Annotated in this window: 115 protein-coding genes, 2 pseudogenes and 1 riboswitch (1 of these 118 only partly in view); of the genes and pseudogenes, 81 read left to right on the top strand and 36 right to left on the bottom strand. The window is 48.4% G+C overall.

Going from position 1 to position 115,026, the window contains the following annotated elements; all coding sequences use genetic code 11:
* The 4 genes from G9F50_RS16295 to G9F50_RS16310 form a co-directional block, all read left to right on the top strand.
* Positions 1-1,437: condensation domain-containing protein (locus G9F50_RS16295; protein WP_260399195.1), on the top strand; the 1,437-nt coding region annotated here is incomplete at its 5' end.
* A gap of 34 nt (positions 1,438-1,471) precedes the next feature.
* On the top strand, positions 1,472-5,308 hold the full coding sequence (gene srfAC, locus G9F50_RS16300) for a surfactin non-ribosomal peptide synthetase SrfAC (protein ID WP_060563066.1): 3,837 nt from the start codon (positions 1,472-1,474) through the stop codon (positions 5,306-5,308).
* Between the two features lie 18 nt (positions 5,309-5,326).
* Positions 5,327-6,058 (top strand): surfactin biosynthesis thioesterase SrfAD, encoded by a 732-nt coding sequence (gene srfAD / locus G9F50_RS16305; protein WP_012116775.1) that lies wholly within the window; start codon positions 5,327-5,329, stop codon positions 6,056-6,058.
* Between the two features lie 121 nt (positions 6,059-6,179).
* Positions 6,180-7,490: an aminotransferase class I/II-fold pyridoxal phosphate-dependent enzyme gene (locus tag G9F50_RS16310; RefSeq protein WP_012116776.1), complete on the top strand. Its 1,311-nt coding sequence runs from the start codon at positions 6,180-6,182 to the stop codon at positions 7,488-7,490.
* A gap of 35 nt (positions 7,491-7,525) precedes the next feature.
* On the opposite strand, the gene G9F50_RS16315 is transcribed toward G9F50_RS16310, so the two are convergent.
* From G9F50_RS16315 to G9F50_RS16340, 6 genes are all read right to left on the bottom strand, one after another.
* Entirely contained in the window at positions 7,526-8,200 is a 675-nt protein-coding gene (locus tag G9F50_RS16315) for a 4'-phosphopantetheinyl transferase family protein (RefSeq protein WP_024084876.1), read from the bottom strand.
* A 98-nt stretch (positions 8,201-8,298) separates the two neighbouring features.
* On the bottom strand, positions 8,299-8,910 hold the full coding sequence (locus G9F50_RS16320) for a YczE/YyaS/YitT family protein (RefSeq protein WP_023356699.1): 612 nt from the start codon (positions 8,908-8,910) through the stop codon (positions 8,299-8,301).
* Between the two features lie 117 nt (positions 8,911-9,027).
* Positions 9,028-9,771 carry a cystine ABC transporter ATP-binding protein TcyC gene (gene tcyC, locus G9F50_RS16325; protein WP_025284215.1) on the bottom strand — a complete coding sequence of 248 codons (744 nt, stop codon included), beginning with the start codon at positions 9,769-9,771 and terminating at the stop codon, positions 9,028-9,030.
* Between the two features lie 12 nt (positions 9,772-9,783).
* Positions 9,784-10,488 carry an amino acid ABC transporter permease gene (locus tag G9F50_RS16330; RefSeq protein WP_003156375.1) on the bottom strand — a complete coding sequence of 235 codons (705 nt, stop codon included), beginning with the start codon at positions 10,486-10,488 and terminating at the stop codon, positions 9,784-9,786.
* Complete coding sequence (gene tcyA / locus G9F50_RS16335; RefSeq protein WP_003156373.1) at positions 10,475-11,272, bottom strand: cystine ABC transporter substrate-binding lipoprotein TcyA; 798 nt, start codon at positions 11,270-11,272, stop codon at positions 10,475-10,477. Before tcyA ends, G9F50_RS16330 begins: the two co-directional genes overlap by 14 nt.
* Positions 11,273-11,400: 128 nt before the next feature.
* On the bottom strand, positions 11,401-12,273 hold the full coding sequence (locus tag G9F50_RS16340) for a LysR family transcriptional regulator (RefSeq protein WP_060563067.1): 873 nt from the start codon (positions 12,271-12,273) through the stop codon (positions 11,401-11,403).
* A 91-nt stretch (positions 12,274-12,364) separates the two neighbouring features.
* Here G9F50_RS16340 and G9F50_RS16345 point away from each other — a divergent pair, with 91 nt between their 5' ends.
* The 4 genes from G9F50_RS16345 to G9F50_RS16360 are packed head-to-tail and all read left to right on the top strand — an operon-like array spanning position 12,365 to position 15,109.
* A complete protein-coding gene (locus G9F50_RS16345) occupies positions 12,365-12,979 on the top strand; it encodes a non-oxidative hydroxyarylic acid decarboxylases subunit B (RefSeq protein ID WP_098080970.1) in 615 nt (204 codons plus the stop codon).
* 2 nt (positions 12,980-12,981) lie between these two features.
* Positions 12,982-14,403, top strand: a complete 1,422-nt coding sequence (gene bsdC / locus G9F50_RS16350) for a phenolic acid decarboxylase BsdC (protein WP_007410249.1) — start codon at positions 12,982-12,984, stop codon at positions 14,401-14,403.
* A gap of 17 nt (positions 14,404-14,420) precedes the next feature.
* On the top strand, positions 14,421-14,648 hold the full coding sequence (locus tag G9F50_RS16355; RefSeq protein ID WP_007410250.1) for a non-oxidative hydroxyarylic acid decarboxylases subunit D: 228 nt from the start codon (positions 14,421-14,423) through the stop codon (positions 14,646-14,648).
* Entirely contained in the window at positions 14,648-15,109 is a 462-nt protein-coding gene (locus G9F50_RS16360) for a hypothetical protein (RefSeq protein ID WP_060563069.1), read from the top strand. Before G9F50_RS16355 ends, G9F50_RS16360 begins: the two co-directional genes overlap by 1 nt.
* Positions 15,110-15,157: 48 nt before the next feature.
* Here G9F50_RS16360 and G9F50_RS16365 read toward each other — a convergent pair whose 3' ends face one another.
* A complete protein-coding gene (locus tag G9F50_RS16365) occupies positions 15,158-16,636 on the bottom strand; it encodes a peptide MFS transporter (RefSeq protein ID WP_012116786.1) in 1,479 nt (492 codons plus the stop codon).
* Between the two features lie 277 nt (positions 16,637-16,913).
* Here G9F50_RS16365 and G9F50_RS16370 point away from each other — a divergent pair, with 277 nt between their 5' ends.
* The gene (locus G9F50_RS16370) at positions 16,914-18,659 is read left to right on the top strand and encodes a right-handed parallel beta-helix repeat-containing protein (protein WP_079891050.1); all 1,746 of its coding nucleotides are present in this window, start codon (positions 16,914-16,916) and stop codon (positions 18,657-18,659) included.
* Positions 18,660-18,750: 91 nt separating this feature from the next.
* Here G9F50_RS16370 and G9F50_RS16375 read toward each other — a convergent pair whose 3' ends face one another.
* Complete coding sequence (locus G9F50_RS16375) at positions 18,751-18,972, bottom strand: YczF family membrane protein (protein ID WP_014720711.1); 222 nt, start codon at positions 18,970-18,972, stop codon at positions 18,751-18,753.
* A gap of 121 nt (positions 18,973-19,093) precedes the next feature.
* On the opposite strand from G9F50_RS16375, the gene gerKA reads away from it, so the two are divergent.
* The 10 genes from gerKA (at position 19,094) to G9F50_RS16425 (ending at position 29,881) form a co-directional block, all read left to right on the top strand.
* Positions 19,094-20,734, top strand: coding sequence for a spore germination protein GerKA (gene gerKA / locus G9F50_RS16380; protein ID WP_060563070.1), 1,641 nt, complete (start codon positions 19,094-19,096; stop codon positions 20,732-20,734).
* A complete protein-coding gene (locus G9F50_RS16385; protein WP_060563071.1) occupies positions 20,721-21,947 on the top strand; it encodes a Ger(x)C family spore germination protein in 1,227 nt (408 codons plus the stop codon). The genes gerKA and G9F50_RS16385 overlap by 14 nt, the downstream gene beginning before the upstream one ends.
* A gap of 24 nt (positions 21,948-21,971) precedes the next feature.
* Positions 21,972-23,090 (top strand): endospore germination permease GerKB, encoded by a 1,119-nt coding sequence (locus tag G9F50_RS16390; protein ID WP_025284221.1) that lies wholly within the window; start codon positions 21,972-21,974, stop codon positions 23,088-23,090.
* Positions 23,091-23,258: 168 nt separating this feature from the next.
* A complete protein-coding gene (locus tag G9F50_RS16395) occupies positions 23,259-24,584 on the top strand; it encodes an LLM class flavin-dependent oxidoreductase (protein WP_029326230.1) in 1,326 nt (441 codons plus the stop codon).
* 13 nt (positions 24,585-24,597) lie between these two features.
* A complete protein-coding gene (locus G9F50_RS16400) occupies positions 24,598-25,089 on the top strand; it encodes a GNAT family N-acetyltransferase (RefSeq protein WP_015388710.1) in 492 nt (163 codons plus the stop codon).
* Between the two features lie 28 nt (positions 25,090-25,117).
* Positions 25,118-25,909 carry an amino acid ABC transporter substrate-binding protein gene (locus tag G9F50_RS16405; protein WP_060563072.1) on the top strand — a complete coding sequence of 264 codons (792 nt, stop codon included), beginning with the start codon at positions 25,118-25,120 and terminating at the stop codon, positions 25,907-25,909.
* Positions 25,910-25,931: 22 nt separating this feature from the next.
* The gene (locus tag G9F50_RS16410) at positions 25,932-26,606 is read left to right on the top strand and encodes an amino acid ABC transporter permease (RefSeq protein ID WP_007410261.1); all 675 of its coding nucleotides are present in this window, start codon (positions 25,932-25,934) and stop codon (positions 26,604-26,606) included.
* A 13-nt stretch (positions 26,607-26,619) separates the two neighbouring features.
* Positions 26,620-27,369 carry an amino acid ABC transporter ATP-binding protein gene (locus G9F50_RS16415; protein ID WP_060563073.1) on the top strand — a complete coding sequence of 250 codons (750 nt, stop codon included), beginning with the start codon at positions 26,620-26,622 and terminating at the stop codon, positions 27,367-27,369.
* Positions 27,370-27,386: 17 nt separating this feature from the next.
* Positions 27,387-28,538, top strand: coding sequence for a M20 peptidase aminoacylase family protein (locus G9F50_RS16420; protein ID WP_060563074.1), 1,152 nt, complete (start codon positions 27,387-27,389; stop codon positions 28,536-28,538).
* Complete coding sequence (locus G9F50_RS16425) at positions 28,535-29,881, top strand: MmgE/PrpD family protein (protein ID WP_060563075.1); 1,347 nt, start codon at positions 28,535-28,537, stop codon at positions 29,879-29,881. Before G9F50_RS16420 ends, G9F50_RS16425 begins: the two co-directional genes overlap by 4 nt.
* Positions 29,882-29,984: 103 nt before the next feature.
* Here G9F50_RS16425 and G9F50_RS16430 read toward each other — a convergent pair whose 3' ends face one another.
* Together G9F50_RS16430 and G9F50_RS16435 are read right to left on the bottom strand one after the other, a co-directional pair.
* Complete coding sequence (locus G9F50_RS16430; RefSeq protein ID WP_060563076.1) at positions 29,985-30,668, bottom strand: ABC transporter ATP-binding protein; 684 nt, start codon at positions 30,666-30,668, stop codon at positions 29,985-29,987.
* A 14-nt stretch (positions 30,669-30,682) separates the two neighbouring features.
* Positions 30,683-32,119: an ABC transporter permease gene (locus G9F50_RS16435; protein ID WP_060563077.1), complete on the bottom strand. Its 1,437-nt coding sequence runs from the start codon at positions 32,117-32,119 to the stop codon at positions 30,683-30,685.
* Positions 32,120-32,331: 212 nt separating this feature from the next.
* Between G9F50_RS16435 and yclJ the strand changes: the two genes are divergently transcribed.
* The 4 genes from yclJ (at position 32,332) to phrC (ending at position 35,839) form a co-directional block, all read left to right on the top strand.
* A complete protein-coding gene (gene yclJ / locus G9F50_RS16440) occupies positions 32,332-33,015 on the top strand; it encodes a two-component system response regulator YclJ (RefSeq protein WP_060563078.1) in 684 nt (227 codons plus the stop codon).
* On the top strand, positions 33,002-34,435 hold the full coding sequence (gene yclK / locus G9F50_RS16445) for a two-component system sensor histidine kinase YclK (protein WP_162262652.1): 1,434 nt from the start codon (positions 33,002-33,004) through the stop codon (positions 34,433-34,435). The genes yclJ and yclK overlap by 14 nt, the downstream gene beginning before the upstream one ends.
* A gap of 152 nt (positions 34,436-34,587) precedes the next feature.
* A complete protein-coding gene (locus G9F50_RS16450; RefSeq protein WP_003156336.1) occupies positions 34,588-35,736 on the top strand; it encodes a Rap family tetratricopeptide repeat protein in 1,149 nt (382 codons plus the stop codon).
* Entirely contained in the window at positions 35,720-35,839 is a 120-nt protein-coding gene (phrC, locus tag G9F50_RS16455; RefSeq protein ID WP_003156334.1) for a phosphatase RapC inhibitor PhrC, read from the top strand. Before G9F50_RS16450 ends, phrC begins: the two co-directional genes overlap by 17 nt.
* Before the next feature lie 150 nt (positions 35,840-35,989).
* Here the strand turns inward: phrC and G9F50_RS16460 are convergent, their stop codons facing one another.
* Entirely contained in the window at positions 35,990-36,100 is a 111-nt protein-coding gene (locus tag G9F50_RS16460; protein ID WP_369878517.1) for a YjcZ family sporulation protein, read from the bottom strand.
* Positions 36,101-36,179: 79 nt separating this feature from the next.
* Positions 36,180-37,544, bottom strand: a complete 1,365-nt coding sequence (locus tag G9F50_RS16465; RefSeq protein ID WP_060563080.1) for an aspartate kinase — start codon at positions 37,542-37,544, stop codon at positions 36,180-36,182.
* Between the two features lie 415 nt (positions 37,545-37,959).
* On the opposite strand from G9F50_RS16465, the gene G9F50_RS16470 reads away from it, so the two are divergent.
* From G9F50_RS16470 to G9F50_RS16485, 4 genes are read left to right on the top strand one after another with little or no spacing between them, the layout of a single operon-like run.
* Complete coding sequence (locus tag G9F50_RS16470) at positions 37,960-38,913, top strand: ABC transporter permease (protein ID WP_059366593.1); 954 nt, start codon at positions 37,960-37,962, stop codon at positions 38,911-38,913.
* On the top strand, positions 38,903-39,850 hold the full coding sequence (locus tag G9F50_RS16475; protein ID WP_007410274.1) for an iron chelate uptake ABC transporter family permease subunit: 948 nt from the start codon (positions 38,903-38,905) through the stop codon (positions 39,848-39,850). Before G9F50_RS16470 ends, G9F50_RS16475 begins: the two co-directional genes overlap by 11 nt.
* Positions 39,844-40,602, top strand: a complete 759-nt coding sequence (locus G9F50_RS16480) for an iron ABC transporter ATP-binding protein (RefSeq protein ID WP_003156330.1) — start codon at positions 39,844-39,846, stop codon at positions 40,600-40,602. The genes G9F50_RS16475 and G9F50_RS16480 overlap by 7 nt, the downstream gene beginning before the upstream one ends.
* Positions 40,603-40,623: 21 nt before the next feature.
* A complete protein-coding gene (locus G9F50_RS16485) occupies positions 40,624-41,568 on the top strand; it encodes a siderophore ABC transporter substrate-binding protein (RefSeq protein WP_025284230.1) in 945 nt (314 codons plus the stop codon).
* 41 nt (positions 41,569-41,609) lie between these two features.
* On the opposite strand, the gene G9F50_RS16490 is transcribed toward G9F50_RS16485, so the two are convergent.
* The 4 genes from G9F50_RS16490 to G9F50_RS16505 form a co-directional block, all read right to left on the bottom strand.
* Complete coding sequence (locus G9F50_RS16490; protein WP_025284231.1) at positions 41,610-43,034, bottom strand: MDR family MFS transporter; 1,425 nt, start codon at positions 43,032-43,034, stop codon at positions 41,610-41,612.
* A gap of 17 nt (positions 43,035-43,051) precedes the next feature.
* Positions 43,052-43,927, bottom strand: coding sequence for a TetR/AcrR family transcriptional regulator (locus tag G9F50_RS16495; RefSeq protein ID WP_060563081.1), 876 nt, complete (start codon positions 43,925-43,927; stop codon positions 43,052-43,054).
* Positions 43,928-44,087: 160 nt separating this feature from the next.
* Complete coding sequence (gene nfsA, locus G9F50_RS16500; RefSeq protein ID WP_060563082.1) at positions 44,088-44,834, bottom strand: oxygen-insensitive NADPH nitroreductase; 747 nt, start codon at positions 44,832-44,834, stop codon at positions 44,088-44,090.
* 16 nt (positions 44,835-44,850) lie between these two features.
* On the bottom strand, positions 44,851-45,138 hold the full coding sequence (locus G9F50_RS16505) for a putative quinol monooxygenase (protein ID WP_003156323.1): 288 nt from the start codon (positions 45,136-45,138) through the stop codon (positions 44,851-44,853).
* A 141-nt stretch (positions 45,139-45,279) separates the two neighbouring features.
* Here G9F50_RS16505 and G9F50_RS16510 point away from each other — a divergent pair, with 141 nt between their 5' ends.
* The gene (locus G9F50_RS16510) at positions 45,280-45,594 is read left to right on the top strand and encodes an ArsR/SmtB family transcription factor (protein ID WP_012116810.1); all 315 of its coding nucleotides are present in this window, start codon (positions 45,280-45,282) and stop codon (positions 45,592-45,594) included.
* Positions 45,595-45,621: 27 nt separating this feature from the next.
* Here G9F50_RS16510 and gabR read toward each other — a convergent pair whose 3' ends face one another.
* Positions 45,622-47,031 (bottom strand): MocR-like transcriptional regulator GabR, encoded by a 1,410-nt coding sequence (gene gabR / locus G9F50_RS16515; protein WP_060563083.1) that lies wholly within the window; start codon positions 47,029-47,031, stop codon positions 45,622-45,624.
* Between the two features lie 107 nt (positions 47,032-47,138).
* On the opposite strand from gabR, the gene gabT reads away from it, so the two are divergent.
* The 4 genes from gabT (at position 47,139) to gdh (ending at position 51,764) form a co-directional block, all read left to right on the top strand.
* Positions 47,139-48,446, top strand: coding sequence for a 4-aminobutyrate--2-oxoglutarate transaminase (gene gabT, locus G9F50_RS16520; protein WP_060563084.1), 1,308 nt, complete (start codon positions 47,139-47,141; stop codon positions 48,444-48,446).
* A 105-nt stretch (positions 48,447-48,551) separates the two neighbouring features.
* A complete protein-coding gene (gabD, locus tag G9F50_RS16525; RefSeq protein WP_007410282.1) occupies positions 48,552-49,940 on the top strand; it encodes a succinate-semialdehyde dehydrogenase in 1,389 nt (462 codons plus the stop codon).
* Between the two features lie 154 nt (positions 49,941-50,094).
* A complete protein-coding gene (locus tag G9F50_RS16530) occupies positions 50,095-50,958 on the top strand; it encodes a RhaT/GlcU family sugar-proton symporter (RefSeq protein WP_060563085.1) in 864 nt (287 codons plus the stop codon).
* 20 nt (positions 50,959-50,978) lie between these two features.
* Positions 50,979-51,764 (top strand): glucose 1-dehydrogenase, encoded by a 786-nt coding sequence (gdh, locus tag G9F50_RS16535; RefSeq protein ID WP_007410286.1) that lies wholly within the window; start codon positions 50,979-50,981, stop codon positions 51,762-51,764.
* A gap of 45 nt (positions 51,765-51,809) precedes the next feature.
* Here the strand turns inward: gdh and G9F50_RS16540 are convergent, their stop codons facing one another.
* From G9F50_RS16540 to G9F50_RS16550, 3 genes are read right to left on the bottom strand one after another with little or no spacing between them, the layout of a single operon-like run.
* Positions 51,810-52,421: a YcnI family copper-binding membrane protein gene (locus tag G9F50_RS16540; RefSeq protein WP_060563086.1), complete on the bottom strand. Its 612-nt coding sequence runs from the start codon at positions 52,419-52,421 to the stop codon at positions 51,810-51,812.
* Between the two features lie 12 nt (positions 52,422-52,433).
* Positions 52,434-54,062 (bottom strand): copper resistance CopC/CopD family protein, encoded by a 1,629-nt coding sequence (locus G9F50_RS16545; protein WP_060563181.1) that lies wholly within the window; start codon positions 54,060-54,062, stop codon positions 52,434-52,436.
* Positions 54,063-54,094: 32 nt separating this feature from the next.
* Positions 54,095-54,667 carry a DeoR family transcriptional regulator gene (locus G9F50_RS16550; RefSeq protein WP_032870800.1) on the bottom strand — a complete coding sequence of 191 codons (573 nt, stop codon included), beginning with the start codon at positions 54,665-54,667 and terminating at the stop codon, positions 54,095-54,097.
* 179 nt (positions 54,668-54,846) lie between these two features.
* Here G9F50_RS16550 and G9F50_RS16555 point away from each other — a divergent pair, with 179 nt between their 5' ends.
* The 5 genes from G9F50_RS16555 (at position 54,847) to G9F50_RS16575 (ending at position 58,844) form a co-directional block, all read left to right on the top strand.
* On the top strand, positions 54,847-55,188 hold the full coding sequence (locus G9F50_RS16555; protein WP_003156306.1) for a hypothetical protein: 342 nt from the start codon (positions 54,847-54,849) through the stop codon (positions 55,186-55,188).
* Positions 55,189-55,360: 172 nt separating this feature from the next.
* A complete protein-coding gene (locus G9F50_RS16560; protein WP_101536305.1) occupies positions 55,361-56,800 on the top strand; it encodes a PTS mannitol transporter subunit IIBC in 1,440 nt (479 codons plus the stop codon).
* A gap of 25 nt (positions 56,801-56,825) precedes the next feature.
* Entirely contained in the window at positions 56,826-57,257 is a 432-nt protein-coding gene (locus G9F50_RS16565; protein WP_060563088.1) for a PTS mannitol transporter subunit IIA, read from the top strand.
* Position 57,258: 1 nt separating this feature from the next.
* Positions 57,259-58,380: a mannitol-1-phosphate 5-dehydrogenase gene (locus tag G9F50_RS16570; protein WP_060563089.1), complete on the top strand. Its 1,122-nt coding sequence runs from the start codon at positions 57,259-57,261 to the stop codon at positions 58,378-58,380.
* Between the two features lie 68 nt (positions 58,381-58,448).
* Positions 58,449-58,844: a 3-hydroxyacyl-ACP dehydratase FabZ family protein gene (locus tag G9F50_RS16575; RefSeq protein ID WP_032872906.1), complete on the top strand. Its 396-nt coding sequence runs from the start codon at positions 58,449-58,451 to the stop codon at positions 58,842-58,844.
* A gap of 38 nt (positions 58,845-58,882) precedes the next feature.
* On the opposite strand, the gene G9F50_RS16580 is transcribed toward G9F50_RS16575, so the two are convergent.
* Positions 58,883-59,047 (bottom strand): hypothetical protein, encoded by a 165-nt coding sequence (locus G9F50_RS16580; RefSeq protein ID WP_101536306.1) that lies wholly within the window; start codon positions 59,045-59,047, stop codon positions 58,883-58,885.
* Between the two features lie 127 nt (positions 59,048-59,174).
* On the opposite strand from G9F50_RS16580, the gene G9F50_RS16585 reads away from it, so the two are divergent.
* From G9F50_RS16585 to G9F50_RS16625, 9 genes are all read left to right on the top strand, one after another.
* The gene (locus G9F50_RS16585) at positions 59,175-59,924 is read left to right on the top strand and encodes a Cof-type HAD-IIB family hydrolase (RefSeq protein ID WP_007410293.1); all 750 of its coding nucleotides are present in this window, start codon (positions 59,175-59,177) and stop codon (positions 59,922-59,924) included.
* A gap of 205 nt (positions 59,925-60,129) precedes the next feature.
* Entirely contained in the window at positions 60,130-60,894 is a 765-nt protein-coding gene (locus tag G9F50_RS16590; protein ID WP_007410294.1) for a 5-oxoprolinase subunit PxpA, read from the top strand.
* A gap of 22 nt (positions 60,895-60,916) precedes the next feature.
* On the top strand, positions 60,917-62,131 hold the full coding sequence (locus tag G9F50_RS16595) for an NRAMP family divalent metal transporter (RefSeq protein WP_007410295.1): 1,215 nt from the start codon (positions 60,917-60,919) through the stop codon (positions 62,129-62,131).
* A 4-nt stretch (positions 62,132-62,135) separates the two neighbouring features.
* Complete coding sequence (locus G9F50_RS16600; RefSeq protein WP_060563090.1) at positions 62,136-62,930, top strand: putative hydro-lyase; 795 nt, start codon at positions 62,136-62,138, stop codon at positions 62,928-62,930.
* Positions 62,931-62,959: 29 nt separating this feature from the next.
* Positions 62,960-63,691, top strand: a complete 732-nt coding sequence (gene pxpB / locus G9F50_RS16605) for a 5-oxoprolinase subunit PxpB (RefSeq protein ID WP_052827054.1) — start codon at positions 62,960-62,962, stop codon at positions 63,689-63,691.
* Between the two features lie 2 nt (positions 63,692-63,693).
* Positions 63,694-64,701, top strand: coding sequence for a 5-oxoprolinase subunit C family protein (locus G9F50_RS16610; protein ID WP_101536311.1), 1,008 nt, complete (start codon positions 63,694-63,696; stop codon positions 64,699-64,701).
* A 17-nt stretch (positions 64,702-64,718) separates the two neighbouring features.
* Complete coding sequence (locus tag G9F50_RS16615) at positions 64,719-65,468, top strand: IclR family transcriptional regulator (protein WP_060563092.1); 750 nt, start codon at positions 64,719-64,721, stop codon at positions 65,466-65,468.
* Positions 65,469-65,532: 64 nt separating this feature from the next.
* Positions 65,533-66,174, top strand: coding sequence for a spore germination lipase LipC (gene lipC, locus G9F50_RS16620; protein WP_060563093.1), 642 nt, complete (start codon positions 65,533-65,535; stop codon positions 66,172-66,174).
* A gap of 196 nt (positions 66,175-66,370) precedes the next feature.
* Positions 66,371-66,586: a YczI family protein gene (locus tag G9F50_RS16625; protein WP_369719110.1), complete on the top strand. Its 216-nt coding sequence runs from the start codon at positions 66,371-66,373 to the stop codon at positions 66,584-66,586.
* On the opposite strand, the gene G9F50_RS16630 is transcribed toward G9F50_RS16625, so the two are convergent.
* Complete coding sequence (locus G9F50_RS16630) at positions 66,557-66,877, bottom strand: antibiotic biosynthesis monooxygenase family protein (RefSeq protein ID WP_003156282.1); 321 nt, start codon at positions 66,875-66,877, stop codon at positions 66,557-66,559. The genes G9F50_RS16625 and G9F50_RS16630 overlap by 30 nt on opposite strands.
* 156 nt (positions 66,878-67,033) lie before the next feature.
* Here G9F50_RS16630 and G9F50_RS16635 point away from each other — a divergent pair, with 156 nt between their 5' ends.
* From G9F50_RS16635 to G9F50_RS16675, 9 genes are all read left to right on the top strand, one after another.
* Positions 67,034-69,037: a penicillin-binding transpeptidase domain-containing protein gene (locus G9F50_RS16635; RefSeq protein ID WP_060563094.1), complete on the top strand. Its 2,004-nt coding sequence runs from the start codon at positions 67,034-67,036 to the stop codon at positions 69,035-69,037.
* A 113-nt stretch (positions 69,038-69,150) separates the two neighbouring features.
* Positions 69,151-70,053, top strand: a complete 903-nt coding sequence (locus G9F50_RS16640) for an aldo/keto reductase (RefSeq protein WP_017419253.1) — start codon at positions 69,151-69,153, stop codon at positions 70,051-70,053.
* Between the two features lie 299 nt (positions 70,054-70,352).
* Complete coding sequence (locus G9F50_RS16645; protein WP_060563095.1) at positions 70,353-72,437, top strand: BglG family transcription antiterminator; 2,085 nt, start codon at positions 70,353-70,355, stop codon at positions 72,435-72,437.
* 221 nt (positions 72,438-72,658) lie between these two features.
* Entirely contained in the window at positions 72,659-74,173 is a 1,515-nt protein-coding gene (locus G9F50_RS16650; RefSeq protein WP_060563182.1) for a class I adenylate-forming enzyme family protein, read from the top strand.
* A 158-nt stretch (positions 74,174-74,331) separates the two neighbouring features.
* A complete protein-coding gene (locus G9F50_RS16655) occupies positions 74,332-75,192 on the top strand; it encodes an SDR family oxidoreductase (protein WP_060563096.1) in 861 nt (286 codons plus the stop codon).
* Between the two features lie 12 nt (positions 75,193-75,204).
* Positions 75,205-75,708: a D-lyxose/D-mannose family sugar isomerase gene (locus G9F50_RS16660; RefSeq protein ID WP_060563097.1), complete on the top strand. Its 504-nt coding sequence runs from the start codon at positions 75,205-75,207 to the stop codon at positions 75,706-75,708.
* 86 nt (positions 75,709-75,794) lie between these two features.
* Complete coding sequence (locus G9F50_RS16665) at positions 75,795-76,418, top strand: GNAT family N-acetyltransferase (protein ID WP_060563098.1); 624 nt, start codon at positions 75,795-75,797, stop codon at positions 76,416-76,418.
* A 6-nt stretch (positions 76,419-76,424) separates the two neighbouring features.
* Positions 76,425-76,847, top strand: coding sequence for a pyridoxamine 5'-phosphate oxidase family protein (locus tag G9F50_RS16670; RefSeq protein WP_003156270.1), 423 nt, complete (start codon positions 76,425-76,427; stop codon positions 76,845-76,847).
* Between the two features lie 496 nt (positions 76,848-77,343).
* Positions 77,344-78,153: a lipid II flippase Amj gene (locus G9F50_RS16675; RefSeq protein ID WP_060563099.1), complete on the top strand. Its 810-nt coding sequence runs from the start codon at positions 77,344-77,346 to the stop codon at positions 78,151-78,153.
* Between the two features lie 37 nt (positions 78,154-78,190).
* Here G9F50_RS16675 and G9F50_RS16680 read toward each other — a convergent pair whose 3' ends face one another.
* Positions 78,191-78,481 carry a DUF3817 domain-containing protein gene (locus G9F50_RS16680; protein ID WP_007410179.1) on the bottom strand — a complete coding sequence of 97 codons (291 nt, stop codon included), beginning with the start codon at positions 78,479-78,481 and terminating at the stop codon, positions 78,191-78,193.
* Between the two features lie 175 nt (positions 78,482-78,656).
* Between G9F50_RS16680 and lrpC the strand changes: the two genes are divergently transcribed.
* From lrpC to G9F50_RS16730, 10 genes are all read left to right on the top strand, one after another.
* Positions 78,657-79,091 carry a transcriptional regulator LrpC gene (gene lrpC, locus G9F50_RS16685; RefSeq protein WP_007410180.1) on the top strand — a complete coding sequence of 145 codons (435 nt, stop codon included), beginning with the start codon at positions 78,657-78,659 and terminating at the stop codon, positions 79,089-79,091.
* Positions 79,092-79,154: 63 nt separating this feature from the next.
* Positions 79,155-81,341 (top strand): DNA topoisomerase III, encoded by a 2,187-nt coding sequence (locus G9F50_RS16690; protein WP_003156261.1) that lies wholly within the window; start codon positions 79,155-79,157, stop codon positions 81,339-81,341.
* 233 nt (positions 81,342-81,574) lie between these two features.
* On the top strand, positions 81,575-82,660 hold the full coding sequence (locus G9F50_RS16695; RefSeq protein WP_060563100.1) for a hypothetical protein: 1,086 nt from the start codon (positions 81,575-81,577) through the stop codon (positions 82,658-82,660).
* Complete coding sequence (locus tag G9F50_RS16700) at positions 82,641-83,489, top strand: diguanylate cyclase domain-containing protein (protein WP_059368262.1); 849 nt, start codon at positions 82,641-82,643, stop codon at positions 83,487-83,489. Before G9F50_RS16695 ends, G9F50_RS16700 begins: the two co-directional genes overlap by 20 nt.
* Complete coding sequence (locus G9F50_RS16705) at positions 83,479-85,206, top strand: DUF2334 domain-containing protein (RefSeq protein WP_060563101.1); 1,728 nt, start codon at positions 83,479-83,481, stop codon at positions 85,204-85,206. The genes G9F50_RS16700 and G9F50_RS16705 overlap by 11 nt, the downstream gene beginning before the upstream one ends.
* The gene (locus G9F50_RS16710) at positions 85,199-86,461 is read left to right on the top strand and encodes a glycosyltransferase family 2 protein (RefSeq protein WP_017419244.1); all 1,263 of its coding nucleotides are present in this window, start codon (positions 85,199-85,201) and stop codon (positions 86,459-86,461) included. Before G9F50_RS16705 ends, G9F50_RS16710 begins: the two co-directional genes overlap by 8 nt.
* 5 nt (positions 86,462-86,466) lie before the next feature.
* Complete coding sequence (locus G9F50_RS16715) at positions 86,467-88,572, top strand: cellulose biosynthesis cyclic di-GMP-binding regulatory protein BcsB (protein WP_060563102.1); 2,106 nt, start codon at positions 86,467-86,469, stop codon at positions 88,570-88,572.
* Positions 88,573-88,707: 135 nt separating this feature from the next.
* Positions 88,708-88,854, top strand: a riboswitch (cyclic di-AMP (ydaO/yuaA leader).
* 156 nt (positions 88,855-89,010) lie between these two features.
* Positions 89,011-90,831: an APC family permease gene (locus tag G9F50_RS16720; protein ID WP_012116837.1), complete on the top strand. Its 1,821-nt coding sequence runs from the start codon at positions 89,011-89,013 to the stop codon at positions 90,829-90,831.
* 52 nt (positions 90,832-90,883) lie between these two features.
* Complete coding sequence (locus tag G9F50_RS16725) at positions 90,884-91,330, top strand: NUDIX hydrolase (RefSeq protein WP_060563103.1); 447 nt, start codon at positions 90,884-90,886, stop codon at positions 91,328-91,330.
* Between the two features lie 57 nt (positions 91,331-91,387).
* The gene (locus G9F50_RS16730) at positions 91,388-93,109 is read left to right on the top strand and encodes a pyruvate oxidase (RefSeq protein ID WP_014416943.1); all 1,722 of its coding nucleotides are present in this window, start codon (positions 91,388-91,390) and stop codon (positions 93,107-93,109) included.
* A 260-nt stretch (positions 93,110-93,369) separates the two neighbouring features.
* On the opposite strand, the gene G9F50_RS16735 is transcribed toward G9F50_RS16730, so the two are convergent.
* From G9F50_RS16735 to G9F50_RS16755, 5 genes are all read right to left on the bottom strand, one after another.
* Entirely contained in the window at positions 93,370-93,600 is a 231-nt protein-coding gene (locus G9F50_RS16735; RefSeq protein WP_060563104.1) for a hypothetical protein, read from the bottom strand.
* A gap of 382 nt (positions 93,601-93,982) precedes the next feature.
* On the bottom strand, positions 93,983-94,540 hold the full coding sequence (locus tag G9F50_RS16740; protein ID WP_060563106.1) for a hypothetical protein: 558 nt from the start codon (positions 94,538-94,540) through the stop codon (positions 93,983-93,985).
* A gap of 96 nt (positions 94,541-94,636) precedes the next feature.
* Complete coding sequence (locus G9F50_RS20445; RefSeq protein ID WP_231945409.1) at positions 94,637-95,344, bottom strand: hypothetical protein; 708 nt, start codon at positions 95,342-95,344, stop codon at positions 94,637-94,639.
* 88 nt (positions 95,345-95,432) lie between these two features.
* A complete protein-coding gene (locus G9F50_RS16750; RefSeq protein ID WP_014416946.1) occupies positions 95,433-95,699 on the bottom strand; it encodes a hypothetical protein in 267 nt (88 codons plus the stop codon).
* A 105-nt stretch (positions 95,700-95,804) separates the two neighbouring features.
* Positions 95,805-97,082 (bottom strand): Nramp family divalent metal transporter, encoded by a 1,278-nt coding sequence (locus G9F50_RS16755; protein WP_094032124.1) that lies wholly within the window; start codon positions 97,080-97,082, stop codon positions 95,805-95,807.
* A 655-nt stretch (positions 97,083-97,737) separates the two neighbouring features.
* Here G9F50_RS16755 and G9F50_RS16760 point away from each other — a divergent pair.
* Complete coding sequence (locus tag G9F50_RS16760; RefSeq protein WP_007410203.1) at positions 97,738-98,091, top strand: hypothetical protein; 354 nt, start codon at positions 97,738-97,740, stop codon at positions 98,089-98,091.
* Between the two features lie 58 nt (positions 98,092-98,149).
* Here the strand turns inward: G9F50_RS16760 and G9F50_RS16765 are convergent.
* The 3 genes and pseudogenes from G9F50_RS16765 to G9F50_RS16775 all read right to left on the bottom strand — a co-directional run.
* Positions 98,150-98,365: pseudogene (locus G9F50_RS16765) on the bottom strand (DUF2188 domain-containing protein); the annotation flags it as partial.
* Between the two features lie 57 nt (positions 98,366-98,422).
* On the bottom strand, positions 98,423-98,830 hold the full coding sequence (locus tag G9F50_RS16770; protein ID WP_060563107.1) for a DUF5360 family protein: 408 nt from the start codon (positions 98,828-98,830) through the stop codon (positions 98,423-98,425).
* Positions 98,827-99,192, bottom strand: a complete 366-nt coding sequence (locus tag G9F50_RS16775; RefSeq protein ID WP_007410206.1) for a DMT family transporter — start codon at positions 99,190-99,192, stop codon at positions 98,827-98,829. The genes G9F50_RS16770 and G9F50_RS16775 overlap by 4 nt, the downstream gene beginning before the upstream one ends.
* 166 nt (positions 99,193-99,358) lie before the next feature.
* Here G9F50_RS16775 and G9F50_RS16780 point away from each other — a divergent pair, with 166 nt between their 5' ends.
* The 4 genes and pseudogenes from G9F50_RS16780 to G9F50_RS16795 all read left to right on the top strand — a co-directional run bounded on the left by G9F50_RS16780 (position 99,359) and on the right by G9F50_RS16795 (position 101,405).
* Positions 99,359-100,165: an EcsC family protein gene (locus tag G9F50_RS16780; protein WP_060563108.1), complete on the top strand. Its 807-nt coding sequence runs from the start codon at positions 99,359-99,361 to the stop codon at positions 100,163-100,165.
* 100 nt (positions 100,166-100,265) lie between these two features.
* Positions 100,266-100,571, top strand: a pseudogene (gsiB, locus tag G9F50_RS16785) (glucose starvation-inducible protein GsiB); the annotation flags it as partial.
* Between the two features lie 139 nt (positions 100,572-100,710).
* Positions 100,711-101,052 carry a cupin domain-containing protein gene (locus tag G9F50_RS16790; protein ID WP_042634851.1) on the top strand — a complete coding sequence of 114 codons (342 nt, stop codon included), beginning with the start codon at positions 100,711-100,713 and terminating at the stop codon, positions 101,050-101,052.
* The gene (locus G9F50_RS16795; RefSeq protein WP_060563109.1) at positions 101,046-101,405 is read left to right on the top strand and encodes a DUF4937 domain-containing protein; all 360 of its coding nucleotides are present in this window, start codon (positions 101,046-101,048) and stop codon (positions 101,403-101,405) included. Before G9F50_RS16790 ends, G9F50_RS16795 begins: the two co-directional genes overlap by 7 nt.
* 36 nt (positions 101,406-101,441) lie before the next feature.
* Here the strand turns inward: G9F50_RS16795 and G9F50_RS16800 are convergent, their stop codons facing one another.
* Both G9F50_RS16800 and G9F50_RS16805 read right to left on the bottom strand, forming a co-directional pair.
* On the bottom strand, positions 101,442-102,263 hold the full coding sequence (locus G9F50_RS16800) for a manganese catalase (RefSeq protein ID WP_060563110.1): 822 nt from the start codon (positions 102,261-102,263) through the stop codon (positions 101,442-101,444).
* Between the two features lie 84 nt (positions 102,264-102,347).
* Complete coding sequence (locus G9F50_RS16805) at positions 102,348-103,400, bottom strand: TRAP transporter substrate-binding protein (protein WP_060563111.1); 1,053 nt, start codon at positions 103,398-103,400, stop codon at positions 102,348-102,350.
* 80 nt (positions 103,401-103,480) lie between these two features.
* Between G9F50_RS16805 and G9F50_RS16810 the strand changes: the two genes are divergently transcribed.
* From G9F50_RS16810 to G9F50_RS16845, 8 genes are all read left to right on the top strand, one after another.
* Positions 103,481-105,103: a two-component system sensor histidine kinase DctS gene (locus G9F50_RS16810; protein ID WP_007410213.1), complete on the top strand. Its 1,623-nt coding sequence runs from the start codon at positions 103,481-103,483 to the stop codon at positions 105,101-105,103.
* Positions 105,078-105,749, top strand: a complete 672-nt coding sequence (locus G9F50_RS16815; RefSeq protein WP_003156219.1) for a two-component system response regulator DctR — start codon at positions 105,078-105,080, stop codon at positions 105,747-105,749. The genes G9F50_RS16810 and G9F50_RS16815 overlap by 26 nt, the downstream gene beginning before the upstream one ends.
* Positions 105,750-105,857: 108 nt before the next feature.
* Positions 105,858-107,114, top strand: coding sequence for a C4-dicarboxylate transporter DctP (gene dctP / locus G9F50_RS16820; RefSeq protein ID WP_012116859.1), 1,257 nt, complete (start codon positions 105,858-105,860; stop codon positions 107,112-107,114).
* Positions 107,115-107,299: 185 nt separating this feature from the next.
* The gene (locus G9F50_RS16825; RefSeq protein ID WP_007410215.1) at positions 107,300-108,349 is read left to right on the top strand and encodes an AI-2E family transporter; all 1,050 of its coding nucleotides are present in this window, start codon (positions 107,300-107,302) and stop codon (positions 108,347-108,349) included.
* Between the two features lie 101 nt (positions 108,350-108,450).
* The gene (locus tag G9F50_RS16830; protein WP_012116860.1) at positions 108,451-109,377 is read left to right on the top strand and encodes an ABC transporter ATP-binding protein; all 927 of its coding nucleotides are present in this window, start codon (positions 108,451-108,453) and stop codon (positions 109,375-109,377) included.
* The gene (locus tag G9F50_RS16835; RefSeq protein ID WP_007410217.1) at positions 109,370-110,137 is read left to right on the top strand and encodes an ABC transporter permease; all 768 of its coding nucleotides are present in this window, start codon (positions 109,370-109,372) and stop codon (positions 110,135-110,137) included. Before G9F50_RS16830 ends, G9F50_RS16835 begins: the two co-directional genes overlap by 8 nt.
* Before the next feature lie 94 nt (positions 110,138-110,231).
* On the top strand, positions 110,232-110,567 hold the full coding sequence (locus tag G9F50_RS16840; RefSeq protein WP_060563112.1) for a hypothetical protein: 336 nt from the start codon (positions 110,232-110,234) through the stop codon (positions 110,565-110,567).
* 115 nt (positions 110,568-110,682) lie between these two features.
* Positions 110,683-111,828, top strand: a complete 1,146-nt coding sequence (locus tag G9F50_RS16845; protein ID WP_060563113.1) for an acyl-CoA dehydrogenase family protein — start codon at positions 110,683-110,685, stop codon at positions 111,826-111,828.
* Positions 111,829-111,853: 25 nt separating this feature from the next.
* Here the strand turns inward: G9F50_RS16845 and fbpB are convergent, their stop codons facing one another.
* Positions 111,854-112,000: a Fur-regulated basic protein FbpB gene (fbpB, locus tag G9F50_RS16850; RefSeq protein WP_003156206.1), complete on the bottom strand. Its 147-nt coding sequence runs from the start codon at positions 111,998-112,000 to the stop codon at positions 111,854-111,856.
* Positions 111,987-112,166 (bottom strand): Fur-regulated basic protein FbpA, encoded by a 180-nt coding sequence (locus tag G9F50_RS16855; protein ID WP_003156203.1) that lies wholly within the window; start codon positions 112,164-112,166, stop codon positions 111,987-111,989. Before G9F50_RS16855 ends, fbpB begins: the two co-directional genes overlap by 14 nt.
* 213 nt (positions 112,167-112,379) lie before the next feature.
* Between G9F50_RS16855 and G9F50_RS16860 the strand changes: the two genes are divergently transcribed.
* Positions 112,380-113,273: a cation diffusion facilitator family transporter gene (locus tag G9F50_RS16860; RefSeq protein WP_060563114.1), complete on the top strand. Its 894-nt coding sequence runs from the start codon at positions 112,380-112,382 to the stop codon at positions 113,271-113,273.
* Here G9F50_RS16860 and G9F50_RS16865 read toward each other — a convergent pair.
* The gene (locus G9F50_RS16865; protein WP_003156200.1) at positions 113,270-113,587 is read right to left on the bottom strand and encodes a thioredoxin family protein; all 318 of its coding nucleotides are present in this window, start codon (positions 113,585-113,587) and stop codon (positions 113,270-113,272) included. The two genes, G9F50_RS16860 and G9F50_RS16865, sit on opposite strands and share 4 nt — an antisense overlap.
* Before the next feature lie 153 nt (positions 113,588-113,740).
* On the opposite strand from G9F50_RS16865, the gene G9F50_RS16870 reads away from it, so the two are divergent.
* A complete protein-coding gene (locus G9F50_RS16870) occupies positions 113,741-114,826 on the top strand; it encodes a D-alanine--D-alanine ligase (protein WP_003156199.1) in 1,086 nt (361 codons plus the stop codon).
* Between the two features lie 76 nt (positions 114,827-114,902).
* Positions 114,903-115,026 carry the 5' end (the start) of a UDP-N-acetylmuramoyl-tripeptide--D-alanyl-D-alanine ligase gene (locus tag G9F50_RS16875; RefSeq protein WP_060563115.1) on the top strand. The gene runs 1,247 nt beyond the window's last position, so the window shows 124 of its 1,371 coding nt (coding positions 1-124); it begins with the start codon at positions 114,903-114,905; its stop codon lies beyond the right edge, outside the window.

Here is a 115,026-nt window from a genome sequence, read left to right on the forward strand (position 1 = left end):
ACGGAAGGCAAGCAGGCCGACCAGGGACCTGTCGAAGGCGAAGCGGCCTTAACGCCGATCCAGCGCTGGTTCTTTGAACGAAACTTCACGGACAAACACCACTGGAACCAATCCGTCATGCTTCACGCGAAAGACGGCTTTGATCCGGACCTGGTGGAAAAAACCCTGCAAGCATTGATTGAACACCATGATGCGCTCCGCATGGTTTACCGTGAAGAAAGGGAAGGCATCATTCAGACATACCTCCCTGTCACAGAATGCAAGGCAAGCTTTGAAATCGTTGATCTGTACGGAACTGACGAGGATATGCTGAAAAGCCAGATTCAACGGCTTGCCGATCATCTTCAGGGAAGTCTGGATCTGGAGAACGGCCCGCTGTTAAAAGCGGAGCAATACCGGACAGAACAAGGCGATCATCTGTTAATCGCGATTCACCATCTCGTCGTGGACGGGGTTTCATGGAGAATTCTGCTTGAAGATTTCGCTTCAGGTTATAAACAGGCGCAGCAGCAAAACAGCATCGTCCTCCCGCAAAAAACCCACTCCTTTAAAGATTGGGCGGAGGCGCTGAACACGTTTGCGCAATCAGAAGAGCTGAAAAAGCAGGCGGCTTATTGGGCGCAGGCAGATGCGGAAGAACTTCAGCCGCTGCCGAAAGACCATGATCCGAACAAACGGCTCGTCAAACATACGGCGGCCGTGAAATGTGAATTGACTGAGGAAGAAACGGCACAGCTGCTCACAGATGTTCATCATCCGTACGGGACGGAAATCAACGACATTCTGCTCAGCGCGCTCGGCTTAACGATCGGTGAATGGACGGAAAACGGCAAAGTCGGCATCAACTTAGAAGGACACGGCCGGGAAGAAATCATACCGAATGTCAATATTTCACGGACGGTCGGCTGGTTTACGGCCCAATATCCGTTGATTCTGCAGATCAGCAAGGAAGACGGCGTCTCTTCCGTCATTAAAACGGTAAAAGAGACGGTGCGGCGAGTTCCTGATAAAGGCGTCGGTTACGGGATTCTCCGGTATCTGTCATCCGATGAAACAGAAAAAGGCGCCGCGCCTGAAATCAGTTTTAACTACTTGGGGCAGTTTGACAATGAAGTGAAAACGGAATGGTTTGAGCCGTCTCCATATGATATGGGACGTCAAGTCAGCGAAGAGTCAGAGGCGTTATACGCACTGAGCTTCAGCGGGATGGTTACAGGCGGCCGCTTCGTCATTTCCTGCTCATACAATCAGGAAGAATATGAAAGAAGCACCGTCGAAACACAGATGCAGCGGTTTAAAGACAATCTCTTAATGATCATCTGCCATTGCACGGCCAAAGAGGAGAAAGAATTTACGCCGAGCGATTTCAGCGCGCAGGATCTTGAGATGGATGAAATGGGAGACATCTTTGACATGCTTGAGGAGAATTTAACGTGACAAAAACAGATAACAGAAGGGGGGAGCGGAGCAGATGAGCCAATTCAGCAAAGATCAGGTTCAGGACATGTATTATTTGTCGCCGATGCAGGAGGGAATGCTGTTTCATACTCTCCTGAATCCCGGCCAAAGTTTTTACATCGAACAAATGACAATGAAAGTAAAAGGCAGCTTGAATATCAAAAGCCTTGAAGAAAGCATGAATGTGATCATGGACCGGTACGATGTATTTCGTACCGTGTTCATTCACGAAAAAGTAAAAAGGCCGGTCCAAGTCGTATTGAAAAAAAGGCAGTTTCAGATAGAAGAAATCGATCTGACACATGTAACGGACAGCGAGCAAACAGCCAAAATCAATGAATACAAAGAACAGGATAAGATCAAGGGTTTTGATTTGACGCGGGATATTCCGATGCGGGCAGCCATTTTTAAAAAATCGGAAGAAAGCTTTGAATGGGTGTGGAGCTACCACCACATCATTTTGGACGGCTGGTGCTTCGGCATCGTCGTGCAGGATCTGTTTAAGGTATACAATGCCCTGCGCGAACAAAAGCCGTACAGCCTGCCGCCGGTCAAACCGTATAAAGACTATATCAAGTGGCTTGAAAAGCAGGATAAACAAGCATCACTGCATTACTGGCGCGGGTACTTAGAAGATTTTGAAGGACAAACGACATTTGCGGAGCAAAGAAAGAAACAAAAGGACGGCTATGAGCCGAAAGAGCTGCTCTTCTCACTGCCGGAGGCGGAAACAAAAGCATTTACCGAGCTTGCAAAATCGCAGCATACCACTTTGAGTACGGCGCTGCAGGCGGTTTGGAGTGTATTAATCAGCCGCTACCAGCAGTCCGGCGATTTGATCTTCGGTACAGTCGTTTCCGGGCGTCCCGCAGAAATCAAAGGCGTTGAACATATGGTCGGGCTGTTTATCAATGCTGTCCCGAGGCGGGTGAAGCTGTCTGAGGATACCACATTTAACGGCTTGCTCAAGCAGCTGCAGGAACAATCGCTGCAGTCTGAGCCGCATCAATATGTGCCGCTCTATGATATTCAAAGCCAGGCCGATCAGCCAAAGCTGATTGACCACATCATTGTGTTTGAAAATTATCCGCTTCAGGATGCAAAAAATGAAGAGAACAGTGAAAACGGCTTTGATATGGAGGATGTACACGTTTTTGAGAAATCGAATTATGATCTCAACCTGATGGCTTCTCCAGGTGATGAGATGCTGATTAAGCTTGCCTATAACGGGAATGTGTTTGATGAGGCGTTTATCCTGCGCTTAAAATCTCAGCTTCTCACAGCGATTCAGCAGCTCATCCAGAAGCCGGATCAGCCTGTCAATACGATCAGACTTGTTGATGAAAAGGAAAGAGAGCTTCTGCTTACCGGCTTAAACCCGCCGGCTCAGACTCATCAGGCGAAGCCTCTGACAGATTGGTTCAAGGAAGCGGTGAATGTAAATCCAGATGCACCGGCGCTTACGTATTCCGGCCAGACTCTTTCCTATCGTGAATTAGATGAGGAAGCGAACCGTCTTGCGCGCCGTTTGCAAAAGCAAGGTGCGGGTAAGGACACTGTTGTCGCGTTGTACACGAAGCGCTCGCTTGAGCTGGTGATCGGCATTCTCGGCGTATTAAAAGCGGGAGCGGCTTATCTGCCGGTTGATCCGAAGCTGCCGGAGGACCGAATCTCGTACATGCTGGCTGACAGTGCGGCAGCCTGTCTGCTGACACATCAGGAGATGAAAGAAAAAGCGGCTCAGCTGCCGTATACAGGAACAACACTCATCATCGATGATCAAGCACGGTTTGAGGAACAGGCAAGCGATCCTGCAGCCGCAATTGATCCCGATGATCCGGCGTATATTATGTATACGTCCGGCACAACCGGAAAGCCGAAGGGCAATATCACCACTCATGCCAATATTCAAGGATTGGTCAAGCATGTAGACTACATGGCATTTTCAGAAAAAGATACGTTCTTATCTGTTTCCAATTACGCCTTTGACGCATTTACCTTTGATTTCTACGCATCAATACTGAATGCGGCACGGCTCATTATCGCAGATGAACATACACTGCTTGATACAGAACGGCTCACTGATCTGATCCGGCAGGAGAATGTCAATGTCATGTTTGCGACAACCGCACTTTTTAATCTTCTCACCGATGCGGGAGAGGAGTGGCTGAAGGGGCTTCGCTGTGTGTTATTCGGGGGTGAGCGCGCGTCAGTGCCTCACGTCAGAAAGGCGCTTGAGATCATGGGGCCCGGCAAGCTGATTAATTGCTACGGGCCGACTGAGGGCACGGTGTTTGCGACAGCTCACGTCGTGCATGATATACCGGATTCCCTTTCCTCATTGCCGATCGGAAAGCCGATCAGCAATGCCAGTGTTTATATTCTTAACGGGCAAAATCAGCTTCAGCCGTTTGGAGCTGTCGGTGAACTGTGCATCAGCGGAATGGGTGTATCAAAAGGGTATCTGAACCGTCATGACCTGACGAAGCAAACGTTTATCCCAAATCCGTTCAAGCCGGGAGAAATGCTTTACCGCACAGGGGATTTAGCACGCTGGCTGCCGGATGGAACAATTGAATACGCCGGGCGTATTGACGATCAGGTCAAAATACGCGGACACCGGATTGAGCTTGAAGAAATCGAAAAGCAGCTGCAGGAATACCCGGGTGTGAAAGATGCGGTCGTTGTTGCAGACCGCCATGAGTCTGGAGATGCATCAATCAACGCCTACCTCGTGAACCGGACGCCGCTTTCAGCTGAAGACGTAAAGAGGCACCTGAAAAAACAGCTTCCTGCTTACATGGTGCCGCAAACCTTTACTTTCTTAGAGGAGCTTCCTTTAACGACAAACGGGAAGGTCAATAAACGGCAGCTGCCGAAACCGGATCAGGCTCAGGCGGCCAAAGAATGGATCGGGCCTCGAAACGCGACGGAAGAAACGATTGCACACATCTGGTCCGACATCCTCGGCAGACAGCAGATCGGGATTCATGATGATTTCTTCGCGCTCGGAGGCCATTCCTTAAAAGCGATGACGGCAGCGTCGCGCATTAAAAAAGAGCTCGGTACGGACATTCCGGTGCAGCTGTTATTCGAAGCGACGACAATCGCAGACATTGCCGGTTATCTGCTTCACGGTGAAGAAAAAGGAATGAAAGATCTCACCATCATGAATAAAAATCAGTCTGACACACTGTTTGCGTTCCCGCCGGTTCTCGGTTACGGGCTGATGTACCAGCCGCTGGCAAAACAGCTGTCCGGCTATAAAATCTGTGCGTTTGATTTTATCGAGGAAGACAACCGCATCGAACGCTACACAGAGCTGATCAATCAGCTCCAGCCGGAAGGACCGGTCAAGCTGTTCGGATACTCGGCAGGCTGCACGCTCGCCTTTGAAACGGCCAAACGGCTTGAAGCAGGGGGCCGTGAAGTGGAGCGGCTGATCATGGTTGATTCCTATAAAAAACAAGGCGTCAGCGACTTGGAAGGCCGCACCGTAGAAAGTGATGTCCAGGCGCTGATGAAGGTAAACCGGGACAATGAAGCGCTGAATAATGAAGCCGTCAAAGAAGGGCTCGCCAAAAAAACAAACGCGTTTTATTCTTATTTCGTGCATACCGTCAGCACCGGCAGGGTCAATGCGGATATAGATCTTTTAACGTCAGAACCGGACTTTGCGATGCCGCCGTGGCTCGCTTCGTGGGAGGAAGCCACGACAGGTGAATACCGTGTGAAAAAAGGCTGCGGCACTCACGCAGAAATGCTTCAGGGAGAATGTCTTGAAAGGAATGCGGCATATTTGCTCGAATTCCTAAAGAAGGAACATCCGAAGCTGACAACTTCACGATAGAAAAGGAGGAAGCCGCCAATGGTCCAGCTCTTTAAATCGTTCGATACCACAGAAAAAACGCAGCTCATCTGTTTTCCGTTCGCAGGAGGCTATTCCGCATCATTCCGCCCGCTCCACACCTACCTTCAAGGTGAGTGTGAGATGCTTGCCGCGGAACCGCCGGGACACGGAACAAATCAAATGTCCGCCGTTGAGGATTTTGAACAGCTTGTCAGTTTATACAAGCAGGAGTTGAATCTCCATCCCGACCGCCCGTTTGTGCTGTTCGGCCACAGTATGGGAGGCATGGTCGCTTTCAGGCTGGCGCAAAAGCTGGAGCGGGAGGGCATTTACCCGCAGGCCGTAATCATCTCAGCCATTCAGCCGCCGCATGTGGAAAGGAAAAAAGTGTCTCATCTTGATGATGAAAAATTTCTCGCCCATATTATCGAGCTTGGCGGAATGCCGCAGGAGTTAGTGGAGAATAAGGAGGTCATGTCATTTTTCCTGCCTTCTTTCAGATCCGACTACCGCGCGCTTGAAAGCTTCCGTCCGTCTGATTCTCACATCATTCAATCACCCGTCCATATTTTTAACGGGCGGAAGGATAAAAAATGTATCAAAGATGCGGACGGATGGAAAAAATGGGCCGACAATCCCGTATTTCATGAGTTTTCGGACGGCCACATGTTCATATTAAGTGAAACTGAAAAAGTGGCGGAACGAATCTATGAGATTATTAACAGGAGCACTGCAGGCCAATTGTTATAGGATATGACAGACAGCATTCGCTGTCTGTTTTTTGTAACAAAATCTGCCCGCGAGTTTTCTCATTTATCAAAAATTTTATGTTATGATTTGATGGAATATAATTTTGAAGGGATTGTCGTACATGAATGATGCAGCAAAAGAGCTGAACAGAACATTATCTGAAGAAAACCCGCACGTGCTTCATATGCTTTCTGATTTGGGCAGAGAGTTGTTTTATCCGAAAGGGGTGCTGACACAATCGGCGGAAGCGAAAGCCAAGGCCGGAAAGTATAATGCCACGATCGGGATTGCCACCTCACAGGGCGAGTCCATGCACTTTTCCCATATTCAAGAGACACTGTCCGCCTATAACCCCGATGATATCTACGATTATGCTCCGCCGCAGGGAAAAGAGCCGCTCAGACAGGAATGGCTGAAAAAAATGCGTCTCGAAAATCCTTCATTAGCCGGCAAAGACATCAGCACGCCGATCGTGACAAACGCTTTAACACACGGGCTGAGCATCGCCGCCGACTTGTTCGTCAATGAAGGGGATACGCTGCTTCTGCCTGATAAATATTGGGGGAATTACAATTTCATTTTCGGTGTCCGGCGCAAGGCATCCATTGAGACGTACCCGCTTTTTCAGCAGGATGGGCGTTTTAATGCGGCGGGGCTGTCCGAGCTGCTGAAAAAGCAGGAAGAAAAGGCGATTGTCGTGCTGAATTTCCCGAATAATCCGACAGGCTATACGCCGGGAGAAGAGGAAGCGGCAGAAATCGTCAGCGTGATTCTGGAGGCGGCGGAGGCCGGCAAAGAGATTGTCGTGCTCGTAGACGATGCGTATTACAATCTGTTTTACGATGAAACGGCCATTCAGGAATCCATTTTCAGCAAACTCGCCCAAGTGCACGACCGGGTGCTTTGCGTAAAAATAGACGGCGCAACGAAGGAAAATTACGCGTGGGGTTTCCGCGTCGGTTTTATTACGTACAGCACAAAAAGCGAAAAAGCGCTGCGCGTGCTTGAGGAAAAAACAAAAGGGATTATCAGGGGAACGATTTCAAGCGCCCCGCACCCGTCCCAAACGTTTATGCTGCGGGCGATGCAGTCACCGGAATACGAGAAAGAAAAATCGCTGAAATATAACATCATGAAAAAACGGGCTGACAAAGTGAAAGCCGTTCTTGCAGAAAACAAGCACTATGAAGACGTATGGACGCCTTATCCGTTTAACTCGGGTTATTTCATGTGTGTCCGGCTGAAAGACATAAACGCCGGCGAATTGAGAGTATCGTTGCTTGAAAAGAGAGGAATCGGGACGATATCCATTAATGAAACCGATTTGCGAATCGCATTTTCATGTGTTGAAGAAGAACACATCGCGGATCTGTTCGAAGAAATTTATCAAGAAGCAAAGCAGCTGCAGAAACAGGCGGAAATATCAGGCTGACAAAAAAGGAGGGGGGCACCCTCCTTTTTCCATGCTTACAGCAGCTCTTCATACGTTTTCATCTCAATCCCGTCACAAAAATCGGGATGCGCCGCACAAACGGCCAGCTTATACTCCTCGTCCGCATCATATGTGCGGATGAAACAAGGTTCATGCCCGTCCGGAAGCTCAATGGACACATGGCCGTCGTCTTTGAGGCGGACGCTGAATGAATCAAGCGGCAGGGAAAGCCCTTTTCCGGCCTGTTTGATAAAGCTTTCTTTCATCGACCACAGGTGGTAAAAATAATCGGTCTGCTGATCGGGGTGTTTCGCTTGCAGATCACTGTATTCCGTCGGCGAGAAAAACCGTTTGGCGATATCAATCGTGCCGGGCTTCATTTTTTCAATATCAATGCCGATCGGTTTTGAATCAACGGCGCACACGATCCAGCGACCGGAGTGGGAAATGTTAAAGTGCATGTCCGGAAGCGCGGGGATGTACGGCTTTCCGTATTCCTGAACGCTGAATGAAATCCCGGCCGGATCAAGTCCGTAAGCCTTCGCCGCAGCGGTGCGGATCAGCATGTCGCCGATCAAGGTGCGGTGAGCATCCTCCTTATGGTAAAAGCGCCGGCATTTTTCCCGCTTTTCGGCGGACACGGCCGCCATCATCCGATCCTCTTCCCCTGCAGAAAGCGGGCGGTCCATATATACTCCGTAAATTTTCATGTCCAGATCCTCCGTCTGAAAATATTGTCAAAACCATCCTATCATATCAGGCGAAAGCTGTCCGAAAATAAAAAAACAAAACCGTTTCGGCTTTGTTTTTAATGAACGGACGTTGCCCGCCCGGAGATCGCGTATGTTAACAGTTTAGAGGACTGCGGCAAAGAAAAACGCAGAATCAGCCCCGTCAAAACAGCCGTAATAATGGTTCCGGCGCCGATCGGTCCGCCCATCATCCAGGCTGCGGCAAGAATCGTCAGCTCAATGCCGTTCCGCACCCATTGCACGTTCCAGCCCGTTTTTTCAGATATCAGCATCATCAGAGAGTCCCGGGGGCCCGCGCCGAGCCCTGCTGATACGTAAATACCGACGCCGCAGCCGATCAGCAGCAATCCGATAGAAAAACACACGGCCGCTAAGGAAAAAGCGTGCGTCTCAGGAAGCAGAAACGAAAAGAAATCAATAAACATTCCCATCAGCACCATGTTTAAGATAGCGCCGATTTTCGGGAGTGTCCTTGTGAACAGGCAGGTTAAAGCCACGATGACCGCGCCGACCACGATGGACCATTGGCCGACAGAAAGCCCGAAATGCTGAAAAAGCCCATAATGAAAGGCATCCCAAGGGCTGATGCCGAGAGCTTTTCCTTTAATGGTTAACGATACCCCGAAAGACAAAATTAACAGACCGGCAAAATAAAACGTCCAGCGCATCAAGAATTCCCGCTTCAAAGAGGTCCCTTCTTTCATAAAATTTCATTAATTGTCATTGTAGCATAACCGCCAAAAAAAAGAAGAAGCGAAATCAGTGTTTCGCTTCTTCTCCCGCTCCTACAAAGGATTCAGTATACGATTTAAAAACCGCTGCGTGCGTTCTTCTTTCGGCGCGGAGAAAATTTGTTCCGGCGGTCCTTGTTCCACAATGACGCCGCCGTCAATGAAGATGACTTCATCGGCCACTTCCTGCGCGAATTTGATTTCATGGGTGACGACGACCATCGTCCAGCCCTCGTTCGCCAAATCCTTAATCACTTTGAGCACCTCGCCGACCAGCTCCGGATCAAGCGCTGACGTCGGTTCGTCAAACAGCATCAGCTCGGGCTGAATCGCAAGCGCGCGGGCGATGCCGACACGCTGCTGCTGACCGCCGGAAAGCTGGAACGGATATAAATCCATTTTGTCTTTGAGTCCGACTTTTTCCAGAAGCTCCATCGCTTCTTTTCTGACTTGCTCCTTGTCGCGCTTTTGCACTTGAATGGGTCCTTCCATGACGTTTTCAAGCGCCGTGCGGTGAGGAAACAGATGATACGCCTGAAAGACCATGCCTGATTTGCGGCGGAGGCGAAGAATATCAGCCTGCTTCACTTTTTTGGAGAAATCTATTGAAAAATCGGAGAATGCCAGCTCGCCGCGATTGGGGATCTCAAGCGCGTTCAGACAGCGCAGAAGCGTCGTTTTTCCTGAACCGGACGGTCCCAGAACGGCGATGACTTTCCCTTTTTCTATCTCCATATCTATCTTTTTTAAAATTTCATTCTGTCCGAATGATTTATTTAATCCTTTGACGGAAAGCATATCGAAACCTCCTTATTTGGCCACATAACGGTCGAGACGCCGTTCGATCACGTGCTGTACGATTGACAGCAAGAAGCAGATGATCCAATAAATAAAGGCGGCTTCAATATAGATGACCAAGATTTGATCAAGGTTTTGCGCGCCGATTTCCTGCGCTTTTCTGAACAGCTCCGCGACGAGAATCTGTGACGCGAGAGATGTATCCTTGATCAGGCTGATAAATGTATTTGATAATGGCGGAATGGACACGCGAAACGCCTGCGGCAGGATCACGCGGAACAATGTCTTGCGATAGGTCATGCCGATCGTATAACCGGCTTCCCATTGCCCTTTCGGCACGGATGAAATAGATGCCCGGATGATTTCAGAAGCGTAGGCGCCCACGTTTAATGAAAACGCGATGACTGCGCTTGGGAAAGGGTCCAGCGTAATATTAAATGTCGGGAACAGATAAAAAATGATGAACAATTGAACGAGAAGAGGAGTGCCGCGCACCGCTGATACGTATACGCTGAACACCCACCTCAATGGTTTCATATTTGACATTCTGGCGAGCGCCGTAATCAGCGCGATGATCATTCCGAAAATAAAGGAAAGAATGGTAAGGGGAATCGAGTAATAGATTCCCCCGGAAAGAATCGGCCAGAATGACTGCTGCACCAAATCCCAAGGAATGGCTGTTGCAATCACGGGTTCCGGCATGTTACTTAGAAACATCTTCGCCGAACCATTTTTTCGCTATTTTAGAAAGAGTCCCGTCCTCTTTCATTTCTTTTAACGCCTTGTTGACGTGAGTCACAAGTTCGCCGCTTCCTTTTCGGAATGCGAAATACGTCTGCTGCGGCTGGCCTGCTTCAAACGCGATTTTCACGTTTTTATTGCCGGACGTTTTTAAGTAGTTCAGTACGGCAAGCTTATCGTTGTAAGTCAGATCAGCGCGGCCCTGCTGAATGAGCTGAAGGGATTGCGCCATGCCTTCAACGCCTTCAATTTTCGCACCGGCTTCTTTCGCTAATTTATTGTAATTGCTTGTTAATGACTGAGCCGCTGTTTTTCCTTTGACATCAGCCTCTTTCGCAATCGTGCTGTCTTTTTTCGTCACGACGACTGCATTTGACGTTGTGTATTTATCCGAAAAATCATATTGGTTCTCACGGCCTGTTTTGCCGACTTGGTTGGCAACGACGTCAAACCGTTTCGCGTTTAATCCGGCAAACATGCTGTCCCATTGCGTTTCTTTAAAGTCAGCTTTCAGACCGAGGCGTTTCGCGACTTCTTGAATCACTTCAACATCATATCCGGTCAGTTTGTCAGTCTTTTTATCATGGAAGGTAAACGGTTCGTACGTTCCTTCTGTGCCGACGGTCAGTACGCCTTTTTTCTTGACAGAAGCCCAAAGATCGCCGTCTTTTGACTTAGATCCGCTGTCCTGTGAGTTTCCGCAGGCTGCAAGCATTGCGATGCTGACCATCATGAACAAAGCGAATAATGCTTTTTTCATCTTCTTTATTCCCCACTTTTCTGAGTAGTTTTATTGAGAAAAAATAGCTCCCAATTGTAAAGGATAACTTTTTTTTAGTATGAGTCAAGTAATTGGTTTTCATAAGCGGGAATTCTTCGTGTTCCGGATCAAAATAATTCCAAAAACTGTCTGACCGGCTTCGGCAGATAGCTGTCTTTCCTCCAGATGACGGCCGGTGTCATGACAAACGGGTTGTCTTCGATGATAACCGTTTTGACATGCGAACGCATATGGGCGGGAATCATCGTCAAAGGCAGAATTGTGGCGCCGAACCCTGATGATACGAGGCTCAAGAGCGTCGCGGAGTCATGGCATTCACAGACAACCTGAAGGTCGAGACCGTACTGTTCACAAACTTGGAGGACTTGGTCATACACACCTCTTCCATTGACGGTGCGCAAAAGGATCAAAGGCAAAGAGGCGATGTCATTCAGTTTAATCGTTTCTCCGCACAGTCGTTTTGAATGCTCGGACAGCACCAATACACACGGAATGTCTTCAAGCTCCTTCGATTCAATTCCGTCGTTTTTAATCAAGGTGGTGGTGACGGCGGCGTCAATCTGCCGGGTTTCCAGAAGCTCGAGCAGTGAGACGGGCTCATCTTCCCAAATGTTAAAGGTGAGATGCGGAAACCGCTCTTTCATCTGTGACACTTTCTCAAGCATGAGTGCGGCGCAGTAAATGGTTGACCCGACGGCAAGTGTCCCGGCCACCGCCTCCTTCAGCTCTTGTACCTCGATAATGGCATCCTCAAACTTATGAAGAATCTCTTTCGCTCTTTTCAAAAAGACATTTCCTTCATATGTAAGGGTCATTTGTTTCTTTTTATTGCGGTCAAACAGAATGACGCCCAATTCTTCTTCGAGCTGTTTCAGCTGTCTGCTTAAAGGCGGCTGTGCCATATGAAGCTTTTTGGCGGCCGTCGTGATTTTCTGCTCTTGGGCAATGGTGATGAAATAACGCAATTGCCGGATATCCATGAGAACGCGCTCCTTTCTTTTATACCTTTAAGGTATGATACATAGATTTAACGAATATTTTTCATATGGATATATCAGGAGTATGATGGTTTTGACACCACATTTCAAGCGTAAAGGAGGGGTCGATATGAAGCTCGTCATCGGAATGACCGGGGCAACAGGAGCCATATTCGGGATCAGGCTTTTAGAATATTTAAAAGCCGCGAAGATCGAAACCCATCTTGTCGTGTCTCCTTGGGCAAATGTCACCATTACACATGAAACCGATTATACGTTAAAAGATGTCGAGAAACTCGCATCCTATACGTATTCTCACAAAGACCAAGCCGCGGCGATTTCAAGCGGTTCGTTTGAAACGGACGGGATGATCATCGCTCCGTGCAGCATGAAATCACTGGCAAGCATCCGCACCGGAATGGCTGACAATCTGCTGACAAGGGCGGCTGACGTCATCTTGAAGGAGCGGAAAAAACTTGTGCTGCTGACAAGAGAAACGCCGCTCAGCCAAATTCATTTAGAAAATATGCTAGCGCTTACAAAAATGGGTTCCGTCATTCTTCCGCCGATGCCGGCATTTTATAACAAGCCGGCTGACATGGATGAATTGATCGACCATATTGTGTTCCGGACGCTCGATCAGTTCGGCATCCGTCTGCCGGAAGCGAAACGGTGGTACGGAATTGAAAAACAAAAAGGAGGAATCTGATAATGGCCTATCAGGATTTTAGGGAATTTCTCGCCGCTCTTGAAAAAGAAGGGCAGCTCTTAACAGTCAACGAAGAGGTGAAACCGGAGCCGGATCTGGGCGCCGCCGCGCGTGCAGCCAGCAATCTCGGGGATAAAACCCCTGCGCTTTTGTTTAACAATATTTACGGACATCACCATGCGCAGGTGGCTCTGAATGTCATCGGCTCGTGGCCGAATCACGCGATGATGCTCGGCATGCCGAAAGATACGCCGGTAAAGGAACAATTCTTTGAGTTCGCCAAACGGTACGATGCATTTCCGGTGCCGGTCAAGCGGGAAGAAACCGCGCCGTTTCATGAAAATGAAATAACGGAAGATATCAATCTATTTGACATCCTTCCGCTATTCAGAATCAACCAGGGGGACGGCGGCTACTATTTGGATAAAGCGTGTGTCATTTCCCGCGATCTTGAAGATCCGGACAATTTCGGCAAGCAGAATGTCGGCATTTACAGAATGCAGGTAAAGGGAAAAGACCGCCTCGGCATTCAGCCCGTGCCTCAGCATGATATTGCGATTCATCTTCGCCAAGCTGAAGAACGCGGCGTGAATCTTCCCGTTACGATCGCGCTCGGCTGTGAGCCGGTGATTACGACGGCTGCATCAACTCCGCTGTTATACGATCAATCCGAGTATGAAATGGCCGGCGCGATTCAAGGGGAGCCCTACAGAATCGTCAAATCTAAACTGTCTGATTTAGACATCCCTTGGGGCGCTGAAGTCGTTCTGGAAGGAGAGATCCTTGCGGGAGAACGGGAATACGAAGGACCTTTCGGTGAGTTCACGGGCCATTATTCAGGCGGCCGCAGCATGCCGGTGATCAAAATCAAACGGGTATATCATAGAAACAATCCGATTTTTGAACATTTATACTTAGGCATGCCGTGGACGGAGTGCGATTATATGATTGGCATTAATACGTGCGTGCCGCTTTACCAGCAGCTCAAGGAAGCTTATCCGAACGAAATTGTCGCCGTGAACGCGATGTATACGCACGGCCTGATCGCCATTATTTCCACGAAAACGCGCTACGGCGGATTTGCCAAGGCGGTCGGCATGCGCGCCCTGACGACGCCGCACGGACTCGGCTACTGCAAAATGGTCATTGTCGTGGATGAGGATGTCGATCCGTTTAACCTGCCGCAAGTCATGTGGGCGCTCTCAACGAAAATGCATCCGAAACACGATGCAGTCATCATTCCTGACCTGTCCGTCCTTCCGCTTGACCCGGGGTCTGATCCGGCAGGGATGACACACAAAATGATTCTTGACGCGACAACGCCCGCCGCGCCGGAAACAAGAGGCCATTATTCTCAGCCGCTTGATTCTCCGCTGACAACGAAAGAGTGGGAACAAAAACTGATGGACTTAATGAATCAATAAGAAAGGATGAGGTTGCAATGAAAACATGCCCGCGCTGTGAATCGAAAAAAGGAGAAACCGTCAGCCAATCGCCGGTCAAAGGCGCCTGGGAAATTTACCAATGCCAAACCTGCTTTTTCACATGGAGATCCTGTGAACCGGAAAGCATCACGAATCCGGCGGCATTCAACCCGGCATTTAAAATTGATCCGAAAGAAACGGAGACGGCCGCACATGTTCCCGCTGTTCCGGAAAGAAAAGCGTAATGCTGACGGAGCACTTGCCCGAGGCGCTTTACACGCTTTTAGACGGGACGGAGCTTGAAAAAAAGCAGCACGACGCATTTGTGCTCCAATCCGTGACAAAAGAAGGCCGTCCGCACGCGGCCATGATCAGCGCCGGTGAAATCGTGGCCGTGAGCAAAACAAATCTCCGGCTCGCCTTATGGAAAAACACGACGACCGTAAGAAGCCTTCTGCATTCGGGACAAGCTCTTTTCATCGCCTGGCACGGAGGAGCCGCTTATTACGTCACATTGGAATGTGAGGCGCTTCTGCCGCTGAAAGAGGCGAAACACGAGCGGGAACGGTTCAGCTGCCGCGTGATCACCGTCAAGGAAGATCGGGCGAAATACGCGGATCTGACATCCGGACCGGCCATCCAGCTCCACGAACCGGAAGATGTCTTGAAGAGATGGAGAGAAACGCTTGAGGAGTTAAAACGATAGACGCATCAAAAAAGCCTGCGGACGATTCCGCAGGCTTTTCTTTATCTGTTATTGAACGCCTTTCATCGCCCGTTTAATAACGGGAGACAGAAGAATCAAAATAATACCGAGAATGATCGAAACAAGACCGATTGAGCCGAAGTAGGCCGCTTCAGAAATCTTATCAAACAAACCGACTACTTTTGCGTTCAGGGCTTGACCGCAGGCGTTTGTTAAAAACCACATGCTCATCGTCTGCGCTGAGAAAGCGGCAGGCGCAAGTTTCGTTGTGACGGATAAACCGACCGGTGAAAGGCAAAGCTCACCAAGCACAACCAAAAGGAAGCTGAGCACAAGCCAAAGCGGGCTCACAAGCTCGCCGCTTCCGCCCATAACCGGAAGCACCATGACTAAAAATGATAATCCGGCAAGGATAATGCCGATCGCGAATTTAATCGGTGTTGAAGGCTGGCGTTTGCCGAGTTTCATCCAGATCCAGGCGAACACCGGCGCGAAAATAACAATGAATAATGGGTTCAGAGACTGGAACCATGAAGACTCAAGATGCATGCCCGCAAAGGAAAGTCTCGTGCGCTGATCCGCATATAAAGCAAGAATTGTCGCGCCCTGCTCCTGAATCGCCCAGAACATTGCCGCTGCAACAAACAGCGGAACATAAGCCGCAAGCCGTGATTTTTCCGTTTTCGTCGCTTTTTTGCTCGTGAACATCACGATAAAGTAAATAACCGGAATGACAATGCCGAGGATACTGACGGTATCAATCACACGCTGGATCGTCAGCCAGCCGGTTTGAATCAGAACGATGATAACGGCTGCTGCGATGACCACTCCGATTCCCGTGCCGATCACTGATGATTTAGAAATCGGATTCGGTACATTGGAGCCTGCTTTGCCGAGGTATTTCTTTCTCGTAAGAGCGAAAACAATCAGTCCGAGGAACATACCGGCCGCGGCGCATCCGAAGCCTAAGTGGTAGTTGTACTTCTGTCCGAGTGTTCCGACAATTAGCGGCGCAAGCAATCCGCCGAGGTTGATCCCCATGTAAAAGATGCTGAAACCTGAGTCGCGGCGCTCGTCTTCCTTCGTATATAAATCTCCGACAACGCTGGATACGTTTGGTTTAAGCAGGCCGGTTCCGATAATGATCAGAGCCATGCTGGTAAAAAACGCCGCCGTGCTGCCAGGGAAGGCAAGAGCGATGTGCCCGAACATAATTAAAATTCCGCCGTAAAATACGGTGTTTGCCGTGCCGAATACCCGGTCGGCCAGCCATCCGCCGATGACGCTCGACATGTATACGAGAGACCCGTATATGGACATGATGGCAACTGCGGTCGTTTTATCAAAGCCGAGACCGCCATGAGCGACTTCCGTGTATAAATAGTAAAGCAATATGGCTCTCATACCATAGTAGGAGAAACGCTCCCAAAATTCGGTGAAAAACAGTGTGAACAAGCCGCGGGGATGACCGAAAAAGCCTCGTTGCGGCACAGTTTCTGTTATAGAGTCCTTATCAATAGATGCCACCTGAGCCAACCCTTTCTTAAAAAAGTGTATTACAAAAATCATATTCTTATATAATACTTGTGTCAATATAATTTATACTGAATTCAAAAAATTCCAGAATGAAAAGATATTAAAACGTTGAATATAGACGGATTTTCCTAATTCCAATGACTTATTTTGTTATATTATCTAACTAAACTATCTTTATAAACTTTTTTAATAAAATTTAAAGTATGTACAGGCGGAGCGGGATATGGAGAATAAGATGACAATAAGAGAGGAAGGAGGAGATTATCACTTGCCGAATCGTATATTGGATATTACGGATTGCGGTGTGGCGGCAGACGGAAAAACCGACGTGACGGGCGCCATCAACCAATGCTTGGCCAAGGCCGTCAGCGAAGGCTGTCATACGGTGTTTTTTCCGCCGGGAACCTATAAAATCAACGGCACGCTTGGCGGGGACAGCAGCCAGCCGTTTCGGAACGCCGGGATTAACGTGCCAAGCCATCTCACCATCGTTTTAGATCCGGAATGCACGATTAAAGTGGCGCCGAACAGCTCCTGGGGCTACTCGGCTTTCTATATAGGCAGGCGGGAAAATGTCACCATCACCGGCGGCCGGATCATCGGCGAACGGGATGAACACACGTATACCAATGTCCCTTTGCGTTCGACCCATGAATGGGGGTTTGGAATCTGTATTGAAGGCAGCAGCAATGTGCTGATCGAAAATGTGAAGATTTCGGATTTTACGGGAGACGGCATTATTGTCAGCCCGCTCGGGTTAAAAACAAACAGTGATTACGAAACTTCAGAACAGGTGACCATCCGCCGCTGTGAGATCAGGCAGTCAAGGCGAAACAACATTTCAATCACCGGCTGCAATACCGTTACGGTGGAAGAATGCGTGATTGAAGACGCCGGGCAAGGGAACGGAACGGCTCCGAAATTCGGAATCGATATTGAATCGTACGGAGAAGGCGATATTGATTATGAAGAAGCTCTTCATATTACGGTCCGCAACAACTTCTTTTCCGGAAACGCCGCAAGCTCAGTCACCAATTTTAACGGATATCATGTGTTAATTGAAGGAAATCATTCCGATAACACAATCAGCTACGGGTATGGGGCACATACCGTCATTTCGGGGAATGTCTTCTTTCGGTCAGACGGCGGCTCAAGGACCGCAGTCGCCGGACAAGGTGTGTCACAAGGACAGGACAGCAGCAATGCCGTCATTTCCAACAATCTGATTACCGGTTTTTCCACCGGAATAGATGTAAGGGGAAAAAGCGTCCTCGTCACCCATAACAAAATCAGTCAATTTGAAAATACGGGCATTTCCGTCTATCAGGCAGAAGATGTGACCGTTGACGGCAATGTCATTGAAAACGGACGTTCCGAAACGAGACGAAGCACTGGGATGCGGGCGACGCTGTCGGAAAACGCCGTCTTTATGAATAATACTCTGAATCAGGTAACGGACGGAATCAGCATGTCGGCCGGCAATATCACCGTAAAACAAAATGTGCTGAAATCGTTCAGCCGGGGCATATGGGTCACAGGCGGAAATGCCGTTATTGAAGGAAATACGCTGATTCCGAATGCGTATCAGGGCGCCGCGGAGTCCTATGCCGTATCTGTGACAAATGACGCCAGGGCTGTCATCAAGGGAAATCTCTTCAAAAGCTACAAAAACTATCCCATTTTCAGTTCAACATCCTCGGGAACCTCTGTCATCAGCAACCGCTTTGAATCATCACCGCTTATCGTTACCGTGTATCTGAATTCAGGCACGCATGAAGTCATAGACAATACGCTCACGATCAACCGAACGGCGGGCAGCCCGATCGGCATCTATCTGAACGGAACCTCAAATTCCCTCGTGTCGGGCAATACCATCAACAACCTTTCCGCCGCTTCTGCTTCCGCCATCCAAACCAATTCCTCCGCAAGTACTAAAATCATCGGCAACCGCATTATCAGAGGCGTCATTGTGAAACACGCGACAGATACGGACAGCGGAAATATCGTCATCTGAAAACGGTCCCGCCGGAAAAATAAAAAGAACACATGAACTCCGAAAGAAGGAGGGATGTGTTCTTTTTTGACACAATACAGCCGTGCGCCTGTCAGGCATCTTTTTTACCTGATTTATATAAAACGATCATTTCTCTGATTAAAAAGAGGGCGAATAAAAACAGCATCAGCCATTCTGAGAAGGTGGTCAATTTAAAAGCGGACAGGTTGTTTTGGACCGCTCCATAGAAACTGAAACCTTGCAGCATATCCATCGTTACCGAAATGATCAGACAGGCAGCCAGCAAAAAAAATGAAACCCCCAATATTTTCATGCGCATCACTCTCCCTTTTTATCCTTTTCGATTACGCAGAACTTATACAGACTTTCCGCCGTGCATAATCTTTTGCCGTACAGGAAGAATATGAAAAAAACGAGGAAAGGTTTTTTGCGATATGCCGCCATTTTTTAAGCAGAAGAAACAAAAAAAAGCCGATCAAAACGACCGTGACAATGAAGGCAGAAAAGAAGCGGACAGCCAGCCGGACAAAGAGCGGAATGAGCCGATCTCCCTCAGCTTAAAGCAAAATATGAAGAAGCTGTCTGAGAGGTTCGGCAACAGTGCCGATGTCGTCATCCGCCGGCTGAAAATCGGAAAAGAAGAGCTTCCGGCCGCAATTGTGTATATCGCCGGTTTGGTAGACGAACAGCTCGTCAGCCAATCCCTTCTGGAGGATTTAATCGACATCCCGTCCGTTCAGCCGGAACAAGCGGTCTGCCTGATATACGATAAAACGCTTGCGATCGGCGGGGTGAAAGAGGCAGAAAAATGGAAAAGTCTTTATGCCGGGCTGGTGGCGGGCAGCACGCTCATTTTTGTCGACGGGGCTGACAAGGCGCTGATCGCCAGCACGGAAGGGGGAGAGCACCGGTCCATTCAAGAACCGAGCACTCAGGTCTCTTTCCGCGGCCCGCGGCAGGGATTCACTGAATCTCTGCAAACCAATATTTCCATGATCCGCAGGTATGTAAAAACGCCTGATGTATGGGTTGAAAAAATGGAGATCGGACACGAAACGAATACGGATGTCGCGCTGATGTATATTAACGGAATTTGCGATAAAAAGCTGATTAAGGAAGTCCGCAAGCGGCTGAAGCACATTGACATCGACAGCATTCTGGAATCCGGCTACATTGAACAGCTCATTGAAGACGCGCCGTTTTCTGTGTTTCCCACCGTATATCATACGGAGCGGCCGGACGTTGTGGCGGGGAATCTGCTGGAAGGACGATTTGCGATTATCGTGGACGGAACGCCGTTCGTTCTCATCGCGCCGGCCTTATTTATTCAATTTTTTCAATCCGTTGAGGATTATTATTCACGATTTGATATCGCCACTAGCATCAGGGTGCTGCGGGTTTTGATTTTCTTCATTTCACTGGTGGCGCCGGGGATTTATGTGGCGGCGACGACCTTTCACCAGGAAATGATTCCGACGCAGCTGCTGATTGTCATCGCGGCTCAGCGGGAGACGGTGCCGTTCCCGGCCGTGATTGAAGCGCTGACGATGGAAGTGGCCTTTGAGATTCTCAGGGAGGCGGGTGTCCGGCTTCCGAGAGTTGTCGGCTCCGCCGTTTCCATAGTCGGAGCGCTTGTCATCGGCCAGGCCGCCGTACAGGCCGGTATTGTTTCCCCAGCCATGGTTATCGTCGTCGCCCTGACGGCGATTGCCAGCTTTGCGACCCCGGCTTTTGACATGGCGATATCTGCGCGGCTGATCCGGTTTCTCTTTATTCTGTCGGCGGCGGTCATGGGATTTTACGGGCTGATTCTGGGCATTATCATGATGTTTGTCCATCTGTGCGGCCTGCGTTCATTCGGATTTCCGTATATGTCCCCGCTCGCTCCTTTAACCCCGGGCGGGCTGAAGGATTCCCTTCTCCGAGCTCCGTTATGGGCGGATGAAAAAAGGCCGGGACTGCTCGTGCAGGAAAACAACAGGCGCCAAGGGGAACATCAAAGACCGAAACCGGAGACATCCAGAGGAATGGTTAATAAAGATGTAGAAGAGGGCGACGGTAATGAAAAGACGTAAATGGATGCTTATCCTTTGTACGATGGTTTCCCTTATGTTTGTATCCGGATGCTGGGATAAAAGGGAGCTGACCGATCTAGCGGTGATCTCCGCCATCGGTATTGACCGAACCGAAACGGGAAAATACGTCCTTCACTTGCAAATTATCAATCCGGGAAACGTGGCCGGCGGTCTGCAGGGCGGCGGAGCGGGAGACCGGCCTCCGGTTTCCGTCTATTCGGTGTCCGGAGACAATATGACGGAAGCTTTGAGAAAAGGCTCGATGAAAGTGTCCAGAAGGCTCTATTTTGCGCATACGAATCTCGTGGTGTTCAGTGAAAAACTGGCGAAAGAGGAAGGGCTCAGTTTTATTCTGGACAATCTTGACCGCGACACCGAATTCAGGACGACCGCAACCGTTGTGATCGCGCATAATTGCAAGGCTGAAGACATTATTAAAGTGCTGACGCCGATTGATAAAATCCCTTCCAATAAAGTGAACAAGACGCTCAGCTTCACGCAGGAACAATACGGCAGAGTCATTAAAACCAACCTTCAGGACGTTCTGATTGATCTCGCTTCTCCGACCGGGTCGCCGTTTATTCCGGGTTATGAAATGCACGGAGACGATAAAGCCGGTCCTACGATGGAAAATACGCAGACAACTGAACCGAAAGCAGTGCTGTCAGCGGACGGACTGGCGGTGTTCAAAAAGGATGGGAGGCTGGATTACTGGATTGAGGATGACGACAGTGTAGGGGCTGTATGGCTGCTCAATAGGATCAAGCATACGTTCATCAATGCGGATTGGAAGAACGTGAAGCATGCAATCAGTCTGCAGGTCACCCGCCAGAATACAAAGGTGACGGCCACTTTTCCGAACGGAAAACCGCATATTCACGTGCATGCTCAGGTCGAGGGGCTGGTGGACGCTGTCAGATACCCTTTCCATCTGTCTGATCCGCAAGTGCTGATGACGATGCAAAAGGCGCTCAGCGTGCAGCTTGAGAAAGATATCACCAAATCGATTGAAGATATAAAAGCCCATAAGAATGACTTCGTCGGCTTCGGAGACCTGATCTATCGGAAGCATCCGGACAAATGGAAAAAGTTCAAAGGGAAGTGGGATGAAGAATATTTCCCCAATCTCCCCGTAGATGTCAAAACGGAAGTCATTATCAGAAGAACGGGCTTGCGGAATAATCCTCTCTCAGACAAGCTTGAGCATGATTGATTTGAGGAGAAAGGAGCGAAGCGTATGGAAAATGCGAAAATCGGCACGCGTCAGCTGTTTATTATGATCATTTTGTTTGAATTGGGCAGTTCGTTATTGATCCCGCCGGGCACGATGGCCGGGCGGGATGCGTGGCTGTCCGTGCTTCTCGGGTGCGTTACCGGTCTCGGACTTTTCTACGTTTATCAGGCGCTGTATCAATTTTTTCCTGAGTCTTCTCCGAGAGATTACATGAACGAACTGATCGGCAGACATCTGAGCTGGGCGGTCTCCCTTCTTTATATTCTCTATTTTGCTTATATCGCCGCCCGCGTATTGCGGGATTTTGGCGAAATGCTTGTCACCTTCGCCTACCAGGACACGCCGCTTTTAATTGTGAATGCCATGCTGATGATCGCCGCGATATTTGCGGTCAGAAAGGGAATTGAAGTGATAGCGAGAGCCGGCGAGCTGCTGTTTGGCATTATGTATTTCCTGACAGCCGTCGGGCTGATCCTCATTATCAGCTCAGGCACGATAAACCTCAGATTTCTCCAGCCCGTTTTAGCGGAGGGTGCAGGAACGGTCATTTATTCCGTGTTTAAACAGACGATGTTCATCCCGTTCGGTGAATTAATCGTGTTTGTCATGATTTTCCCTTATTTAAAAGATCGGAAAAAGGTGAAGAAAACCGGATTTCTGGCGATTATCATCAGCGGGCTGTTTTTGGCAATGTCAGTGGCGATTAATATTTGTGTGCTGGACGTCAACTTAATGCTCCGCTCTCAATTTCCGCTGCTGAGCACCATACAGACAATTAAAGTGGAAGAGTTTTTAGACCGGCTGGATGTCTTTTTCATGCTCGTGCTCGTCATCGGCGGTTTTTTCAAAGTCAGCCTTTTTACATATGCGGTTGTCGTGGGCGTGTCCACGCTGTTTAAAGAAAAAAATCCGTCCCAGCTGGCCTTCCCGGTCGGATTGGGGGTGCTGATTCTCTCCATCAGCATCGCAAGCAATTTTTCGGAACACATGAATGAAGGCTTAAACATTGTGCCGATCTATATTCATCTTCCGTTTCAAGTGCTGTTCCCCGTTTTGCTGCTTATCATTGCCGTTATTAAGAAAAAGGTCAAAGGGACCGTCTATACAGTTTCGAAGAAATAACCCGGCCGGTGCGCCGGGTTTTTTAAAAAAACATGATTTTTGTCTTAATGCATTGACAAACTTGCGTGACAATTGTACATTTTGATTTATTCTTATAAAATTACTAGGAAATATAGGTTTAGTGGTGTTAATATGTTCCGAACCGTATTTCAGAATAGAAGGAGATCCATCATGACAAAGAAAAAAGAAATCAAACTCGGTGTGTTTCTCGCGGGCACCGGCCATCATGTCGCTTCTTGGAGACATCCTCAGGCACCGGCGGACGCGAGCATGAATTTGGATTATTTCAAAGAATTGGCGAAAACAGCGGAGCGGGGGAAATTGGACATGCTGTTTTTGGCGGACAGTTTATCAATAGACGGCAAATCACATCCGAATGTGCTGACGCGCTTTGAGCCGTTTACGCTTCTGTCGGCGCTCGCTCAGGTCACATCCCGCATCGGTCTGACGGCGACCGCGTCTACCACATACAGCGAACCGTTCCATATCGCGAGACAATTTGCATCGCTTGACCATCTTTCCAACGGCCGCGCGGGCTGGAATGTCGTCACATCTTCGATTGAATCGACCGCGCTTAATTTCAGCGGTGAAAAGCATCTTGAGCACCATCTCAGATATCAGCGCGCGGAAGAATTCGTTGAAGTCGTCAAAGGATTATGGGATTCGTGGGAGGAAGACGCCTTTATCCGTGACAAAGAATCAGGAGCATTTTTCGATAAAGACAAAATGCATGAATTGAACCATAAAGGAACATATTTCTCCGTGAGAGGGCCGTTAAATGTCGCCCGCACACCTCAAGGGCGCCCGGTCATTATTCAGGCCGGATCATCAGGAGACGGAAAAGCGCTGGCCGCCAAAACGGCGGAGGTCATTTTCACCGCGCAAAATCATTTGGAATCCGCGCAGGAATTCTATCAATCTATTAAAGAACAAGCGGCTTCTTTCGGCCGTGATCCTGAAAAAATCGCGATCATGCCGGGAATTTTTCCCGTTATCGCCGATACCGAAGAAGAAGCGCAGGCAAAATATGAAGAGCTCCAAGACCTCATCATTCCGTCTGTCGGCCTGAACATTCTGCAAAACTATCTGGGCGGCGTCGACCTTTCCGCCTGCCCGCTTGACGGCCCGCTGCCTGAATTGGATGCGGATGCGTCGAATGCCGTTAAAAGCCGCTTCAAGCTCGTTCAGGAGATGGCCAAACGCGATAACATGACCATCCGTGAGCTGTACAAATATGTGGCGGGTTCAAGAGGCCATCATATCTTTGTCGGAACGCCAGAACAGCTTGCCGATAAGATGGAAGAATGGGTCGGAAAACAAGCTTGTGACGGCTTCAACATCATGCCGCCGCTTTTGCCTGAAGGTCTCACTCTTTTTGTAGACAAAGTGATTCCGATTTTACAAGAACGGGGCGTGTTCAGAAAAGAGTATGAAGGAACGACGCTCAGAGAACATTTCGGACTGGAAAAACCGGCAAACCGATATGCCGACTAAAGGAGGGCTCATCATGTCAAGACAATACCGGCTCGCAACGGAGGCAGACGCTGATGAGCTGCTTTCACTGACACTGCGGGCGTATGAACCGATCCGCAAGCTCGGCATCAACTTTGCCGCTGCCACGGCGGATAAAGAACTCGTATTAACTAACATACAAAAAAACGCCTGTTACGTATTGGAAGAAGACGGACGGATTCTGGCGACGATTTCTCTGCGGATGCCGTGGGGGCCGAATCCTGGTCCGTACGGTGTCCCTCATATTTGGTGGTTTGCCGTCGATCCTGAAACCGGAAAAAAAGGGACGGGCTCAGACATGCTGGAGTGGCTGGAGAATACAGTGCTCCGCGATACATTAAAAGCGCCTTTCGTGTCACTGGGCACAGCGGACAAGCATCCGTGGCTGATCGGCATGTACGAGCGAAAAGGCTACGTCCGTGCAGGCGAAAAGGATCTAGGAAAAGGGCACATCACTATTTATTTAAAAAAACAATTGCAGGATTAACATTTTAATAGGAAAAGGCGGGATTTCAATGAAGAAGAAAACATGGGCTTTGCTGCTGTCTGCCGCGCTTTTGGCGGTCTTATCAGCATGCGGAAACGGAAAAGAAAGCGAAGGCGGCGATAACGTACTGCATGTCGGCGCCACGGGACAAAGCTATCCGTTCGCATATAAAGAAAACGGCAAGCTGACCGGCTTTGACGTGGATGTCATGGAAGCCGTCGCGAAAAAAATCAACATGAAACTGGACTGGAAGCTGCTTGAATTCAGCGGACTGATGGGAGAGCTCCAGACCGGCAAACTCGACACCATCTCTAACCAGGTCGCTGTCACGGACGAACGCAAGAAAACGTATAACTTCACAGAACCGTATTCGTATGCGGGCACTCAAATCGTCGTCAAAAACGATAACAAAGACATCAAATCAGTCAACGATCTAAAAGGAAAAACAGTGGCGGCCGTTCTGGGCTCAAACCACGCGAAAAACCTTGAGAGCAAGGACCCGGATAAAAAAATCAACATGAAAACGTATGAAACACAAGAAGGCACGCTGAAAGACGTGGCTTACGGACGGGTTGACGCTTATGTAAACAGCCGCAGCGTCCTGATCGCCCAGATCAAAAAGACCGGTCTGCCTCTGAAATTAGCAGGAGACCCGATTGTCTATGAAAAAGTCGCTTTCCCGTTTGCGAAAGATGCGGCTCACGATAAAATCCGCGAAAAAGTAAACAAAGCCATTGAAGACCTGCGAAAAGACGGCACGCTGAAAAAGCTGTCTGAAAAGTACTTTAAAGAAGATATCACAACAGAAGCAAAGCATTAAGAAACGGCGGTGAAAATCGAGAATGAACAGCATTGATTGGGGATTTATGTTTTCAGCTTTTCCCGCGTTAATCGAAGCCTTGCCGATCACATTACTAATGGCCGTCGCGGCCATGGTATTTGCCGTAATCGGCGGCCTTATATTAGCGCTTATCACAAAAAATCGTGTTCCTGTGCTTCACCAGCTGTCAAAGGTGTATATTTCATTTTTCCGGGGCGTGCCGACGCTCGTCCAGCTTTTCTTAATTTATTACGGCCTGCCTCAGCTGTTTCCCGGAATGAGCAAGATGACGGCGTTAACTGCGGCGATTATCGGGTTAAGCCTGAAGAATGCCGCCTACTTGGCTGAAATCTTCCGCGCGGCGCTCAACTCAGTAGATGAGGGGCAGCTTGAAGCCTGTCTGTCTGTCGGAATGACAAAATCCCAGGCGTACAGACGGATCATTTTCCCGCAAGCCGTCAGAAACGCGCTTCCCGCGACGGGAAATACGTTTATCGGCCTGTTAAAAGAAACATCGCTCGCCTTTACATTAGGAGTGATGGAAATGTTCGCCCAAGGAAAAATGTACGCATCAGGCAACCTCAAATATTTTGAGACGTATTTAGCCGTCGCGGTCATGTACTGGATTCTTACGATTATTTACAGTGTGCTGCAGGATCTGCTCGAACGGGCGATCAGCAAGCCTTATCGCACATAGGAGGAGGCTCAGGATGATACAAGTCAGACATATTCGAAAAGCATTTAAAGACCTTACCGTACTTGACGGGATCGATCTTGAGATCAAAAGCGGCGAAGTCACGGCCATCATCGGCCCGTCAGGCTCGGGAAAATCAACGCTCCTCCGTTGTTTGAATCTGCTGGAGCGCCCGGATGACGGCATCATTGAAATCGGTGATGCAAAGCTGAATGCAGCGTCCTATTCGCGCAAAGACGTACACAAGCTTCGCCAGCAGACGGCGATGGTGTTTCAGAATTACAACCTGTTCAAAAACAAAACCGCCCTGCAAAATGTGACAGAGGCGCTGATCACCGCGCAAAAGAAACCGAAAAAAGAAGCGGAACAGATCGGTATGGATCTGTTGCGGCAAGTCGGTTTAGAACACAAAGCGGACAGCTACCCGATTACGATGTCAGGCGGGCAGCAGCAGCGGATCGGGATTGCGCGTGCCTTGGCCGTTGATCCTCACGCGATTTTACTGGATGAACCGACTTCGGCCCTTGACCCTGAGCTTGTAGCCGGGGTGCTCCAAGTCATCAAATCAATTGCCGAAAAACAGACAACCATGATCATCGTCACGCATGAGATGGCTTTTGCTCGTGAAGTGGCCGACAATGTTATTTTTATGGCGGACGGACGCATCATCGAACAGGGAACGCCGGAAGAGCTGTTTGACAATCCGCAGAACGAACGGACGAAAAAATTCATTAAGCAAGTGGGAGAGCCCGCCGAACTTGTCTAAGAAGGGAAGAAGAAGAAATGGCAAATGAAACGTATGAATCATTAAACAAACGTTTAATCAATATCCGCCGCGACCTTCATGAACACCCTGAGCTGTCAGGCGAGGAATACGAAACGACGAATAAAATCCGCCGCTGGCTGGAGGAAGAAGGAATCACGGTTCTCGATATGCCGAAACTTCAAACCGGAGTGATCGCTGAAATCAAAGGAGACAAAAGCGGCCCCGTCATCGCCGTCAGAGCGGACATCGACGCATTGCCGATCGAAGAGAAAACAAACCTTCCGTTTGCTTCGCGCAACAGCGGCGTGATGCACGCCTGCGGCCATGATTTCCATACGGCATCTATCCTCGGCACGGCTTTTTTATTAAATGAGAGAAAGCATGAGCTGAAAGGAACGGTGCGGTTTATTTTTCAGCCCGCGGAAGAAATCGCCGCCGGAGCAAGACAGGTCATTGAAGCCGGCGCGCTTGACGGTGTATCGGCGATATTCGGCATGCATAACAAACCTGACCTCCCCGTCGGCACGGTCGGTCTGAAAGAAGGCCCGCTGATGGCGAGTGTCGACCGCTTTGAAATCACTGTTAAAGGAAAAGGCGGCCACGCCGGAATCCCTGATAACAGCATTGATCCGATTCAGGCGGCAGGACAGATCATCGGCGGCCTGCAATCAGTTGTCAGCAGAAATATCAGCTCGCTTCATAATGCTGTCGTCAGCATCACAAGAGTTCAAGGCGGCAGCTCTTGGAATGTCATCCCGGACCATGTTGAAATGGAAGGCACCGTCCGGACGTTTCAAAAGGAAGCGCGTGACGCTGTTCCGAAACATATGAAGCGGGTTGCCGAAGGAATCGCGGCCGGGTTCGGGGCAGAGGCTGATTTCCGCTGGTATCCTTACCTTCCGTCAGTGATGAACGACGCCCGTTTCATACAGGCGGCGGAACAAACGGCTGAAAGCCTCGGGCTTCAGACCGTTTGGGCAGAACAGTCGCCCGGCGGCGAAGACTTTGCATTATATCAAGAAAAAATCCCTGGCTTTTTCGTCTGGATGGGAACAAACGGAACAGAAGAATGGCACCATCCCGCCTTCACACTCGACGAAAAAGCGCTCCCGGCAGCGGCTGAGTTTTTCGCCCGGCTTGCCGTCAACGTATTGGAGCAGACGGAATGAATACGGAAAATCTGACGGCCGGACTTGCTCAGGCCGTCATGTCGTCTGTGCCGGAAACATCCGCTGAAGCGATGAAAGAAGCGCGCAAAGGACTGCTTGATTTTACAGCGGCAGCTTTTGCGGGGAGACGGGATAAAGGAGTTGAAAAGCTGGTAAAATTGGCCGAAGAAGAAGGCGGGGTGCCGATAGCGCCGCTTATCGGCAGAAATCAAAAAACCACGCCGTCCCAATCCGCGCTCATTAACGGATTCATCGCACATGCGCTTGATTTTGACGATGTTCATTCTGATGTAAGAGGACATCCGAGCGCAGTCATCCTTCCGGCTTTGATTGCAGCCGCATCAGCCGGCCGGATAGACAAAAGCCGTTTTCTCGGTGCTTATGTGACGGGAATTGAAGTGATGGCGCGGCTCGGCGAGTCAGCTGGAAGGCATCATTACGAGAAAGGCTGGCACAATACAGGAACGTTAGGTGCCATTGCGGCCACATGCGCCGTCGGATTCGCGGAGAATCTGAATCAAACCCAAGTGCAGAAAGCAATCGGGTTTGCGGCTGCCCGTTCCGGAGGCATGAGAGTGCAATTCGGGACAGAAATGAAGCCGCTCCACGCCGGACTGGCCGCTCAAGCCGGATTGTTCGCCGTGCAGCTTGCCAAGGCCGGTTTCGGCGGCTCAGTTCATGCGCTCGACGGGGAGAAAGGTTTTTTCGGACTGTACGGCGATCTTGAACGGGCAGAAACCCTGCTTGTAAACGGGTGGGGAACACCTTGGCGGATTGTGAGCCCGGGACTTTGGTTTAAGGTTTATCCGTTTTGCTCGGCGGCTCATCATGCGGCGGACGCCATTCTCAAGCTGAAGGCCGAACATGGTCTCACTTTCGGCCAAACGGAACGGATCGACGTGATTTATCCGCCGGGCGGTGACGCTGCATTGACAGAACAGCGTCCGAAAACAGGCGAAGCGGGAAGATTCAGCGTGGAATATGTGATCACCTTGGCTTTGCACGGTAAGGATTTTTCAGTTGAACATTTCACATCCGAGCCGATTCCGGAATCCCTTCAAAAAGGATTTGAGCGGATTCACCGCAGCTGCGATGATCAAATTCAGCCGGCTGACAACGCCGTTCCGAAGGGCCGTTTTACAATTGTACGGGTCACGGTTTCCGGCGGTCATGTCTATGAAACACGTATCGACTGTCCGAAGGGAGCGCCGGGAAACGGTCTTTCTGAAAAAGACATTGAAGACAAACTCCGGCTCGCTTTGCCGGGAGAAGAGAAAAAGGCGGAAGAATTGATCAAAGCAGCCGGACAATCAAATATGGACCGTTATTTACAGCTGATATAAATAAAAAGAGCGGGGGGATGCAGCCCTCGCTCTTTTTACGTTCACTTCTATTGAATAGGGGGATATAGGGTGCGCCCCTGTCTGCGCTGGCAGGAGCGCGGTATCAGGAAACGGCCGTGCCGTTTTCTTTAACCGTGAAACTTCCTCTTGATAAGCGGATGTTGATATCAGACACTTTGGCAATTTGTTCGTCGTGCGTAACCATGATGATGCATTTGCCGTCTTTATGCGCCAGATCCTGAAAGAGCCGGACGATTTCCTTTGACGTATCCTCGTCGAGGTTTCCCGTCGGCTCGTCCGCGCAAATCAAATCCGTGTCACAGCAGAAAGCCCGCGCAATTGAAACGCGCTGCTGCTGTCCGCCGCTTAATGTCAGCACCCGCTGACGGGCCTGCTGTTCGGTGATGCCGACTTTATCCAGCATGCTGAGCGCGAACGCATCTTTGTTTTTCTCCTTAGATCCGGTAATCTCCATCGCCGTTGTGACGTTCTGGAGCGCCGTCATATACGGGATCAGATGATAAGATTGAAAGACGATAGAGACATATTGATTTCTGAATTTGGTTAATCCGATTTTGGAGATGTCTTCTCCGTTATAAAGGATGCTTCCCTCTTTAGGTGTGTCAAGGCCGCCCGCCACAGACAGAAACGTTGTTTTTCCCGTCCCGGAGGCGCCGGCAATTGTATAAAACTTCCCTTTTTCAAAGCTGATCGTTATATCCTGAAACAGCGGCTGTGATTTATCTTGGTACCAGTAGCCGGTCTGTTGAAAGGTTAATAGGCTCATTATGCTGCCTCCTCTTATTCCTGCTTGGTCAGGATCGTTTTAGGGTGAAGCCGCATGACTGATACAGACGGCAGTAATGTGGCGATGACGGCAATTGCGACGCCGATCCCGCCGAGAGTCAGAAGGTCATTCAGCGAAACGTTTACCTGCATTGTACTGATGACATCTGCACCGGATGAATGCTGACCGAACAGGCCGCCTCCCCGCGGCATTTCTCCGCCGCCCCAGCCGCTTGTTTGCTGCTGTGAATCATCGGCTGAGCTGACCTGCTGGGAAAGAAGCTGATTTCCGAGCTGATTCGCCACAAGGCTGCCCGTGACGGATGCGATCCCGATGGCGATAACCGCGACAATCAGAATTTCCGTTAAGAATTGTCCGATGAGCTTCCAGCGCTTTTCGCCGATCGCCATCAAGACACCCATTTCATACTTGCGTTCCCTGATCGACATCATCACGATCAACCCGAGAATGACCGCGCCCGCGATGGATACAAGGTACACCACGTTTTTAGAAAATGACGCGACATTTTCAATCGGGCCGACCATTTGCTGATACACCTGATCATTTGTCGTCAGCGTGTAGGTTTTATCATCTATAGATGTTTTTTTCGCAGCCGCAACGAATGAGTCAATATATTTTGCATCATCCATATAATAAACGGCTGAGCTGATTTTGTTTTGGTTATCAGACCCTTTTAACGCCGCCGCGGCGGTGTAAGGCGTATAGATTTTATTGTCAGGATTTAAGAATGAAAAATGCTCTGCCTGATCGTCTCCTGATGATGTTGTTTTATAAATTCCCACAATCTTAAGCTTCGTTTTCACAGAATCATCCGCTGCTGAGGAAACCGTAATGGAGCCGCCGACCTTCAGCTTGTTTTGATCTGCCAGCGTTTCATTGATCACGGCGACTTTTGCGTCCGCATCTGTTTTTGTGATGGCGCGGCCGTCAGTGATTTTTGAGCTCCCGCCTGTGAAATCATCAAGCAGCGCCGTAGAGAGCACGCCTTCGACCGAAATGTCCGCTGAAATCATCTGTCTTCCGCCGCCTTGAAAACGGCTTCCGCCGGAACTGTTATCGGCTGATTCGCCTGAGCTTTTTATCGCGTCAAAGCTTTCTGCGTTTGCTGACGCTGTCGTGAGGAAGTTGTAATTTTTAACGTGCTGTAAAGATGTAAGTTTCTTGGCATCCGAGACGGAAATCGGCGCTGATTCAAACGGCCTCTTTTCACCGTCTTTTTGCTGCTGCGCCATTTGCTTTTGGCGGTCAGCCTGGAGTGTGACGCTCCCGCCGAGCTGCTGCCTTGCCAGTTCGCTTGATTTCTTTGCCGCTGACTGGATCGTAAGACCGGACAGGACAAAAATGCAAATCACTGAAAACACAACCAGCTGCAAAAACGTTTTTCCCTTTTTTGCCTTCATGCTCCAAAAGGCTCTTTTTATAAAGTTCATGTCTGTTCCTCCGTGTGGGTGTCAGATCTTGTAAAACCGACCTTCTTTAGGACCGGTTATCTGATATGTTTATAGTAGGAGAAATGTATGAAAAAAATATGAACAAACTATTTCCGGATGATGAAATAAAAACTAACAATTGTGAAACCCGAAAACACCCGGGTAAAATGGTGCTATTATAAGAAAAAGCGTGAAGATAAGCGGAGGAACCAATGAAGATATTAATGATAGAAGACAATATAAGCGTATGCACCATGACGGAAATGTTCTTTTTTAAAGAAGGATTTGAAGCCGAATTTGTCCATGACGGAGTGGAAGGCTATCAGCGTTTCACGGAAGAGGACTGGGATTTGGTCATTCTGGACATTATGCTTCCATCAATGGACGGAGTGACGATCTGCCGGAAAATAAGAGAGACGAGCAGTGTGCCGATTATTATGCTGACCGCAAAGGACACGGAGTCTGATCAGGTGATCGGGTTTGAAATGGGGGCGGACGACTATGTCACCAAGCCGTTCAGCCCGCTGACGCTAGTAGCGCGGATTAAAGCGGTGATCAGAAGATACCGGGCGACGGGGCAGGCCGTAAAAAGCGACGACTTGATCGAAACGGCGTGTTTTTCAATCAATAAGAAGACGCGGGAAGTGTTTCTGCACGGACAACCTGTCGAGAATCTGACGCCGAAGGAATTCGATCTGCTCTTTTATCTCGCACAAAACCCGCGCCAGGTCTTTTCGAGAGAGCAGCTGCTTGAGCAGGTGTGGGGGTATCAATTTTACGGCGATGAACGTACGGTTGATGTTCATATTAAACGGCTGCGCAAAAAACTGTCCAGTGACGAAAAACCGTTTTTATACACGGTGTGGGGGGTAGGATACAAATTTGATGAGGATTAAATACTTATATCAGCTGCTGTTAAGCCATGTCAGCATTTTGATTTTGGCCTTTTTCATCATCATTTCCCTGTTTTCGCATTTTGTGAAAGATTTTGCGTATCAAAATAAAGTGGATGAGCTGTCTTCTTACGCCCAGCAGATCACAAGTGAGCTGAACGGACGCGATCTTGATCTGCGCCGCCTGTATCCGTATCAGGACATGTTAAAAACGCGCGAGACCAGATTTATTATTTTTGATGAACATCAGCGGCCGTACTTTTTTCCTGACGATATGCCGCCGCGCGAGAAGCTGAAAAGTAAAGAGTGGCACATGCTGAAGCAAGGGAAAACCGTTCAGATCAGAGCGGAGATGAACCGTTTTAATACGGAAGGCTTGGAAGTGTCGCTTGTCGCAAAACCGCTTTTGATCAACAATCAATTTAAAGGCGCGGTGCTGCTCGTGTCTCCCGTCAGAGGGGTCGAACAGATGATCAGCCAGGTCAACCGCTATATGATTTACGCGATCATCAGCACCCTTATCATCACGATTCTGCTGAGCTGGCTTTTATCTAAATTTCACGTCAAGCGGATTCAGACATTGCGGGATGCGACCGGAAAAGTGGCGTCCGGTGATTACGATATTTCGCTCAAGAACAGCGGCGGCGATGAAATCGGCATGCTGGCGTCCGATTTCAACATCATGGCCAAAAATCTGAAGCAATCGAGAGAGCAGATTGACCGCCTGGAAAAACGGAGGCGCCAATTTATCGCCGATGTCTCCCATGAGCTGAGAACGCCTTTGACGACCATTAACGGACTTGTGGAGGGGCTTAACAGCAACACCATCCCGGAAAAAGATAAAGAGAAATGCTTCTCTCTGATCAGCGAAGAAACGAAGCGGATGCTCAGGCTCGTGAAAGAAAATCTGGATTATGAAAAAATCAGATCCCATCAAATCAAACTGGACAAGCTCAGTCTGCCGCTCATCGAGGTGTTTGAAATTATTAAAGAGCATCTCAATCAGCAGGCGGAGGAAAAACAAAATCAGCTGCGGATTCAGGTGGAGGACGGCGTCAAAGTGTTCGCCGATTATGACAGGCTGATCCAGATTCTCGTCAATATCACGAAAAACAGCATTCAATTTACGCAAAAGGGAGATATCACGCTGCGCGGATATGAAGGCTATAAAGAAACAGTGATTGAAATCGAAGACACCGGAATCGGCATCTCCAAAGAGGAAATTGAGCATATATGGGAGCGGTTTTATAAGGCGGACGTGTCCCGGACGAATACGGCATACGGCGAATACGGACTCGGCCTGTCCATCGTCAGGCAGCTCGTCGAAATGCACAAGGGCACGATAGATATTGACAGCGAAAAAGGAAAAGGCACGACCTTTACAATCCGCCTTCCGCTGAATACGAAACATGAATCATCTTGAAACCGGCAGTCCTGTCTGGCTGCCGGCTGTTTTATCTTCACTCGGAAAATTGCGCTCTGCCGAAACAAAGTTTGCGTGTTTTTCGGGATGGAAAGACACGGAAACGTGATAAAATAACTGGTAAACAGGTCTTGGATGGGGAGGGTGAAGGAATGAAGAGCGGGTTAATTCCTTCTTCAGCAGTCGGGCAGAAAATTAACGAGTGGTATCGATACATCAGAACATTCAGCGTGCCGGATGCGGAGATCTTGAAGGCCGAGATCAAACAAGAGCTTGACCGTATGGAGCCTGATTCAAACTTAGTGCTTTATTATTCCCTCATGGAATTTCGCCATCAGCTGATGCTGGACTACTTGGAGCCGCTGGAAAAACTGAAGATAGAAGACCAGCCGACCCTGTCGGAAATTCTTGATAACATTGATAACAGCCAGGCCGGCCTCAAAGGGCTTCTCGATTATTACGTCAACTTTTTCAAAGGCATGTTTGAATTTGATAAAAGAGAATTTATATCAGCGATTACGTATTATAAACAAGCTGAGAAAAAACTGGCCTTCGTATCGGACCACGTGGAACGGGCGGAGTTTTATTTTAAAGTGGCCGAAGCTTATTATCATATGAAACAAACGTATTTTTCTTTGATACATATAAAAAACGCTTATGAAATTTACGTAGAGCAGGACACATATAACGTCCGGATCATTCAATGCCATTTTGTATTCGGCGTCAATTTAATGGATGAAAGGCGCTTTGAACAGGCGGCCAAACATTTTCAGCACGCTCTGCAAATGGCCGAAAAAGAACAAAAAGCGCAGCTTGTCGGGAGGGCGCTGTATAACCTCGGACTGTGCTACTACAATCAGGACCGCATCGGCGAAGCGATTCCGTACTTTGAACGGGCGGTTGATACATTTGAATCACAAAGAATCGTCAATTCTCTTCCTCAAGCATATTTTCTAATCACACTCATTTACTTTAAACTCGGAAAAAAAGAAAAAGCGTCGGAATATCACAAGCGGGGATATGAATATGCTAAAGAAACAGACGATCCCGTTTACACGGTAAAATTCGAATGGCTGCAGGCTCTGTATCAGGCGAAACCGGATGAGGAAAAAATCAGCGCATGTTTCCGTTACCTGGAAGATAAAAATTTATACGCCGATATAGAGGATTTAGCACTAGAAGCAGCTAAATATTACTATGAACAAAATTGCTTTAAGATTTCTTCTGACTATTTTCTGAAAGTCGAAGAGGCAAGGAAACAAATACAAAGGAGTGAGGGTTTGTATGAAATTGAAATCTAAATGGTTTGTTATTTGTTTAGCAGCCGCCGCGATTTTTACAGTGACAGGTGCAGGCCAGACAGATCAGGCTGAATTCCATGTAGCTGAAAGAGGAATGACGTGAGAAGAAAATAACCTGAACAAAGGAAAAGACTGCCCGGGAATGTTCCCGGCAGTCTTTTTTTTTGCGCGGCCGGACTTGGACAGCGGCGGAAAACAAAAGAAAACGCCGCAGGTCAAAACCCGCAGCGTCCTCACATAGACGGAGTGATGCTTAGAAACCGCCAACGAAGGCAGTACCAACAATAATCAACAGGATAAATAAAACAACGATCAAAGCGAAAGAGCTGACTCCTGAATATCCTGACATGAGCTTCACCTCCATATTGTCTATACCATACAATATGTAAAAGAAGCTGCTTTGTAAGGGATATTAGTGGACAAGAGAAAAAAGAGGCGGTGTCCTATGAGAGTAAGACTCCGGCAAAAAACTCGTCATACAGCGCCCGCACCGCTTGTTTTTCCTGTTCTTCTTTCACCCCGAACATCATGCTGACTTCCGATGACCCCTGATTGATCATCTCGATGTTGACGCCGGCTTCGGACAGTGCTTTGGATGCCCTGGCGGTTGTGCCGACATTATGGCGCATCGCTTCCCCGACGACCATAATCAGCGCCAGATTGTGCCTGACTGTGACTTCATCTGCTTGAAGTTCCTGCTTCAGACGGGTGACGAGCCTGTGTTCCAGTTCTGAGTCCATCTGATCGTGCCGAAGGATGATCGTGATGTCGTCAATGCCGGATGGAACGTGTTCATACGTCAATCCTTCTTCCTCCAAAATGTGAAGGGCTTTGCGGCCGAAACCGATTTCCCGGTTCATTAAATATTTGCTTATGTAAATGCTGCAAAAGCCCGTGTCGCTTGCGATGCCGATGACTGGCCCGTTCGTATTGTCACGGCTGCTGACGACGCGCGTTCCTTTTGCATCCGGATTATTCGTATTCTTAATCTGAACGGGGATGCCGGCCCGAAATGCGGGAATCAGCGCTTCATCATGAAAAACGGAAAATCCGGCATAGGAGAGCTCACGCATTTCCCGATACGTCAGTTCGTTAATTTCTTTCGGGTGCCGCACGATCGACGGGTTGACGGAATAGACGGCGTCCACATCAGTAAAGTTTTCGTACAGGTCGGCTTTTAAGCCGCTGGCGAGAATGGAGCCGGTAATATCAGAACCGCTCCGGGAAAACGTCACAATCTCATGCTCCTTCGTGTAACCGAAAAATCCCGGAAAAATGATCAAGCCTTCACGGTTTCTCAGACGGTACAAATGATCATAAGATTCAGGGAGCACCTGCGCGCTTCCGGGTTCATTCGTCACAAACAGCCCCGCTTCTTTCGGACTTACGTATTCCGCTTTCACGCCCTGCCGTCGGAAGTAGGCTGCGATCAGCTTCGCGTTGTTGTCCTCGCCGCTCGCTTTCACCGCATCCATATACTGATCGGGATTGGCTTTGCTGCTGTTTAAAAGAGCGAATAGGTCACTGCGGATTCTTTCTATAATAGAGAAATCCAGGTTCAGCTCACGCGCGATGGCGGCGTATCGTTCAATGACCTGTTCGGCAAGCTCGGGCGCTGCACCTTTTTGCAAATAATGCTCCGCACAGCGGATTAACAGATCCGTCACCTTTGTATCGTCCGAGAAGCGTTTTCCCGGCGCCGATACGACGACGGCTTTCCGCGAGGGATCAGCCGTCACGATTTGAAACACTTTCTCAAGCTGGGCTCCTGACGCAAGAGAGCTGCCTCCGAATTTTACAACTTTCATGATTTACATCCCCTAATATTTAAATTTTCTCACAAATTTAATTTTTATTATCTCTCTTTCAAACATGTAAATCAAGGATTTTTTTCTATGTAGGGAGAACATTTGTATTTTCCTGGAGGAATTTTGCCGCTGTTTGTCAGATTTTTTTCCCTCAAGCGTGTCATCATGTGCAAAAAATGATAAGCAGCCAAATGAAGGTTATAGAAAATCCTGCAAATTCTTGATAGACTGATTGTAAGACAATTTAGTGTACGGCCCGCGGATGACCGCTTTTGAAAGCAAAACTGTATTGACTGCGCTTGGAAAGATGATAAGATTATAGTTGTCGTTGATAATGATAATCATTACGAGTGGGGATATATGGGAGTTGTTTGGCAATCAGTCATACCGTTTGTGATGGGTGCAGGGAGGCAGCATGAAGCTACGTTACTTACTTTTGCTACTGGCGGTTTTGGCGTGTACTTCTATATTTATCGGTGTAGAAGATTTGTCGCCGCTGGATATTTTTCATTTAAATAAAGAACAGGCGGGTACATTGTTTGACAGCCGGCTGCCGCGTTTGGTGAGCATTATCATCGCCGGCATGAGCCTGAGCATCTGCGGATTAATCATGCAGCAGATCAGCCGGAATAAATTTGTATCGCCGACGACTGCGGGAACGATGGATTGGGCAAGGCTCGGAATCTTGATTTCATTAATGCTTTTTACGTCAGCGAGTCCGCTTGTGAAAATGTCTATCGCTTTCGTTTTCGCGTTGGCGGGAAATTTCCTTTTCATGAAAATCCTCGAGAGAATCAAGTTCAATGATGCGATTTTTATTCCTCTCGTCGGTTTAATGCTTGGGAACATCGTCAGCTCAATCGCCACGTTTATCGCATATAAATATGACCTGATCCAAAACCTGTCGTCTTGGCTGCAGGGAGATTTCTCACTGGTCGTCAAAGGCCGGTATGAGCTTTTATATCTGAGTATCCCGCTTTTGATCATCGCTTATGTGTATGCGGATAAATTTACGGTGGCGGGAATGGGAGAGAGCTTTTCCGTCAATCTCGGCCTGAAATACAAACGCGTCGTCAATATCGGTCTGATTATCGTGTCGCTCATCGCTTCACTGGTGATCCTGACCGTCGGGATGCTGCCGTTTCTCGGTTTGATCATTCCCAATATGGTGTCGATTTACAAAGGGGACAACCTGAGGAGCAGCCTGCCTCACACCGCTCTGCTGGGCGCTGTTTTTGTGCTGTTTTGCGACATTTTGGGAAGGGTGATCATCTTTCCGTACGAAATTTCCATCGGCCTGATGGTCGGTGTTATCGGCAGCGGCATCTTCCTGTATATGCTGTTAAGGAGAAAAGCATATGAGTCATAATAAAAAAATTACGCTGCTGGCGGCGCTCGCCATGATATGTATCGGATTCTTCCTGTTCTACGGACTGGGCAATTGGGAATACTCCCTGCCGAGACGATGCTTCAAAGTGCTTGCCATGATGCTCACCGGAGGAGCGATCGCGTTTTCAACGGTCATCTTCCAGACGATTACAAATAACCGCATACTGACACCGGGCATTTTAGGCCTCGATTCCCTGTATATGCTCATTCAGACCGTCATCGTGTTCCTGTTCGGTTCAATGAATATCGTCATGATGAACAAAAATCTTAATTTCGTCATCTCCGTCGGGCTGATGGTGCTCTTGTCACTCGTTTTGTATCAGCTCATGTTTAAAGGCGAGGGGCGGAACGTGTTTTTCCTTCTGCTTGTCGGCGTCGTGTTCGGCACGCTGTTCAACAGTCTGTCATCCTTTATGCAGATGCTGATTGATCCGAATGAGTTCCAGGTTGTTCAGGACAAAATGTTTGCCAGTTTTAACAATATCAATACCGATCTTTTAGGGTTTGCCGGTGCTGTCTTTCTTCTGACGGGCATTTATGTCTGGCGGTTCACGCGGTTTTTTGACGTGCTGTCGCTCGGCAGGGAGCACGCCGTCAACCTGGGGATTGATTACGATAAGCTTGTGAAACAGATGCTCATTGTCGTCGCCATTCTTGTGTCTGTCTCTACGGCTCTTGTCGGGCCGATTATGTTTTTAGGACTGCTTGTCGTCAATCTGGCGAGAGAGTTTTTAAAAACCTACAGGCACACGTATTTAATCGCGGGTTCTGTCCTGATCAGCATCGTCGCGCTCGTCGGGGGCCAGTTCGTCGTGGAGAAAGTGTTCACGTTTTCCACGACGCTGAGCGTCATCATTAATTTTGCCGGCGGGATTTATTTTATCTATCTGCTGTTAAAGGAGAATAAATCATGGTAGAGGTCAAAAATGTAAGCAAACAATACGGAGGGAAAACCGTCCTTGAGAAAACGTCTCTATCCATTCAAAAGGGCAGGCTCACCTCATTTATCGGTCCGAACGGCGCGGGAAAAAGCACGCTGCTGTCTATCATGAGCCGGCTGATTAAGACGGATTCCGGGGAAATCACGGTCGACGGGCAAGAGATCGGGGCCTGTAAAAGCAACGATCTGGCAAAAAAAATCAGCATCCTGAAGCAGACGAACCAAATCAATATCAGGCTGACGATTAAAGACCTGGTCAGCTTCGGCAGATTTCCGTATTCCCAGGGGAAACTGACGGATGAAGATTGGGTGCATATCAACCAGGCACTCAGTTATATGAAGCTGGATGACTTAAAGGATAAATATCTCGATCAGCTCAGCGGAGGCCAGTGCCAGAGGGCGTTTATCGCGATGATCATCGCTCAGGATACGGACTATATTTTTCTCGATGAGCCGCTGAACAATTTAGATATGAAGCATTCCGTTGAAATGATGAAGCTGTTGAAGCGGCTTGTGGAAGACTTCGGAAAAACGGTCGTCGTAGTGATTCACGATATCAACTTCGCATCCGTATATTCAGACCATATCGTCGCACTGAAAAACGGCCGGATCGTCAAAGAAGGGCCTGCGGAGGAGATCATTGAAACCTCCGTGCTTGAAGATATTTATGATATGACCATCCCGATTCAAGAGATTGACAGTCAGCGGATCGGTGTGTACTTTTCTTAAAAACCAGATGAGGTGAAAGTCATGAAAAAATTCGCATTGCTATTCATTGCACTCGTTACGATTTTTGTTGTTTCTGCATGCGGAAACGGGGACAAAACATCAGGCAAATCAAAAGAAACAATCACAATCAAAGATGACCTGAACAAAGAAGGCGTCAAAGTGCCGAAGAATCCGAAAAAAGTCGTCGTATTCAACTTCGGAATGCTGGACACGATGGATGAACTCGGTTTACAGGATCATGTGGCGGGACTTCCGAAACAAAACCTTCCAAAATACTTATCTTCATATAAAAGTGATAAATACGCCAATACAGGCGGTTTAAAAGAACCGGATTTTGAAAAAGTCGCGGATATTGATCCGGATTTAATCATTATCGCCCACAGACAATCTGATTCTTTTAAAGAGTTCTCAAAAATCGCGCCGACGATTTATCTTGATGATGACTATACAAACTACGTTGACAGATTCAAGCACAACACCGAAGTGATCGGCAAAATCTTTAACAAAGAAAATGAAGTGAAAGATAAGCTTGCGAAAATTGACAAATCCATTGCGGATCTGAAGAAAAAGACAAGCAGCACGGATAAAAACGGGTTAGTGGTGATGGCGAACGACGGCAAAATCAGCGCGTTCGGATCTAAATCAAGATACGGCTTCATTCATGATGTGTTCGGCGTCAAACCGGCTGACAAAAACATCGAAGCCTCATTGCACGGACAAAGCATTTCCTATGAATATATCGCCAAAACAAACCCTGATTACATGTTTGTCGTTGACCGCGGAACAGCGATCGGCACAAAATCTTCAACAAAACAAGTGGTTGAAAATGATTATGTAAAATCGGTGAAAGCCGTGAAAAACAACCATGTTGTCTACCTTGATTCAGCTACATGGTATTTATCAGGAGGCGGCCTGGAATCCATGGCACAAATGGTGAAAGAAGTTAAAGACGGAATCGAGAAGTAAAAAAAGAACCCGGTCACATACGTGATCGGGTTCTTTTTGGTTTACCGCGTAACGGCCTGCTGCTGCTCGGGCTGACGCGGTTTTTTCTTCAATATAAAAGATAGGAGGAAGCCGGCCAGCGCGATGCAGGCGGCTACGACAAATGCCGCATTCATGCCGTGCAGGGCGGCGTTTGCCGGAGTTGTCGCATTTGCGTGCGCGGCCTGGCTGCTCATCACGGAAACTAGCAGCGCCGTACCGATAGAACCGCCGACTTGGCGGACGGTATTGTTCATGGCTGTGCCGTGCGGAATTAAGTGGCGCGGCAGGGCGTTGATTCCCGCTGTCGTCACCGGCATCATAATCATGGCTGTTCCCAAAAGCCGCGCGGTATAAACGACGACAATCCAAATGAGAGACGTCGAGTCCGTCAGATTCATAAACGGCAGGGACGTGAGCAGGATGATGAAGAATCCGGTCATCGCAAGGCCCTTTCCGCCGATTTTGTCAAACACCCGGCCGATAAACGGAGACATCATCCCCATCACAATCGCGCCCGGCAAAAGCATTAATCCGGTATCAAACGCGGATACGCCCCGGACTTTTTGCGTGTAAAGCGGGAGAATGGTTTCCGTTCCGATCAGCAGCGCGAAAACAAGCGTTCCGAGCAGGGTGGTCAGGCTGAAAATCCCGAAAGAAAACACGCGGAATTCCAGCATCGGTTTTTTGAGCTTCATCTGTCTTGCGATAAAGAAAATCAGCGCGACCGCTCCGACAAGCAGCGAAGTCAGCACTTCAGCACTGGTCCACCCTGATGAACCGGCGCTTGAGAAGCCGTAAAGCAGACCGCCGAATCCGAGGGTCGATAAGACCACGGATAAAATATCAATCTGTGTTTCTCGTAATGTCGTGACGTTTTTCATCAGAATAATCGCTAAAAGCAAATCGATGACTGCGATCGGGAAGATGATATAAAACAAAGACCGCCAAGAGAATGCTTCGACCGCCCATCCGGAAAGCGTCGGGCCGATCGCCGGCGCGAACGAAATAACTAAGCCGACCATACCCATGGCGCGGCCGCGCTTTTCCATCGGGAAAATCGTGAGAAATACCGTCTGCATGAGCGGCAGCATAATTCCGGCGCCGGCTGCCTGGATAATCCGGGCCGTTAACAATACCGGAAAATTCGGGGCGAATGCGCCGACAATGGTGCCCGCCGTGAAAATACTCATGGCGGAAATCAAGAGGGTGCGGCTCGTGAATTTCTCTATTAAAAACGCGGTAATCGGAATCAAAATCCCGTTCGTCAGCATAAACGATGTTGTCAGCCATTGCGCTTTGTTGGCGTCTATATTGAAGTCATTCATAATGTGCGGCAGCGCCGTGATAAGCAGTGTCTGGTTCAAAATGGCGACGAACGCTCCCGCCAAAAGAATCCCGACAATGACAGAGCGGTTGTATGGTGCAGTTTTAATACTCTTATTCAAGCTGATTCCTTCTTTCTTTATAGTTTGAGCAATGTTTTAACGGCTGCAAGCGGCTGGTGCAGCGGTCCGGCCTGCTCCAAATAACCGATGAGCGCTTTGATGAGAAAATCCCGCGGCTGTTTATCCGCTGATTCTTTCTCCAGCATATCCGCCGCGGAAGCGAGTCCTGCGGCGTCATATTTTTCCTCCGGAAGGGCTGAGACGGCTTCTTTCAGTTCCTTCAGGCTTTCAGCCAGCAATACGGTTTTGTCTTTCGGCTCAAATGAGGAAGCGGAGGCGATATAAAGGTCAATCATCTCCTGAGGCAAAGCGGTTTCGGTTGTCCTGTTTTCGACGATGAGATTGAGGTGGCGGATGATAAACTCCGTGAGCGGCTCCAGGGCGAGCGGTTCTTTTTCCAGCTTAATCAGCGTGATGCATTCTCTCAGGAGCCCCTGCAGGACGATCACCAGCTCCCATACATAAGGAATAATGTCATCGCCGTACGTCTGAATCAGTGAATCGCGATGCCAGCAGATAAAGGTGGAGCGGGCCCTGTGAATATGCCGTTTTACCCGCTCATTAATGGAAGAGGAGCTTCCGTACATCAGCATATTAAAAAACTGCTGATTGCGCCTGAAGCCTTCAAGCTCAGCCATCAGTTTTTTGGCAAACCGTTCCTCAGGGGAGAGGCTCGTTTCTTCATTCAATAATGAAGCGGCGGCTACCATCTGTTTCTGGTTAAAGTCCAGCAGCTCCAACAGCAGGTCTTCCTTTGATTCAAACAGCTTATATAAAGATGCTTTGGAGACTTTGCACTCCTCTGCGATCGCCTGCATCGAAACCGACGAAAAGCTTTTCCCGGAAAAAAGCTTTCTTGCCGCCAGCAGAATATCCGTTTTCTTATCATTCATAAGCCCAGATTCCTTCTTTCGTCACAATAGAAAACCCATCGGTTCACAGAAAACCAATGAGTATATGATGAAAATATTAACAAAAATTTTTACACAGTGTCAACGCTTTTGTTTGAGAAATAGAAAAAACCTGCCGGAGTGTTCCGGCAGGCTGATCCGCTTATTTATCCGTCTTAAACCCTTGTTTTTCAAGCATTTCACGAATGTGAGGATAGTAAAGCTGCTTATAGTAGGAGGTGATGCCTTGTGACCAGTTTCTCGTTTCCTGTCCGTCGGTGCGTTTTTTCATGTATTCGGACATCTGCTTGTCATAGGCCTCGATATGTGTTCTTAAATCTTCTTCTTGATACGTTTCATGATGCAGAACGGCTGCTTGCGGCAGACGCGGTTTTTTCGCGGAGCGGTCTGCCGGATGGCCGATGACGAGACCGGAAACCGGGAAAACGTATTTCGGAAGTTTCAGCAATTCAATGAGTTCGTCCGGCTTGCCGCGCACGGCGCCGATCGGCACAGTGCCGAGTCCCATTGACTCAGCCGCAGCCGTTGCCGTACCCAGCGCAATCCCGACATCTACGGCTCCGACCAAGACGGACTCTAAACCGTTCGTGATCTCAAGCGGTGTATCATTATACTCTTCAAGCGCAATTTTGGCGCGGTTAAAATCAGCGCAGAATAAAAGGAAAACCGGCGCTTGGTCAATCCACGGCTGGCCGCCCGCCAATTCGGATATTTTTTTCTTCCGCTCCTTATCTTTCACCGCAATAACGGTAAATTGCTGGCCGTTAATGGAAGTCGGCGCTGCCTGAGTTGCTTGGATGATAAGATCCAGCTGCTCATCCGATACGGGTTCATCTGTGTAGCTGCGGATGGAACGGTGGTCTGTTAATATTTGAAGGACTTCGTTCATGTCATTCATCCTTTCGTTACTCTGACAGTTCTGTGCGGACGACGTCAAGCGGCGCACTCAGCACTTCTTTTGCTTTTGCCACGAATCCTTGGAAATGGTCAGTTGCGTTGTGGAATTTCATCGCTTCTTCATCTTTCCATTGCTCAAGCATAACGAATGTATTTTCCTCACCGACTTTTTCGAAAAGGTCGTATTGCACATTTCCTTCTTCCGCGCGTGAATGCTGAACAAGTGATTGCGCTTCTCCTAAAAATTCCTCGCGTTTATCCGCTTTTACTTTCATGTAAGCCTGTAAGACGATCATTGTTATTCCTCCTGATTGGGTTTATTTGTTATAGTTCGAATATTATCGAACTAACTGTAACATGTTTCGCAGTGAATGGTAAAGGAAAAACCCTCACCGCCTAAATTGTCACCCGCCGCTTTTATGTGTTACATTTGACTCATGAACATTCCAAACCATCCTGAAACCGAACGCTTACAGCTGACAAAGGTTCTTCATGCTCTGAGTGATCCGCTCCGCTTAGAGCTGGTCAAACAATTGGCGGAAACAACAGAAAAAACGTGCGGAACCTGCGCTGATGTCCGGGTCGCTAAATCAACGCTGTCCCATCACTTCAAAGTGCTGCGGGAAGCGGGGATCGCCCAGGTGCGCATAGACGGGAAGCACCGTTATTATTCCCTGCGCAAAGATGATTTACAAGCGGCGTTTCCCGGCCTGCTGGAGGCGATTTTGCAGACAGAACCGGACCGCTGGTAAATAAGTCCCCGAATTCCGGGGGTTTTTTTATGCGCCGAAAACCGCCCGGTAAAGCCTGTAGACGCCTTCTTGAATATCGCTCTCCTTCAGGCGGGCGAACCCCAGAATGAGCTGCGGCTTATTTGAATCGCCTCCCGCTTTCAGACGGAACCGGCTCATCGCAAACAGATCCAGCTGTTCTGCATCCGCCCGTTCCAATATCTCTTTTTCTGAACGGGCGCAGTCAAACTCAGTGACAAAATGAAGCCCCGCATTGGCGCCCTTTACACTGATTCTTTCTCCGAATGTTTCTTCCAAAGCCGAAATGAGGCGTTCCCGCATGTTCTTATAATGCTGCTTCATCTTTTTAATATGTTTCTGATATTCACCTGATTCGATAAATTCTTTCAGCGCGAGCTGGGCAAGCGTGCTGCACGTATGCAGGTCATACGTTCTCTCTTTGAACGTCCGCAAAAGCCCGGGCGGCAGAACCATATAGCTGATGCGCAGACCTGGGAAAAGGGATTTTGAAAAGGTCCCCATGTAGATGACATTTTGAAACCGGTCAAGGCTTTGAAGCGCCGGTATCGTATCGGCGTCATATTTAAATTCACTGTCATAATCATCTTCAATGATGAAGCGGCCGTTCTGTTCGGCGGCCCAGTTTAAAAGCTGAATCCGCCGGGAAGCCGGCATGATCACGCCTGAGGGGAATTGATGGGAAGGCGTGGTGATCAATACAGAGGGCCGGCGTTTTTCGATTTCGTTCATGGACATGCCTTTTTCATCAAGGCTGATCGTCGCAACCTTTTTCCCGAGGTTTTGCAGCAGCCGGTACATCCTCATATATCCCGGGTTCTCCATGGCGTAGAGCGCGTCTTTTGGCAGCAGTTCCGTCAGCAGCTGCATCAGCATTTGCGTGCCCGCTCCGAGCACGATTTGTTCCGGGCGGCATGTAACGCCCCTTGTCAGGGAAATAAGCCGCGAAATTGTTTCACGGACTTCATATAAACCTTGCGGATGGACGAGTTCTCCGAGTGTATGAAATGAACGGGCGGCTGCTTTCTGCTCACAGCGGAACCAGCTTTTCAGGGGGAAATGCGCCGTATCCACGCTCATATGAGAAAACGAAATCCAGCCGCTTTTATCCGTCTCCCGCTCTTTCAAATTATCAGGCAATGAGAGCGAAGGCGTTTCTTCATGATAAACCGTATCAATTTCCTCCACGAAAAAACCTTTTCTTTCGACTGCATATAAATAACCTTCTGAAAGCAGCTGCTGATAAGCTGAATTCACTGAATTCACGCTGACCTTGAGTGTCTCGGCAAGCTCCCGTTTAGACGGCACCTTTGTATGAGGCATCAGGCTGCGCTTTAAAACGGCCGCTTTTATGTGCTGATAGATCTGCTGATAGATATAATCCGCCGTTTCCGAATGATCAATGGAAATCGTCAGCATCCAGACCCTGCCCCTTTCTGATACCATGGATAAATTGATTTTGGTACTTTTCATCATACCAAAAAGAAGTCAGAATGATAAGAAAACAATGCAGGGGGATGGAATCTATGAGTCGAACAGCATCATCGGAAGTGACAACTGCCCAGTGGCAGCAAAAACGGGATCAATTCGTTTCCAAGGGGGTCGGCAATGGAAACCGCAGCATGGCGGTAAAAGGGGAAGGGGCGCTTTTGTACGATTTGGACGGCAGACGATTCATTGATTTTGCCGGAGCGATCGGAACGCTGAATGTCGGCCATTCCCATCCGAAAGTGGTGGAGGCCGTGAAGAAACAGGCGGAGGATCTGATTCACCCGGGATTTAACGTCATGATGTATCCGTCTTATATTGAACTGGCCGAAAAACTTTGCGCCCTTGCGCCGGGAGATCATGCGAAAAAAGCGATTTTTCTCAATTCAGGGGCGGAAGCGGTGGAAAACGCCGTGAAAATCGCCAGAAAATATACGAAGCGCCAGGCTGTCGTGTCATTTACAAGAGGGTTCCACGGCCGCACGAACATGACGATGAGCATGACGAGCAAGGTGAAGCCTTATAAATTCGGTTTCGGCCCGTTTGCCTCAGAGGTGTATCAGGCGCCGTTTCCTTACTATTATCAAAAGCCGGCCGGCATGAGCGACGAGCAGTATGACGACTTTATCATCAGCGCTTTTGAGGATTTCTTTATCGCCGCAGTTGCACCGGAAACCGTCGCCTGTGTCGTCATGGAGCCGGTTCAGGGAGAAGGCGGCTTCATCATTCCGTCAAAACGTTTCGTCCAGCACGTCGCCGCTTTTTGTCAAAAACACGGCATCGTTTTTGTAGCGGATGAGATTCAGACCGGTTTTGCCAGAACGGGAACGTATTTTGCGATTGAACATTTCGGGACCGTTCCTGATTTGATCACCGTTTCCAAATCACTTGCGGCCGGATTGCCGCTCAGCGGCGTCATCGGCCGGGCGGAAATGCTTGATGCCGCCGCGCCGGGGGAACTCGGGGGCACATATGCGGGAAGCCCGCTCGGCTGTGCGGCTGCGCTTGCGGTCTTGGATATTATTGAAGAAGAAGGGCTGAATCAGCGTTCCGAGGAGATCGGCCGGATCATCGAGCATCAAGCGCTTGAGTGGAAAAAAGAGCATGCCTGTATCGGAGAAGTGCGCAGACTCGGCGCGATGGCGGCCATCGAAATTGTCAAAGATCCGGACACGCGGGAACCGGACAAAGCAAAAGCCGCGGCGATCGCCAAAACGGCGAACGAGAACGGACTGCTGCTGCTGACGGCCGGCATTAACGGCAACATTATCAGATTCCTGACGCCGCTTGTCGTGACGGATGAGCAGCTCAAAGAAGGCCTTTCCATTATCGAAGCAGCTCTGTGAGTTCAATTATTGGAATGCTTGCGGATGTGTCTGCTATCATGAAAGTGTGAGATACATCAACTAGCATTCAATGGCTTTACTATAGCAGAGAAAGGAATGTTCAATATGCCAGAACAATTAACAGTGTACAACCCGGCAACGGGAGAGGCGATCGAAAGCATCCCCCAGCAGACGGCCGAAGATGTTGAAAAAGCGATTGAACGTTCACATCAAGCGTTTCAATCATGGTCCAAAACATCAGCGGGAGAACGTGCCTCACTTTTGAGAAAATGGTATGAGCTGATTGTTGAAAATAAAGAAGAACTTGCGGAATTAATTACGAAAGAAAACGGCAAACCGTACGAAGAAGCGGTCGGAGAAGTTTTATACGGCGCCGGCTATATTGAATGGTTCGCCGAAGAAGCAAAACGGATTTACGGCAGAACAGTACCTGCGCCGACAACGGGCAAACGGATTGTCGTCACCCGTCAGGCGGTCGGCCCGGTAGCCGCGATCACGCCGTGGAATTTCCCGAATGCGATGATTACAAGAAAAGCCGCGCCCGCTTTGGCGGCAGGCTGTACGTTCATCATCAAACCGGCGGAGGATACGCCGCTTTCCGCTTACGCCCTTGCGCGTCTCGCATATGAAGCGGGAATTCCGAAGGACGTGCTGCAAGTGGTGATCGGTGACGGAGCCGAAATCGGAAACGTCTTCACCAGCAGCCCGAAAATCCGCAAAATTACCTTTACCGGCTCAACGCCTGTCGGCAAAATCCTGATGAAAAACAGCGCCGACACCGTAAAACATATGTCAATGGAGCTTGGCGGACATGCGCCGCTGATCGTGGATGAAGACGCTGATCTTGATCTGGCGGTAGCCCAAACAATGGCCTCTAAATTCAGAAATGCCGGCCAAACCTGCGTCTGTGCGAACCGGCTGATCGTACACGAATCCGTAAAAGACGAGTTTGCGAAAAAACTGAGTGAAGAAGCTGCGAAACTCAAAGTCGGAAACGGTCTTGAAAAAGGCGTAAACGTCGGCCCTGTCATCAACAAAAAAGGCTTCGATAAAATCGTCGGCCAAATTAATGACGCCGTGGAAAAAGGCGCAAAAGTGCTGACGGGCGGAACGTATGACCAAAACGATGAAAAAGGCTGCTATTTCGTGACACCGACCGTGCTGTCAAATGTAGATACATCCATGAACATCATGCATGAAGAAACATTCGGCCCGGTTGCGCCGATCGTTACGTTCTCAGATATTGATGAAGCGATCAAGCTTGCGAACGATACGCCGTTCGGGCTTGCGGCTTATTTCTTCACAGAAAACTACCGCCGCGGCATCTATATTTCTGAACAGCTTGAATACGGTATCATCGGCTGGAATGACGGCGGTCCGTCCGCGGTTCAAGCGCCGTTCGGAGGAATGAAAGAAAGCGGCATCGGCCGTGAAGGCGGTACGGAAGGCATTGAGCCGTACCTGGAAACCAAGTACATGTCTATCGGACTTTAATGAGCCGAAAAGAAAGCCCCGCTTCTAAGCGGGGCTGTTTTTATTGAGCAGTCTGCCGGTGAATATCGCCGGCAGGCTTTTTTGATCTTGCGGGAATAATCGGTTCGATTCCAGACAAAATAACAGCAAATACGATTGAAAGAAGGTCGCCATCATGGATATATTACTGGCTCTTCTCCCGGCTTTATTTTGGGGGAGCATCGTGTTATTTAACGTCAAATTAGGCGGCGGGCCTTACAGCCAGACGCTGGGAACGACAATCGGGGCGCTCATCGTTTCGTTTGTGTTGTATCTGTTTGTCCACCCGGTGCTGTCTGGGCGCATTTTTATTGTCGGCATCATCTCGGGGCTGTTTTGGTCGCTCGGCCAAAGCAATCAGCTTAAAAGCATACAGCTGATGGGCGTTTCAAAAACGATGCCGATATCAACGGGAATGCAGCTCGTCTCGACTTCTTTGTTCGGTGTGATCGTATTCAAAGAATGGTCAACCCCGATCGCGATTACGCTGGGTATTCTCGCCCTTATTTTTATCATCATCGGGATTGTGCTCACATCTTTAGAAGATAAAAAGGGGCGGGCGGACGGAGAACCGGGAAACTTTAAAAAAGGCATTGTCATCCTGCTGATCTCCACGCTCGGTTATTTGGTCTATGTCGTTGTGGCCCGGCTGTTCGGCGTATCCGGATGGTCAGCGCTCCTGCCGCAGGCGATCGGGATGGTCATCGGCGGACTGCTCCTGACGTACAAGCATAAACCGTTTAATAAGTACGCCCTCAAGAACATTCTGCCGGGAATCATCTGGGCGCTCGGGAATATGTTTCTGTTCATCTCACAGCCGCGCGTCGGAGTTGCGACAAGTTTTTCCCTCTCTCAAATGGGGATCGTCATCAGCACGCTCGGCGGAATCTTCATTCTCCGTGAGAGCAAAACGAAGCGTCAGCTGGTCGCCATTGCCATCGGGATTATCCTGATCATTGTGGCCGCGGTATTCTTAGGCGTTGCGAAATCAAATTCATAACAAATGCAGGAGGTTTGAACATGTACACGGATTTAAAAGGAAAAGTCGTTGCCATTACGGGAGCTTCATCAGGATTAGGAAAAGCGATGGCGATCCGCTTCGGACAGGAGCAGGCGAAAGTCGTGGTTAACTACTATAGTAATGAAAAAGACGCCCAAACCGTTAAAGAAGAGATTCAAAAAGCGGGAGGCGAAGCGGTCATCATTCAAGGCGACGTCACAAAAGAAGAAGATGTCAAAAACATCGTGCAGACCGCGGTGAAGGAATTCGGCACATTGGATGTCATGATCAATAACGCCGGTATGGAAAATCCGGTTCAGTCGCATGAAATGCCGCTAAAAGACTGGAACAAAGTCATCAATACCAATCTGACCGGCGCTTTCTTAGGAAGCCGCGAAGCCATTAAATATTACGTAGAGAATGATATTCAAGGAAACGTCATTAACATGTCAAGCGTACATGAAATGATTCCATGGCCTCTGTTTGTTCACTACGCGGCGAGTAAAGGCGGCATCAAATTGATGACGGAAACGCTGGCGCTTGAGTACGCGCCGAAGCGCATCCGTGTCAACAACATCGGGCCGGGAGCCATCAATACGCCGATCAACGCGGAAAAATTTGCGGATCCCGTTCAGAAAAAAGATGTGGAAAGCATGATTCCGATGGGATATATCGGTGAGCCGGAAGAAATCGCGGCTGTCGCCGTCTGGCTTGCTTCAAAGGAATCAAGCTACGTAACCGGCATTACGCTGTTTGCTGACGGGGGAATGACCAAATATCCGTCATTCCAGGCAGGCCGCGGATAAGAAAAAAAGCGATCGCAGGCTCTTTAGAGCCGGATCGCTTTTTGCTTACGCGCGTTTTTTCTTTACAAGCGCCGCGATGGAAAGGATAATCGCCGCAGCTGACAGAACGATGGCTGCAATATCAAGCGCTGATACGCCGGATTTGCTTTCTTCGTTTGACTGTTCAGCTCCGTGCGCATCCGTCACGCTGGCCGATTTCGTGATTTTCGTAATCGAGTGAGGCGTGTCGGCTTTCTCATCACCCGTCCATTCTACAATGCTGCCGTCTTTGTAATATTGGTAAGCGTCCCAAGCGGCATCTCCGCTCTTTTCAGGATTTTTCGCAACGAACGTGAACTGCTGGAATTGGCCGGGCTGAATGCCGCCGTCCTTTGCTTCCCAAGTGACGGAGACCGCTTTGTCATCATGTTTGGATACGGATGTTTTCCAGCCCGGAATCGGCTGATACTGCTGAAATTCAACGCCGGCGGGCATTTTCAGCACGACTTTCGTTGTCGGGTCATTCTTTTCCACAGGCACTTTCATCGTGTACGTTTCCCAAGAACCGGCCGCGGATTCCGCCGGTTTGACTGAGACGTGGGCGCTTGCTGTCGCCGTAAAACCGACGAGTGACAGGGTCACAGCGGATATGAATAATAAAGCCTTTTTTTTCAACATGAGATACACTCCTTAGTTTGTCGTTGAGAATATTTGGTTGATTTCATTAAAATCGTTTGTCAGCCCGTGGACTTTGATCTTCCAGTTTCCCTTTTCGGTGATGGACAGGTTGGCGGCTTCGAATGTGCCTTCCTTCGTCTTCTTCAAATCAAAGGTGCTTTCATGCTGTTTGCCGCTGAAGCCCGTCTGGTAAACAGTGACCGTAAATTGCTGAATGTCTTTTACCAAGCTGCCGTTGTGATCGGTGACAATGACTTGAAATTCATTTTTACCCGGCTGGTTCGGCGTAATGTGCAAGGACAGGGTTTCCCCGTTTCCGATCGTTTCTGAGCCGTTAAAAGGCAATGGCGCAGGCGGCGGCGGGCTGGGCAGGCTTGTAAAGACGGCGGTTGTAAATAATACCGCGATGCCTAGTGCCCATTCAGCCTTTATCGTTGCGCTGATGCTCCTTTTTCTGCTGAACTTCGTCATCCATACGTGAACGGCGCCGAGCGCAAGCATGATGACAAACAGTCCGATTTTCAAAAGGAGCGTCTTACCGTAAGCGGTGTGAAAGAGTGAATCAAACGTGCGGATAATGAAAAATCCGTTCAGCACACCTGAAAATAACAGCACACCGACAGAGGCGAACGCCCAAGGAGAAAACCGTCTGACCGTTTCCCAAGCGATGGTTTTATCGGGTTTTCTCCACTCTGATGAAAGAAGCAGCACAAGCGCGGCGATACCGCCCATCCATACAGAAGCGGCCGATAAATGGAGAAAGTCCATCGCGATGCCGACCGCTTTTTCGTCGATAACCGCCGCATGCCCGGCGAATGCTTTTGCCAAAAGCGAAGCGAAGAAGAACAATAGCGGCGCCGTCCAGTACGCAAATGACCGGAATGCTTTCTTCTTCAACAGCGGGATCATGGACAGGGCGAGCAGGATAAATAAGCTGATCTGGATCATCCAGACGTACCCGCCTGCCGTTTTCAGAAGCGTTTCTTTTACATAGTCCGGCTGGAACGCGGCGCTCCAAGCGCCGCCCGCGTTTTCTTTCGTCTGGATCGGGAGCTGGCAGATAAGTGCGAGCGCCGTTACACATAAAGAAATCACGAGCAGCTTTACAGTTCGTTTTGCTTTTGATGAATCTTTATTATTTCTGTACCAAAACAGATGGAAAAAAGCCGTGCCGATAAACAGGGAGAGAGCGGTGTACAAAATACCGCGGTCGATGGCCGCTTCGGGATGAAGCGCCGCTTGCGATGATGTCTGCTCCTGAAGTTCTCCGCCGGCTTTTCCGACACTGAAAGGGATGACGCCGGATACCGGATGTCCGTCGGCCGATACCGCGTTCCATTCCGCTCTGTAAATATCATGCGGCAGATTTTTTTTCAATGCCGCAGTCATGACGCGGGCATCATTTTTTTGAATCACCGTTTTGCCCGCATCGACCCGTTCGCCGGATGAATTATAGACCTTAATGGAGTGGAAGCCTTCTTCAATCTGTTCATTAAACTCAATTTCAATCTGCTTCGGCGCTTGTTTTAATTCGCTGTTCTCACCCGGATTTGAGTTTGTGATGTAGGCGTGGGCGAAGCTTGTTTTCGGAATCAAAACAAGGAACAGCAAAAAGATGAGCCAGCGTTTGTTCTGTCTCATGGATGATGACACCGCCTTCCGGTTGGTTGTTGTTATGTCTTGCTGCAGGTGCATCCCTTCTGCCTGTCGTGTAAGATGATGTCCGCCGCCTCGTCAAAGGTGCAAATGATCCCGCCGAATCCTTTTTGAAACCGTTCTGCGTAATCAAGCGTTGAGAAGGGAATCGCCTGAGGCCGGCAGCAGTGAAGGTCAATATCGGCATGGACTAAAAAGTATGCGGAAGCGGCCGTCAGCGTCGTCTGGAGAAGAAAATCTTTACAAATGACGTGGGACACTTCTTCCTTTTTATCCTCATACCGCAAAATCGCGCAATGAATGCAGCACATCTGCTCAACGGCTTGTGAAACGGTAATAAGCTGAACAGAATACGAATGCTGAATCGGCCGCAGGCAATAGCCGCATTGATTGGCGCTTCGTTCTGAAGCGGGAGGGAGCGTAATGCCGCCGGGTGTCCGGATAATCCGGTTTGCATCCGCCAGCTGATTGACGTCTCTGTACACGGTCATCTCGGAGACGCCGAATCTCTCGCTTATGTCAGAGATTTTCAGCGCGCCCTCTTCTTTCAGCCATTCAAGCAAGGTTTGCTGTCTGTGAATCGGAAGCAATTCTGCATCCTCCTTTTTATGATGCGAATGAGTGATGAACCTCCCTCTAAGAGTAGATGTTTTCACAAATGCACACAAGAGCCTGATGATAAAATATGTGAAAAAATGTTGAACAATCACAAATGTAAAAGACGTAGTCAGACTCTGTTATAATAGAAGAGTTGAATGGAGGAATAAACATGAAAGAAACGACCTGCCCGAACTGCGGCAAGCCGATTACAGGCGACATGGTCAGATCATCCATGATCCCGTGCCAGTTTCAGTGCGGGCATTGCCATGTGAAATTGCGTGAATATAAAGTATCAGCTCCGATTATGGCTGCGGCCATTGCGATCACGGTGCTTTTGATTTATCTTGTGCAGATGGCCAGAACCGCCGTCATGCCGATGTTTCCGGCAGCGCGGTATGTGCCGGCCGCCATTTTCGCGCTCGTATGTGCGTATCCGGTGTTTATTGTCAGTGAGCGGCTCATTGCCAAACTCGTCGTCACAAAAGGACACATTATATACAGAAAGCGGTAAGACACCTTTGATGAGGTGTCTTTTTTTGTTAAGGAGTTGTCACAGTCTCTGTGCCAAACTCCTCTTTACTTTTCATTGAATGGGGATTGTAAGCGTTTTATGATGAAGACACAGGGGAGAGAAACCCCGTGTCTTATTTATTTTCATCTGAAGGCAAGCAAACAGGGAGGGAATGAACATGCAGCAAGAACAGCAAGCTGGCATGAAAGTGAAGATACAGCGCTTCGGCAGTTATTTAAGCGGTATGATCATGCCGAATATCGGCGCATTTATCGCATGGGGAATTATCACCGCGCTGTTTATTCCTGCGGGATGGTTTCCGAATCCGCAGCTGAATACATTGGTAACCCCGATGATTACGTATCTACTGCCGCTTTTAATCGCATATACGGGCGGAAAAATGATTTACGATCACCGCGGGGGAGTCGTCGGAGCGACGGCTGCCATCGGAGTCATTGTCGGAGCGGACATTCCGATGTTCTTAGGGGCAATGATTATGGGGCCTTTGGGCGGTTATCTCATTAAACAATTAGACCGTGTGTTTAAAGATAAAGTCAGACAGGGTTTTGAAATGCTGATCAACAACTTCACGGCGGGAATTATCGGAGCTGTGCTGACGATTATCGCGTTTTATGCGATCGGCCCGGTCGTCCTGTCTCTTAACAAATTGCTGGCGGCAGGTGTGGAAGTCATTGTCCACGCGAATTTGCTGCCGATTGCAAGCGTTTTCGTAGAACCGGCGAAAGTCCTGTTCCTGAATAACGCGATCAACCATGGCATTTTAAGTCCGATCGGAATCGAGCAGGCCGCCAAAGCGGGTAAATCCATTCTGTTCTTAGTGGAAGCGAACCCCGGGCCGGGACTCGGTATTTTACTGGCATATATGTTCTTTGGGAAAGGCTCTTCAAGATCGACGGCTCCGGGAGCGGCGATCATTCATTTCTTCGGGGGGATTCATGAAATCTATTTCCCTTACATTTTAATGAAACCGATGCTGATCCTCGCGGCGATCGCCGGGGGAGCGAGCGGACTGCTTACATTCTCGATCTTTAACGCGGGTCTTGTCGCCGCATCATCTCCGGGAAGCATCATCGCCATTTTAGCGCTGACGCCGAAAGGAAGCTACCTCGGCGTGCTGGCGGGCGTCATCGTTGCCGCGGCCGTATCGTTTATCGTTTCGGCGCTTATTCTGAAATCGTCTAAAGCGGGCGAAGAAGATTTGACAGCCGCGGCGGAAAAAATGCAGGAAATGAAAGGCAGGAAAAGTGAAGCGGCGGCCGCATTGGCGGACAAAGAGGAAGAGCCGGAAAACAGCGCCGCTGATATACCCGCCGACCAAGTCAGCCGCATTATCTTCGCGTGTGACGCGGGTATGGGATCGAGCGCAATGGGCGCCTCCATTTTAAGAAACAAAGTGAAAAAAGCAGACCTGGATATTGATGTGACAAATACGTCGATCAATAATCTGCCGAATGACGCGGATATCGTCATTACGCATAAGGACCTGACTGACCGCGCGAAAGCGAAGCTGCCGCAGGCGGTGCACATTTCGGTTGATAATTTCTTGAACAGTCCGAAATACGATGAACTGATTGAAAAGCTTAAAAACTAATCAAACAGAAAGAGGGATTTTCATCATGGAAGTATTGGCTAAAGCGAACATCAAACTGAACCAGACGGTGAACTCAAAAGAGGATGCCATCCGCCTCGCGGGACAGACATTGATTGATAACGGCTACGTGAAGAACGGCTATGTGGAAAAAATGTTCGAACGTGAAGAAACATCATCCACGTTTATGGGGAATTTCATCGCGATCCCGCACGGCACGGAAGATGCAAAGGATGAGGTGCTTCATTCAGGTATTTCCGTCATCCAGATTCCGGACGGTGTGAAATACGGTGAAGGCAATACGGCAAAGGTCGTTTTCGGTATCGCCGGAAAAAACAATGAACACTTAGACATCCTGTCAAACATCGCCATCATCTGCTCAGAGGAAGAAAACATCGAACGGCTGATCAGTGCAAAGACGGAAGAAGAACTGGCCGCTATTTTCAGCGAGGTGAACTGACATGATTGCCCTTCATTTCGGAGCGGGAAACATCGGGCGGGGCTTTATCGGCGCCCTGCTCCATCATTCCGGCTATGAGGTAGTTTTCGCTGATGTGAATGAAACGATGGTCAGCCTTCTCAATGAAAAGAAGGAATATACCGTGGAGCTTGCCGACGGCGGCCGGCAGACAGAAATCATCGGCCCCGTTTCAGCCATCAACAGCGCGGTGCAAGAACAAGAGCTGTACAGGCTGATCAATGAAGCGGCGATCATTACGACGGCGGTGGGCCCGAACGTTCTCAGACTCATCGCCCCGTCCATCGCGGAAGGGTTCAAGCGCAGAACGTCCTCTGAGCCTCTCAATATCATTGCCTGTGAAAATATGATCGGCGGCAGCAGTTTTCTGAAAAAAGAAGTTTTCGGACATTTGACGGAAGCGGAACGGGAACTCGTGAACCGGACGGTCGGCTTCCCGGATTCTGCGGTGGATCGGATCGTGCCGATTCAGCACCATGAAGATCCGCTGAAAGTATCCGTAGAACCGTTTTTTGAATGGGTCATAGACAGAACCGGCTTTGCCGGCGGCCAGCCGGTACTGGAAGGTGCGTTGTTTACGGATGATCTTACGCCTTTCATCGAGAGAAAGCTGTTTACCGTCAATACCGGTCATGCCGTTACGGCGTACGTCGGCTATCAGCGCGGATTAAAAACCGTCAAAGAGGCCATCGGCCATCCGGAAATCCGGCGTGTCGTGTACGATGCACTTTCAGAAACGGGCGAGTACTTGGTGAAAGCGTACGGCTTTAAGCAAGCCGAACACGAGCAGTACATGAAAAAAATCATCGGCCGCTTTGAAAATGAATACATCACGGATGATGTGACAAGAGTCGCCAGATCACCGCTCAGAAAACTCGGAGCGAATGATAGATTAGTAGGGCCGGCCAAAAAAATAAAAGAACCGAACGCGCTGGCAGAAGGCATCGCCGCCGCCTTGCGTTTTGACTATCAGGATGATCCGGAAGCGGTTGAGCTGCAAAAGCTTATCGCGGAAAAAGGCACGAGCCGCGTTCTTCAAGACATTTGCGGTATTCAGCCGCATGAACCGCTGCACGGCATCGTGCTCAAAAAGCTCAATCAATAAAAATGAACCCGCGTCGGGGGACGCGGGTTTTTTCTTGCGTTATAATAAGAGGGAAGGGAGGCTGCGTGATGAATCAGAAGCTATTGCCCCATCGTTATCCGTTTCTTTTAATTGACGGCACGACGAACAGTGAAGCCGGAAAATGGGCGGCTGCTTACAAAAACATCAGTGAAAATGACTGGTTTATAACTGAATCCCAAAGAGAAATGCCATTTTCGCTCGTCGTTGAAGCAATGGCCCAAACGGCGGCTTGCGCGGGAATTACCGGCGGTGACAGCCTCGGTCTCTTATCCGCGGTGAAGAAAGCGGAAAGGTTAGGTGCCGCTTTGCCGGGAGACCGTCTGGATCTTTTGTTTGAGGTCACGCGGATCAGGCGCGGTTTTGTGTTCGGCCGGGCGAAAGCGTCCGTTGCCGGGAAGCCTGTGGCGGAAGCTGAGCTCAGCATATTTATCCAGCCATCGTAAAAAAAGCCGCCTCCATCGGCGGCTTTCGGACAAGCGTGTTATTTTGTATCATAATCTCTTTCACTTTGTGAATTGTCCCTTTGGTCATGTTTGTGTTTTTCGTCATTGGCGTTTTCCTTCAGCTCTTCCAGCGGAATCGGATCGGTTAATTCATGATGTTCAGGATTTTCATTCGGTTTGTTCTTTTGTTTTCTTTCTTTCATCCTCCATCACCTCAATATTTCTTTTCCTCAACGTTCTCCCCGCCAAACGCAGGAAGCGGTTTTTTGTTCCTGTGGGTCATATGTATTAAAATAGAGGCGACTACATTATAAAAAGTGAGGTACATATATGCCGATACAAAGAGAAGACGCAGATATTAAACTGATCGCGATTGATATGGACGGAACCCTGCTCAATGACGAGCAACTCATCCCGGAGGAAAACCGGCGGGCGATCAAGGAAGCGGAGGCGAAGGGAATTCACGTCGTCATCAGCACAGGACGCACGCTGATGACCTGCCGCGAACTGGCTGAGTCTCTCGAGCTGTCATCCTTTTTAATCACGGCAAACGGCAGCGAAATCTGGGATTCCGACTTTGAGCTGGTTGAGCGCAAGCTTCTTCATACCGATCATATTCAAAAATTATGGGATCTGAGGAATAAGCACAACACGAATTTCTGGGCCTCTACCGTCGATAGAGTGTGGAGAGGGGAATTCCCGGAAACGATTACGGATCATCAGTGGCTCAAGTTCGGATTCGAAATCGAGGATGACGAAGTGCGGAATGAAGTGCTGAAAGAGCTCAAGGAATACAAGGAGCTCGAGATCACAAACTCCAGTCCGATCAACATCGAAGTCAATGCCCTCGGTATCAACAAAGCGGCTGCGCTGGCGAAGGTATCGGAAAAACTCGGCTTCACGATGGAAAATGTGATGGCCATGGGTGACAGTCTGAATGACATCGCCATGATTGAAAAAGCGGGTGTCGGCGTCGCCATGGGGAATGCGCAGGACATTGTGAAAGAAACAGCTGACTGGGTGACTGATGTCAACACGGAAAACGGGGTCGCCAAAGCGATCCGCCACTGGGTGTTATAATAGAAAAAAGAGAGAGTCTCAGTATGAGGCTCTCTTTTTTTGTTTTGTCACATTTGTGACTAGGTCCATGGTAGGTTTTCTGACAAAAGGATGTTCAAACCTGTCAGAAATAAATATAATGAAGAGAAATCCAACAATTCGGAATAGTCATTCCGAATAGCGGAATGATAATCATATAAAACGTTTACAATACAGGAGGGATCTTATGTTTCAGATTGACATCAATTGTGATTTAGGAGAGAGTTTCGGTGCTTATAAAATCGGGCTGGATGAAGAGATTTTGGATTATGTGACATCTGCAAACATCGCCTGCGGCTTTCATGCGGGTGATCCCAGCGTGATGCGCAAAACGGTTGCGCTTGCGGCGGAAAAAGGCGTGAAAATCGGCGCTCATCCCGGGCTGTTCGATCTGCAGGGATTCGGACGGCGGCAGATCGCGATTACACCCGAGGAAGCGTATGATCTGACGCTGTATCAAATCGGCGCGCTGTCAGGGTTTTTAAAAGCAGAAGGTGTCGAGATGCAGCATGTGAAGCCGCACGGCGCTTTATATAATATGGCCGCCGTCAATCCCGGCCTGTCAGAAGCCATCGCTCAGGCGGTCTGTCATTTTGATCCCGGGCTTATTCTTTTCGGGCTTTCCGGAAGCGAGCTGATTAAAGCGGGAGATCGAATCGGACTGAGGACGGCAAGCGAAGTGTTTGCGGACCGCACCTATCAGGAAGACGGCACGCTGACGCCGCGTTCAGAGCCGGATGCGCTGATTCAGGATGACAAAAAAGCGGTCGGTCAAGTGATTCAAATGGTGAAAGACAGCACGGTGACATCACGTAAGGGACAAGCTGTAAGCCTGAAAGCGGACACGGTCTGCATTCACGGAGACGGAGCCCACGCCCTCACATTCGCAAAAACAATCAAAAAAGAATTAAAAGCGGCAGACATTCAAATCAGCGCGCTTTCAAAAGACTGAGCAGCAGAGGGAGGAAGACAGCATGGAGCAAAAGAAAAAAACAGCCGGAAAGGCTTCCGGAAAATGGTCGCTTCTTTTAGGCGCGACATTTTTGATGGCGACATCATCAATCGGGCCCGGCTTTCTGACGCAAACGGCCACGTTTACCAATACATTGGCGGCAAGCTTCGGCTTTATCATTTTAATTTCTATTATTTTGGACATTTTCGCGCAAACCAATGTATGGCGGATTATCGCGGTTTCCGGAAAGCGCGGCCAAGAGATTGCCAATATGGTGCTTCCGGGCGCCGGTTATGCCATTGCTTTTCTGGTCGTGCTCGGCGGACTTGCGTTTAATATCGGAAACATCGGCGGCGCGGGTCTCGGTCTTCAAGTATTATTCGGGATCAAACCGGAGATCGGCGCTTTAATCAGCGCAGCGGTCGCGGTGCTGATTTTTGTCATAAAGGAAGCCGGAAAAGTCATGGACCGTTTTATGCAGATCGCCGGAATCGTCATGATCGTATTGACTGTGTATGTTGCCGTAACGACGGCTCCGCCGGTCGGACACGCCGTTGTGAAAACTTTTATGCCTGATCATATCAGTGTGCTGGCGATCGTGACGCTTGTCGGCGGCACGGTCGGCGGATACATTACATTTGCCGGCGGCCACCGTTTGCTTGATTCAGGCATCCAAGGGAAGGAAGTGCTCCCTCAGGTTACGAAAAGCTCCATCACAGGCGTTCTGATTACATCGATTATGCGGATTGCCCTGTTTCTCGCCGTGCTCGGCGTCGTCTCAAAGGGCCTGAGCATTGATCCTGATAATCCGGCGGCTTCTGTATTCCGGCTTGCGGCGGGAAATGTAGGCTATAAAATTTTCGGCGTCATCATGTGGTCTGCCGCTATTACGTCTGTCATCGGCGCCGCCTATACATCGGTATCATTTTTCAAATCATTTTCAACAAAAATCGAAAAGCACTCACATGGCGTCATTATCGGTTTTATCATCGTATCCACTCTAATTTTTGTCACGATCGGCCAGCCTGCCAAAATTCTGGTCGCGGTCGGTTCGCTTAACGGCTTAATTCTGCCGCTTGCATTAGCGATGATACTGTTGGGCGCTTATAAGAAAAAAATCGTCGGCGATTACAAGCATCCGATCTGGCTCACGATTGCAGGGGCGATCGTAGTGGTTGTCATGGCGGTTATGGGCATCTATACATTATTCACGCAGATGCCGCAGCTATGGAGCTGATGATATGAAAAACCATATGAGTGACATGAGTCCCGAAGAAGTCAGACAGCTGATCAGGAAGGGGCAGATGACCGGGCCGACGGCGGGGATGGCCGCTTCTTACGCACAAGCCAATCTCGTCGTTTTGCAAAAGGATCTTGCCTTTGATTTTCTCTTATTCTGCCAGCGCAATCAAAAGCCTTGTCCGGTGCTTGATGTGACGGATGCGGGTTCACCCGTTCCGGCAATAGCTGCGCCGAGAGCTGATATCCGGACGGACTTTCCGAAATACAGGATTTATCGGCATGGCGTGCTTACTGAAGAGGCAACGGATATTACGCCGTATTGGAAGGATGATGATGTCGGGTTTTTGATCGGCTGCAGTTTTTCATTCGAGCAAGCCCTTATTAATCAGCACATTCCAATCAGGCACATCGATGAGGGTGTGAATGTCCCCATGTATAAAACAGACATTGACTGTGTTCCCGCCGGCCCGTTTTCTGGAAAGATGGTCGTCAGCATGAGACCGATTCCGGAAAGGCTTGCAGTCCGCGCGGCGCAGGTCACGTCACGTTTTCCCGCCGTGCACGGCGCCCCCGTCCGCATCGGAAATCCGCAAAGCATCGGTATCAGCGATTTGCATCAGCCGGATTTCGGAGATGCCGTAACGGTGCGGGAAGGCGAAGTTCCCGTATTCTGGGCTTGCGGCGTTACGCCCCAGGCGGTGATCATGGAAGCAAAGCCTGACATCGTAATAACACATTCACCGGGGCACATGCTGATCACCGATATACGAAATGAATCGCTTGCTGTCCTGTAAGTGAGAAAGAATACAACGAGGTGATGACAATGATGCAGTATAGCGGAAATACAGCGCTTGATATACAGCCGTACGGTGATTCCGCCGTTATCATCCGCTTTGGCGGGGACATCAGCGAAGAGGTCAACAGCCGGGTGCATGCGGCGGCAGCCTGTATGGAAGAACGGCCGTTTCCGGGCTTCGTTGAATGTATTCCGGCATTCACAAGCTTAACGATCTTTTATGATGTGTATGCCGTCTCAAACATAAAAAAAGGCGTCTCTCCTTTTGCCCTGGTCAAGAAAGAAGTGACAGAACGTCTCAGCCATATAATGACCGGCCGCAAAGAAGAGCGCCGGGTGATGGAAATCCCCGTTTGCTACGGCGGTGATTTCGGTCCCGATTTAGAAGAGGTCGCTGAGATGAACGATCTGACCCCGGAAGACGTCATCCGCATCCATACTGAAGGCGAATATCTCGTTTATATGCTTGGATTTGCGCCGGGATTTCCGTTTTTAGGAGGAATGTCTGAGCGGATCAGAGCGCCGAGAAAGGCGTCGCCAAGGCCGTCCATCCCGGCCGGTTCAGTAGGAATCGCGGGAATGCAGACCGGTGTGTATCCGATATCCACTCCCGGCGGCTGGCAGCTGATCGGCAGCACCCCGCTCCGTCTTTTCAGGCCGGAAGAACATCCGCCGAGTCTTTTGAGAGCGGGCGATACGGTGAAATTCGTCCGGATCACGGCAGAGGAGTACAGCCGCATCAAGGAGGGAGCCGAATGAGTATGAAAGTGGTAAAGCCCGGTCTCTTGACGACGGTTCAGGACACGGGGCGGACGGGATATCAGAAATACGGTGTGCTGGGAAGCGGCGCAATGGATACGATCTCACTGCGCATCGCCAATCTTCTTGCCGGAAATCAAGAAAAAGAGGCGGGACTGGAAATTACGCTCATGGGGCCCGGGCCTTCCTTTGAATTTTCAGAACCTGCGGTTATTGCCGTCACGGGAGCTGATTTTGCCCTTCATATTAATGGGGAGCCCGCCCCTCTGTGGAAACCGGTTTTGATAAAGGAAAACAGCGTCGTCTCATTCGGGCCGTGCAAGATGGGGAGCCGCGCTTATCTCGCCGTCGCGGGGGGATTTGACGTGCCCGCCGTCATGGAAAGCAAAAGCACGTATGTCAGAGCGGGGATCGGCGGTTTTTGCGGAAGAGCGCTGCAAAAAGATGATGAGCTGCCGCTCGGCCGTATGACGCCATGTTCGGAATCAATCGCGTACCGTCTGAGCGATTCTTTCGGACAGCATGGTTTCTCAGCGCCTGATTGGTCTGTCAGCAGCAGAGGATTTCTGCCGCTGAAAAAAAATCCGGTCATACGAGTGCTTGAAGGCGCTCAATTTCACGCTTTTACAGAAGAAGCAAAATTGCGTTTTTATCAAGAGTCATATACGGTCACACCTCAATCCGACCGAATGGGCTACCGGCTGAAGGGCGCTCCGCTTGAATTGCGGGAGCCGCTGGAGATGGTATCTGAGGCCGTGACGTTCGGAACAGTGCAGGTGCCGCCGGACGGCAATCCGATTATTCTGCTGGCTGACAGACAGACGACGGGGGGCTATCCGCGGATGGCGCATATCATATCCGCTGATCTTCCTCTCGTCGCCCAAACGATGCCGGGGGAACATATCACGTTCCAGGCCGTTTCGCTGGAGGAAGCGGAAATGCTGCTTTTAGAGAAGGAACAGCAGCTGAAGGAGCTGAAAGCAAGGCTCAAAATGGAATGGCTGATCTGACAAAGGGGCTAAAGACCATGGAAAACAAAAACAAGACCGTCATCAAATCAATGGAACTGCTTCATTTGTTTCTGACTGAACCGAGCCTGAGCCTAAATGAGCTGGTTTCTCTATCGGAAATGCCGAAGACCTCGGTTCACCGGATGGCAAGCTCACTGGAGGAAACGGGGTTTCTCACCCGGGCAGCGGACGGCCGTTATCAGCTTGGCCTGATCTTTTTACAATTCGGCCAGCTCGTCTCTGAACGTCTGGATATCAGGAAAATAGCCAAACCGATTATGGAAGAGCTGTGCGGCGAAGTGGATGAGGCCGTTCAGCTGATCATGAGGGACGGGGATGAAGCCATTTACGTCGAAAAAATTGAAGGCACCCAAACCGTCCGCCTGTATACGGCGATCGGCCGCCGGTCGCCGCTGTACGCGGGAGCGTGCGCCAGAAGCATTTTATCGTTTCTGCCGGAAGAGGAGATTGACACATACATTCAGAAGACAAAGCTTGCCGCAATCGCCTCAGGCACGATGACGGATCGGGCTGAACTGCTTCACTCCATTGAAAGATCCTTGCAATCAGGTTATACGATCAGCTATTCGGAATTAGAAGATTATACGGCGGCGATCGGGGCGCCGATTTTCAATCACGAAGGTAAGGTGGCTGCCGGAATCAGCATCGCCGGCTTCGAAGCCCGGTTTTCAGAGGACAGGCTGCCGTATTTAACCGAAAAGGTCAAAAACGCCGCACAGCATATTTCTGAGAAATTAGGTTATTGACCGAGCCAATTTTTCTTCACTCGCGTACATTACAATATCGATAGTAACGAGTGGAGGAAAGTAAATGGGACTTGTTTATACGGCGCTGGGGGATTCTTTGACGACGGGGAGGGGATCCGGGCCGTTTTCCGCCGGTTTTGTCCAGCGGTTCGGGCGCATGATGGCAGAAGATTTACAGACAAGAACCGACGTATCCATCTTTGCCAAATCAGGCCTTGAGACGGGAGAAATTCTCGGGCTTATGTCCTTGCCGTACATTCAGAGGCGGATTCAGGCTGCTGATATGATTACGATTACAGGCTGCGGAAACGATTTGATTGATTCGGTTCAGGCATATCAGCAAACATCGGATGCTTCGGTATTCACCAGCGTGTCCAGTCACTGCCATGAGAACTTTGAAAAGATGATAGACAAGATCGCTGCCTTAAAAGGGCCGCACCCGTCTCCTTATGAGATCCGCGTCTTCAACTTATACAATCCTTTCCCGGGCATCTCCATTGCAGAAAAATGGATATCCTCTTATAATGCGCACCTCAGCACACTCGCATCGGCGCCGCACGTCAAAATTGCCGACGTCCACAGCGCTTTCAAAGGAAAAATGAATGAATATCTTTCTCATGACCGCGTACACCCCAACAGCAAGGGGTATGAAGTCATGGCATGCGTCCTGCGGGGGCTCGGATACGGAAGCCTCGCCCGCTCATAAACCGCGCGCTCCTTTTCATGGGGAGCGCGCTTTTCGTGCTCCTTAAAACAAACTTAAAATTGTCCGACTTTCGTTCTATCCGCGCAAAAAGTACGCTAGAATAATGGGGGATAAAGACAGAAATAGAATTGTGTTCAAAAAATGATAACAGAAAGGATGGATTGCTTTGCTGCGCGCCTTAAAACTGTCACTCGCGATGCTGATTATTATACTTGCGGCCGCCGCATTTACGTATGCGGAACATACCTCTGTCATACAGCCGGTTATGCTCGTGTTTCTCGGTGCGGTCATGTTCATTCAGGGGCTGGAGGAAAAACGGAAAGAAAACGACGGCTCCGGGAAATTCAATATCTATACCGCCGTTTTTGTATGGTCAATCTCCTTAATCGGTTTTACGCTTCACGCGATCTGAGTCTGATAGATCCTGAAAATGCTCCACAACAGGAAATGGTGAATAAAAACGGTGCAGTAAGGCTTTCCACTCCTGATATTCCGGCGATCCGCGAAAGCCTTTTGTATGATCTTCTAATGTCTCCCATTCCACAAGCAGCAAATATTTATGCGTCTTTTCCATACATTTGGACAAGGAATGGGACAGATAACCTTTCATGCCCGCGATAATCGGCTCCGCCCGGCGGAATGCCTCTTCGAATTCCCCCTCAAGGCCTTCTTTTACATACAGCATGGCTGCTTCTCTGATCATCTGAAATTCCTCCTTTTTTTAATAGATACATTGTATAAGAATATGGGCCGTGACGGCCGGAAAAACAAAAAAATTTTAAACGCTATGAGAAAAAAATCCTTGCCAGCCTGATTTGGTTTAGGAGAAAATAACAGTTGGAAGGCAGGGGAATAGACAGTGAAAAAAGGGTTATACCTATTACTTTTACTCGCAGGAATCATAGGTTTGATCGGCTGCTCGAAAACGGAATCGGCCGAAGACAGAATGAAAGATTTCGTAAAAGACTGGAACGGCGGTCATTACGATAAGATGTACCAAAGCCTCACCCAAGATGAAAAGAAAAAACGATCCAAAAAGGATTTTGTAAAACGATATGAAACCATTTATGAACAAGCAGGGGTCAAAAATCTGAAAGTCACTGCCGAAAAACAGGACGAAGACGATAAGAAAAAAGATGACCTCCAGCACATCGATTATAAAGTCAGCATGGATACAAAAGCAGGGAAGGTCGCTTTTGAAAACACGGCCGTCCTGAAAAAAGAGAAAACAGACGATGGCGAATCATGGAACATTGACTGGAATCCTTCTTTTATTTTCAAACAGCTTTCCGATGACAAAACCGTGCAGATCGCAAATGAGGAACCGAAGCGCGGACAAATTTACGACAAAGACGGAAAAGGTCTCGCCGTGAATACCGAGGTGCCGGAAATCGGCATTATCCCTGGAAAACTCGGCAAGGATAAAGACAGCGTGATCAAAAAACTGTCTGAAAAACTGGACCTTTCTGAAGACGATATCAAAAGCAAACTGAACCAGGGCTGGGTAAAAGACGACTCCTATGTCCCGATTCAAAAAATCAGACCGGATGATGAAAGCAAGGTCAAAAGCCTGCTCGCACTAGACGGCGTGACGAAAACGAAAGTCAGCTCCCGCTACTATCCGTACGGCGAAAAAGCGGCCCATCTGACCGGCTATATTAAAACCATCACAGCGGAGCAGCTGAAAAAAGCGAAAGACGGCCAATACAGCGATACTTCCAAAATCGGCATCGCCGGCCTTGAGAATGTATATGAAGACAAGCTGCGCGGCACGACCGGCTGGAAAATTTACGTCCCGCAAACAGGTGAGGTCATTGCTGAAAAGAAAGCCGAAAGCGGGCAGGATATTCATGTAACGATTGACATGAAAACGCAGACGAAGCTGTATGATTCTATGAAAGACGACAGCGGAGCGGCAGTCGCCCTCGAACCGCAAACGGGAGAGACCCTCGCGCTCGTCAGCGCACCGTCTTATGACCCGAACGGCTTTCTTTTCGGCTGGAGCGGAAAAGAGTGGAAAAAGCTGAATGAAGATAAAAACAATCCGTTTTCAGCGAAATTCAACAAACTTTATGCGCCGGGATCAACGATTAAACCGATTGCCGCGGCAGTCGGCCTGACAAACGGCACATTGAAAGCGTCGGAAAAGAAAAAAATCACCGGAAAAGAGTGGCAGAAAGATTCGAGCTGGGGCGGTTACCATGTCACACGCGTATCAGAGCGCCTGAATGAAGTGGATCTCGAAAACGCGCTGATCACATCGGACAACATCTACTTTGCGCAAAATGCCATAGATGCCGGAGCGGACGCGTTTACAAAAGGATTAAAAACATTTGGCTTTGATGAAGAGATTCCGTACCAATTTCCGATTGAAAAGTCCTCAATCGCTAACGGCAAGCTTGATTCCGAGATCCTTCTCGGAGATACGGGCTACGGCCAGGGGCAGATGCTGATGTCTCCGCTGCACTTAGCGGCTGACTATACCGCATTTGTAACAGACGGAAATCTCGTCAAACCGACATTGATCAAAGACGGAGAAAAAACACCGCAAATCTGGCATAAGCAAGTGGTGTCGAAAGCCAATGCCGAAGAAATCACAAAAGGGCTGAGAGGCGTCGTTGAAGATCCGCGCGGCTCTGCATATCAGCCGGCCGTAAGCGGCATTACCGTAGCAGGAAAAACCGGCACAGCCGAGCTGAAAACGTCTAAAGAAGATAAAGACGGCAAAGAAAACGGCTGGTTTGTCGGTTACGATTATAAAAAGAAAGACCTCTTGATCGCGATGATGATTCAAGACGTCAAAAAACGCGGCGGAAGCCATTACGTCGTTGAAAAAGCGAAAAAGCAGTTTCAGAATCATTAAATGACGATTTTTGCGGGCTGAAAGGAAAATCGGCCGCCGAAGCAGAATGAAACAGCATGGGCAATTCCTGAAAACAGAGATACAAGAGGCTCTAAGAAAAAGGGGGATTTCACATGCAGCGCATTCAATTGGCTGAAGACCTGGAATTTTCAAGAGTGATACACGGGCTTTGGCGTCTGAACGAATGGAATGTTTCAGACGGAGAGCTGCTGAATCTGATTGAATGGTGTATCAGCCAAGGCATCACCACCTTCGACCATGCCGATATATACGGCGGTTATACGTGTGAAAAGCTGTTCGGCGGCGCTTTGTCCCTTTCGCCTTCAATAAGGGAGCGAATCGAAATCGTCACAAAATGCGGGATTGTCATTGAATCACCGGAGCGGCCCGGAAACAAGTCGCATCATTATAATACGTCGAAGTCTCACATCTTAGCGTCGGCGGAGCAGTCGCTTTTGAATCTGAATACGGATTATCTGGATGTGCTGCTCATTCACAGACCGGACCCTCTTATGGACCCGGAGGCTGTGGCTGAAGCGTTTCACGCGCTGAAAAGCTCGGGCAAGGTCAGATATTTCGGGGTATCGAACTTTAAAGCGCACCAGTACAGAATGCTCGAATCCTATTTGGATGATCCGCTCATCACAAACCAAATTGAAATATCGGCGTACGAGCTGCAAAATATTCATGACGGCACGCTGGATTTCTGTCAGGAAAAACGCATTCCGCCGATGGCGTGGTCACCGCTTGCGGGCGGGAGCGTCTTTACAGGACAATCAGATAAGGACCTCCGAATCCGTGCCGCGCTTCGTTCCGTACAGGAAGAAATCGGCGCCGCTTCCATTGACGAAGTCATGTACGCATGGCTGTTCACCCACCCGGCAGACATCATGCCGATTGTCGGCAGCGGAAAAGAGAACCGCATTTCCGCCGCGGTGCGTGCATCCGCATACAAACTCAGCCATGATCAGTGGTTCAGGATTTATACCGGTGTCCAAGGCTGCGATATTCCATAAACAGAACAAACGCCCGGAAGGTATCTTCCGGGCGTTTGTTTATGTGGTGTGCAATGTCTAAAAACAAGTAAGGTCACTTTGAAGTATAGCCGTGCGGATCAAGAGTAACAAGCGTCATGGCATATTATCTGACACATTTTTCTTTTTCAATACTGTCACACGGCCCAGTGCCAAATTGCCATTTGAAAATGGTTGAATAATCATTGAAAGCGTTTTATATTATAATTTACACCACTTTCCCCGGCAGCACTCCCCATATGCCATACTTCTCACAACTAGAAAATCTGGAGGCGCGTTTCATGTATATGACAGCGAGAGAACAAAAATTAATGAAACATCTATTACTGCAGAACCGTTACGAGACAGTGCATGAACTGGCAGAAGCTTTACAAGTCAGCACAAGAACCGTTCACCGCGAGTTAAAAACAATCAAACCGATGATGGAATCATTCGGTCTGGCACTTGATAAACAGCCCGGCAAAGGACTGAAAGCGGTAGGAAACCCGGAGGACAAACAAAAACTCCTGTCAGACCTGTCCTATGAACAGCATGAATACAGCGCTGAGGAGCGGAAACTTTTAATTCTATGTTCACTATTAGAGTCGCAAGAGCCGATCAAGCTCTACAGTCTGGCGAACGAACTGCAAGTGACAAACGCGACGATCAGCTATGACCTGGATGAGCTGGAGACCTGGATTGCGCCCTTCGGCTTGACGCTGATCCGAAAAAGGGGCTTCGGCATTCAGCTGACGGGGCCGGAAAATGCGAAACGGAAAATCGTCGGCAATCTCATCGTCAACCGGCTTGATATTCAGAGCTTTTTGGAAGCGGTTGAATTCAATATTAAAGGAAAACCGGACGATGCTGAAAAAATGTTCGGCGTCGTAAATAAAGCGGAACTTTTGAAAATGGACCGGCTCTTGATTCAGCTCAAGGAAAAAATCGCGATCGCCTTATCTGACAGCTCATACATGGCGCTTGCGGTTCATTTAACCTTTGCAATGGACCGGATCAGACTCGGAGAAACCATCACGATGGAGGCTTCGGAACTAAAAGCGCTGCAGCAGACGAAGGAGTACGGCTCTGCGCTGGAAATGGCAAAAGAGCTTGAAAAAGCGTTCGGCGTTTCAATTCCGGAAGCTGAGATCGGTTATATCACCATTCATTTGCGGAGCGCCAACCGCCAATACAAAACGGAATTCAAACCGGAAAACATTGAAGTTGAAACGGCCTTGCAAACGAAGCAGCTGATCGGATTCATTTCTGAAAAAATCAAAATTGATCTGACGGAAAACGGTTCTTTATACGACGGTTTAATCGCCCATCTGGAGCCTGCGATCAACCGGGTAAAAGAAAATATCGACATGTACAACCCGATGACCGAGCAAATTAAACGCGACTACTTTCTGCTGTACATGGCCGTAGAAGAAGGAATGGAAAAATTCTTTCCGGGGCTTCTTTTCTCTGATGATGAGATCGCTTTCATCGTTCTTCACTTCGGCTCCGCTCTGGAAATCAAACGGGAAGAAGCGAAGATCAAAGCGCTGATCGTCTGTTCCAGCGGCATCGGGTCGTCCAAAATGCTCGCATCCAGGCTGAAAAAGGAGCTTCCGGAAATCCGTTCCTTTGATATGTCTTCCCTCATCGAACTGAAGGACCGAGACATCACCGCGTATGACATGATCGTATCCACCGTTCCGATCCCGTATAGACACATAGATTACGTCATGGTCAGTCCGCTTTTAAACGAAGAAGACGCTGATCAGGTCAAGCAGTACATCAAAAGAAAAATTCCGCTGATTCTTGACAAAAAAAGAAACGGTAAAAGAGAAGAGAAGCAGCCGGAGACGCCTGATATGCTGGAAGCGGCCGGCCGTATGGCACATTATGCGGCGGTTATCCAAAGCGTGCTGCGGAACTTTTCGGTCAAATCCATTGAGTCAAACACGGCGTACGATCTGTTTTTGAATCGTTTGTTTGCCATGCTTGAGCAAGAAGGATTTGTCCGTAATGCCAAACAAACCGCACAGCGCCTTGCAGAGCGTGAACGACAGGGCGGACTCGGCATTCCGGGAACGGCGATGGCGCTGTACCATCTCAAAAATGAAGAAATTGTCACGCCTTTTTTCAAAATTTATGATTTGACGGCTCCATGCAGTGTCAAAGGCATGGACGGAAATTCCCTGACCGTCGGCCGCGCTTTGGTGATGATGGCGCCGGCTGATATGCCCGCTGAAGGGTCGGAAATACTAAGTGCGGTCAGCTCCGCCATCATCGAGTCCGAAGACAGTATAAAAGCCTTCCAGACGGAGGATGAAGCCGATTTATACAAACGTTTAAATAAGCTGTTTTATCATTTCATTCAGGAGAAAGGACAGCGGTAAACAGAAAGCGCACACCTCATATGGGGTGTGTTTTTTTCTGCATGTATGAGGGTAAGGGGAAGGGAAGAAACTAAAAACATGGGACTATTGTATCATTCACGAATGGAATAGTTCTAAAACAAAATTGTTTTACAAGTTATATTTTTTGGTTTAAAATGGGTTGCGTGAGGAAGAAAATCTGACAGAGTTTTTTGTGATTTATGATTATGGGAGATGAAAATATGGAGACATTACAGCATCTGATTCTGCATGACATTTCAAATAGCGAAGAGATCGAAGCTGTAAAAAGCGGTGCGCATACCCTGACCTACGCGGAATATCGAAAACGAATCAACCAGCTTGCACAAGCGCTTCTTGATAAAGGAATAAAAAAAGGCGACAGAGTGGCGATGCTTTGCAAAAACGGCCACGCGTCATCCATTGTCATGTTTGCGGCACTCGAAATCGGCGCGGTTGTTGTGCCGGTCAGCTGGCAATTAACACCTTACGAAATGAAAGGCATTTTAGCAGCCTGTGAACCGAAAGCTGTCTTTTTCGGCACTGAATTTAAAGAGATTATGGAAGAAGTTCTTCCTGCGCTGGTATCTTCTCTTAAACTGAAGGTCGAGACAGGAACAGCTGCGGAGACAACGCCTGAGTTTGACGCTTTATTGACAGGCTCCGGTGATACACCGGATGTCGAAACGGTGTCTGAAAACGATACGGCATTGCTGATGTTTACTTCAGGTACAACCGGCAATCCGAAACGCTGCATGATCACTCACGGCGGCATATACAACTACGTAAACGCGACATTGGCTTACACGGGGAGAATGCAGCATGTCCGCTTCTTAGCATGTCATCCGAATTACCATACGAGCGCGATTATCTGCCAGATGGTCGGCACGATGAGCGGAACGACATTCATTATGACAGACAATCAGGACCCTGTGGAAAACTTGAAGCTCATCGAAAAAGAAAAAATTCAAACCATCATGGCGCTGCCAGTCTATTTCACATACCTGCTGAAAGCATGGGAAACGCATCAGACTGACATGTCTTCTATCGTTTATATGATGACGGGAGGCACAAAGGTGCCAAGCAGCCTGATCCAGCAGTATCTCGATATCGGCATTCCGCTCATGCACGGATACGGAAGCACGGAGGCGTGGGGCATCAGCTCTTGGAATCCGCAAATGGGAATGGATAAAGCCGCTTCCGCGGGTAAACCGATGGAAGAAGTGGACGTCCGCGTTGTAGATCCGGAAACAGGTGAATTCCTTCCGCAAGGCTCAATCGGAGAAGTCGTTGTGACAAGTCCGTTTTTATTCAAAGGCTACGAAGGTAACGAAGAAGCGACACGAAAAGTGCTGAAAGGCGGCTGGTTCCATACCGGCGATTCCGGATATGTGGATGAAGACGGATTTATCTTTATCACCGGACGTTACAAAGATGTCATCATCTACGGCGGCGACAATATTTATCCCGACCAGATTGAAGAGGTCATTCAGCAAGTGCCGGGCATTCTCGAAACGGCGGTTGTCGGTATCCCTGATCCGCTTTACGGTGAAAAGCCGAAAGCGTTCATCGTGACAAACGGCAGAGAAGGCCTGACAGAAGAAGAAGTGACCCGATTCCTTCAAGAACGTCTTGCCGCCTTTAAAATTCCGGAAATTGAGTTCGTCAGCGAACTTCCGAAAAACAACCTTGGAAAAGTGAGAAAAGACGTGCTCCGCAAACAAGCGGTCCGTTCATAATTGAAAACAAAAACCCGGCTGCCAGCCGGGTTTTTTTCATGCGTTCCATGTGAAACATTTTTCTCCGAAAACGTTTTGAACTGTCTCAATCATGTTTATCCGGAAGACTGCCGAGGTAGACAAGAAATATGAGATCGAACAAGAAGGAGGAACTTGACATGGAAAACTATCCGAAGGAATTCCCGGCGGAATCACAAAACCGCCAGCCGGGCATTGAAAGCGAAATGAATCCGGCGCCTGTTTATGAATACAAAGAATATAAAGGCGCTGATAAATTAAAAGGGAAAACCGCACTTATCACAGGGGGCGACAGCGGTATCGGACGCGCCGTAGCGGTTGCTTACGCGAAGGAAGGCGCAAACGTCGCGATCGTCTATTTTGATGAACACGGTGATGCGGAAGATACAAAAAAACGAGTGGAAGAAGAAGGCGTAAAATGTCTGTTAATCCCCGGCGATGTCGGTGAGGAAGACTTTTGCAATGAAGCGGTTGAAAAAACGGTTGAAGAATTCGGGCGTCTTGATATTCTCGTGAATAACGCCGCGGAACAGCATCCGAAAGAAAGCATTAAAGACATCACAAGCGAGCAGCTTCACAGAACCTTTAAAACAAACTTTTACTCACAATTTTATTTGACTAAAAAAGCGATTGATTACATGAAGCCGGGCAGCGCGATCATCAATACGACATCCATTAATCCTTACACAGGCAATCCGCAGCTGATTGACTACACGGCTACGAAAGGCGCGATTAACGGTTTTACGAGATCCATGGCGCAAGCGCTCGTCAACGATGGTATCCGTGTCAACGCCGTGGCGCCGGGGCCGATCTGGACACCGCTTATTCCGGCGACATTCTCAGAAGAAACAGTCGCTTCCTTCGGTCAGACTACGCCGATGGGCCGGGCAGGCCAGCCTGTTGAACATGTCGGCTGCTATGTGCTCTTGGCCTCAGATGAATCATCTTATATGACCGGGCAGACGCTGCATGTCAACGGCGGCGGATTTGTAAACACATAAGGGGGCTGAAGCATGACGATATCGAAACATGATGTGAATGCATACTATCAAAAAGCGGGAATCGTTCTGACTGGTAATGAAGTCGAAGACATTCAAATCATGGATTACGGCTTAGGCAAGCTTGAGGAAACCGGGCTTCAGCTGTTTATTTACGTGAATACCGACCGCTACTGTTCGAAAGAATTGGTGCTCTTCCCGCGCCAGACGTGTCCGGAACACCGCCATCCGCCGGTCGGCGGCGAGAAGGGAAAACAAGAGACATTCCGCTGCCGCTGGGGGAAGGTGTATCTCTATGTGGAAGGCGAAAAGACAGAGAACCCAAGCGTCCTCCCGCCGGAAGATGACAAGGAATACTACACCGTATGGCATGAGATTGTGCTTGAGCCGGGCGGACAATACACCATTCCGCCGGATACGAAGCATTGGTTTCAAGCGGGAGAAGAAGGGGCGGTCGTCACGGAAATGTCATCGACAAGCACGGATGATCACGACATTTTCACCGACCCGCGCATTTAAGGATGAGGCTGCACGCCTCATCTTTTTTGTATGGAAAAAAATGAATTTACCTGTATAATGGCTAATAAAGGAAAGAAGGTGTGATCGTGTTTTCCTGTCAAATCCGGGAACATCTGACGATCAGATTGCTTGCCAAAGAAGATACGGACGAATTGTATTCTGTTATGAAGCGAAATCAAAACCATCTCAGCGAATGGCTCAGCTGGGCGGAAGAACTGGCTGATATCGATACGTACCGCGATGTGATCATCCCCGAATGGCGCTATAAGTACGCGGAAGAAAATGGGTTTGACGCCGGAATTTTTGTGAAGGGCCGGTTTTGCGGCATGATCAGCATCCATAATGCCGATACAGCCAATCAAAAAGCAGAGATCGGCTACTGGCTGGATCGAGAGCATGAAGGATTCGGCATTATCACCGCAAGCTGCCGGGCGGTCATCACCCATGCATTTCAGGATCTCGGCCTGAACCGCATTATGATCAGCGCGGCTGAAAAAAACACGAAAAGCAGGGCGGTGGCGGAGCGGCTCGGATTTCAGAGAGAAGGACTGACGAGAGAAGGCATTTTCGTACAGGGCGCCTATCATGACGCGGTGAAATACAGCATGCTGAAGCGGGAATGGAGCGAAGATCGGCAGAAGAGCACATTTCTTGGTTTAAATGTCTCCCCAATGTGGAAAAGTAAAAGCGGAGACGTTAAAAAGGAGTGATTCTTCATGAATCAAAATGAAATCAAAGAAAAAGTGCTTGAAGTACTGGATCATCATAAAGTCGGTTCGCTTGCGACGGTAGAGCAAGGCAAACCGCATTCACGCTACATGACATTTTTCCATGATGGCTTAACGATTTACACGCCGACGAGCAAAGACACTCATAAAGCGGAGGAAATTGAAAACAATCCGAATGTTCATATTCTGTTAGGGTATGACTGTGAAGGATTCGGAGACGCTTATGTGGAAGTGGCCGGAACCGCCAAACTGAACAACTCAGCCGATTTAAAAGAAAAGCTGTGGGATCCGAAACTGGAACGCTGGTTTGACGGAAAAGACGATCCGAACCTGGTGATTCTTGAAATTGAACCGAAGCAGATCAAGCTCATGAACGCAGGTGAAAAAACGCCGGCCGAGCTGGAACTTTAATAAATCATTTGATCATTCAGGGGCAATCTGTTATACTTAATTGCTAAGTGACAACATGCAAATAAAAAAGAAAGTAAACTTCTTTTTTCTGTTTTGATATAGAAGCTTCAGGCTTCAACGGACAGCTTGAAAAAAAGCTGAGCTTATTCTTTTCCTTCTGACATTCGCCCCTAACGAAGAGATGGAAAAAAGACTTTTTGTTTTACAATTCACACCGGCGCGGCTTCGGAGCCGCAGTGACGATTGAGAGGTAGGGCTTTCGTTGTCTTGTGTTCAAGAACTTCCATGGTGTTTACTTTCGAAGAATGATTCTGTCGGAACTGTTAATACGAATCACCCGCGGGCTAAGGCGGGCAACCATATATTATTTATTTGCGTAAGAAAAGAATAAGACAAAACCGCGCCGGACATCCGGGCGGTTTTTTATGTAAACGGCCGAAACCTCGCCGCAGTCTGCAGAGTCTAATCAGTAGAAAAGATTTGGAGGAATCATACATTGCACGTTATTACTTCACAAGTACTGTTTATCTTCTGTTTTCTGCTGCTGATACATTCGATTGAAACGCTTGCCTATGCAACACGGCTTTCCGGCGCGAGAGTCGGATTTATCGCGTCCGCACTGTCATTATTTAATGTCATGGTCATCGTGTCTCGCATGTCAAACATGGTTCAGCAGCCGTTTACCGGACATCTGATTGATGCCGCCGGATCAAACGCCCTGTCTGTTGTGGGTGCCCAGTTTCGATTTTTAATATTCGGCTCCACGATCGGAACGATGCTCGGCATCTGTCTTTTGCCGACATTCGTCGCGTTATTCTCCAGGGCGATTATACACTTGGCGGACGGAGGAGGCTCCGTCATGCAGGTATTTAAAAAAGGATTTTCACTGAACGGGCTGAAGCATGCGCGTTCTTATATCAGACTGCCGTCAGTTTCCTATTTAAAAGGGCTTCAATTCCGAATGATCCCGAAACGCTTGTTTGTCATTAATATGGTCATTACGTCTATTTACACGATCGGTGTTCTGTCCGCTTTGTACGCCGGCCTTCTGGCGCCTGAGCACAGCACGACCGCCGTGATGGCATCAGGCTTAATCAACGGAGTTGCGACTATGCTGCTGGCTGTGTTTGTTGACCCGAAAGTATCCGTACTGGCAGACGATGTGGCGAAGGGCAAGCGCAGCTACGTCTCCTTAAAATGGACATCATTGACGATGGTGACATCAAGGGTCGCGGGCACGCTTCTCGCCCAGCTCGTATTCCTCCCCGGCGCTTATTATATCGCCTGGGTGACGAAATGGATGTAACGCATGAAAAAAGCTCCTCTGCAGAAGAGGAGCTTTTTTATTGATAATGTCTCAGGCCGCGATCATAAATAAAATTACCGAACGGAATAAAGGCCGCGATAAAACCGGCGGCTGACCATTTCACATGCCATTTGACAGTAAACGCCGCATACGCCAGCACCGCCAGATAAATGATAAACAAACCGCCGTGAATGGAACCGGCAATGGTGACGGCGAGCGGATGATGAGCCCAATATTTCAGCGGCATCGCGATAAACAGCAGCACCAAAAGCGACATTCCTTCAATAAACCCCATCGTGCGAAGTCTGCCGATCGGCGTGTGTAACATACAGCTCCCTCCTGTCGGACATCTTTTTTCCTCTATACTATAAGCAAAGGGCAGTCCTAATATGACCATTTCGCGTCTGTTCCTAAAAAACCTGCATGATTTCAGCCTGTTGTTCTTGTCATTTTTCGGATTTCTCTTGATAATATAGCCAAAAGGGTAAGGAAGGACTACAGTCATGAAACTAGATAATGTTGATCTGAGCATCATTAAAGAGCTGCAGCGGGACAGCCGCCTGTCCATGCGGGAGCTTGGCAGAAAAATCAAATTGTCAGCCCCGTCCGTCACAGAGCGTGTCAGACAGCTTGAATCCTTCGGTGTTATTAAGCGCTATACATTGGACATTGATCAAAAAAAGATCGGACTTCCCGTTTCCTGCATTGTCGAAGCGACGGTGAAAAACGGAAAATACGATCAATTCAAAACCTACATTCAATCCATTCCCAACATTGAATTTTGTTTTCGGGTCGCCGGCGCGGCGTGTTATATGCTGAAGATGAACGCGGACAGCCTGGAAACGATCGAACACTTCATTAACCGCACCTCTCCGTATGCCCAAACCGTGACCCACGTCATTTTCTCAGAAATTGACACAAAAAACGTCCTCGATTAGAGAGAGCGTGAGGAAGTCTGTTATAATAACAGGATGATTGTGAAAGAAAGAGAAGTGAAAAGCATGTCAAAAACAGTTGTATTAGCTGAAAAACCTTCAGTCGGCCGGGACTTGGCCCGCGTGCTGAAGTGTCATAAAAAAGGAAACGGATATCTTGAAGGCGACCGCTACATCGTCACATGGGCGCTCGGGCATCTGGTAACGCTCGCTGACCCTGAAGGATACGGCAAAGAATTTCAATCATGGCGGCTTGAGGATCTGCCGATTATTCCGGAGCCTTTAAAGCTCGTCGTCATTAAAAAAACAGGAAAACAGTTCAATGCGGTCAAAGCTCAGCTTGTCCGGAAAGACGTCAGCCAGATCGTAATCGCTACAGACGCAGGACGGGAAGGGGAGCTTGTGGCCCGCTGGATTATCGAAAAGGCAAACGTCCGCAAACCGATTAAGCGGCTGTGGATTTCCTCTGTGACAGATAAGGCGATTAAAGAAGGATTCCAGAAGCTCCGCAGCGGCAAAGAGTACGAAAACCTGTATCATTCCGCCGTTGCCAGAGCGGAAGCGGATTGGATCGTCGGCATCAACGCGACCCGCGCCCTGACCACGAAATTTAACGCGCAGCTGTCATGCGGACGCGTCCAGACTCCGACACTGGCGATGATCGCCAAACGCGAAGCGGATATTCAAGCGTTCAAACCCGTTCCTTATTACGGTCTCCGCGCGGCGGCTGATCAGATGACGCTGACATGGCAGGATAAAAAAACAAAGCAGACAAGAACGTTCGATCAGACGGTGACCGGCCGTTTGGCAAAAGACCTGCAAGGAAAGCCGGCAGTCATTTCAGAATTGAAAAAAACGGCGAAGAAAAGCTTCGCTCCCGGTCTTTACGACTTGACGGAATTGCAGCGGGACGCTCATAAGCGCTTCGGTTTCTCCGCAAAAGAGACGCTGTCCGTTCTTCAAAAGCTGTATGAACAGCATAAGCTTGTCACTTACCCGCGGACGGATTCCAGATTCCTTTCCGCAGACATCGTGCCGACTTTAAAAGACCGTTTAAACGGCATGGAAGTTAAGCCGTACGCCCAGTACGTCAATCAAATACTGAAGCGGGGCGTCAAAGCGCATAAAGGATTCGTCAATGATGCGAAAGTATCGGATCACCATGCCATCATTCCGACAGAGGAGCCGCTGATCCTTTCAAGTCTCAGCGACAAAGAACGAAAGCTTTACGATCTGATTGCCAAACGTTTTCTCGCCGTGTTAATGCCGGCGTTCGAATACGAAGAAACAAAGGTCACAGCCGATATCGGCGGCGAAACATTTACCGCAAAAGGGAAAACGGTTCAATCGCCTGGCTGGAAAGCCGTGTATGATATGTACGAGGATGATGACGATCATGAGGAAGACAAAGACCAGACGCTCCCGGATCTTCAGCAGGGTCAGCGCCTCACTGTCTCATCACTGAAAGAAACGAGCGGACAGACGAAACCGCCGGCGCGCTTTAATGAAGGCACGCTGTTATCCGCGATGGAGAACCCAAGCGCCTTTATGCAGGGAGAAGAGAAGAACCTTGTGAAAACATTGGGTGAAACCGGCGGACTCGGAACAGTCGCCACCCGCGCTGATATCATTGAAAAACTGTTCAACAGTTTCTTGATCGAGAAAAAAGAAAAAGATATTTTCATTACGTCAAAAGGAAAGCAGCTCTTACAGCTCGTCCCGGAAGATTTAAAATCACCGGCCTTAACCGCTGAGTGGGAGCAAAAGCTCTCCGCCATCGCAGCGGGCAAACTTAAATCCGCCGTGTTCATTAAAGACATGAAAACATATGCGGGCAAAACGGTGAAGGAAATCAAAAACAGCAGCCAAACCTTCAGACATGACAACATTTCAGGCACCGCCTGCCCTGATTGCGGCAAAATGATGCTTAAAGTCAATGGCAAACGCGGCACGATGCTCGTATGTCAGGATCGTGAGTGCGGCAGCCGGAAAACGCTGGCAAGAAAAACAAACGCCCGCTGTCCGAACTGTCATAAGAAAATGGAGCTTCGCGGCCAGGGCGAAGGCCAAACCTTCGCATGTGTATGCGGCCACCGGGAGAAACTGTCCGTCTTTGAAAAGCGCAAGGCGAAAGATAAATCCGGACGCGCATCCAAGCGGGACATCAACTCTTATATGAAAAGCCAAAACAAAGAGGAGCCGATGAACAACGCGCTGGCAGAACAGCTGAAAAAACTCGGCCTGGATAAATAGATCAGAGAAAGGCAGCATTTGTAAAGAAATGCTGCCTTTTGTTGTGTTTTTAACTGTAATGGGAATGCGATCCAGACGAAGAGGGAAAAGGTGAGCAGACGGCGCCCTCATTTAAAATTTCCCAATGTGAAAAAATGCTAGTATTCTTTTATCGTTTCCTATATAGTAAAAATACTTTGTGAAAAAATAAGATATGGGTCTAAAAAAGGATTTATAAAATAGGAGGATGGACTGTGAAGCAATTCGTTTTTCGTCTGATGATCCTTTTGATTTCGATCGTTCTGACGGCGGGGTGCGCGGAGGCCGGCACTGAAAAACAGGCGGCGGCCGAACCGTCCGGACCGCTTCAGCCCGCAGAGCATTTTATTTATCATAAATTGATGAACGGGCGGGGGATGATCCGGACGAACATAGCCGGTGAGCCGGAATATTTATCTGAGTCTCTCGGACTATGGATGGCATTTTTGCTGAACAGGAAAGATGAACGGCAGTTTCAAGCGCAATATCAGCTTCTCACCGATTCGTTTCTGACGAAAAACGAGCTCGTGTCGTGGAAGATTGACGGGAATAAAGCGAGCGGCACCAATGCCTTAATTGACGATTTCAGAATTATGAACTGTCTGAATGAGGCCGGAACCCTATGGGGAAACAGTGAATACGGGAAAACAGCGGTGCAGATCGGGAAGGCGCTGGAAAAATACAATACGAATGACGGGTATTTTACGGATTATTATGATGCCGCTTCAAATGCCGCGTCAAAGACCGTGACGTTGTCCTATGTCGACCCCGGCGCCTTACAGATGCTCAGAGAAAAGGGGATTATCGATGAGAAAACGGAAAACCGGAACCTCGATGTTCTCAATCTTGCGCCCCTGAAAAATGGTTTTTTGCCGAAATCGTTCAATACCGAAACTAAGGAATACAAATATGACAGCGAAGTCAATGTCATCGACCAGCTGTATGCCGCCGTGAATCTGAAGCGGGGCGATGGCAAAGCCGCTGTGCTGTCGAAATGGATGATAAAGGAATTTAAGTCGCGCGGACAGCTGTACGGACGATACAGCGCAGACACGAAGGAGCCGGCGGTTCAATACGAATCACCGTCCGTTTACGCCCTGGCCGTTCTTTTTTTAGCAGAACAAAAAGCTGATCCGGCTGTCATCAAGCCGCTTTATGAAAGAATGACTTCATTTGAAACACTGGACACGCTGAAACGTGATTACGGCGGCTATATGAGCGGGGGCGATACACATTCTTTCGATAACCTGCTGCCGCTTCTGGCTGAAAGGAAATTGTTTAATGAAAATATCATTCAATGAATCACAAAAACTGTGCAGCTACACAGCAGTTATGCTGGTGCTGCTGTCTTTTTTTATTTACTATGCGTCTCAGCAATCCGCAGGGCTTTTGATAACCTGCATCACATTGCTTGTCACGGGAGCCGGCATATGGTTCGGGGCAATCTACGCGCTCGTCATCACCTTACTTGTCTTATTTGTTCTCGGCAGCCTGCTTCTGTGGTTTCAGACCGGGAGCTTTATGGCGTCTGCCGGTGCCGAAAGTCTGCAGGTGCTGGTCATTTGGGGGATTGCGCTGCTGCTCTTTTCTTACATAGCGGGAAGGATTCACGAGTTGGCGAAGGGGCTTGAGCGCTCAGTGAAACAGCTGCGTGAAGAGATTACGAGCTTTGTTGCCGTCGACAGGGTGACCGGCTTTGACAACCATCTGCGGATGAAGCTGGAGCTTTCTGAGGAAATCAAGCGGGCGGAACGCTACGGCAATTCCTTCGTCTTTTTGCTGCTGCACATGCATTATTTCAAGGAATTCAAATCCCTCTACGGAGAAAAAGAGACCGACCGCCTGCTGGCATTTATCAGCCGCCAAATCCGGTCAAGCGTTCGGGAAACAGACAAAAAATTCAGGCCGTCCGCCGAACGGTTCGGCATCGTGCTGACCCATACTCCTGAAGAACACATGCCGGCCGTTCTGGCGAAGCTGAAAAAGGAATTGGATACGTACCGGCTGCAAAACGGTAAATACGTCTCCATCACCTTCCGTGTATGTTACTTGGCGTACCGAAAGGATTTACAAACGGCCGAGCAATTTTTAAATGAACTGGAAAACGAGATGATGATGAATGAACTCTAAATGGATACGTCTCTTACTCTCGGCGCTCTTCATGATTTCGTCGGTTTATGTTCCCCTTACGGCGGAAGCAAAAGACAAAAAGGACGGCATTCTCATTATTTATACAAGCACGGACGGCAAAGAAACCGCTGAGGTCAAAATGCTTGATCTGACCGCGGGCCATTTCTCATCTGCCGTCACCGTGAAAAGCGACGGAGACATCACAGCCGCGGACCTCAAAAAGAATCGGCGCGTCATCTATTACGGCGTCACGAAAAAAAAGCTCAGCACATCATTCGTGTCTCTGATCAGCAGCATGCCGCAGCAGCTTATCAGCATCGGCTATAACGCCGGACAGTTCCGCCAATTTGCGGGTTTGTCCCTGACAGAGAAAGAAACGGTATACCGCATTTACGGCAAAGAAGAAAAAACAGACATGCCGCTTGAAAAAGGGATGTCCGTGCTCGGCGTATCGGGAGTAAAAGGAAAGCCCCTTTATACATACCGGTCCGGTGACGGCAGCACCCGCCCTTTTATGTGGAAAACGGCGCGCTCTGACTATTATTTCGGTGTGACGAGCCTGTTAAATGATTCGTTTCTGACGGCGAAAGCGCTGCGCAGCGCTTTCGGAGAATCAGCGGGCGGCACCCTCCTTTATTTACGGCTTGAAGACATCAGCCCGATGTCAGATGAAACATTGCTTTACGAAGCGGGCGCTTACCTGCATAAAAGACACATTCCGTTTATGCTGGCGGTCATTCCGGTCTATCTCAATCCGGAAAACGGAGAAAAAGTATACTTGGCGGACAAGCCGAAAATGGTCAGCGTCCTGAAAAAACTTCAGCAAATGGGCGGCAGCATCATTATTCACGGCTACACGCACGCATACCGATACAGCGAAACGGGAGAAGGCTTTGAATTTTGGGATGCCAAAGCGGATCAGCCGATTACGTCAGAAAATGCGGATGATACTCCGGTCAAGCTTGAAAAGGAACAGGATTTTCCGAATGAAAAAGCGTACCGGGCGTATGTGAAGCCTTTCCGTGAAAAAGAAAAAATCTACACGAGAACGAAGCTGGAGCAGGCGATTGACGATTTGACAGAGCTCGGCCTTTACCCGCTGTCATTCGAAGCGCCGCACTATACGATGTCTGAAGAAGGCTACAAAATCGCATCTTCTTATTTCTCCAGCATTTTCGGACAAGTACAGCTCAGCGGCACGACGTGGAAAACCTCGGGCGCCCCTCCGTTCGTCTCAAAGCCGGCTATGCTGGACGGGATGACGCTGTACCCGGAAACAATCGGTTATGCCGATAACTCAAAGGAAAATCCGCTCGGAGATATGGAGAATCATATTTCGCAGATGATTGATTTCGGCGGCGGAGTGGCGGGCGGTTTCTACCATCCGTATCTCGGCATGAAATACCTCCCTGAGCTCGTCAATCAGATGGAGCGGATTCCCGGCGGCGAGTGGCTCGATCTGAAGAAAACGAAGCAAACGGTAACGTCGGACAGCGTCAGGATCAAAACGGACGGAGACGGAACCATTCATGTGGAAAATAAGATTCATCCGATAACGGCCTTTTTCAATCACCATCAGCAGACGCCTCTGGAAAAAGCGCTTTGGATTCTCTCCGGCGTGGTGTTATTGTTTATCATCATGTTCGCCTGCTACGTTCTTTATTTGCGCGCCACATTAAAAAAACGAATCTTTAAGGAGAGAAGGAGCCTTGAGTAACATTCTGTTTTTTATCTCATTAAGTTTAATATGGGTGATGCTTCTCTATCACATGTTTCTGATGCAGGGCGGATTCAGGCATTATATGACCTTCGAACGCAACATTCCGAAATGGCGCGCAAAGATGGGGGAGCTCCCGAAGGTCAGCGTGCTCATTCCCGCGCATAACGAGGAGGTCGTCATCAGGCAGACGCTGAAGGCGATGGTGAACCTGTATTATCCGAAAGACAGGCTTGAGATCATCGTCGTTAATGATAATTCCTCCGACCGGACGGGAGACATCGTCAATGAATTTTCCCGTCAGTATGACTTCATTAAAATGGTCATCACAAAGCCCCCGAACGCCGGAAAAGGAAAATCTTCGGCGCTGAACTCAGGGTTCGCGGAATCGAACGGAGACGTGATCTGCGTGTATGATGCGGACAACACGCCGGAAAAAATGGCGGTGTACTACCTGGTTCTCGGTCTGATGAATGATGAGAAAGCGGGAGCGGTTGTCGGGAAATTCCGTGTCATCAACGCGGCCAAAACGATCCTCACGAAGTTTATCAATATTGAAACCATCTGCTTTCAGTGGATGGCGCAGGGCGGCAGATGGAAATGGTTCAAAATCGCCACCATCCCGGGAACGAACTTCGCAATCAGGCGGAGCATTATCGAACAGCTCGGCGGCTGGGATGATAAGGCGCTGGCGGAGGATACCGAGCTGACCATCCGCGTCTATAATCTCGGCTACCATATCCGCTTTTTCCCGGCGGCTGTGACATGGGAGCAGGAGCCTGAGACTTGGAAGGTGTGGTGGCGCCAGCGGACAAGATGGGCGCGCGGCAATCAATACGTCGTTCTCAAGTTTTTATCCCAATTTTTCAAGCTGAAACGGAAGCGGATCATCTTCGATCTGTTTTATTTCTTTTTTACGTATTTTTTGTTTTTCTTCGGTGTGATCATGTCAAACACGATTTTTATCATCAATCTTTTTTACGACCTGCATCTGGCTGTCGGGTTTTTGGCGATGATTTTGTGGATACTGGCCTTTTTCCTGTTTATGACTGAGGTCATGATTACTTTAAGCATTGAAAAAACAGAAATGAACAAACAAAACTTCTTTATCGTATTTCTGATGTACTTTACATACTCCCAGGCTTGGATCGTGCTCGTCATCTGGTCATTATTCACAGAGATCAAGCACCGCTTGTTCAAGCAGGAAGTCAAGTGGTACAAAACGGAGCGATACAATCAAAATAAAAGCGGGTGACCTTTTTGAAAAAAGCGATCATATTGATAACTGGCCTTTTGCTATTGATGTATAACGGGCAGGCGGCCGCGGCCCGGGAACTGAAAACGGACGGTTCCGCCCTCGGAACAAGCGCCGGCGCAAAAGAGCAGCAGGCGCTGACTGGCGATCTGATGACACTGTACGGGGCGAAAGACAGTGCAGAGCTGACCTATCAGATTCCTGCGGGAGCTTCGAATGCCGATCAGTCGCTTCTGATTGATTACGAGGCGTCAAACTTATTAATTGCCCCGTCTTCTTTAACCATCGCCATTGATGATGAACCCGTCAAATCCATAAAGCTTGACGGCAGTTCCAAGCGGAAAACGGTGAAGCTTAATCTCAGCAAAAGCCAATCCGCCCAAGGCTATCACAATGTATCATTACGATTTTACGGCGTATTAAAAGAGGGCGTCTGCGTCAGGCAGGATACGTCAGGCAACTGGATAAAAATTTACCCGGACAGCCGCCTTGTGCTTTCAGAAGCAAGCAAGTCAAAGGGAGCGGATCTCGGCCATTTCCCGTATCCGTTTGCCCAATCAGGCAATACGGGTGAAGAAACCGATATTATCCTTCCTGACAAACCGACCTCGGCGGAAGCTGAAGCCGCAGTCAAAACAGAAGCATTTCTGAAAACGGCAGACAGCAGGCTGAAGGTATCCTATGTAAAAGAATCCGACGCCGGCAAAATCAGCAATCCGTCAATTGTCATCGGCGCTGATCAGCATTGGAACGGGAAAATAAAAGAACTTTTCGAACGGGGGAACATCAAAGCGGAAGACAACAAACTTCTTCTCGCTGAACGGGTTCTGACATCAGGGGACAAACGGCAGCCCGTCCTGTTTGTCACGGCGCAATCAGACAAAACGCTGGCGGATAAAATCCGCGTCATCACAGACAGCGCTTATTCAGGCCAGCTGGGCGGAGATACTTTGACAATCGGCCGCCTTCAGCCCGCTGCGGAAAAGACAGGCAATAAACTGACACTAGAGGACTTCGGCGCGGGAAATGTAACGGTCGGATCAAACAAAACGGCGTCAGAGCACTTCTTTTACCCTGCGGCGGCCGCTGTTGATAAAGACGGTAAGGTCAAGCTTTCACTTACATTAAAGACGTCGGAATCGATCCGGACGAAGGCGGATTCAGCAAATGACGCCGAGAGAGCGGAGCTGAACGTCATGGTCAACGGACAGCCGAATGCGGTGCGTCTTGATAATCTCGGCAATAAAGATAAAGACGGCTTTTACCACGTCTCCATCCCGATTGATCCGAAGCTTTTGCGAAGCAGCAGGTACATTGATCTGCAATTTGTCACATCAGGTTTGAAACATAACAATCCGTGTATCGACCGTGACGAAAACAAATGGGTCTATATTGATAAAAGCAGCACGCTGACGTATCCGGTAAGCGATGCGGCGCAGAAAGCGGATTTCGGGCAATGGCCGCTCCCGTTTGCGGGCGGCGGGAAAGAGAAAACAGTAATCGTCATCCCGGATGGCGTAAACATACAGACACTGAAAGAGCTTTCTCTGGTGGCGGATTCATTCGGAAACGGCTTTACCGTAAAGACGGCATCAGACATGAAGGAAGCGGATGCCAAAGGCCGGAATGTTGTGTTTATCGGAGGCCTGCCGCAAATTCCGCTTTTGAAATCAAACGCCTCTAAGCTTCTCGTGCCGTCAGACCGCAGCGGAGCTTACGATGTTTCTTCGTTTCAGATGCTGAATGAGACAACGAAACAAGTCGCGTTTACCCAGGAATCACCTTGGGACGCCGGCCGGAGCATCGCTGTTTTTGCTCCGTTATCAGGAAGCGGCGCGTCTGTCACAAAAGAGCTGATCAGCTTTTTAGACAGCACAAGCGATGCCGCAACCGTCATTAACGAAACAGCCGGCCGGCAGCTGTTTTCGAATCATCAGCAAATCAAGTCCGATGACAGCAGTCCGGCGGCTGATACGAAGAGCCGGTCCGCAGCACTGAACGTTACGTATATTGCTGTTTTCGCGGCGCTTATAATCATTGCAGCCGGTCTGATCTGGCTGATGGCAAGAAGGAAAAAAAGAAAAACGGATCATGAAAAAAGTGAAGAGTAATGAAGGTAAAAGAGGCCGTTAACAGGCCTCTTTTTTTTGTATTTTTATTTCCATTTTTGGCGGTGATTTTTTTATTTTTGAAACAGCATAAAAGCCCCTTTACAACTGAACGGGACGGGAGTATGATCTCTTTTATAATCTATATCGCTTAATCTGTAATCAGAGCGGGGGAACCAATTTGCGGCGCGTGATGCCGCTTGGGGTGAATCCTTTTTCAGGTAGGGCCAACTCTCATCAGCCCGAATCCGACAGCTAACCTCGTAAGCGTTCATGAGAGGAGATGAATGAAACCTGTGCACGATTATGGCGCAGGGGCATCCGTTTGCCTCTGTGTCTTTTTGCTGTGCTGAAATATGGCATGCAATCAGCATTCGGAGACATCATAGCAGTAAGGGTTTGTAAATCAAACGGAAAATGAAAAAAAGGGGAAGACAACAAATGTACCATTCAATCAAAAGATTTTTGATTGGGAAACCGCTGAAATCACAGGCGGCCGGAGAGCAGAAACTCACGAAACTCAAGGCGCTCGCCATGCTTTCTTCAGACGCGCTGTCATCAGTTGCTTACGGAACGGAACAGATCCTGATCATTTTGGCTGCGGTAAGCGCGGCCGCGTTTTGGTATTCCATTCCGATCGCAGCGGGTGTTCTCATTTTGCTGCTTGCTTTGATTCTGTCCTACAGACAGATTATTTACGCTTATCCGCAAGGCGGAGGCGCTTATATGGTTTCTAAAGAAAATCTTGGTGAGAAGCCCGGCCTGATTGCGGGCGGCTCATTGCTTGTTGATTATATTCTGACGGTGGCGGTAAGCATTTCTGCCGGAACTGACGCGATTACATCGGCATTTCCGGCTTTGCACCCGCATCATTTGCTCATTGCTGTTTTGCTTGTGATTCTGATTATGATTTTAAATTTGAGAGGACTGTCAGAGTCGGCGTCCATTTTGGCGTATCCCGTCTATCTGTTTGTGGCGGCGCTTGTCCTTTTGATCGTCGTCGGGCTGTTTAAGCTCATGACGGGCCAGGTTCATCCGGCCGAGCATACACCAATCGGCACGCCCGTGGCGGGCATCACGCTGTTTTTGCTGCTGAAGGCCTTTTCATCCGGCTGTTCGGCACTGACCGGTGTTGAAGCCATTTCAAACGCGATCCCGGCCTTTAAAAATCCTCCGGCAAAAAACGCGGCCCGCACTTTGGCCATGATGGGGATTCTGCTGGCGATCTTATTTACGGGGATTACGGTGCTGGCGTACGGCTACGGCACGGGTCCGAAGCCTAACGAGACCGTTATTTCACAAATCGCCGCGGAAACCTTCGGACGGCATACGGTGTATTATTTCATTCAAGGCGTTACATCATTGATTCTCGTGCTTGCGGCGAATACGGGTTTTTCTGCATTTCCGCAGCTGGCGTTTAATTTAGCGCGCGATCAGTATATGCCGAGAATGTTTACGGTCCGAGGCGACCGATTAGGCTTTTCAAACGGAATCATCTTTCTCGGTATCGCGTCCATCTTGCTCATTCTTTTATTCGGCGGCCGCACGGAACATTTAATTCCGCTTTATGCCGTCGGCGTGTTCATTCCGTTTACGCTGTCGCAGACGGGAATGTGCATCAAGTGGATCAGGCAGAAGCCGAAGGGCTGGGCGGTAAAAATGCTGATTAACTCATGCGGCGCCGCCATTTCATTTATGGTGCTGTGTATTTTATTCGCGACGAAGTTCAATCTTGTCTGGCCGGTGCTGTTATTCATGCCTGCTGTCGTCATGCTGTTTTTCGTCATTAAAAATCACTACACCGCGGTCAGCGAACAGCTGCGGGTCGTTGATCAGCAGCCTGAGGAAATCAAGGGAACCGTCGTCATCGTGCCTGTCGCCGGTGTCACCACCGTCGTCCAAAAATCGATTCAGTATGCGAAATCATTATCGGATCAGGTCATTGCGGTTCATGTTTCCTTTGACAGAGAAAACGAAAAAAAGGTGGAAAAGCGCTGGGAAGAACTTCATAACGGCGTCCGCCTCGTCACCCTGCATTCCTCATACCGCAGTCTGGTTCATCCGTTTGATAAGTTTTTAGAAACGGTCGAACAGAAAGCGAAAAAAGAACAGTTCTCCGTGATGGTGCTGTTTCCGCAATTTATTACGAAAAAACGCTGGCAGACCATCCTTCACAACCAATCAGCCTTCTTGCTCCGCGTCCGGCTGTTTTGGAAGAAGGACATCATCGTCGCCACCCTGCCGTATCATTTTAAAAAGTAACGGAAAGACCGCAGGCTAAAATGCCGCGGTCTTTTTTGTAAAGGAGGACGACATGGCACAAGGCGCTTTTGTCATCATACAAAATGACGGGCGGGACATATTGCTCGTAAAACGAAAAGACATTCCCTTATGGGATTTGCCCGGGGGCGGGATCGCAGAAGGTGAAACACCTGAAGCCGCAGCCGTCAGAGAGGCCTGTGAAGAAACCGGGTATAACGTGACCATCCTGCAAAAAGCCGGTGAGTATGAAAGGCCGGCATTTGAAGATACACAGCACGTGTTTATTGGAGCCATTACCGGAGGAACCCCGCTGATGAACGGGCCGGAAACCGCCGCATTACGCTGGTTTTCTCCAAACCGGCTGCCGCTGTTCATGGTGCCGAACAGAAAACGGCAAATAAAAGACGGACTCAATGGGGCGGCAAATCGTAAGGCAGTCCTTAAGGACAGAAATCTGTTATCCATCCTTGATCTGCTAAGAAAAAAGCTGAGAGTATAGCCCGTGTTTCAACCCGTATGAAATAGGGGATGAATACAGGTAAAAGGAGGATGCAGTATGCCAAGTAAAACAGCAGGACACGTAATGACGGAGCTGCTTGAACAATGGGGAGTCGGTCATATATACGGCATTCCCGGAGACAGCATTAATGAATTTATCGAAGAACTGAGACATGAACGGAATAACCTGACATTCATCCAAACCCGGCACGAAGAAGTCGCAGCCCTGGCTGCCGCGGCTGAGGCAAAACTGACCGGGCAGATCGGTGTCTGCCTTTCAATCGCAGGACCGGGGGCCGTTCATCTGCTGAACGGTTTATACGACGCCAAAGCGGACGGCGTTCCGGTGCTGGCGATTGCGGGACAGGTGGCTTCCGATGAAATCGGCCGTGACAGCTTTCAGGAAATCAAATTAGAGCAAATGTTTGAGGACGTGGCGGTATTCAACCAGCAAGTACATACGGCAGAAGCGCTGCCCGATCTTCTGAATCAGGCGATCCGCACGGCTTACAGCAAAAAAGGCGTTGCCGTTTTAACCGTTTCTGATGATTTATTCGCGCAAAAAATCAAACGGGAGCCGGTTTACACATCGCCGATATACCTCAAAGCTGATATAGAGCCGAAAAAAGAACATCTCGTGACATGCGCGCAATATATTAACAACGCAAAAAAACCAGTCATTCTCGCCGGCCAAGGGTTAAAATCAGCAAAAGAGGAGCTGCTCGCATTCGCCGATAAAGCGGCCGCTCCGATTGTCATTACCCTTCCGGCAAAAGGCGTCGTGCCTGACAGCCATCCCCACTTTCTCGGGAATCTCGGGCAAATCGGCACAAAGCCCGCCTACGAAGCAATGGAGGAATGCGATCTGCTGATCATGCTCGGCACATCGTTCCCATACAGGGATTATCTCCCGGATGATACGCCTGCCATTCAGCTTGATTCGGATCCGGCGAAAATCGGCAAGCGCTATCCCGTCAATGCGGGAATCGTCAGTGATGCGGCTCTGGGGCTGAAAGAGCTGACGGAATACATTGAATATAAAGAAGACAGAAGATTTTTAGACGCCTGCACCGAGCACATGAAGCATTGGTGGAAGGAAATCGAAAAGGATGAAACCGAAGCGACTCATCCGCTCAAGCCGCAGCAGGTCATTGCCCGGCTTCAGGATGCGGCCGCAGAGGACGCCGTCCTGTCAGTGGATGTCGGAACGGTTACGGTGTGGATGGCCCGCCATTTTAAAATGAAGAAGCAGGACTTTATCGTCTCAAGCTGGCTCGCCACGATGGGGTGCGGGCTTCCGGGAGCGATTGCTGCAAGCCTTGCCGAACCTGAGCGGCAGTCCATCGCCATTTGCGGAGACGGCGGATTTTCAATGGTGATGCAGGATCTGCCGACAGCTGTTAAATATAAACTGCCGATTACGGTTGTCATATTAAACAACGAAAATTTAGGCATGATTGAATATGAACAGCGGGTCAAAGGCAACATTGACTACGTCACCCAGCTGCAAAATATGGATTACGCCGCTTTTGCAGAAAGCTGCGGGGCAAAAGGCATCAAAGTGACGAAACACGAGGAATTGGCTCCTGCTTTTCATGAAGCGCTCAACTCAAATGAGCCGGTCGTCATCGACGCCGTCATCGGCGACGAGCCGCCGCTTCCGGGAAAAATCACTTACGGCCAAGCGAAGGGCTTCAGCAAATACATGCTGAAAAACTTCTTTGAAAACCAAAAAATCGAAATGCCGTCACTCAAGAAAAGCTTAAAACGGCTGTTTTAAGAAGCCGGCGCTTTAAAAAAATAAACAGGCAGCATGCCTGTTTATTTTTTTAGGCTTTCTTATTGATGATTATTTCTTTAATGACCTCTTCCATGGTAAGGAAGAGGTCAGCGGTTCGAGCCCGCTTAGAAGCTTAGAGGACGGGGACCGTAACCGAAAGTATATCGTATTAAAATCTCCGGAAACGGTAAAGGAGGTCGTAAAATTCGCAGCTGGCGAGCGATGGCTGATCAAAAAACTCGTGATGGATCAGCGCGGTTTTATCTTAAGAACAGCCAGAGAGCGGTCACAACAGCGATCATAAAGTAATCTCCATCATTCAGTGTAGTTCCATTTTTGACAAACATACGTGCCGTCCGGTTTGTCTTTGTCCCTTCCGGGGTTTTAAGCGCAATGTTCTTCCCTATATTGTAATAAACAACTTTAAACAAATAATATGCCAGCGAACAGAATAAAAAGAGCAACATGAACTTGCCAATAAACAATATCATGTTTCATTACTCCCTTTTGCCGTTTTTTCGTTTGAATATATGACGGAGAAGTCAGGATGTTATATAAAAGGAGAAGTATTTTACAGAGGCCGGTGTTAAACATTAATGAACGGTTCCCGCAACATCCCCAAATCCGGAGCAATTTCAAAATGAAAGAGAAGCCCTAGGATTATAAAAAAACAGACCCTAATTTGTCCGCTTTTTTTTGAAAATTTGATCCAAGATGAACATAAAGAGAGTGAATAAAAAGGACACCGTAATCATATCTATCAGAGATAGATTAGAGGTTTCTTTTATTAGTAGCAGCCATACCACCTGCAAAACTAAAGAAATAGAAAAATAGGATATATATTTAATGCTCTTCATACCCATTGCCCCCTTATTAGCCTAATTTCTCTTTTGAAATCTTATCCAAATTAGTAAAAAGGAAATCCAATCCCGAAAATAAGAAAGTGATGAACAATGAAAGAAGCACTTCTCCGCCTTGAAATATAGATATGTTCTCAATGATATGATTGGAAACGTATTGAACTGAGAAGTAAACAGCAGCCCATGCAAAAATGAATTCAAGGATATAGGCTGACCAAGCAGGCAATGTCAAAACATGAGTCATTCCTTTAACAATTGCCGTAAGGATAAGCATATAAACTGAAGCTAAAATACTGACGACAACAGAAAATATGTATAAGTCTGAAAGTGAACCATAGATGATATACTCTCCGAAAAAATGATTTACAGTTATAGCTGCAAAATAAATAACTAGGCTAGGTACAGTTATAGCGAAGAACAGGGAGAATCCAATAAGCCCTATGAAAGCTACATGAGCTAAGCGGGTGGGTGGTGTATCCACAATCTCCTTTTTTAATAGAATCATAAAAATAAGAGATGAAATCACAAGGCAGCATAAGAAAGTGAGCAAAACAGTAAAAAAGACAGTCATTTTGACATCTCCAATGAAAAAGTGCTATTAGAGTGAATCTAACAGCACTTTGCATTACTTCATACGTATTTTCCTGATGATCATTTATGAATGATTTTAAAATGCTTTCATTGCTAAAGTTGTCAAATGAGCGAGGTTTTTAGCCTGGCTGTCAGAAAGTCCGGACTTTTTAAGTGAGAGATAAAGATTCTTTTCCACGTCAGTCCAGCTTAAGGCGACATACTCGTTCAGCATTTTCTTTAAAACCGGTTCTATGTGTTCATTGAAAACGGACTCGAGTTCATTTCTTATTTTCTTTCCTGCTAATTTTTCAACAAGATTGAATAATTTTGTTTTATTTTTCAGCACTTCTCTGATTACATCTTTGACTGGTTTTGACACAGATGCATCGCTTTGTGCTTTAAGTCCGTAGGAAAATTGCGTATCAGTCTGATAAAAAAATGATTTGGTCGTTCCAGTGGCATTGGCAGTATTATTATGATTTTCTTTAGCTAAGGATGCGGGGACAAAAGCAGTAGTTACAAGGGCTAAAGATGCGGCAAACAGAATGCCTTTAGCTGCGTGTCTAATGGGAAATCCTCCTTTAGAAATGTAGTGTAGAGAGAAATGAAAGACTATGTATTTAGGCGGGACCTGTATGATCCGCTTTGAACATTTTTCCCTCTCAGATACCATTCTATCAATAGGTATTTTTTGGGTAAATAGGATTTTAATACGATATTTTTCTCGCAATTCAAAATCTTCTTTAGCAGGATTTATTTTAGCTGCAGTTTTGTGAAATAGAACATGGGCTGGGGCCTGCATGTACAGGCTGTTTGAGGCGGAATCACATTATCGGAGCGGTTTTATAATTTAGGGTTAATGAATAAAAATAAACAGGCGGCATGCCTGTTTATTTTCGTTTGCGTGAAAGAGCGAAGAAAAACGGGAAGGCGGAGCCGGCCAATAATGTACCGAATAAAAACATGCCCCCGATGAACACATGATAGTTCACCCCGCCGATCCAAAGCCCCGTGATTAAGGAAACGATGCTTAATGCGATCATCAAAAACCCGGGAATCAGACGTTTCTTACCCGTTGTCCGATAAGCAAAAAGAGAACAGAAGATGCCGATGACAATCGGCACAATCCACAGATAAAAAAGGATAAATACTGACATAAGCAAAACTCCGATTTTTCTTCTATCATACCAAAAACGCCCGGAAAAAGATACGAACGGCACCCGGCGTCAAAAGAAAAACCGGCCGCTATGGCCGGTTTTTTTCTAACGGAATGAATCGTAGATCACAAACAGATTAAGCGCGATCACCAAAACCGCAATCAGCCAGGCGAGAGCCGTCACCCATTTTCGGTTCGTCAGGGCGCCCATCAGGCGTTTGTTGCTTGTAAACATAATCAGCGGCACGAGCGCAAAGGAGATGCCGAATGAAAGAACGACCTGGCTCCATACGAGCGCTTCTGTGGCGTTGACCCCCGAGATAATGATGATCATCGGCGGAATGATGGTAATGAAACGCCGCAAATAAAGCGGGATACGGTAACGGATGAAGCCCTGCATGATAATATCGCCTGACAATGTGCCGACAGAAGAGCTTGAAAGCCCTGCGGCCAGCAGCCCGATCCCGAAGAGAATGGCTGAAGCCGGTCCGATATAGTGGCCGAATTGCTGATAAGCCACGTCTAAATCTTCTACATACAGCCCGTTCTTGAAGAAAAGCGCGGCAGCGACGATGAGCATGCTTGCGTTAATCGCCCCGGCGATCACCATCGCGATGAGAATGTCAATCGTCTCGAATCTAAAAATCTTTTTCCGCTCACTATCCGTTTTTCCGACGACACGGCGCTGTGTCAGTGCGGAATGTAAGTAAATGGCATGCGGCATCACGGTTGCGCCGAGTATCCCGGTTGCCAAGAGCACACTGTCCATTCCGTCAATTTTCGGGATAAACAGCCCCTCGAGAACGGAGGCGGCGTCAGGTTTGGCAAAGAAGGTTTGCAGAGCGAAGGCGATCACCACGACGAACAGAAGTCCGGCGATGCCCGCTTCCAGCGCACGGTAACCGCGGCGCTGCAGTTCTAAAATCGCGAATGATCCGATCGCCGCGATAATGGCCGCTTCAACCATCGGTATGCCGAACAGCAGGTTGAGTCCGAGCGCCGCCCCGATAAATTCTGCCAGATCAGTTGCCATAATCACTAGTTCACCCTGTATCCACAGCCCGGCTGATACCCATTTCGGATACCGGTCTCTGGCGATTTCCGGAAGGTTTTTACCCGTGGCAATGCCGAGCTTCGCGGAAAGAACTTGAATTAAAAAAGCCATCAAGTTTGAAAAGAGGATGACCCACAGCAGCATATACCCATACTTCGAACCAGCTGAGATATTCGTAGCGAAGTTTCCCGGATCAATGTAGGCAATCGCCGCGATAAAGGCGGGGCCTAAAAAAGGCAGAAGCCGCTTGAATCCCTTGCTTTTGCCGTCAAGTGCATCCTGCACGGCTTTTGCTTGCAGTGATTGTGCTGAGATGTCTTTGCTCATTATGTCTCACCTAAATTCCGATAGATTTTTAGCTAAATAACAAAAAGTTTCCTAGATGCAAATTATTTTATCTACATCATAAATCCGCTATTATAAGATGTCAAGTTCTTTATGTTCAATAAACCGGCACATTGATGCCCTGTTTTATCTATGATATGTATCCCGCCGAAGAAAGATCCGAAAATGAAAACGACATCGTTCCGGGAAAGAAGCGATGCCGTTCGCAAAGCGTGTTTCCGCGTCCGATCATACGCGGAGGCGTGGAGCGTTCTTTTAAAAAGGTGAAAAGAGGACACTTGCCCATATAACTTCACAACTTTCTGTCCGCCCAACTGATTTGAGAAAAAGACGCTGTATTTCCTCCGTTTTCCCGGGTAAATAGAATAATAATGTTTCTTTCCATTGGAAGATAAAACCTTTCTGTACCATTCAAATGACCTCCGGAAAAACTCCGGCCGCTCTGAATAAACGTTTGAATCAACGATATATCAGTGATTCCAGTCCAATAAACCGCTGTTATCTACCAAAAAAAGAATCGGCATGGTCACTTGCGAAGAAAAGAAGTTGGAGCATTAGACTTATTTCAGTCTCCCGGGCGAAAAAGTATAATAACGTCAGGAAAGCTTTCCGGCCATATGATAAAAGAGGGGGAATTTTCTTGGTACGTCGTTTGTCGATCATTTCTTTAGCCATGATTTTTGCTGTTTCTTTATTCGCTTTTGGCGGCTCTGCATCAGCAGCAGCTTTCAAACCTAAAGCTGAACCGGACGTTTCCATTTTAGCCAGCGGGGGCACAGTCGGTATTTACGGTGCTAATATGCGCTCATGCTCTAAGGTCAGCTGTTCAACGATCACAACATTCTCAAGCGGTAAAAAAATTACAGGTTCTTGGGTAACCGGAGAATATGTTCAAGGCCACTACACCAATTCTAATAAATGGCTGAAAGTCACGTATGCGGGAGCGACAGGCTACGTTTCAGTCACCACACTATCTTATTATTACGGTTTATAATCAGAAAAACCTCGTTCTCTTGAGAGCGGGGTTTTTCCTTTATTCCGATTCAATTTCCGCGTTTCGTTTCATCATCGTGTTTCATCAGCTGATCGATTTCTTCCTTAGAAGCGTTTTTTTTCCACTCTTTCGCCTGACTTGTCGCAATGGGAATGGCCCGTCCTTCTTCATAACCCTCATCTACCATCGCATTCGCGATTTCGATCGCTTTTTTCTTCACAGGTTCCTCGAGATTCTTCAATGATTGCGGATAATCCTTCATAGACCAAGGCATGTCTATCACTCCTTTATGAAAAGTGTTTCCCGCCTGAAGAAAAAGAAAACCGCCTCATCAAAAAGAATGACAGCTATTTTTACGAGAGACCAGCAATTTCTGAATAAAATATAAAGGATAAAGAAGCAAGTACAGATTGAATGCCCACCACATAAGATCAAAATCACCGATAAATACCCAAAAGGCAATCGCTTGCAGGCCTGAACAAAAGGTCAGCACAAGTGATATTAATGCGAAAGGGCGCCATAACGCATGTTTCCGTTTATAAAGAAACAAGCTGTACAGCCCGGTTATCGAAATGAAAATATCTAAGGGAAAGAATGACCAGTTCCAGGCCATGATCATGGCGTTATCATAATCTTTAAACACCATGTTTTTTGGAATCCACTCAAAAAAAGTAACAATCCAATAAACGATAAATCCAATATCTGTAATGAGAAAGAGAACCTTTAACCCTTTCATCATCTGTTTCTGTCCGTATGAACGCTGATGCCGTTTGATGACGTCTCACTTTCAGAAATAAAGTTTAAGGAAACGACACCGATGATGATCAGAAGAACAGAGACGGCTTTTATGACAGAGAACTGTTCATGAAAGAAAAAAATTCCGATCACGGAAATCAGCACGATCCCCATCCCCGACCAGACCGCATACGCGATGGAGACACTTATATATTTCAAAGTCAAAGTAAGAAAACAAAGGCTGCCGATATAAAACAATAATAATAAAATACTTGGGACAAGTTTTGTAAATCCATTTGATAATTTCATGCTGACCGTACCCAATACTTCAAAAATGATCGCTAAACTTAAATAAATCCATTGCATTCAACATTCTCCTTCAATCGTATTATTCAAAATTATACAATATACAGAATTTGAAGAAAATTAAACAATGGAATGTTTTCCGGATAAAAAATCCGGCCGGGTGTAAAAAGAAAACGCCATAAAGGTATACTATGAAGAAAGAAATCAGAAAGGACGTGCAGGACGGGTGACAGAAGAGCGGACAGACCTGGAAAGACAACTGAGAGACATTCAAAAATGGGAAAAGGCGCAGCAGAGGGTGATGTTCTGGCAAACATTCACCCGCTTGCCGTTTCAGCTTTTGGACAAGCTGACACCGCAATTTATTCAGAGGAAAATCGGACTCATTCTCGATGAAACGGGAACGTTTATTCAGTCAGGCGGACAGTACCTGACATCAGAAAAGCGCATCATGAAAAAGTTTCAAAAACGGCTGCCGCACGGTACATGTCAAACGCTTCACGACATCCGCAATGCGCCGCTTGCCGTCATGGACGAAATCGCAGAAGTCATAGCGCGTACAAGCGTAAAGGCCGCGACGGTGCAGGGAGCCGCAACGGGAGTCGGCGGCGTATTCACGCTGGCGGCAGACATTCCGGCGATGCTCGGCCTGTCCTTAAAGACGCTGCAGGATATCGCGGTTGCTTACGGCTTTGATCCGAAAGACAAAAAAGAACGCGTGTTTATCGTCAGATTGCTCCAGCTTGCATCCAGTGACGTCATCGGAAAAAAAGCGATCCTGCAAGATTTACGGCAATATGATCAAAACGACCGCGCCTATCAGCGCGTCGCCTCGCAAATCCAAGGCTGGCGGGAAGTCGTTTACAGCTACCGCGATACGTTCGCCGCGAAAAAACTGCTGCAAATGGTTCCGGCCGCAGGTATCATCTTCGGCGCGTCCGCCAACCGTTCAGCTTTAGAAAGCATCGCGGAAACAGGCATCATGCTTTATAAAAAACGCCGGATTCTAAAACGCCTGGACGATACAGAATGATAAAAACCCGCCCGAAAACACATTCAATGTGTTTTCTTTGTTTAGCAGTTCTGAAATCGGGAAACCAACAACCAACACCAATTAAAGGAGGAATTCAAAAATGGCACAAGATAATAACAAAATGAGCAGAGAAGAAGCAGGTCAAAAAGGCGGAGAAGCGACAAGCAATAACCATGACAAAGAATTCTATCAGGAAATTGGTCAAAAAGGCGGAGAAGCCACTAGCAAAAATCACGACAAAGAATTCTATCAGGAAATCGGTGAAAAAGGCGGAGAAGCCACTAGCAATAACCATGACAAGGAATTCTATCAAGAAATCGGCCAAAAAGGCGGAGAAGCCACAAGTAAAAATCATGACAAAGATTTTTATAAGGAAATCGGCCAAAAAGGCGGAAACAGACGAAGCAGCTAATAAAAGCATAAAAGGCAGACAACCTGCAGATCAAAAGCGATCCGGCGTATCAGCTGGATCGCTTTTTATTTTGGGAAAATCTTGATCTGAGCCGCCGTTGCGTTACAATAAATGAAAAAGGGGTTTTTCACTCGTGTCTGACATGCTGAATTTGCTCGCTATCGCCAATAAAGTCAAAGAAAAACACGACAATTTTTCAATCGCAGAGATCAATGACCACTGTGTGCGCCTCGCAGTGTTTACGGGAGAATATGACTGGCACCATCACCCTGACTCAGATGAATGGTTCATCGTTCTGGAAGGGGAGCTGCTGATTGATTTTAAGGACAAAGAAACCGCAGTGCTCAAGGCAAATGACAGCCTGCTCATCCCGAAAGGCACGATTCACCGCACCCGCTCTTACGTCAGAACCGTGAATCTCTGTGTCGAGCATACGCATGCGAAAACAGTCATCACAGAGGAATTGTCATGCTGATCAAAAAGATTGTATGTGAAACAGACGCTGCAAACGCTGAAGCATTTGCGCAAGCACAGTCAAGGTGGGGAGCATTATCATGTGTAAATGGCTTCGTCAAACAGGCCGGCGGGTGGCGGAAAAACGCAGACGGCCTGTTCATCGCAGAGATCATCAGCGTTTGGGAGAACAGACAGGCCTATGATGATTTTATGAAGAACGAACATGACCGAATATACGAAGAAAACGAGCAGAAGGCTGCGATTCTTTCAATAGAAGTGATGCTGTATGAAGAGGATGAACCTGTCATTCACGAGCTGTTACATCATCCGGACATCCGATACGAACCGGACTGGACGGTTCAGAAGGCATAATGAAAGCCCAAAACAGTTTGTTTTGGGCTTGTGTCTTTACTCGCGTCCGGGAAGCGTGTTGTGGACATACGGCGGGACAGGATCCAGCTTAGCTATTTCGCCGTGCGCTTTCGGTTCCTTTTCGTATTCAAATGGTTCTCCGTCCGGCGCTATTTCCTTCAGCCAATTTTGTTCAGCGCTTTCTCCGCCATCTGAGAAATGAATAAGCTTATGGGAGAATGACTGTTTTTCCAGTGCCTTCGGGAATGTGGAAGGAACGATCGGACCTTCCTGTTCTTCTAATTCTTTAATGGCCGCAAGCCATTGGTTTTGATGCATGGTATCGCGGGCCAATAAAAAGCTGAGCATATCTTTCACGCCTTTATCATCGGTCATTTCATACAGGCGTGCGACTTGAAGCCTTCCTTGTGATTCGGCGTTCAGATTGGCGCGGAAGTCTGCCAGAAGGTTTCCGCTTGCGACGATATAGCCTGCGCTCCACGGAACGCCCGTGCTGCTCTCCGGCATTGCGCCGAGTCCTGAGACGATCGCATGATGCGGATTCATCCCACCTAAAATGGACCCGATGACCGGGTCATCAGCCGCTTTTTCCTGCTCTGCCAGCGGTGCGTCTTCTAACAGTCTCGCAATCATCGTCGCGATCATTTCGACATGGCCGATTTCTTCCGTCGCGGTATCCATCAGAAGATCCTTATATTTTTCATTGCCCCGTGTATTCCATCCTTGGAACAAATATTGCATGGCGACGGATATTTCCCCGTATTGTCCCCCTAAAATTTCCTGCATCTTTTTGGCGAACAGCGGGTCAGGACGATCCGGTTTAGCCGGATGCTGCAGTTTTTTCGTATGTGTAAACATGTCTCCATCTCCTCTTTTTGCTCTGTCCCTATTTACTTCCCCGGCGGGAAAAGGGATGAAACGGAGATGGGCGTATTGGTCCTGCTAAGGCTCGCGGCGCAAGGATAACAAATCCTGCACAAGCCCGCGGCCGATCACCTGTTCATATTGTCCGTAAATCGGGTCGAGGCGTTTCATCCATGTGTTCTTTTCCGCTTTGCTCAGCACATGAATATGAATGGATGAATTCTTCTTTATCTCTTCAAGCTGGTCTTTATTCATTTTCTCAGCGGAGGCTTCGTTCCACTCCGTCGTTTCTCTCATCGCCTCCGTTAAGATGGTTCTCGTTTTTTCTGTCTGCGAATTCCAGAAATGCTCGTCGGTCATCACGGCATAACCGAGGTACCCGTGATTGCTGATTGTCAAATAATCTTGAACATTATAAAATTTTTTAGAATAGATATTTGAAATCGTATTTTCTTCTCCGTCTACGAGATTGCTTTCCAAGAGCTGAAACGTGGAATTAAAGGAATCCTGCCGCGGGTGCGCGCCGAGCAGGCGGTACTGGTCTTCGATCACGCTGCTCGGCATGATCCTGAGCGCCTGTCCTTTCAAATCGTCCGGAGTGAAGATCGGCCCTTTATTTGACGTAAGCTGCTTAAACCCGTTCGTCCAGTACGCCAGTCCTTTCAAATGATGCTTTTCTAATGAAGCGAACAGGCGTGTGCCGATTTTGCCGTTGAGGCCTTCTTGCACGGCTTTATAGTTTGTAAACGCGTACGGCAGATCCAAAACACCCCATTCGGGAGACAGTGATCCGAGCTTTGAGGTGGAGGGAGCGATGAATTGCACGTCCCCGTTTTGGAGGGCGTTTATTTCTTCATTATCTGAATAGAGGCTCCCGTTTGGAAACACCTCTACTTTAATGGTGCCGCCGGACTTTTGATAGACAAGGTCGGCAAACTTATTCGCCGCCCGCCCTTTTGGCGTGTTCTCAGCAACGACATGGCTGAATTTGAAAACGATTTGATCTTTCAGGCCTTCCTGTTCGTCATCATAATACGGTTCTTCCGTTGAGAAAAGATCATGAAAGCCGATGAATAAAGCGGTTCCGATACCGAGTACCATCAGGCTGAGACAAGTCAGCAAGCTTTTCATCGAAAACCCCCTCCGCCATTTTCTATAACAAGCATAATCGGGCGGGCCGTTTTCGTAAAGAGACGGAAAGGAAGAGGCCAATGACGAAAAAAAAGCTCACCATCCGCTGGAAAATCACCATACTTTCGTATATCGTCGTGCTTTTTACCTTTTTGATCGTCGGCATCGTGCTGATCGGCAATATTCAGCATACAGAGGAGCGCGAGCTGAAAAAACGGCTGATGAATACCGCGCGGACGGTATCTGAGATGACCGATGTCAAACGCGCCCTCGAGCAGAAAAAACAAAGGGAAGACGTGCGCCATGCGGTCGAAGAAATAAGGATCATCAATGAAGCGGACTACATCGTCGTCATGGATATGGATCATATCCGCTATTCACATCCCGTCAGCACAATGATCGGAAAGCGTTCAAGGGGTGAGGACGAAGCCGCGGCGTTCGCCGAGCACATTTATTTTTCCGAAGCAAAGGGAGAAATCGGCACCGCCGTCCGCGCTTTTTATCCCATCAAAGACCGGGATTTGAATCAGATCGGCGTCGTTCTGGCCGGTAAAACGCTGCCCGGATTCGGTGAAATTCTTCTTCAGCTGAAACATGAAATACTGTTTATCGTTCTGCTGGCGCTCGGGTTCGGACTGGCCGGCTCCTTTTTGCTGGCCCGCCACATCAAAAAACAAATGTTTTGGCTGGAGCCCCATGAGATTGTGAGAATGTATGAGGAACGGACCGCTACGTTTCATTCAATGAATGAGGGCGTTATCGCGATTGATAATCAGCATCACATCACCATTTTTAATGAAAAAGCGAAGCAGATATTCAATGTCAGACAAGAAACAGACGGCAGGCTGATCTGGGACGTGTTAAAAGATTCCCGCCTCCCTGAAATCGTCGAGCGGAACCGAGCGGTATATAATGAAGAAATCCAAGTCAGCGGAAAGGTGATTATGAGCAGCAGAATTCCGATCGTCATGAAAAAGAAGGTCATCGGAGCCGTCGCCATTTTTCAGGACAGGACGGAAGCGGCGAAAATGGCGGAAGAACTGACAGGTGTGAAAAATTTTGTCGATGCGCTCAGAGTCCAAAATCATGAACATATGAACAAGCTTCACACCATCGCGGGACTGATTCAGCTCGGAAAATCAGAAAAAGCGCTCCAGCTTGCTTTTAAGGAATCATCAGAACAAGAAAGCGTCACCGATTTTCTTCATCAGGCCATTCAGAATGACGCTGCGGCGGGACTGCTGTTAAGCAAAATCAAAAGAGGAAAAGAGCTTGGCATTTCTGTGAAAATTGATGAAAACAGCAGTTTCTCGGCATTTCCGGAGCATGTCGACCAGCATGACATTGTCGTCCTGCTCGGCAATTTAATTGAAAATGCGTTCGGCGCATTCGAAACAGCGGACACGGAGGACAAACATATTGACATCAGTATCGAGCAAAATGATGAAGTGCTTGCTATATTAATAGAAGACAACGGAAGCGGGATTTCCGATCAGCACATCCCGCACCTTTATGACAAAGGGTTTACCGTCAATAAAACGGGAGGAACGGGATACGGCTTGTACCTCGTCAAACAAATCGTCGACAAAGGGATGGGCGTTATTGAAGTCGACACACGGCAGGGACAGGGAACGGCATTTTCTATTTTATTTCCGATGAAGGGGGAGGAATCATTCGATGGACATCAAGGTGCTGCTTATTGAAGATGATCCGATGGTGCAGGAGGTGAATAAAGAATTTATCACCGGTGTTTCGGGGTTCAGCGTCATCGCCACGGCCGCTGACGGAGACGAGGGAATCAGGCTTATTAAAGATCTGCGGCCCGGGCTCGTGGTATTAGACGTATACATGCCGAAAAAAGACGGAATTAAAACGCTCCAGGAAATCAGAAAACAAAAGCTCGAAGTAGACGTCATCATCGTCTCGGCCGCAAAAGACAAAGAAACAATCCAGCTTATGCTGCAAAACGGTGCGGCCGACTATATTTTGAAGCCGTTTAAGCTGGAGCGGATGAGACAGGCGCTCGAAAACTATAAACAATATAAACGGAAAATTGAAGAGCATGACACCATGTCGCAAGAGCAGCTTGACATGCTGCTTAAAATTCCGCAAAATCCGTCCCGCGATCTGCCGAAGGGGTTAAATCATTTTACGATGAATGAAATTTTGACCTATATGAAACAGCAGACGGAGCCGCTTTCAGCTGAAGAAGCCGCCAAAGCGCTCGGAATCGCCAGGGTGACAGCGCGGCGTTATCTTGATTTTCTTGAGAAAGACGGCCAGATTAAGCTCGACATTCAATACGGGGGAGTGGGCCGGCCGGTTAACCGCTACAAATTCGTCCGCTAGCCGAGACCAAAAAGACCAAAATGTCCGTTATGATCATAAGCTTCCCCTCTTTGTTTGAAAACGCTATCATTTTTGTATAGACGCAGCGAGAGGCAAGGGGGAGTAGGGATGAAAATTTTCAAAAATCTTACGGTGCAGGTCATCACAGCGGTGATCATCGGCGTCATTGTCGGACTCGTATGGCCTGAGGCCGGGAAGCAGATGAAGCCGCTCGGCGATACATTTATCAATGCGGTAAAAATGATTATCGCACCGATCATATTCCTGACGATCGTGCTTGGCATCGCCAAGATGGGAGACATGAAAAAAGTCGGCAAAGTCGGGGGAAAAGCATTTATTTATTTTGAAGTCGTGACCACCATCGCCCTCATTATCGGACTTCTGGTCGTCAATATCATGAAACCCGGTGAGGGGCTTGATTACAGCAAGCTTGAAAAAGGGGATGTCTCTCAGTACACGCAAAACGGGGGACAGGGGATTGACTGGATTGAATTTATCACTCACATCGTTCCGTCAAATATGGTTGACGCTTTCGCAAAAGGCGACATTCTTCAGGTCTTATTCTTTTCTGTTTTATTCGGTGTCGGCCTGGCGGCGCTCGGTGAAAGAGGCAAAAGCATTATTGATTTCTTTGATAAACTGTCGCATGTTTTTTTCAAAATCATCGGCTACATCATGCGCGCGGCGCCGATCGGCGCATTCGGAGCCATGGCCTATACGATCGGGCACTTCGGCCTTGATTCCATCAAGCCGCTGGCGAGTCTGATGCTGTCTGTATACGTTACGATGTTCCTGTTTGTATTTGTCGCTTTGAATATCATTTGCAAACTATTCGGTTTCAGCTTGTGGAACTATCTCCGTTTTATTAAAGATGAACTGCTCATCGTTCTCGGTACAAGCTCTTCTGAGTCCGTCCTTCCGCGGATGATGGATAAAATGGAGCGTTACGGCTGTTCCAAATCGGTTGTCGGCCTTGTCATTCCGACGGGATATTCTTTTAACCTGGACGGCACCTCAATTTATCTGTCCATGGCGACGGTTTTTCTGGCGCAGGTGTTCGGCGTTGACCTTACCATCGGCCAGCAGGTTACGATCATTCTCGTGCTGATGCTGACATCAAAAGGCGCGGCGGGCGTAACCGGAAGCGGATTTATCGTGCTCGCCTCCACTTTATCGGCGCTCCAGGTTATTCCGCTGGAGGGGCTGGCGCTGCTCCTCGGCGTCGACCGCTTTATGAGTGAAGGAAGGGCGATCGTCAACCTGATCGGAAACGGAATCGCCACCATCATCGTAGCCAAGAGCGAAAATGAGTTTGACGAAGCGAAAAGCACACAGGCCGTTAAAGAAATGAAAACGGCGGTATAAAAGGAAAGGAACGGCATGCATCGGGCATGCCGTTCTTTTTTTCGGCCGCCATGAGTAAAAAAGATAAATTTGTTTAAATTTATTAGGAGGTGGACAAAGACCTTAGCGTCATTTTGTTATATAATTTACAATTAGAGAGTGAAAGATGAAATCTAAGGGCTTTTTGTCCTAGCAGGAGTGTATAAATGGCGGCTATTTTTAAATTTTTTCAGCATCCGGGTGTCAGACGTTTTTCCGTTTTTCTTGTTTTGACTGGGGTGTTAGTTGTATTCCGAAGTATGATTAATTTGATTTTGCTTACGTTTATTTTTACTTTTCTGATGGATCGGCTGGAGACTGTCATCCGGCACGTGTTGAACCATTTTTTCCGGATCAGCCAGAGGGTGGTCATCACCGTTTTATATATTGCGCTGGCTGTCGGGGCGACTGTCGGAGGCTTTGTCTTTTACCCGATTGTTGCCAAGCAGATTGAACAGCTGATTAAGCAGATCAAGCACATCGCGTATCATCCCGATGTCATTCCGTTTTATGATGAGATATCGAGCGTGTTCGGCGATATCAATATCGGTTCCTATGTAAAAGAAGGTTTTAATGTACTGTATACATACTTGGCCGATATCAGCACTTTCGGTTTGCAGGTCGTGATGTCACTGATTCTCAGCATGTTTTTCCTGTTCGAGAAAAAGCGGCTCACGGAGTTTATGAAAAAATTTCAGCACAGCAAGCTGTCTGTTTTTTACTACGAACTTGCTTATTTCGGCAGCAAGTTTGCGAGAACATTCGGCAAAGTGCTTGAAGCCCAATTTATTATCGCGCTGGTGAACTGTATCCTCACCTTGATCGCATTGGCGATTCTGCATTTTCCGCAGCTGTTCGGCCTGTCCATCATGGTCTTTTTCCTCGGGCTTATTCCCGTTGCGGGTGTGGTGATTTCGCTCATTCCGCTCAGCATCATCGCGTATACGACGGGCGGCGCTGCGTATGTCATCTACATCGTGCTGGTCATTTTCGTCATCCATGCGATTGAGACGTACTTCCTTAATCCGAAACTGATGTCAGCGAAAACGGAACTGCCGATCTTTTTTACCTTTACAGTTCTGATTTTCTCGGAACATTTCTTCGGCATTTGGGGCTTGATTATCGGAATTCCGATTTTTGTGTTCCTGCTTGATATTCTGGATGTCGTCAATAATGAAGAGAAGGAAAAAAACGGACCGGTCCCGGATAAGACATAACGCCGGCTCCGGCTCTTCACGAATATATGACTAATGTTATAATGCAGACAGTGCCTATGTACGGGCACTGTTTATTTTTTGTGAAAAAGGAGGAAGGCTGTATGACTGAGCCGATTTTACATATTGAAGGCCTTGACAAAACAATAGGCAAAAAGCACATTTTAAAAAACATCAGCATGGATGTCAGGCAGGGCGAGATCATCGGTTTGCTCGGTCCGAACGGGTCGGGAAAAACCACACTTATCCGAATCATCGTCGGTCTTTTAAAGAAAAACAGCGGCACGATTACAATTAACGGCTTTCAGCACGATGCTGATTTCGAAAAAGCGCTTGAATCCGTCGGAGCGATCGTGGAAAATCCTGAATTCTACCCGTACCTGACGGGGTGGGAAAATCTGAAGCACTTTGCCAACATGCACAAAAACATCAAAGAGGACAGGCTTCAGGAAGTCATCGAGCGGGTCGGGCTCACCAATGCCGTTCATGACAAAGTTAAAACGTATTCCCTTGGTATGCGTCAGCGTCTCGGGATTGCGCAGGCCATTCTTCACCGTCCGAATCTGCTCATTTTAGATGAACCGACAAACGGGCTTGATCCCGGCGGAATGAAGGATTTCCGCGATCACTTAAAGGAACTCGCGGAGCTTGAAGGGACGAGCATCCTTTTTGCGACGCATTTATTGCGTGAAGTGGAGGACCTTTGCGACCGTGTCATCATCATTCAAAAAGGTGAGATCAAAACAGAGGTTGTTCTGCGCGGCGCTGAGGAAAAAGAAGAAAAAGCCGTCCTCGACATTCAGCCGGCTGACGAAGCCTTCGAATGGCTGTCCCAACAGCAATTTGCTCCGGAGAAAAACGGCGGGGGCATTACCGTCACCGTAGCGAAGAAGGACATCCCGGCATTAAACCGTGCGCTCGTCGGACAAGACTTTCTCGTGTATTCCATCATGCCGTATGCGGAATCGCTGGAGGATGAATTCATGAAAGTGACGACGGCGCTTCAAGAGGAGGGGGAAACGAATGTTTAAATTGACAGCGAATGAGCATATGAAACTCTTTAACCGAAAAGTCTCATTAGTGGCGCTGATTCTGATGGCCGTTCTCCAATTTATTATGGCGCTTGTCATTAAACGGCTTGTCATCAGTTCCGGAACGGATGAGAATTTCATCGGCTATATGGCGTACGCGCCCGGGCTGAATATTCTGCTTGAGGCATTAACGATCGTGATCGCGGCAACGATCATTTCCGCTGAATTTGATAAGAAAACGATCAAATTTTTATTAATCCGCCCGGTAAAGCGGGAGCGGATTTTTGTATCTAAACTCATTACCGTATTTTTGGTCAGCTTGTACCTGTATGCGGCGTACTATATTCTGTCTCTGCTGTTCGGCATGGCTTTCTTCGGCGTGTCGGTGACATCTGAATCAGGGACGCTTCTTATGAACACCCTGAAAGTAATCGGCACGAACTGGGTCGAGGCGTTTGCGATGGCATGCTTTGGCTTGCTGTGTTCTTCTGTATTCCGAAACAGCGCAACGGCCGTCATTTTGTCATTTATCGTGCTGTATGGCGCAAAATCACTCGTGACGATTATGTCGCTCTTCCAAAACAAATGGGGAAGTTTTCTGCTGTTCGCAAATACTGACCTGACGCAATATATGAGCGGGGCAAAACCGCTGTTTGCGGGAATGACGCCGTTATTTTCCGCAGGCATTATCATTATCCATATCGTATTCTTCTTAGCCGTCGCTTGGTGGAGCTTTTGCAAACGCGATGTTCGGGTATAAAGTAAAGGAATGACATTTTTGTGAAAAAGATCACGATAAATCAATAATTTATGCTATTTTGATTTATAATAAAGGTAATGACGGAGGTGCTCACTTGAGAAATTTTATTACCGCATTACCGATTGTGTTATTGCTTGGTTTTTCCTTTGTGTCATTCATGTTCCAATTCGAACATCTTGTTTATTTCAGGCTTGCGCTGGGTTTGTTTTCTACAGTGGGGCTGTTTCTCTTATATAAAATGAAGTCGGGATTCCGTTATTTCATCATCTACCTGTATGCAAGCTGGATCATGCTTGCGGCAGTTACCGCGTTTGAAGAGCCGATTTTTTCTAGCTTTTTCTTTGGCGGGCTTGTGATGACGATGGGTTATCTCACATATATGCTGATTTATCTCGGGCTTAAGCAGGACCGCGGCCCGGAAGCAGTCTGAACGCGCTATTCCATGGAATAGCGTGTTTTTTTTGTACAGCCTCACAGTTGCGAAACGAGACTTGAATCTCTATAATACTTATTAACTTTATCGGAATTATAATGGGGGGATTCCAGTGTCTTTATGGATACAGAATGAACGGCAGAGGGAATGGATGGAAAAAATCGGCCTGCTTGCAGACGAATTTCAAAAAACAGCCGCGCTTGATGATGAGGCGGGCCGTTTTCCCGCGGAGAAAATTCAAAGACTGCGCGACGCGGGATATACGGCGTTAACGGTACCTGAGGCATTCGGCGGTGCAGGCATTTCCGTTTATGATATGGTGCTGTTTCAGGAACGGCTGGCGCGGGGAGACGCGGCCGTTGCTCTCGGAATCGGCTGGCATTTATCCGTCATGGGTGAGCTCGGAGAAGGAAACAGCTGGGATGAAGATGTCTTTTCATTTATCACAGAAGAGGTGAAAAAGGGAGCTGTCCTGAACAGGGCAGCGACGGAACGGCAGACCGGGAGTCCGACGAGGGGAGGAAGACCCGGCACCTCCGCTGTCAAAAAAGACGGAAAATGGGTGCTGAACGGCCGAAAAACCTTTACAACCCTTTCGTTGACTTTGGATTATATGCTTGTGACGGCATGGATTGAAGAAAAACAAACGACCGGTGTTTTTCTCATTCATAAAGATCAGTCAGGCGTTTCAGTCGAAGAAACATGGGATATGATTGCCATGAAGGCGACCGGAAGCCATGATCTCCTTTTAGATCATGTCACGGTCAGTGACGAGCGGCTTGTGGAGCTTATCAGCGGGCCGAGAGCGGCGAAAGTGAATGGCTGGCTGCTTCACATTCCGGCTGCTTATCTGGGCATCGCTCAAGCGGCAAGGGACTATGCCGTCCGGTTTGCATCCGAATATTCGCCGAACAGCCTGAACGGACCGATTAAAGACGTGCCGGCCGTTCAGCAGCGTGTCGGAGAAATGGAGCTTGAATTGTTAAAAGCGAGACAGTTTCTCTTCACGGCGGCGCAAATGTATGATGACCCGAAACGCCGTCCTTTCATCAAAAGCGAGCTTGGCGCCGCAAAACATATTGTGACAAATACCGTCCTTTCTGTTGTTGATAAAGCAATGAGAATCACCGGCGCAAAAAGCCTGGAGCGAAACAATCCGCTTCAGCGGTATTATCGGGATGCCCGGGCCGGCCTTCACAATCCGCCGATGGACGATGCGGTCATCGGCAAATTAGCGGCGGAAGCCTTTGAGCAATAAAAAAAGAGCCTGAAAAAGGCTCTTTTTATGTATGGCTGTTGTGCCGGAGCAGTTTTTGATGCTTGCGGTCAATTCTGTCATAGATCACATTCATCAGCTTTTGATTATTCATAATGGCCGCCTTGTTTTCTTTTATCAGCTGTTCGTATGTTTTTATTTTACGTTTCGCCATGAGCCCGCACCTTCCTAACATATTTGTATTCGCTTTCTAATTCTCCGAGCGATAATTCATATAAATGCCGTTCCGACTTTTTGTATATTCCGTTATTGATCAGCAAATGGATCAGATGTTTTTTTCGTCCTTCAACTGATGATCTGAGCTGAGGAGAAGACCTCATGATTACCCTCCTAATCAAATGATATTGAGAATCATTATCAGTTAATGGAAGTATACAATGGGCATATTCATATGTAAAGGGAAAATACCGCCAATTTTTCGACAAAAAGTTTCCCGGGGAATAATGCTGTCGAATATTGCATTTGCTCAGATCAAAGCTGCTATTTTTCCGCTTTTCCATCCATACTATGAATGAGAATGGAGGAGTCCTTACATGAATGATCAAACGGCAAACTTAAAACGGGGTGAGAAAGGCGCGATTCTTAATATCGCCGCGTACCTCATCCTTGCCGCCGTCAAACTGGTGATCGGTCTTATTTATCATTCCGAAGCGCTCAGAGCGGACGGGTTAAATAATGCCACGGATATTGTCGCATCACTGGCTGTGCTGATCGGGCTCCGGGTTTCCCAGCGTCCCGCGGACAGTGATCATGCCTACGGACATTATCGGGCTGAAACAATTTCTTCATTAATTGCGTCTTTTATTATGATGGCGGTCGGTATTGAAGTGCTGATCGGAGGGGCAAAGGCGATTGTCAGCGGAACGGAGGCCGAGCCGAGCTTCATTGCGGCATGGACGGCGCTCGGAAGCGCGATTGTAATGTACGGCATGTATGTATATAACAGCCGTCTTGCAGATCGGGTTAAAAGTTCTGCGCTTCATGCGGCGGCGAAAGACAGCCGTTCTGACGCCTATGTCAGTATTGGGGCGTTTATAGGCGTCTTAACGGCCCGGCTTCATCTGCCGTGGATTGATCCGGTCATTGCTTTTCTGATCGGAATCATCATCTGTAAGACGGCATGGGACATCTTCAAAGATGCTTCCCACTCATTGACGGACGGGTTTGATCTGAAAGATTTGGAGCCGTATAAACACACGGTGAAAGAAATAAAAGAGGTCAGCAGGCTGAAGGATGTGAAAGCAAGGTATTTAGGGAGCACGGTTCATGTGGAAATGGTCATTACGGTAGATCCGGGACTGTCTGTGAAAGAAGGCCATGAAGTAGCCGATGAGGTCGAATATGCAATAAAACATGAACATGATGTGACTCATGTCCATGTTCATGTAGAGCCTGAAGTCATAAACAAAGATCGTGAAACGAATTAAATATGCTGTGATAAAAACTCTGTGACTTCTTCGGGCGTTTTCGCGTTTGCGCTGTGAAGATGCGCTTTCTTTTCGCCGTTTTTAAAGATCAGAAGGCTCGGTATGCCCATTACCTGATATTTGTCGGCAAGCTCAGGGAGCTCGTCTCTGTTCAGTTCATACCAATCATTTTGATTATATTCTTCCAAAATATCGCCGATGAACATATTCATGCGCGTGCAGTCAGGGCACCAGTCAGCGAAAAATTTCACGATGATTTCCTTGTCGGATTGAATAAGTTCATTAAATTGTTCTGTTGTACTGATTTTTTTCATATGACACATCTCCTTTTCCATGCCATTTTAATATAAAATAAAAAGGAATTACATACAAATGCTTTCATATTCAGAATGCCCAAAAATAATTAGATCATTTTCTGAGGAAAGTGATAAGATAGTAAAGATGAATTGTTGTGGGGGGAATATCCATTGAAAACAAGTCTAGGATTGGTGTACGGCGGAAAGTCAGCCGAACACAATGTATCGCTGCAGACAGCATTAGCTGTAACAAAAGCGCTTAATACTGAGAAGTTTGATATACATCCGATTTACATCACTGAAAAAGGAGAATGGCAAAGAGGCCCGCTGCTGACTGAGCCGGTTTCCAACGTGAAAATGCTCCAGCTGGAACAAAACGGTGAAAGTTTCGCTCTATCAGCATTGAACCGGGAAATGTTTCCTGAAGCGTCGCCTGACGAAAAGGCGCCGATCGATGTCGTATTTCCGCTTCTCCACGGACCGAACGGTGAAGACGGCACCATTCAGGGTCTGCTGGAATTGCTGAACGTTCCTTATGTCGGCAACGGGGTGCTTGCATCATCAGCCGGCATGGATAAAGTCATCATGAAGCATTTGTTCGCTCAAGCGGGGCTTCCGCAGGCGAAGTACGCCGCTTTCTTAAAAAAGGACTGGAAACAGACACCGGACAGCTGCTTACAGCAGGTTGAAGAGGAGCTGGGATATCCGTGCTTCGTCAAACCGGCGAACCTCGGATCAAGCGTCGGAATCAGCAAATGCCGAAACCGTGAAGAGCTTGAAAAAGCCTTCGAACTGGCTTTTGAGTATGACCGGAAAATTGTGGTGGAAGAAGGAATCGCCGGAAGAGAAATTGAAATCGGCGTACTCGGAAATGACGAACCGAAATGCTCCGCCGTCGGTGAAATCGCGCCGAAAACCGACTTTTACGATTACAAAGCGAAATATGAAGACGGCGACACGGATTTAATGATTCCCGCGCAAGTGACGGATGAACAATATGCGGAAATCAGCGAGATGGCGATTAAAGCCTTCAAAGCGATTGACGGATCAGGCCTTGTCCGCGCCGATTTCTTCCTGACCAATGACGGTCAAGTGCTCATTAACGAAGTGAACACAATGCCGGGCTTTACGCCATTCAGCATGTTCCCGCTGCTTTGGAAAGAAGCAGGTGTAGATTACAGTGATCTGATCGAACAGCTGGTTGAGCTGGCAAAAGAACGCCATGCCGAAAAACAGCTGATTAAACATACATTTTAATGAAGACGGACACTGCCTGAAGGGGCAGTGTCTTTTCCCGTAACAGACAACATTTTCAGAAAGCGAGGTGCCACCTTTGATAAAGCGAACTGTAAAACGAATCGCAGACATGGTCAAAGGCACACTGACAAATCCCGAATTTGAACAAACAATGATTGAGGGCGCCGCAACCGATACGCGGACTTTGGAAAAAAATCAGC

Source organism: Bacillus sp. EKM206B (assembly GCF_011066015.1).
Taxonomy (GTDB): Bacteria; Bacillota; Bacilli; order Bacillales; family Bacillaceae; genus Bacillus; species Bacillus velezensis.

Bases quoted from the DNA above. Each gene is read 5' to 3' on its own strand.
- G9F50_RS16415 (WP_060563073.1), top strand. From the start codon at position 26,620: ATGATACAAGTCAGACATATTCGAAAAGCATTTAAAGACCTTACCGTA.
- G9F50_RS16460 (WP_369878517.1), bottom strand. From the start codon at position 36,100: ATGGAGGTGAAGCTCATGTCAGGATATTCAGGAGTCAGCTCTTTCGCT.
- G9F50_RS16750 (WP_014416946.1), bottom strand. From the start codon at position 95,699: ATGTCAGTATTTATCCTTTTTTATCTGTGGATTGTGCCGATTGTCATC.
- G9F50_RS16800 (WP_060563110.1), bottom strand. From the start codon at position 102,263: ATGTTTACACATACGAAAAAACTGCAGCATCCGGCTAAACCGGATCGT.
- G9F50_RS20445 (WP_231945409.1), bottom strand. From the start codon at position 95,344: ATGCAGGCCCCAGCCCATGTTCTATTTCACAAAACTGCAGCTAAAATA.
- G9F50_RS16555 (WP_003156306.1), top strand. From the start codon at position 54,847: ATGAAAGAAACGACCTGCCCGAACTGCGGCAAGCCGATTACAGGCGAC.
- G9F50_RS16425 (WP_060563075.1), top strand. From the start codon at position 28,535: ATGAATACGGAAAATCTGACGGCCGGACTTGCTCAGGCCGTCATGTCG.
- G9F50_RS16630 (WP_003156282.1), bottom strand. From the start codon at position 66,877: ATGATCAGAGAAGCAGCCATGCTGTATGTAAAAGAAGGCCTTGAGGGG.
- G9F50_RS16825 (WP_007410215.1), top strand. From the start codon at position 107,300: ATGGCGGCTATTTTTAAATTTTTTCAGCATCCGGGTGTCAGACGTTTT.
- G9F50_RS16860 (WP_060563114.1), top strand. From the start codon at position 112,380: ATGAATGATCAAACGGCAAACTTAAAACGGGGTGAGAAAGGCGCGATT.
- G9F50_RS16655 (WP_060563096.1), top strand. From the start codon at position 74,332: ATGGAAAACTATCCGAAGGAATTCCCGGCGGAATCACAAAACCGCCAG.
- G9F50_RS16705 (WP_060563101.1), top strand. From the start codon at position 83,479: ATGAACTCTAAATGGATACGTCTCTTACTCTCGGCGCTCTTCATGATT.
- G9F50_RS16830 (WP_012116860.1), top strand. From the start codon at position 108,451: ATGACTGAGCCGATTTTACATATTGAAGGCCTTGACAAAACAATAGGC.
- G9F50_RS16735 (WP_060563104.1), bottom strand. From the start codon at position 93,600: ATGATATTGTTTATTGGCAAGTTCATGTTGCTCTTTTTATTCTGTTCG.
- G9F50_RS16510 (WP_012116810.1), top strand. From the start codon at position 45,280: ATGAACATTCCAAACCATCCTGAAACCGAACGCTTACAGCTGACAAAG.
- G9F50_RS16430 (WP_060563076.1), bottom strand. From the start codon at position 30,668: ATGAGCCTATTAACCTTTCAACAGACCGGCTACTGGTACCAAGATAAA.
- gabT (WP_060563084.1), top strand. From the start codon at position 47,139: ATGAGTCGAACAGCATCATCGGAAGTGACAACTGCCCAGTGGCAGCAA.
- G9F50_RS16530 (WP_060563085.1), top strand. From the start codon at position 50,095: ATGGATATATTACTGGCTCTTCTCCCGGCTTTATTTTGGGGGAGCATC.
- G9F50_RS16575 (WP_032872906.1), top strand. From the start codon at position 58,449: ATGAATCAGAAGCTATTGCCCCATCGTTATCCGTTTCTTTTAATTGAC.
- G9F50_RS16330 (WP_003156375.1), bottom strand. From the start codon at position 10,488: ATGTTTCTAAGTAACATGCCGGAACCCGTGATTGCAACAGCCATTCCT.
- G9F50_RS16400 (WP_015388710.1), top strand. From the start codon at position 24,598: ATGTCAAGACAATACCGGCTCGCAACGGAGGCAGACGCTGATGAGCTG.
- G9F50_RS16410 (WP_007410261.1), top strand. From the start codon at position 25,932: ATGAACAGCATTGATTGGGGATTTATGTTTTCAGCTTTTCCCGCGTTA.
- G9F50_RS16725 (WP_060563103.1), top strand. From the start codon at position 90,884: ATGGCACAAGGCGCTTTTGTCATCATACAAAATGACGGGCGGGACATA.
- G9F50_RS16320 (WP_023356699.1), bottom strand. From the start codon at position 8,910: ATGCGCTGGACGTTTTATTTTGCCGGTCTGTTAATTTTGTCTTTCGGG.
- G9F50_RS16465 (WP_060563080.1), bottom strand. From the start codon at position 37,544: ATGAAAGTTGTAAAATTCGGAGGCAGCTCTCTTGCGTCAGGAGCCCAG.
- G9F50_RS16855 (WP_003156203.1), bottom strand. From the start codon at position 112,166: ATGAGGTCTTCTCCTCAGCTCAGATCATCAGTTGAAGGACGAAAAAAA.
- bsdC (WP_007410249.1), top strand. From the start codon at position 12,982: ATGGCCTATCAGGATTTTAGGGAATTTCTCGCCGCTCTTGAAAAAGAA.
- G9F50_RS16640 (WP_017419253.1), top strand. From the start codon at position 69,151: ATGCAGCGCATTCAATTGGCTGAAGACCTGGAATTTTCAAGAGTGATA.
- tcyA (WP_003156373.1), bottom strand. From the start codon at position 11,272: ATGAAAAAAGCATTATTCGCTTTGTTCATGATGGTCAGCATCGCAATG.
- G9F50_RS16585 (WP_007410293.1), top strand. From the start codon at position 59,175: ATGCCGATACAAAGAGAAGACGCAGATATTAAACTGATCGCGATTGAT.
- G9F50_RS16590 (WP_007410294.1), top strand. From the start codon at position 60,130: ATGTTTCAGATTGACATCAATTGTGATTTAGGAGAGAGTTTCGGTGCT.
- pxpB (WP_052827054.1), top strand. From the start codon at position 62,960: ATGATGCAGTATAGCGGAAATACAGCGCTTGATATACAGCCGTACGGT.
- G9F50_RS16740 (WP_060563106.1), bottom strand. From the start codon at position 94,540: ATGACTGTCTTTTTTACTGTTTTGCTCACTTTCTTATGCTGCCTTGTG.
- G9F50_RS16315 (WP_024084876.1), bottom strand. From the start codon at position 8,200: ATGAAAATTTACGGAGTATATATGGACCGCCCGCTTTCTGCAGGGGAA.
- nfsA (WP_060563082.1), bottom strand. From the start codon at position 44,834: ATGAACGAAGTCCTTCAAATATTAACAGACCACCGTTCCATCCGCAGC.
- gerKA (WP_060563070.1), top strand. From the start codon at position 19,094: ATGCCGCCATTTTTTAAGCAGAAGAAACAAAAAAAAGCCGATCAAAAC.
- lipC (WP_060563093.1), top strand. From the start codon at position 65,533: ATGGGACTTGTTTATACGGCGCTGGGGGATTCTTTGACGACGGGGAGG.
- G9F50_RS16580 (WP_101536306.1), bottom strand. From the start codon at position 59,047: ATGAAAGAAAGAAAACAAAAGAACAAACCGAATGAAAATCCTGAACAT.
- G9F50_RS16670 (WP_003156270.1), top strand. From the start codon at position 76,425: ATGAATCAAAATGAAATCAAAGAAAAAGTGCTTGAAGTACTGGATCAT.
- srfAD (WP_012116775.1), top strand. From the start codon at position 5,327: ATGGTCCAGCTCTTTAAATCGTTCGATACCACAGAAAAAACGCAGCTC.
- G9F50_RS16650 (WP_060563182.1), top strand. From the start codon at position 72,659: ATGGAGACATTACAGCATCTGATTCTGCATGACATTTCAAATAGCGAA.
- G9F50_RS16865 (WP_003156200.1), bottom strand. From the start codon at position 113,587: ATGAAAAAAATCAGTACAACAGAACAATTTAATGAACTTATTCAATCC.
- lrpC (WP_007410180.1), top strand. From the start codon at position 78,657: ATGAAACTAGATAATGTTGATCTGAGCATCATTAAAGAGCTGCAGCGG.
- G9F50_RS16660 (WP_060563097.1), top strand. From the start codon at position 75,205: ATGACGATATCGAAACATGATGTGAATGCATACTATCAAAAAGCGGGA.
- srfAC (WP_060563066.1), top strand. From the start codon at position 1,472: ATGAGCCAATTCAGCAAAGATCAGGTTCAGGACATGTATTATTTGTCG.
- G9F50_RS16470 (WP_059366593.1), top strand. From the start codon at position 37,960: ATGAAGCTACGTTACTTACTTTTGCTACTGGCGGTTTTGGCGTGTACT.
- G9F50_RS16645 (WP_060563095.1), top strand. From the start codon at position 70,353: ATGTATATGACAGCGAGAGAACAAAAATTAATGAAACATCTATTACTG.
- G9F50_RS16835 (WP_007410217.1), top strand. From the start codon at position 109,370: ATGTTTAAATTGACAGCGAATGAGCATATGAAACTCTTTAACCGAAAA.
- G9F50_RS16310 (WP_012116776.1), top strand. From the start codon at position 6,180: ATGAATGATGCAGCAAAAGAGCTGAACAGAACATTATCTGAAGAAAAC.
- G9F50_RS16505 (WP_003156323.1), bottom strand. From the start codon at position 45,138: ATGATCGTCTTACAGGCTTACATGAAAGTAAAAGCGGATAAACGCGAG.
- gdh (WP_007410286.1), top strand. From the start codon at position 50,979: ATGTACACGGATTTAAAAGGAAAAGTCGTTGCCATTACGGGAGCTTCA.
- G9F50_RS16405 (WP_060563072.1), top strand. From the start codon at position 25,118: ATGAAGAAGAAAACATGGGCTTTGCTGCTGTCTGCCGCGCTTTTGGCG.
- G9F50_RS16795 (WP_060563109.1), top strand. From the start codon at position 101,046: ATGCTGATCAAAAAGATTGTATGTGAAACAGACGCTGCAAACGCTGAA.
- G9F50_RS16615 (WP_060563092.1), top strand. From the start codon at position 64,719: ATGGAAAACAAAAACAAGACCGTCATCAAATCAATGGAACTGCTTCAT.
- G9F50_RS16570 (WP_060563089.1), top strand. From the start codon at position 57,259: ATGATTGCCCTTCATTTCGGAGCGGGAAACATCGGGCGGGGCTTTATC.
- G9F50_RS16540 (WP_060563086.1), bottom strand. From the start codon at position 52,421: ATGTTGAAAAAAAAGGCTTTATTATTCATATCCGCTGTGACCCTGTCA.
- G9F50_RS16775 (WP_007410206.1), bottom strand. From the start codon at position 99,192: ATGCAATGGATTTATTTAAGTTTAGCGATCATTTTTGAAGTATTGGGT.
- fbpB (WP_003156206.1), bottom strand. From the start codon at position 112,000: ATGGCGAAACGTAAAATAAAAACATACGAACAGCTGATAAAAGAAAAC.
- G9F50_RS16770 (WP_060563107.1), bottom strand. From the start codon at position 98,830: ATGATGAAAGGGTTAAAGGTTCTCTTTCTCATTACAGATATTGGATTT.
- G9F50_RS16340 (WP_060563067.1), bottom strand. From the start codon at position 12,273: ATGGATATCCGGCAATTGCGTTATTTCATCACCATTGCCCAAGAGCAG.
- G9F50_RS16545 (WP_060563181.1), bottom strand. From the start codon at position 54,062: ATGAGACAGAACAAACGCTGGCTCATCTTTTTGCTGTTCCTTGTTTTG.
- phrC (WP_003156334.1), top strand. From the start codon at position 35,720: ATGAAATTGAAATCTAAATGGTTTGTTATTTGTTTAGCAGCCGCCGCG.
- G9F50_RS16625 (WP_369719110.1), top strand. From the start codon at position 66,371: ATGCTGATTATTATACTTGCGGCCGCCGCATTTACGTATGCGGAACAT.
- G9F50_RS16720 (WP_012116837.1), top strand. From the start codon at position 89,011: ATGTACCATTCAATCAAAAGATTTTTGATTGGGAAACCGCTGAAATCA.
- tcyC (WP_025284215.1), bottom strand. From the start codon at position 9,771: ATGCTTTCCGTCAAAGGATTAAATAAATCATTCGGACAGAATGAAATT.
- G9F50_RS16375 (WP_014720711.1), bottom strand. From the start codon at position 18,972: ATGAAAATATTGGGGGTTTCATTTTTTTTGCTGGCTGCCTGTCTGATC.
- G9F50_RS16810 (WP_007410213.1), top strand. From the start codon at position 103,481: ATGACGAAAAAAAAGCTCACCATCCGCTGGAAAATCACCATACTTTCG.
- gabR (WP_060563083.1), bottom strand. From the start codon at position 47,031: ATGCTGACGATTTCCATTGATCATTCGGAAACGGCGGATTATATCTAT.
- G9F50_RS16485 (WP_025284230.1), top strand. From the start codon at position 40,624: ATGAAAAAATTCGCATTGCTATTCATTGCACTCGTTACGATTTTTGTT.
- G9F50_RS16450 (WP_003156336.1), top strand. From the start codon at position 34,588: ATGAAGAGCGGGTTAATTCCTTCTTCAGCAGTCGGGCAGAAAATTAAC.
- G9F50_RS16360 (WP_060563069.1), top strand. From the start codon at position 14,648: ATGCTGACGGAGCACTTGCCCGAGGCGCTTTACACGCTTTTAGACGGG.
- G9F50_RS16730 (WP_014416943.1), top strand. From the start codon at position 91,388: ATGCCAAGTAAAACAGCAGGACACGTAATGACGGAGCTGCTTGAACAA.
- G9F50_RS16680 (WP_007410179.1), bottom strand. From the start codon at position 78,481: ATGTTACACACGCCGATCGGCAGACTTCGCACGATGGGGTTTATTGAA.
- gabD (WP_007410282.1), top strand. From the start codon at position 48,552: ATGCCAGAACAATTAACAGTGTACAACCCGGCAACGGGAGAGGCGATC.
- G9F50_RS16475 (WP_007410274.1), top strand. From the start codon at position 38,903: ATGAGTCATAATAAAAAAATTACGCTGCTGGCGGCGCTCGCCATGATA.
- G9F50_RS16690 (WP_003156261.1), top strand. From the start codon at position 79,155: ATGTCAAAAACAGTTGTATTAGCTGAAAAACCTTCAGTCGGCCGGGAC.
- yclJ (WP_060563078.1), top strand. From the start codon at position 32,332: ATGAAGATATTAATGATAGAAGACAATATAAGCGTATGCACCATGACG.
- G9F50_RS16495 (WP_060563081.1), bottom strand. From the start codon at position 43,927: ATGAATGATAAGAAAACGGATATTCTGCTGGCGGCAAGAAAGCTTTTT.
- G9F50_RS16805 (WP_060563111.1), bottom strand. From the start codon at position 103,400: ATGAAAAGCTTGCTGACTTGTCTCAGCCTGATGGTACTCGGTATCGGA.
- G9F50_RS16595 (WP_007410295.1), top strand. From the start codon at position 60,917: ATGGAGCAAAAGAAAAAAACAGCCGGAAAGGCTTCCGGAAAATGGTCG.
- G9F50_RS16480 (WP_003156330.1), top strand. From the start codon at position 39,844: ATGGTAGAGGTCAAAAATGTAAGCAAACAATACGGAGGGAAAACCGTC.
- G9F50_RS16435 (WP_060563077.1), bottom strand. From the start codon at position 32,119: ATGAACTTTATAAAAAGAGCCTTTTGGAGCATGAAGGCAAAAAAGGGA.
- G9F50_RS16600 (WP_060563090.1), top strand. From the start codon at position 62,136: ATGAAAAACCATATGAGTGACATGAGTCCCGAAGAAGTCAGACAGCTG.
- dctP (WP_012116859.1), top strand. From the start codon at position 105,858: ATGAAAATTTTCAAAAATCTTACGGTGCAGGTCATCACAGCGGTGATC.
- G9F50_RS16560 (WP_101536305.1), top strand. From the start codon at position 55,361: ATGAACATGCAGCAAGAACAGCAAGCTGGCATGAAAGTGAAGATACAG.
- G9F50_RS16815 (WP_003156219.1), top strand. From the start codon at position 105,078: ATGGACATCAAGGTGCTGCTTATTGAAGATGATCCGATGGTGCAGGAG.
- G9F50_RS16565 (WP_060563088.1), top strand. From the start codon at position 56,826: ATGGAAGTATTGGCTAAAGCGAACATCAAACTGAACCAGACGGTGAAC.
- G9F50_RS16610 (WP_101536311.1), top strand. From the start codon at position 63,694: ATGAAAGTGGTAAAGCCCGGTCTCTTGACGACGGTTCAGGACACGGGG.
- G9F50_RS16355 (WP_007410250.1), top strand. From the start codon at position 14,421: ATGAAAACATGCCCGCGCTGTGAATCGAAAAAAGGAGAAACCGTCAGC.
- G9F50_RS16700 (WP_059368262.1), top strand. From the start codon at position 82,641: ATGAAAATATCATTCAATGAATCACAAAAACTGTGCAGCTACACAGCA.
- G9F50_RS16390 (WP_025284221.1), top strand. From the start codon at position 21,972: ATGGAAAATGCGAAAATCGGCACGCGTCAGCTGTTTATTATGATCATT.
- G9F50_RS16420 (WP_060563074.1), top strand. From the start codon at position 27,387: ATGGCAAATGAAACGTATGAATCATTAAACAAACGTTTAATCAATATC.
- G9F50_RS16385 (WP_060563071.1), top strand. From the start codon at position 20,721: ATGAAAAGACGTAAATGGATGCTTATCCTTTGTACGATGGTTTCCCTT.